This window comes from Pokkaliibacter plantistimulans (genome assembly GCF_003194385.1).
In the GTDB taxonomy this organism is placed as follows: Bacteria; Pseudomonadota; Gammaproteobacteria; order Pseudomonadales; family Balneatricaceae; genus Pokkaliibacter; species Pokkaliibacter plantistimulans.
Genome location: NZ_LAPT01000047.1, coordinates 1 through 115,343 on the forward strand (window position 1 = coordinate 1; position 115,343 = coordinate 115,343).

The window sequence follows — 115,343 nt, forward strand, 5'->3', positions numbered from 1 at the left end:
TCGTTGAAAAACGTTATCGAGGCAGCCGAGACAAGGAAATACCCAAGGGCACAAGAAGCAGGCGAAAAAGCGGAGTTAAGTGAACTAAGTGAGTATTTGACTCGCTCCGCTCGCCCCTTCTGGGCCATGCTAAAGCACGTTCAGCCTTTGGCTGTGAGCCTGTTTTTGACGCGGTATTCGGCAACGCAGATAGATTATCAACGGCCAGTCAGCGGGTTATTACGCTACACGTACAACGATAATAAGCCGGAAGGCTAATAGCGGAATGTAGTCTGTGGCTTGATGTGCCTTTGGCATGGCAGGACTACGCAGGAATAAGGCGACAACAACCCTGGGAGGGTTTATGCCAGAGTATCGGGCACAGCAGGAAAACGCCGAATTTCCTTTGTCTGCACCGCAGGCAAGCATCTGGAGTGAGTGGATCAACAATCCGGATGCCGCTGATTTTCATATTTGCGAATTTATCGAATTAAACGGCTCTCTGGAGCTGGTCCATTTCCGCGCTGCTATTGAGCAGGCCGACGCGGAAACCGATGCCATGAGCCTGTGCTTCTCTACCGATGCGGGCCGCCCTCTGCTAACTCTGCCAGACAAACGACCTCCGTTCGATTATCTGCTGATTGACCTGAGTGAGACCGCCGACGCTGAGGCATGCGCCTGGCGTGAGCTGGAAAGTGCACGGCGCCAGCCTCTTGATCTGGCCCATGGGCATTCCATGCGCCACCGCCTGATTCGTTTCTCCAGCCAGCGCCACTGGTGGGTGCGCATCTGCCACCACCTGACCTCCGATGCCATGAGCGGTGTGGTGATGTGCCGCCGGGTGGAAGAGCTGTACAACGCGCGCGTACAGGGACAGGAAGTAACGCCCGCTGCCTTTACGTCTTACCGCGAGTTTATCGAGGAAGACCAGCGCTACCCGGACAGCCGTGCCTATCACAGCGCTGTCAGCTACTGGCGTGAGCGCCTGCAGGATGATCAGCCGGTGTCCCGTTTTGCTTCTGATTCAAGGCAACCCTCAGCCAGCCAGCCGCGTATCTCAGGCCAGCAACACACCTTGCGCTGTCCGCTGCCGGCGGCGCGTTTACAGCAGTTAAAAGGCTTTGCAGCGCAGCTGGGCTGTTCGTTGTCGATTCTGCTGCAGGCGGTCTATCAACTACTGCTGGCCCGTGAAAATGGTCAGCAGCACTCGGTCTGCTATTCCCCGGTGATGAATCGCTACGGCCGCAGCGAGCGCGCCATGCCCGGGCTGTTTGCCGTATCGCTGCCGTTTCCACTGGATTGCCAGGATGAGCAGAGCTTTACCGAGCTGGTGACGCAGGTATCGCGCCACAAAAAAGCCGATATGCGCCACATGCGTCTGGCGCCGACCCGTATGCGCACGGCAGGTATTGGCCGCGCCAGCTTTTCCCGGCGCGGTGGCGCTGTCTTTATTGCCAATGATTTTGCCCTGTCACTGGACTTTCATGGTCTGACCACCCGTATCACCAACGCCTATGTGGGCGCAGTGGACGATGTGGCGCTGGTCTATCTCGGCAACGACATGCATGACCCGGACAGCGAAGCCATGCTGGTTTGGGTCGGTAACCCCTCGGTGCTGTCAGCACCGCAGATGCAGCGGCTGATCAGCCGTTTTGATGTCCTGCTGGATGCAGCCATGGCGGATCCGCACCGGCCGTTACGTTATCTCTCGGTGCTGGGTAAAGCTGAGTTGGCTCAGATTCAGCAGTGGGAGCAGGGCGCGGTGGTCGATGCGCGGCTGCTGCATACCTTGCTGCCTGCCCGTATCTGGCAACGCACCACCTCCACCCCTGATGCCATTGCTGTGCAATATGCCGGGCAGGGCTACCGCTACCGCTGGCTGGCTGAAAAAGCCGGTGAGCTGGCTGCCCGCTTGCAGCAGGCCGGAGTGAGCAAGGGCGCACGAGTGGGGCTCTGTACGTCGCCCTGCGCCGAACAGATTGCCGCGGTGCTGGCTATTCTGTCGGTCGGTGCTGCCGTCATGCCGCTTGATCCGCAGATGCCCGCAGCACGGCTGGTTGCCATGTTGTCTTTCGCTGAGGCCGATGCGGTTCTGGTCAATGCTGACGGTCAAACCCTGTTGCAGCAGGCAGGCTGGCAGCAGAAGCTGATTTCCCTTGAGCAGGCGCCTGAATCCCGGGGGGCGCTGACGCAGCCTGTAACGCTGTCCCCCGACGATATTGCCTTCGTCTATCACACCTCCGGCTCGACCGGGCAGCCCAAGCCGGTGCTGATCCCTCATGGCGCACTGTGCCTCAAGACGCTGAGCATGGCGGAGTTGTTCGGCTATGGCAGTGATGAGGTGGCCTGCGTGGCTACCTCGATGAATTTCGACCCCTGGATGCAGCAGGTCATGATGGCGCTCAGCCAGGGTGCCACCCTGTGGCTGGCTGATCGTCTGCTACAGGCAGACCCGGCCGCCTTCTGGCGCGAGGCCGTCACTGCCGGTATGACGCAGCTGAACATGGCACCGACCCAGCTGGACAGCCTGATGCAGGGCGAGGTGCCGACCGCTGAACTGCAGTTGCGGCGTATCCTGCTGGGCGGTGAAGTGCTGCGGCCTGAGCTGGCTAACCGTTTGCGTCTGTTACTGGGGGCGCCGGTATGGAATATGTACGGGCCGACCGAAACCACGGTCGATATCACCGGTATTCAGCTCCCGGAGCTGGTGCAGGGTGAGTTGCCCATTGGCCGGGTCTTACCCGGTGGTGTGGTGCGTGTGCTCAATGCCCAGCGGCAGCGGGTCGCCATTGGCGAAACCGGAGAAATCTGTATCGGTGGTGTCGGCATGACAGCGGGTTATCTGGCTATGGCCGAGGCTAACCAGCAGCGGTTTATCGATGATCCGTACACCGTAGGTGCCACGCTGTATCGCAGTGGTGATCGTGGCTGCTGGAACGAACAGGGTGAGCTGCTCTATCTCGGCCGTGATGATGATCAGGTCAAAGTCCGCGGTCAGCGGATCGAGCTGGCGGAAGTGGAAGCGCAGTTACACCGCTGTCAGGGAGTAGAGCAGGGCGTGGTCTGGTATCAGGCTGACGCGCAGGGCGGGAGTGTACAGGCGGCGGTTGCAGGGCAGGTGGCTGAGCGTGAGCTGGTAGCCGAACTGAGCCGTCGACTGCCTGCTGCTGCTGTCCCTACCCAGTATCTGCTGCTTGAGCGCCTGCCATTGATGGCATCCGGTAAAATCGACCGGCAGCGGCTGAAAGTGCTGCTGGCGGAAAGACAGCGCAGTGCGCTGTCTTCTGCACAACCTGCGCCCGTTGCCCCATCGGCTGCCAGCGGGCGTCGCCATACTCTGGAGCAGGCCATTGGCCAGATTTGGGCTGAGCTGCTCAATCAACCTCGTGTTGACCCCACGGCCAACCTGTTTGAAATCGGCGCTCACTCCTTGCTGGTGCCTCGTGCGCAGGCCCGTATCTCGGCGGTGGCCGGGCGTGAAGTGCGTGCGGTGGAGTTATTCCATCACAGCAGTGTGCGGGCGCTGGCGGCTTTTCTCAGCGGTGAAGTGCAGGAACCTGCTGCCCCTGCTTTATCCCATACCCACAGTGCAGCCAGCGCCTTATCGGCAAAGGGTGTATCGGCAAAGGGTGTATCGGCAAAGAGTGTATCGGCAAAGGGTGTATCGGCAAATACAGCTCCGGTAAACGCAGCCGAGCCGATTGCGGTAATCGGTATGGGGATGCGTTTCCCCGGTGTGGAGACGCGCGAACAGTTCTGGCAACTGCTGGTCAACGGGCAGGAAGCCATCAGCGATCTGACCGCCGAACATTTCCGGCAACTGGGCGCTGATCCTGCTTTGCTTGAGCGGGACAATTTCGTCGCCCGCCATGGTGTGCTGGCAGGTATCGACCAGTTTGATCCGGCGCCTTTCGGGCTGTCATTGGCCGAAGCGCGGGAGATGGACCCACAACAACGCCTGCTGCTGGAAGTAGCGAAGGCTGCGCTGGAGGATGCCTGCTGCGATCCGCAGCGTGATGGCCCGGTAGGCACCTATGTGGGGACCGGCTTTGCCACCTATATGCTCGATCTGCTGTCGCCGGGGATCCGCTTGACGGCCAATGCAGATCGTTATGCGGTCTCGCTGGGTAACGACAAGGACTACGCCGCAACACGGCTGGCCTACAAGCTGGGGCTGACCGGCCCTGCGGTTGCGGTTTCTACGGCCTGTTCTACCGGGCTGGTCAGCGTGGCACTGGCCACACAGGCACTGCGCAGTGGCCAGTGCCGGGTGGCGCTGGCTGGCGGTGCATCCTTCGGCTTCAGTCTGGCTGGCGGGTTTCAGTACGTCGCCGGGGGCATTGGCTCCCGTAGCGGGCACTGCCGTCCGTTTGACCAGCAGGCCGATGGCACCATTGGTGCCAGTGGCGCAGGGGTGGTGCTGTTGAAACGACTGAGTGATGCCATGGCCGATGGCGACACCATTCATGGCGTTATTCGCGGCATCGGCCTCAGTAATGATGGCGCGGCCAAGGCCGCCTTTACCGCCCCCAGTGTCAGCGGTCAGGTGCAAGCGATTCGTCATGCCCTGCAGGACGCTGACGTGGCACCCGACAGCATCGGCTATGTGGAGGGGCACGGCACTGGTACGGCACTGGGTGACCCTATCGAGGTGGAAGGGCTCAATCTGGCCTATGGACAAAGCGAGCAACCTGCGTGGCTTGGCTCGGTCAAAGGCAATCTGGGCCATCTGGATGCCGCATCGGGAATTGCCAGCCTGATCAAGGTTTTGCTCAGTCTGGAGCAGGGCACCGTACCACCCACCTGCCATTTCACTGTGGCCAATCCGCATATTCCGTTTGCTGAAGGGCGATTCCGTGTCAACGACCAGCCGCAACCCTGGCCGGTGCAGCAAGGGCAGCGACGGGCGGGGGTCAGCAATTTCGGTGTGGGCGGCACCAATGTGCATGTGATTGTTGAGCAGGCACCGCAGCCTGCTGCTGCCCATGATCAGCACAATGGGGACATCGACCATACCTGTCTGGTGCCCCTTTCGGCGGCCTCGGCAACGGCGTTGACCCAGCACTGTCTGGCACTGGCTGACCATCTTGAGGCGCTTGCGGAACAAGGCAAGGCAGTGCCCGCGCTGGCGGACATGGCGCTCAGCCTGTCGGTACGGCCATCGCTGTCTTACCGACACAGCATTGTGGCGAGTGATCTGCCACAGGCTGCTCAGCAGCTGCGCCAGCTGGCGACCACCTCGGTGAGCCGCGCGGATGGTCACAGCCAGCCTCTGGCATTGCTGTTTCCCGGTCAGGGGGCGCAGCAGCCGGGTATGGCCAGAGAGCTTTACCAGCAGCAGCCGGAATTTCGCCAGTGGCTGGATCAGGCCTGCCAGCATCTGTTGCAGCAGCCAGACAATCAGCACCTGCAGCCGTTGAAAACGCTGCTGCTGGCCGACCCGGATGAGAGTGAGGCGGCGCGGCAACTGGCGGATACCGCCCTGACCCAGCCCGCGCTGTTTATTGTCGAGTACGGTATTGCCCGGCTGCTGTGCCAGTGGGGCTTGCAGCCGGTCGCCTTGCTGGGTCACAGCATCGGTGAATACGCAGCAGCGGCGCTGGCAGGGGTGATGTCTGCCACGGATGCTCTGGATCTGGTGGCCGCCCGTGGTCGGCTGATGGCCTCGGCACCGGCCGGTGCCATGCTGGCCCTGTCGATGGCCGAAGCTGATGTACAGCAACTGCTGACGGAAGCCGGCTCATCGCTGTCCATTGCCGCGCTCAATGGCCCACGCCAGTGTGTGGTATCGGGTTCTGTCGCGGCGATGGAGCAGTTTGAGCAGGCGTTGCAGCAGCGTGCCATCAACGGCAAGCGGCTGGCGGTTTCTCACGGTTTTCACTCGGCGCAGATGGACACGGTGCTGGATGCCTTCCGTCAGCGGGTAGCCAGTGTGCAGCTCAGCCCGCCTGCTATTGCCATCGCTTCCAACCTTACCGGCAACTGGCTGACCGATGCAGACGCCACCGATCCTGACTACTGGGTACGGCATCTGCGTGGCACGGTGCGTTATGCCGATGATATTGCCTGCTTGCAAACCCTTGGCCCGCTGCAGCTGCTGGAGTGTGGTCCGGGCATGACGGCAGCGCGTCTGGCTCAGGCCAATGGGGTGCCAGCCGCACAGGTACTGGCCAGCCAGCCACTGGGTAGCCCCGCGGGTCAGCCTTCACGCCGGGCCGGGCGTGCTGCTCTGCTGAGTGCCGTCGGTCAGCTGTGGAACAACGGGCTGCTACCGGACTGGCAGGCAGTGCATGGCCGTCAGCACTGGCAACGTACGCCGCTGCCTACCTATCGCTATGCCCGGCAACGTTGCTGGGTGGAGACCCCGGCGCTGCCAGCGGACCGCATCGCCTCCGTAACAGTGGCAGCTTCGGGTAAAGTGGCAACGCCGGGTAAAGTGGCAAACCCGAGCACACTGGTAAATCAGCACAATATGACAAGCCCGAATGTGGCGACCCCAATGTCATTCTGGGGCGGCGTTGTCCCCACACCCGCGCAGTCGGCGGGCACTTCCACCGTGGTTACCCCACTGAATTCTGCCAACGCTGATCTGTCGCAACAGGTGCTGACGATCTGGCGTGAGATGTTTGGCCGAGATGATATTCAGGCTGAGGATGATTTCTTTGTGCTGGGTGGCGACTCGTTACTGGCCGTGCGGCTGGTATCACGTCTGCAGAGCGAACTGGGGTGTGATATTTCCACCGCGGTCATGCTTGACTGCCAGACACCTGCCGCGCTGGTGGCGTGGCTTGAGTCTCATGCTGTTACGCCCTCTGCGCCCCCGACACCGATTGCCCCTGTTTTTGCTGTGCCTGCCAAGGAGCCGGTAGTGAATCAACAAATTTCCCACCGTGAGGAGGGTGTACTGTGAGCGAGACAACCCGTCATCTGTCACGCTTTTTGTCTGCTGAGGTATTGCTGCAGCATCTGCGTAGTCTGGATATCCAGCTCAGTGTCAGCGCAGGCAAGGATCTGCGCTTCAGTGCCCCCGAAGGTGTTTTTACCGATGAGCTGAAAGAAGCGGTACGGCTGCATAAAGCCGATCTGATTCAACTCCTGAGTGATCAGTCTTCCACGCCCGCCGTGCCATTCGGCACAGACAGCCGTGCGGCAGCGGCAGCGAACCCTACTGAACGGCAGCACGTCTGCCTGCAGGCGCAGCAGTGTGACCTCAGTCAGGTGCAGCTGCATGTCAGCCAGCGTGACTTGCCCGCTGGCTGGGCAGGCATCGATATTGTCGGTGAACTGCCCAATGAGCTGCTCAGTCAGGCGCTGCAGCAGGCCGGACATGCAGGCATCAATACCTGCCTGAATATCGCTGCGATGGTGGGCGCTGCCCGGGAAGATATTCTGCAGCGTTTTATCCAGACCTCGCTGACGGACAGCAGCAAAGTGCTGCTGATTCGCCTGTCGGAAACCGTGCAGCTGTTGCTGCTGAGTAGCACCGGTGCCTCTGCTGAGCATCTGGTCAATACCTTGTCGCAGTGGCTGGGTGGCAACGTATCAACGAGTGCCCCAGGCTGGGAATGTGAGTTTGCTATTCATCCGGCTATCGAAGGGCAGTGGCTGGCACGGCGCGATGCCCCCGGCAGCCAGACCTATACCGTCAGTTTTGTTATCCCCCTTGCCGCACTGGGTGTGGCCGACTGGAGCCTGGCCAGCCCGGCACAGCGGCAACTGGTAGAGCAGGCGCTGGGGTTTGTTATTGAGCGCCATCAGGCGTTGCGCAGCAGTTTCGTTGAGCGTGATGGTCAGGTACTGCAGCGTGTGTGGCCTGTGGCCCAGTTACTGCAGCAGGATGCCAACCGCATTCGTGAGGTCGCCGAGATTGTCGAACTGGCCGAGCCGGTGTTTGACCTTGGCGTCCCTCCGCTGATCCGTTTTGGTATGAACTCAGGTCAGCCTGATCTGTTGCTGGTGGTTGCTGATCACCTGATGTTCGATGGCTGGTCGATAGGCATTCTCAAAGCGGAACTGACCGCGCTGCTGAATAACCAGCCGTTGCCGGAGGCTGGCTCGCTGCAGCAGCTGAGCGGCAATGCGCGACAGGCGCTAACTGGTGAAACGGGCATAGAGTTGCAGCAGTACTGGCTGTCAGCCATGCAGACCGTCAGCACACCCCTGTTCAGTGATCCCGATCTGCTGACCGGGCAAGCCGTCGCAGGGCGACGTCGCCTGCTGGTTTTACCTGAATCCACACTGAGCGCATTACGTCAGCTGACCCGGGTGGGCGAAGGTGGCACGTTGGCCATGGTGTGGAATGCCATGGTGGTTGCGGTGTTGTCCCGTTACAAGGACAGCGACAGTGGTGTCACGCTCGGCCAGCCCTTCTCGGGCAGGACTGCCCGTGAGCAGCAGGGGGTCATTGGCTGTTTCGTCAACGTATTGCCGCTGCGGCTGGCGCATCCGGGGGAGTGGCCCTTTGCGCAGCTGCTCAGCGAAGTACGTCGTTGCATGAGCGGTGCGCTCAATCATCAGCAGTATCCTCTGGCGCAGTTGATGATGGCCCTGGCGACCGAACAGGGCGGGCAGCAAGGGCAAAATGTGTTCGACTGCGTGGCGCAGGTGGAAGAAGCCGAAGCCATGCCGAAAGAGGCTGATGAGCAGTTTGGTGCCGGTAAGTTTCCGCTGATGCTGGGGCTGCTGCGCTACCGGGAACAAGGGCAGGAGCGGGCCACTATCGCTGCCGAGTTTGACCGTCACCGGTATGGTGAGGTCTGGGTGCAGCGCCTGCTGGAGCAACTGTGCTGCCTGATTGAGGCGGTAGCAGCGGCACCGGAGCAGAAACTTGCCAGCCTGAATGCCCTGCCACTTATACAGCTACAACAGTTACAGCAGTTTGCCTCGCTACCGTCACGGTTATATCCCCGTGAACAGGGGTTAGCGTCTTTACTGCATCAGGCCATGGAGCGCTGGCCGCACCGTGCAGCGCTGAGTGATGAAAGCCACAGCCTGAGTTTTGCTGAGCTGCAGCAGCAGGTGGAATGTGTCGCGGCATTGCTGCAACAGCGCGGAGTGCAAGCCGGTGACGTGGTGGCGCTGGCCATGGCCCGCACACCGCAGGCCATCGTAGCGACACTGGCTATCAACTGGATCGGTGCCGTTTATCTGCCGCTGGACAAGGCCATGTCGGCCACGGCAGCGCTGCCCTTGTTGCAGCAGGCCGAGTGTCGCCTGCTGCTGGTGGATGAGTCCCGTGTGGCTGCGATGACTGAGCTGGCGGATCAACTGCCGCTGTTACTGGTGAACGAACCGTCACTAACGCCGTCTGCCGAACCGGTCAAGCCGGTTTATCGTCATGGTGAAGATGCGGCCTATATTCTGTTTACATCCGGCTCCACCGGCGAACCCAAGGGCGTCGTGGTGCCACAGCGGGCGGTCGCCCGGCTGGTGATGAACACCGATTTGCCCGGCATCAGCGAGGCCGACTTTGCCGACGGCGAGGCCATGGCACAGGCAGGCTCGCTGGGCTTTGATGCCGCCACGCTGGAAATCTGGGGGGCATTGCTGAACGGTGGCCGTGTCCATGTGCTGGATGATGAGACGCTGTTTGATCCCACGGCATTTGGTGCGTGCCTGAGTCAGCACAACATCCGGGTGATGTGGCTAACCGCCAGCCTGTTCAATCGCATGGCCGATGAGCAGCCGGAGGTGTTCCGGCCGCTGCGGGTACTGATGACCGGTGGCGAAACTCTGAGCCCTGAGCATGTCCGCAAGGTGATGCAGGCGTGCCCGGCACTGCAGCTGCTCAACGGCTATGGCCCGACCGAGAATACCACCTTTACCACCGTGTGGCCGATCAGCCCGGCTGATCTGCAGGCCCAGGATATTCCCATCGGCCGCCCGGTGGCGCGCAGCAGTGTTTATGTTCTGGATGACGCGCAGCAGCCGGTGGCTGTGGGCGTCTGGGGGGAACTGTATAGCGGTGGCGATGGTCTGGCACTGGGTTATAACGGCCGCGATGACCTGACAGCCGCGGCCTTTGTTGACGTGGCAGGGTTGAATCCGTCCAGCCCCATGCAGACTGAACGCCTCTACCGTACCGGTGATCGGGTTCGCTGGGATAGCGAAGGTCGGCTGCATTTTGGTGGGCGCCGTGATGGTCAGGTCAAAATCCGTGGCCATCGTATTGAACTGAGCGCCATCGAGGCCCAGCTCGCCGCGCTGGATGACATCGGTGATGCCGTGGTCCTGCCTTCGAGCGACCTTGCCAGTGACAGCGGCGGGCGCAGCCTGCTGGCGGTCTGCACTTTGTCGCAGCCGGTGGGTGAAGTGCAACTGGCCGCCCGCTGTCAGCAGTGGCGCACGCGTCTGAGCCGCCAGCTGCCGGACTATATGGTGCCGGAGCGTTTCTATCTGGCCACCGCGTTACCGCTCAATCGCAACGGTAAAAAAGACCGTCGCCGTGTGCAGGCGGCGTTGCAGGCGGGCGAATACCAGGCCATTCAGCGCAGCGCTGAGGTCGATGCTTGCGCTCTGCCGCTGACGGAAGACCCGGCGCTGGCCATGGTCATAAGCTGTTTCGCCCGAGTTTTCCCGGAGGATGTCATCACCGCACAGAGTGACTTCTTCCAGCTGGGCGGCCACAGTCTGCTGGCCATGCGACTGGCGGCAGAGCTGGAGAGTGCCTCTTCCATTCGCCCCCGACTGGGTGATCTGCTGGATGATCGTACCGTGGCAGCGATGGCCGACCGTTTGCGACCCTTGCTGCACGATACCCGCGTTCAGCAGCAGCTGATTCCCCGCGCAACCGGCGAAGACTTCCCGCTGTCCAGTGGTCAGCTGCGGCTGTGGTTGCTGCAGCGTATGGCACCGGACAGCGCGGTCTATTCCATCCCGGCAACGCTGGAACTGCAGGGGCCACTGAATGCCGACGCGCTGGAACAGGCGCTGCTCATGGTGGAACGACGCCAGCACGCGCTGCGTCTGCGACCACGGCGCAGTGAACGGGATGCCGACGGCGTACGCCAGTATCTGGCGGAAGCCGGCGGTTTACGCCCGCAGCGTCTTGCCCTGACTGAGGATCAGGCACGTGCCCGTCTGGCCGACGAGAGCGTACGGCCATTCCAGCTGGAACAGGAAGCGCCGGTGCGCGCGTTGTTGATACAGCTGTCAGCAGAGCGTCACTGGCTGCATCTGAACTTCCATCACAGCGTGTGCGATGGCTGGTCAGTGGCTATTCTGCTACGTGAGTTGCTGGCCTGCTATCAGGCCGCACTGGCTGGCAACAGCCCCGAACTCCTTGAACTGCCGCGCCACTATGAAGATTTTGCCAGCTGGCAACGGCAGTGGTTGCGCAGTGACGAAGGGCAGGCCTGCCGTGAGCGCTGGCGTGAGCGTCTGACGCCGTTGCCTGAGCCTCTGAACCTGCCGCTGGACCGCCAGCGCCCGTTGCAGCGCCGTTTCCGTGGTGCATTTATGGACTGGCAATGCCCGCCAGCATTGTCGGCTGCACTGCAGGCCAGGGCAGAACAGGCGGGCAGCACACCGTTTTCCCTGCTGGCAGCGATCATGCAGGTTCTGCTGTATCGCCACACCCAGCAGACCGATCTGGCGCTGGGCATGCTGGTGGCCGGGCGAGACCGTGCCGAGCTGGCTGAGCAGGTGGGCTTCTTCGTCAATACGCTGGTGCTGCGTCAGCAATTGCAACCGCAGCAGAGTTTCGACAGCCACTGGCAGCAGACCCGTGACACCATCCTGCAGGCCATTGCTGATCAGCAGCTGCCGTTCGAGGAAATGGTACGGGTGGCAGGCGCAGGGCGGGATCAGCAACGCAATCCGCTGTTTGATGTGTTGCTGGCCTGGCAGGAGGGCACGCCCACTCTGCCTGCCTTGCCCGGCTTGCAGCTGGAGCTGGTGGAAACCCACTTCCCCTTTGCCAAGTTCGATCTGGCGTTCTATTTCTGGCAGTCGCAGCAACATGGTGGTCTGTGTGGGCAGGTGGAATTTGATACTGACCTGTTTGACCCCGCCACCATTGAACTGCTGCTGGCCCGCCTGACCTGTCTGGCCGAGGCGGTTGTCGCTGCACAGCACCCTGACAGCCTGAGCCAGCTGCCGGTGATCCCGGCGGCGGAACAGGCGCTGCTGAGCCGCTTCAACGCCACCGAGACGGCGCTGCCGACCGAGTTGACGCTGGCGCAGTTGCTGCAACAGCAGGTACTGAGCACGCCAGAACAGCTGGCAGTCGTTGGTGAGCAGGGCCAGCGCCTGAGCTTCAGCGAGTTTGCTGCCCGTGCTCTAGGTGTTGCTCAGCAATTGCAGCGCGCCGGTGTACAGCCGGGGCAAACCGTCGCGCTGTGCATCAGTCGTTCGGTCGATATGCTGGTCGCCATTCACGGCATCCTGCTGGCGGGAGCTTGTTATTCTCCCCTTGATCCCCAGCATCCGCTGCAGCGTCGGGCCGATATGCTGGAAGACCTCAGTGTGGCAGGCACGCAGACGCTGGTGCTGACCAGTCAGGCCCATCAGGCGCTGTTTGCGGACCATGCCGTGACCACGCTGCTGGTAGAACAGATGGGCCCGGCAGACTGGTCAGACGTGACCCTGCCGGAGGATGCCCGTCAGCTTGCGTATGTGCTCTTTACCTCTGGTTCGACCGGGCGGCCCAAGGCCGCTGCTATTGAGCAGCACTCGGTGGTCAACCGCATTCTGTGGATGCAGTCGCAGTTCCCGCTGGGCGCGGGCGATGTGATCCTGCAAAAAACGCCGATTACCTTTGATGTCTCGGTGTGGGAACTGTTCTGGTGGTCGTGGACCGGGGCGACGGTTGCCCTGCTGCCGGTGGATGGTGAGAAAGACCCGCAGCAGCTGGCACTGGCCATTGAACAGCAGCAGGTAACGGTGATGCACTTTGTGCCGTCGATGCTGGCCAGCTTCCTCACCGCGCTGGAAGACGGCAAGATTGCCGTCGAGCGTCTGCGCTCACTCAAATATGTCTTTGCCAGTGGCGAGGCGCTGGATCTGTCGCTGGTGGAGCGTTTCAATCGCCTGCTACATGAGTCAGTCGGTGCCGAGCTGCACAACCTTTACGGGCCTACTGAAGCCACGGTCGATGTCACCTGGCAGCCCTGTTCTCCGTGGCAGGGCGGTGATAGCGTGCCCATCGGCAAGCCTATCGCCAATACCCGCGTGCTGATTCTCGATAGCCAGCAGCAGCCGCTGCCTATTGGTGTGGCCGGTGAGATGATTCTGGCCGGGCCACAGGTAGCGCGGGGCTATCTCAATCGCCCTGAACTGACGGCGGAACGTTTCCCCGCTGATCCGCAGGTGGCGGATGGCCGCTGGTATCGCACCGGTGATCTGGGGCGCTGGCGCCGTGATGGCAGCATTGACTATCTGGGCCGTATTGATCATCAGGTCAAGGTGCGCGGTTTCCGTATCGAGTGCGGTGAGATCGAAGCGGTACTGGAGGCGCATCCTCGGGTAGAGCGCGCACTGGTGGTCCCCGCTCAAGTAGCCGGGCTGACCGAGTTGCACGCCTATATTCTGCCTGCCAGTGCCAATACAAGTGCAGAAGCAGAGAGCGTACTGACCAGTGCCGAACTGCGTCAGTGCCTGCGTCTGCAGGTGCCGGAATACATGCTCCCGGCGCGCTTCTTCCAGCTGGCGCATCTGCCGATGACCAGCAGTGGCAAGGTGGACCGCAAGGCGCTGACGGGTACGCCACTGGATCAGCGTGCACCTGCGGGTGTCTCTGCATCTCAGCCGAGCGACACCGTTGCCGGGCTGGAGCAGGAACTGCTGGCTCTCTGGCAGGCCATTCTGCCGGAGGCGCATTTCAGCAAGGATGACGGCTTCTTCGATGCCGGTGGTAATTCGCTGTTGCTGCTGCGTCTGTATGACCGGCTGCAACAGCGCTGGCCTGATCTGTTCACCGTAGCCGACCTGTTCAGCCACAGTACCGTGGCGGCACAGGCACGCTGGCTGGCGGGAGAAGGGGCGCAGGCGACGGTTGCTTCTTCCACCCCGGCGCAGCGGGCGCTGAACGAGCCCATAGCCATTATCGGTATGGCGGTGCAGGTAGCGGATGCGGAGACACCGCAGCAGCTATGGCAGTTGCTGGCCGAAGGTGCGGATAAGGTGCGGCCTTTGCCTGCTGCCCGTGAGCAGCTGGCCCGTGAACTGTCGCAAGCACTGGGGCGCACTGCACCACAGCAATTCCGTCAGGCGGCCTATCGTGAGGAGTTGTACGGCTTTGAGCCGCGACGCTTCCGCATGGCACCGGCTGATGCCGCGCTGATCGACCCGGAGCAACGGCTGTTTCTGGAAACAGCACAGATGGCGCTGGAGGATGCCGGTTATGGTGGACAGGCGCTGCGCGGGGATGCCGTAGGCGTGTTCGTCGGTGGTGGCAGCAATATGCTGCACCGACTGGCGCTGGAGCAGGCCGACCTTCACCGTGCCGAGCAGATTTTTGCCCTCAATGTGCCCTCCAATATCGCCACCCGTCTGTCGTTCCTCAACGACTGGCATGGCCCGGCGGCCTTGCTGGATACCGCCTGTTCATCATCGCTGGTAGCTGTCCATCAGGCCTGCACCGAGCTGCGAAATGGCCACTGTAAGGTGGCACTGGCGGGAGCGGCCAAGCTGATTCCGCTGCCGTCCGATGCGGCGGAGGGCTTCACTATCGATTCTTCCACTGCACGTACCCGTGCCTTTGCCGAAGGGGCCGATGGCACCGGCATGGGTGAGGGCAGTGTGGTGTTTCTGCTCAAGACCCTGAGTGCTGCCGAAGCCGATGGCGATGCGATCCATGCGGTTATTCGTGGCTCGGCTGTCAATCAGGATGGTGCCTCCAGCAGTGCTGCGGCACCCAATCCGCTGGCACAGGCCAGGGTGATTCAGGCTGCCGCCACGGCTGCTCAGCTGCCGCTGCACAGCCTGTCTTATATCGAGGCCCACGGCACCGGTACGGCGCTGGGCGATCCTATTGAAATCAGCGGTCTGACTCAGGCTTTTGCTGCCAGTGAAAACCGCACTGATGCAGAACAGCCAAAGGCGCTGATCGGTTCGGTAAAAGGCAACTTCGGCCATCTCGACCATGCTGCCGGGGGGCTGGGTCTGCTCAAGGCGGTACTCTGCCTGCAATACGATCAGGCACCGCCGCAACCGTTCTTTACCAAGCCTAACCCTGCCATTGATTTCGATCAGGCGCCGGTGCAGGTAGCGGCGCAGTTGCAACCCTTGCCGGTACGTGGCAATCCGCGCCGGGCGGGGGTCAGTTCGTTCGGATTGAGCGGTATCAACGCTCATATCGTGGTTGAAGCTGCACCTGTCGCGACGGCTCAAACGACTCAAATGGCTCTGCCGCAGGGCTGGTCCATTGTGGCCTTGTCGGCAGGCAGCAAAGCAGCCTTGCTGAGCTATGCTCAGGCACTGCTGGGCTGGCTGGCCGAGCGTGAAGCCGGGCAGGCCGGAGCGCATCTGCTGCCAAATATGGCCATGACCCTGTGTCGTGGACGTGCCGTCATGAGCTGGCGTTTTGCTGTGGCGGTCAGTGACCGGCAGCAACTGATGCTGGCCCTGATGCAGCTGCTGGCGGGGGATGACCGAGCGGTCGCGGAAGTCGCTGCCCGGCGTGGGGCAACGTCACCTGCGTTAACTCCGGCGGCGGCCTGGCATGCCGAACAGACGGATGCCGAGGCGGCCTGTCAGGGCTGGCTGAGCGGTGGCGAACTGGTCTGGCCTGAGCATCTGCCAGCTCGCCGTTGTCATCTGCCTTTTGTGCCTTTCAGCCGTCAGCAGTGCAAACCTGCGCTGGCCAAAGGTACGCCGTCGTTCCATCAGCCCTGGTTTAGCGGCCCCACCGCGACCGCCGATGCCCAGGTGTTTACGCTGCAGTTACAAGACCCGGCCTGCTGGCCTGCGGCCGAGCATCGCCTCAATGGCAAAGCCACACTGGTGGGCATGGCCTTGCCCGGTCTGGTAGCTGAGGCGCTGCGCAAGCTGGGCCAGTCCCCTGAAGGGCTGACGCTGACCGGGCTACGTTGGTTGCGTCCGTTGCAGGCCGGTCAGGGACAGGTCAGCCTGTTGCTGCATGACGATGGCCGTCTGCAGTTGGGGCAGCGCAACAGCCACGGCCGCTGGCTGGTGTCCGCCGAAGGGCACTGGTCTGTACAGCCTGTGGTGTCGGAGCGGTGGGATGTCACCGCACTGCGGGAGCGTTTCAGTCAGCACCAGCCGATTCCTTCTTTCAGTACCGATCACGGCATACTGCAGGTCAGTGAACGCTGGGATTGTCGTCGTGCCTTCTGGGCTGACCCGCACAGTGGCGAAGGTCTGGCTTTGCTGGGGCTGGCCAGCCGCTATGAGGCGGATCTGCAACAGCTGGCACTGCACCCGGCATTGCTGGATGTCGCTGCCAGTCTGGGGATGGCACAGGGGAACAGTGTGCTGTCGGGCTGTGAGTCATTGCAGCTGCTGTGCGCCTTGCCTGCCGAGGTGCTGGCCATTGGTCGTCGCCACAGCGCAGAGCCGGGCGCGCTGGTGGACATCAGCCTGATCGACCCCTCAAGCGGTGAGCTGTGCCTGCGGATGAGCGGGTTGCGTTTCGCCCAGCCGGGGCAAGCCGAAGACGCCTTGCCTGCCATTCTGCTGCCGCGCTGGCAAGCGGTGGAGCAGACGGTGGATCTGCGCTGGCCCGCCGGTACGCTGCTGATTACGGATGAGCACAGTATTGAGGTCTGGCCCTTTGTTCGTTATCTGCCTGCGCAGGTAAAACGCTGTGCGCTAAACAGTCTCAGTCGTGATGATGTACAGCAGGCACAGCATGTGCTGCTGGCACTGTCCGCCGACAGGCAGCTGGCCGAACGTGCCGGACAGGCGTTGCAAACCCTGCTGCGCGGCGTCCGGCAATCTTGCCGGGTGCTGGTGCTGGGCAGCGGTGCCTATCGTCTGGATGATCACGACCCCTTACAGGTACAGCCTGATGCTGCACTGGCTGCCGGTGTCTGTCTGGCTGCTGGTAAGGAAGAAGCCCTGCTGGAAGTGGGCTATCTGGATATTGCCGCCGAAGAGGCCATGATCGGCGCGGCGGCATTGCTCAATCAGTCTGACCGACTGGCGGATATCAGCCTGTGGCGCTGTGGTCAGGTCTATCGCCGAGACGTGCAGGCCGCAGAGGTCGCTGCCACAAGCATGTCAGCACGAAACTGGCCGGAGCAGGGTGTGTGTGTAGTGAGCGGTGGTCTGGGCGGCTTTGCTCTGGCTCTGGCACCGGCTTTCAGTGCGCAGGGCAAGGTGAAACTGGCCCTGCTCAGTCGCCGCAGTGAAGCAGAGCTGGAGCCGCAAGCTCAGGCACAACTGGCCGCCCTGCGTCAGCAAGGCGTGGCACTGCAACTGTACCGCTGCGACGTCAGTGACTATCAACAGCTGGCCGACACCCTGCAGCAGATACGCAGTCAGCTGGGGGCCATTACCGCGGTGGTGCATACCGCCGGAGCCGCCGATGGTGGCTTCCTGGCCAAGCGCAGTCTGGCCAGTTTTGCGCCGGTACTGGCGGCCAAAGTGGACGGCGCACGCCATCTGGATGACCTGACACGGGATGACCCGCTGACGGCCTTTGTACTCTTTGGCAGTCTAACGGCGGTACTGGGGGCGCCGGGGCAGAGTGCCTACGCCGCAGCCAACGCCTGGCTGGACAGCTTTGCTGCTTGGCGCCGTGCTGCTGGCAAGCCGGCACTGAGTATCGACTGGTGCGCACTGGCTGAACAGGGCATGGCAGCACGCTTCAACGTGCCTCTGCACAAAGGGGCGTTTATCACCCCGGCGCAGGCGCCCATCCTCTGGCAACGGGCACTGGCTAGCGGGCAACCACAAGTCGTGGTGCTTGACCCGGCGTTACTGACGCAGGCACAGCCGCAGAGCCACGCTCAGCCCGAGCCGTCATCGGTAGCCAAAACCGCTGCGGTACCCGAGGCTGACGTCGTGCAGACGGCCGTTACAGCAGTCGCACCCGGTACTGCGGATATAAGCCAGACCCTGTGCAACATCTTTGCTGAGGTGCTGGGTTATGAGCAGATTAGCGTTGACGATGATTTCTATGCGCTGGGGGGCGATTCCATCACCGGCATGCAGATTGTCGAACGGGTCAGCAGGCAAACTGGACTGCAACTGAGTCTGGCCGACTTGCTGGAGCTGGCCTCGGTGCAGGCCATCATCGCCAGTCTTCCTGCTGCTTCCAAAGCATCTGAACCACTTTCTCTGTCCATGCAGCCTGCAACGCTGGCAGCACAGCCTGAGCGCCTGGCACAGGCTGAATCCTCACCGACTGATCTGACCACCAGTCTCAGTGCCATCTTTGCCGAGGTGCTGGGCTATGAGCAGGTCAGTGTCGATGATGATTTCTATGCGCTCGGCGGTGATTCCATCACCGGTATGCAGATTGTCGAGAAGATCGGTCAGCGCACCGGGCAGCAGCTGAGTCTGGCGGATCTGCTGGAGCTGGCTACCGTCGGGGCACTGGTGCAGAAACTGGCTGGCGACACCGCAGGCACCGATAGCCAGCCACCTGTCGGTTCGGCTGATACTGATGACAGCGAACAGACGGCGGCAGCTGATCTGAGTGAAGGTGAACGTTTTGCCGGGCGCTATCCGCTGAGTTGGGATCAGCTTGCGGTGCTGCATGCCGAACAGGCCGGTGAAATGGGCACGGCTTTTAATCTGCCCCATGTGATCAGTCTCAGTGATGAGGTTGACCTTGATCGCCTGCAACGTGCCATTGTGCAGCTGACGGCACGACAACCTTTGCTCCGGACCTGTCTGGTGTCGGCGCAGGCTGAGGTGCAGTGGGATGACGGCCACGGTGGTGCGGGGCGCGGTCAGCCTCAGGCGGACGTGGTAGCGGCTGAATTGCCCCATGCCAGTCCGTCTGCCCTGCAGTCGGAATGGCTGCAGCAGGTGTTGCCACTGTCAGCTGCCATGCCACAACTGACCGTGGAGCGGGTCGCTGATGAACAGGCGTTGCAGCAGAGAATTAAGGCGTTGCTGCAGCCTTTCGACCTGCTGCAGGGCGTACCGGTGCGCTGGAAGGTGCTGGAAGACGGCCAGCAGCGTGTGCTGTTCTTTGATATTCACCACAGTCTGGCTGATGGCAGCAGTATCGAAATGCTGCTGGCGGAGCTGGGTGCGCTGTATCAGGGGCAGTCACTGCCTGCACCGCGTGGTTATCTCCATGATTACGCCCTGCAATGCCAGCGTGAGCTGGAGCAGGGGGAAGACCGGCTGCAGCAGTCACGCGATTACTGGCTGGGGCAGTATCAGGGTCCATTACCCCTGCTGGACCTGCCGGCTGACCGGCGTCGTCCCCCGCAGCACAGCTATCACGGTGGCATGAGTGGCTTTAACCTGCCACCGGCGCTGGTGCGTGAGGCCCGTACGTTCGCCGCACAGCAGCGGGTCACCATGTTCAGTCTGGTACTGTCAGCCTGGGCATTGCTGTTGCAGCGTCTGGCTGGTGTGCAGGAGCTGGTGATGGCGGTGCCGGTCGATTCCCGTGATGTCAATGGCTTTATCGGGGTGCCGGGCATGATGGTGTCACTGCTGCCGCTGCGTCTGCAGGTGGCGGCGCAATCTCGGGTCAGCGAGTTGCTGGCCCATGTTCACCAGCAGCACCGTCAGGCCATGCGTTACCGGGCATACAGTCTGGGGCAGTTGCTGGAAGAGCTGGCGCCACCTGCTGCACCGGAGCGGACGATGCTGTCTGAGGTGTCACTGTCTTACATGAATTTCGCCAGTGCCGGCCAGCTCAGTGTTCAGGCGCAAGACGGGCAGGCACCGGCATTTGAGATTCGCGGTCTGGAGCGTCGCCACTGCAAGAATGATCTGTCGATCTTTGTCCGCGATCAGGCCGAGGGGATCAGCATCGTGCTGGACTACTATGCCGATCTGTTTGACGAAGAACGGATGCAGCGACTGGGTGAGCAGTTCTGCGAAGTACTGCGGCAGATGGTCGGTAATGGCGATACGCCCCTGTCGGATGTGCCTTTGCTGCCTGCAGCAGAGCGACAGAGGCTGGCAGACTTCGAGCGGGGCGAGCAACCGCCGTTGCCACTGGGGCAGGGTCTGTTCAAGCTGTTTGCGCAGGCGGTGGCGCAACATGGAGCACAGGCTGCCGTTAGTGATGAACACCTCAGCCTGAACTACACCGAACTGCAACAGCAGGTGCTGTTGCTGGCCGCCACGTTGCAGGGCGAAGGTGTGCAGCCGGGAGACTGGGTGGCGTTGCATTGCCAGCGCGGTGTGCCTGCGATTGTGGCGGTGCTGGCGATTGTGGCGCTGGGGGCTGCCTACGTGCCGCTTGATCCGGCGTTCCCGGCGGCACGGAACCGGCTGATTTTGCAGGACAGTGGCTGCCGACTGGCGCTGGTTGACCAGCAGGGGGCTGACGCGCTGGCTGATCAGCCCGTTACCCTGTTATGCATGACTTCAGCGGGCAAAGAGGAGCTGGGTCTGGTAACTGGCCAGCTGCTGCGCATCGAGTCAGGAACGGCCCGAGCATTACTGCCTGCCACTGAGTTGCGGTTGCCGCAGCCGGATGACGTGGATAATCTGCCGGTGTATCTGATGTACACCTCCGGCTCTACTGGTGTGCCTAAGGGCGTGGTCATTACCCAGCAGGCGGTAGTGCGTCTGTTACATGGGGGTGAGGCGCTGCAGCCTCGTGCGGGCGAGCGGGTCGGGCAGGCCGGGCCGCTGGCTTTTGATGCTTCCACCTTTGAAATCTGGAATACCCTGCTGCGTGGTGCACACCTGTGCATCATCGATTACCCGTTGCTGCTGGACCCCGGTACTTTAGGGCAGGCGTTGCAACGCTGGCAGATTGAGCGAATGTTCATGACCGTCAGCCTGTTCAATCGTCAGGTAGACCACGATCCAGCCAGCTTCCGTACCCTGCGTACGTTGCTGGTCGGTGGTGAGGCGCTCAGTCTGCCTCATATCCGGCGCTTGCTGCTGGCCTGTCCGCAGGTGCAGTGCTGGAACGGCTATGGTCCTACCGAGTGCACCACCTTTGCCACCCTCTATCCCATCACCCGTCAGCAACTGGCTGGGCAGGAAGGCGGCGTGCCTATCGGCCGGCCCTTGGCTCACACGCAAGCCGTCATCCTCGATGGTCTGGGCCAGCGTGCAGCCATCGGCGTCTGGGGCGAACTGTATCTGGGCGGTCTCGGTCTGGCGCGCGAATACTGGCAGCAGCCTGAGCGCACCGCCGAACGCTTTGTCAGTGATCCTGAGCAGCCGTCACAACGACTGTACCGTACGGGTGACCGGGCGCGCTGGCGCAGTGATGGCCAGATCGAGTTTGGCGGGCGCAATGACAGCCAGATCAAGTTGCGCGGTCTGCGCATTGAGCTGGAAGAAATCGAACAGGTGCTGGCTGATGCGCCGGGTGTTGCCAGTGTGGCGGTGCTCTGTCATGAGCAAAGCCTGCTGGCTTTCATTACGCCCAGTGAACAGGCTCAGCCTCTGCAGGCTGCCAGTCTGCGCGCCTGGCTGGGGCAGCGACTACCTGCATTCATGCTGCCGTCACGTTGGTGGCAGTTGTCGGCCCTGCCGCTGACCGCTAACGGCAAAACTGACAGCCGTACTTTGCTGAGCTGGCTGGAGCAGCCTGAGCGACTGACCGAATTGCCGCTGGGCAGCCAGCGCGCTGGCGCTGATGATCAGAGTGAGATGCACTTGAGCGACGCGGAGCGTCTGGTTGCGGAGGTGTTCAGTGAAGTGTTTGCTCAGCCAGTGGATGACCCGGCGACCAGCTTTATTGATCTGGGCGGTCACAGTCTGCTGGCTATCCGGGTAGTCAATCGTCTGGCACAGCGTTGCGGTGTGCGCCTGCCCATGGCCGTGTTCTTTGCTGACCCCAGTGTGGCCGGTCTGGCCCATGCGCTGGAATCGCAGGCCAGCGTGGAGCAGGGCAATGAGCATGAGGGCGCCGAGGAAGCGATTCCCCGCGTTGCCCGTGCGGAACTGTACCCTGCCAGCCATGCACAGCGCCGTCTGTATCTGCTGCAACAGATGGACCCCAGCGGCAGTGCCTACAACATGGTATTTGCCTTTAACGTCAGTGCTGAATTGCAGCCCGAGCTATTGCAACAGGCGCTGCAGGCACTGGCCTGGCGTCATGAGCCGCTGCGTACTGCCTTTGTCGAGCAGGATGATGGGCAGATCATGCAGCGTATCACCGAGGCCGTGCCGCACGTGCAGCTGGATGATGTCAGTTGTCATTCTGACGCCAGGGCAGAAGCCCTGCGTCTGGCCCGGCAGGAAGCCGCTACAGGCTTTGATCTGGCCGAGCCGCCGCTGATTCGGGCACGGGTGATCCGGGTCTCCGCCAGCGAGGCGCTGATGCTGGTGGTGCTGCATCACATCGTCGGTGATGGCTGGTCATCACGTATTCTGGTCAGGGAGCTGGGCGAACTGTATCGGGCAGCACAAAGCCGCAGTGAGCCGCAGCTGCCGCCTCTACCCATTCACTACAAGGATTACGCCGCCTGGCAGGCCAGCAGACAATGGCAACAGGCGGCTGAGTACTGGAGTGAGGCGCTGCGGGGGGCACCGGAGCAGATAGCGCTGCCTGCTGACCGGCCTGCACCGGCCGTACAGTCCTTCCGTGGTGCCTGTGTGCAAACCCTGCTGCCGCAGGGCGTGGCCTCCGGATTGCGGTTGATGGCCGAGCGCTTACAGGTCTCCGTGTCAGCGGTGGGCATGGCGCTGTTCGCCTCCGTGCTCTATCGTCTGACGCGGCAGGACGATCTGGTGATCGGTATGGGCGTTGCGGGGCGTGACCGGCTGGAAACCGAAGGGCTGATTGGCTTCTTCGTCAATGTGCTGCCCATTCGCCTGCAACTGACGGCCGATACCGAGCTGGAGCCGCTGATTGTGGCGGCACGGCAGCGTATGGTCGAGGCGCTTGACCAGCGTGACTATCCCTTTGATGAACTGGTGCGTGGTTTGGGGCGGCAACGTCAGTCCAACCGTCAGCCACTGGTCAATGTGGTGTTTGAGTACCAGCAGTTTGGTGCACTGGCTGCGGACAATGTGGCAGGTTTACCGCTGCTGCCAGCCGGTCAGCCGGGCATGCTTGAGGAAGATATTCGTCAGATTCTGGCGCAGACCACCGCCAAGCATGATCTGCTGCTGTTCTATGCGGAGGAGCCGCAGGCCGATGGCTGTGATCAGGTGCGGCTGACGCTGGAATACGACACCGACCTGTTTGATGCGGCGACTGCCGAGCGCTGGTTGAGTTTCTATGTACGTTTTGCGGGGGCTGCTGCGGCCCATGAAATGACGCAGCGGCAGGATGGGCCTGCCACAAGGCATTGATACGACAGGTAAGTAAGTCACTCCGGGCGCGGTGGGAAGCAATCCACCGGTCCGGTACGAAGGCCAAAAGGATTACCGATGAAGATTGCTGATTTTCTGTTTGACGACCCCATAGCGCCTGCGCCGTTAACACCTGCGAGCTCGTCTCTGGAGTGGGCGGCGTCGTCGATCATCGACCGCTTCAGTACTATGGTGAAGCGCCATCCTGACCGTACTGCTGTCACCGATAGCAGTGCTCAGGTGAGTTATGCCGAGCTGGATCGTGAAGTCAGCCGTATTGCTGACTTTATCCTGCATCTGCCGCTGGCACCGGAAACCCCCGTTGGGGTAATGACCGGTCGCAGCTGGCGGTTCGTTGCCGCCGTACTGGGTATTCTGCGTGCCGGTTGTGCCTGGGTGCCGCTGGACCCGGGCGTACCCTTGCTGCGCCGTCAGCGTCAGATCGAGCAGGCAGAGATACCACTGGTTATTGCCGACAGTGCGCAGATAGCCGATCTGCATCAGCTGCAGTGGCGCTGTGTCAGCCTGCAGCACGTACTCTGTGTCGATAGCGAGGACATTGATGGCCTCAGCGAGGTACACGGGTCGCTGATGTCGACCGAACTTTGGGATCATCTGGCCGGTGACAGGGCTGACGATGTCGAGGCCGGAGGCTGGAAGAGTGCCTTTACCGGTCGCCCCATCAGTGAAGAGGCGATGGCGGCGTTTGGCCGTAATGCACATGACAAGGTGGCGACACTGCTGCAGCGGATGGGCATTGTCGCGGGTGAAGCGCGCATTCTGGAGATTGGCTGCGCCTCCGGTTTTACCATGCGCCATGTGGCTCCGCTGGCCGGTCAGTATGTGGCCAGTGACCTTTCACGACGCAATGTCGAACGGGTTGAAACAGTGGCCAAACAGCTGGGGCTGACCCAGGTGACGGGTAAGCAACTGGCTGCCCATGATATCGACATCTTTGCTGCGGGCTCCTTCGATATCGTCATCCTCAACAGCGTGGTAGAGAACTTCCCGGGCTTTGGCTATCTGCGCCAGGTGCTCAGCAAGGTGCAGGGGCTGCTGGCGCAGGGCGGGGCGATCTATCTCGGCAACCTGTGGAATCTGCAGCGGCGTGAGCAGTATCTGGCTGACCTGGCCCAGTTTGCCCGTGAGCATGTGGGTTCCGGTATGCAGACCCGACTTGATTTTATCGAGGATCTGTTTGTCCCCGCTGAGTTTGTTCAGGACTGGGCACAGGAACGCGGCCTGTGCTGCGAAGTCAGTGCCATTGATGCTCCCGGTTTTGACCCCGCACCCTATACCTTTGATGCGCTGCTGCTGCCTAATCATGGCCGGCAGGTCGTGAAGGAAAAAGCCAGCGTTCTGCATCGCTACCGCCATGACCGCCGCGCGCTGATCAGCACTACTGCCCCCGAACAGGGCTGGCCGGCGGTGAATGGTGAACATCTGGCCTATGTGCTGTTTACCAGCGGCACCACCGGTCAGCCCAAGGGCGTCATGATCAATCAGGGCTCCGTGGTCAGTCTGGCTCACGCGGTCAATACCACCCAGCTGAACTCTCCCTGGGACAGCGCCGATGCGCAGCCTGCCCGACAGGTGTCCTGCTGCGCACCGCTGGTGTTCGATGCCTCGGTGGTACAGATATTCTCCACGCTGCTTGGCGGCCACACCCTGCATCTGCCCGATGAAGAGAGTCGGCGTGAGCCTGAAGCCCTGCACCGCTTTATCGTCCAGCGCCAGCTGGACCTGATTGATGCCACACCGAGTATGTTTGGCCTGCTGCTGGATTACTGGGAGGCCACCGATAGCGGCCTGAGCCGTCGCCTGCACACCACAGGTCAGGGCATGGCACGGACCTTTATTCTCGGCGGCGAAGTGTTCGGCGCTGAGCTGGCCCGACGTTTCTATGGCTTTGAACATCATGCCGATGATCGTCTGATCAACGCCTATGGCCCGACCGAATGCTGTGTCTCGGCCTGTCAGCACATCATGACCGCACGCAACTGGCAGGAGACCCTGCCACCTCCCATCGGCGCCGCCATTCCGGGGGTCAGCATCCGCCTTTGTGATGACAGTGGGCGGGCGGTCCCGGTGGGCGTGGTGGGCGAAATCCAGATCGGAGGAGCCGGTGTCGGGCGTGGTTATCTGCATGATGATCAGCTCACGGCTGACCGCTTCCTGCGTGATGAGCTGGGTCAACACTGGTATCGCACCGGTGATCTGGGCCGCTGGCTGGGTAACGGCTTGCTGCATTACGTTGGTCGTGAGGACGGACAGGTCAAGGTACGCGGCAATCGCATTGAGCTGAGCGATATTGAAGCGGCGCTGCACAGCTATCCTTATGTGCGCCGGGCGGCGGTGGTAGCCAGAGCGCCGGAGTCACGCAACGGTCAGCAGGACAGCAGCGCCGACAGGACGCTGGTGGCCTATATCATTCCCCATGAAGGTTTTGATGCTGCAGCCTGCCGGACGTACCTCGACGGCTGCCTGCCCACCTACATGCTGCCTTCATGGCTGCTGACGGTGCAGGAGCTGCCGCTGACAGGGAACGACAAACTGGATCTGAGCAAACTGCCTTCTCCCTTTGACAGCGATATTCGTCAGGCGCAGGTGCAGCAGCCATTGACCACCGCGACCGAGAAGACGGTAGCAGTACTGATGGGCAAAGTACTGGAGCAGGTGATTGATGATGCGCAGGCCGACTTTTTCGCACTCGGTGGCCACAGTGTGCTGGCGGTGCGTTTTCTCGGCGCTCTCAAGCGTGAGTTTGATATTAAGTTGCCATTGGCTGACCTGTTTGTCTGTTCCAGTGTCGCGGCATTGGCACAGCGTATCGAACAGCGCCATCAGCAGGCCCATCGCCGTTCACCGCTGGTGGCAGTGAATGTGGAAGGCTCGCAGGTACCGCTGGTGTGTTTCCACCCGGTGGGCGGCAACGTGCTGTGCTATCAGGCATTAGCTGAAGAGCTCGGGCCTGATCAGCCGGTTTACATGGTGGAAGCGCAGGGGCTGGAAGAAGGGTTGCCGCCGTTGCCTAGCGTTGAAGATATGGTGGCCGCCTATCTGCCTGCTATTCGTGAGGCGCTGCCGCAAGGCCCCATCCGTCTGGCGGGCTGGAGCTTTGGTGGCTTGCTGGCAGTGGAAGCGGCCTATCGGCTGCGGCGTATGGGCGTGGATGTGCGCGAGCTGATGCTGTTCGACGCCATTGCCGTGCCGGACGGGGTCAGAACCCTGCTGCGCAAGGATGAGGCGGACTATCTGGCCGATCTGTTTGAGGAGCTGGGGCTGGTCGATGCGGAAACCCTGCGGCCACTGACACCGGAGCAGCGTCTTGACCTGCTGGTTGAGCGTGGCAAGGGCTCCAATATGCTGCCGGACAATGCCGATCGTGAATCCATGCGACGGCTGCTGGCGGTGTTCCAGAACAATGCGCTGGCGGCGGTACGTTATAAAGCACCGGCACTGGATGAGCTGGACATTCTGCTGGTCAAGCCGAAAGAGCTGACACGCATGTCGCCCCATCTGCCCGGTGATGACTACAACGGCTGGCGGCAGGTGACGCAGGGGCAGGTGCATCTGTGCTGGATGGAAGGCACCCACGGGCAGATGCTGGTGCGGCCCTTTATCAGCCAGCTGGCCGGACACGTGCGTGACTATTGCCAGATTCAGTATCGCAAGCGTGCCGCGGTGGCGTGAAGGTCAGCTTGCTGAGCCTGTTCACCGGGAATGTTCCAGCAGCGTGAGCCGCTGCTGGAGCGTGCTCACGCTCTGCTGCACCTCGGTGATACGGCGTTGCAAAAGCCTCCGGACGCTATGCTTTCTTACCGGTGGATTGTCTTCCCGCCTGTTTACCCATTCGTCATAGGCATTACCGCACAGTGACAATACGGAGTTTATTTTGACAACGGATTTGACTGTTTCAGCCCCCACACCCTTCGCTGACACTGCCCGGACTTTCACCCTGCTGCCGGGCACTGTCTGGCTGCTACTGGTGGATGTGGGCGAGGATGCTCAGCTGGACGCCGTGACTGACTGGCTGAAGGTATTGAGCGAGAGCGAATGTCAGCAGGTAGCACGCCTGAAACGCCCTGCGGACCGGCGCGCCAAGGCGGCTGCTCATGCGCTGAAGCGGCTGGCACTGGCTGCCATCCGGCAGTGCACACCTGAAGACCTGTATTTTTCAGCGTTACCCTCAGGTAAGCCCTGGCTGGTCGATGGACCGGCATTCAATCTCAGCCATACCCAGGGGCAGGTCGCACTGGCCATTGCCGCCGCAGGCATGGAGGTCGGTGTCGATATTGAGCACAGGCTGCGTCCCCGTGTGGATCGTGAGCTGGCCGTGACCGCCTTCGGCGAGCAGGTGGCGGCTACGCTGCCTGATGAGCTCAGTGAACACTTTGCCGAAGCATTCTTTCATCAGTGGACCTGCCGTGAGGCGGTGGCCAAGGCGGACGGGCAGGGGCTGGGCATCGGGCTTGAGCGCATCCAGCTGCATAGCGAAGGTCAGGCGCTTAGTGCTCAGGTCGATCAGCAGCAATGGCGGCTGTACTGTCAGGATGTGAGCCCCTGCCATCGTCTGGCGCTGGCCATCGCAGGCGTTGAAGAACGCGACGTGAACGTGGTGACCCTCAGTGCCCGGCAACTCAGTAACTGGTGTGATGATCTGCACTGGCTGTCCGGCGCCAATTTACATTCCTGCCAAAGCCGTTTAAAAACAATCCATTCTTCAGCCAACTCATTCTTTTGCCAAGGACGTCTGCCAGCCTTATGAAAGTGCTTGAATTACTGGCCACCCAGCAAGGGACGCCACGTATCCGTCTGCTCGGCAGTGCCTTTGTCGCCGGGGTCGGCAGTGTGGTGCTACTGGCACTGGTCAATATCGCTGCCGAGCATATCGCCCGCTCTGGCTATGATCAGGTTGACTGGCCGCTGGCGATTGCGTTTGCCTTGACTGCCGCTGCATTCTTTGGCGGTGAGTTTTATCTGGTGGCCCGATTGGGTGCGGATATGGAGACAGTGATCGACCAGTTCCGGGTGCGCTTGCTTAACCGCATTCGCCGGGCCGATTACGCCCAGATGGAGCGGGTAGGGCAAGAGAGGTTGTTTGAAAGTATTACCCAGACTACCCAGACCCTGTCGCAGAATACCCAGTATCTGGCGCAGGCCCTGCGCTCGGCCATTCTGACGGTATCTGTGTTGATCTACATTCTGTGGCTGTCACCGCTGGCATTTTGCATGGTGCTGGCCGTCACGCTGGTGGGGGGCTGGCTGTATGCCGGACTGGGCCAGCGTCTGATGGAGCGCTATCAGCACATGATGGTGGAAGAGGCCAAACTGTTTGAAGGCATCACCGGGTTGTTTGACGGCATCAAGGAAATTCGTCTGTCCAGCGCGCGCAGTGAGGATTTTGGCCGGGCGTTTACCGAAGTGACGGACCGCGCCACGGCTATCCGTACCGATGTACAGATTCATGGTTTTCAGCAGTTCATCTTCGGTCAGGTTGCCTTCTATACCCTGCTGGCCGTGGTGGTGTTTGTGGTGCCCACCTATGCCGATGACTTTCGCCATGAAGTCGTCAAGGTCACTACGGCTGTGCTGTTCATGATTGGCCCGGTGGGTGTGCTGATTCAGACCATGGCCATACTGGCGCAGTGCAATGCCGCGGCTGAACGTATGCTGGCGCTGGACCGTCAGCTGGGAGCGATGGCGGATGCGTCGGAGGTGGTGACGCCCCGGCCTCTGCCGCAGACATTCGATACCATTCATTTCAAGGGGCTGGAATACACCTACCCCGCACCGGAAGGTGAACAGCCTTTCGCTGTTGGCCCGATCCATCTGCAGCTGCGACGTGGTGAGATCGTGTTTGTCACCGGCGGTAATGGCTCCGGTAAGTCCACCTTCATGAAGCTGCTGACTGGCCTCTACACCCCGCACTTTGGCAAGATCAGTGTTGATGGTGAAGAGATCGGACCTTCGACGCTGAAGGCATGGCGCGGCATGTTTGCCACGGTATTTACCGACTTTCATCTGTTCCAGCGGCTGCACGGCGTGCCTGAGCTGGATTCCGCCGAAGCCCGGCAGCTGCTGCAATGGCTGGAAATCGACAAGGTAACCGCCATCGACGGCGATCATTTTGCTCATATCAATCTTTCCACCGGACAGCGCAAACGGCTGGCGTTACTGGTAGCCCTGCTGGAGAAGCGGCCCATTCTGGTGCTGGATGAATGGGCTGCCGATCAGGACCCGCATTTCCGTCGCTTTTTCTACTACGAGATTCTGCCTGAGCTGAAACGACGCGGACTGACGGTGATCGCCGTCACCCACGATGATCATTACTTTGATGCTGCCGACCGGCGCGTGCATCTGGAAGAGGGTCAACTGACCGAAATAAAGGCCACACGCCGTAGTGGGGAGGTGGTCTGATGCCGCTGTTACAGTTATTACGCCAGGAAGTGCGCGCCAATCCCCGTTATCTGCTGTTTCTGACCGTCGTTGCGGCGGTGTCCACCACGCTGCTGCTGGGCATTATCAACATGGCTTCATCGCTGGTGGCCTCCGGTGGCAGCAGCCTGCGACTGGCCTTTATGTTTCTGGTCACGGTAGCCTTGTTTGCGCTGTCGCAGCAGGCGGTGACGGCCATTGTTGCCCGTGAAGTGGAGGCGATGATTGATCGTATGCGGCTGGCGATGGTCAAAGACATTCGCCGCTCCGATATTCAGACGATTGACAGTATTGGGCGTGCGCCGCTGTATGCCGCTCTGACTCAGGATGCCCAGACCATTTCCCGCAGCCTGCCGTTGCTGGTGATCGGCTCGCAGCAGATGGCGATGCTGGTGTTTGTCTGTCTGTATCTGGCCTGGTTGTCGATGACCGCCTTTGTCATGGCGGCAGGCTTTACGCTGTTTGCCATCGGCCTGCATCTGCAGCGCATGACTGCACTGGGGCTGGCGACCCGCGAGGTGATGGCTCAGGAAGGTCAGCTGTTTGGCGGGCTCAGTGGTTTGTTGCGCGGGCTTAAAGAAGTGCGGCTGAATGAGCTGCGGGGCGAGCAGGTGGTCGGTGAGCTGGCGGCAGTATCGGCCCATGCCCGTGCTGCCAAGACTGCCATCAAGGCACGCTGGGCGGTGGAGTCGGCATTGATCCAGCTGGTGTTCTATCTGCTGGTGGGGCTGATGGTGTTTGTGGTGCCGATCTTCACCAGCGAATTTCACCAGAGTGTGGTGCAGGCGACCACGGCCGTACTGTTCCTGATTGGCCCTATCGGCATGATTGCTCAGGCCATTCCGGCAGTGGGCGATGCACAGCACTCATTACAGGAAATGCAGGGTTTACAGCAGCGCCTGCGGCAGGCACTGGCGGACGGTGTGGACGAATCTGCCGAGCCCCTGTCAGCACCGGTTCAGGACGTGGCACTGGAGGGGATTCGCTATCGTTACCCCAGTGAGCATGGCGACAGCGGTTTTGCTGTAGGCCCGCTCAATGCCCGTTTTCGCTGTGGGCAGATCACCTTTATTACAGGTGGCAATGGCTCGGGCAAATCCACCATGATGCGTCTGCTCACCGGCCTGATGCACCCGCAGCAGGGGGCGTTGCAGGTGAATGGCGAAGCATTGCGAGCGGAGCAGATGCAGGCCTGGCGCGATCAGATATCGGCAGTCTTCGCCGACTATTACCTGTTCCGCCGCTTGTATGGCGTGGCACCGGAAGCGCTGGCGCGGGCCGAGGCCTTGCTGCAGAAGCTGGAGATGGCCGACAAAGTGCATATCCGTGATGGTGCCTTCACCACCGTCGATCTGTCTGCCGGTCAGCGCAAGCGATTGGCACTGGTGGTCGCTGAGCTGGAAGATAAACCTGTGCTGATCCTTGATGAATGGGCCGCTGATCAGGATCCGCATTTCCGCAAGCTGTTCTATGAAGAGCTGCTGCCGTCCTTCAGGGCACGCGGCAAGATGGTGATCTGTGTCACTCACGATGATCGCTGGTTTGATCTGGCCGATCAGATTCTGGCCATGAATGAAGGCCAGTTCGAGCCCGGGTGTGCAGGGAGCCATCACGAATGATCAGCCATCACCGTGGCCCGTCGCCCTGGCTTACCTGCTTTCAGCCGGTTATCCGGCCACAGCGGCGTTTACTGTGTTTACCCTTTGCGGGCGGCGGTGCCGGCGTGTTTCGTAACTGGCAAAGCTATCTGCCAGCCGGGATGGAAATGCTGTGCGCCCAGCTGCCCGGGCGTGAGCGGCGCATCAGAGAGCAGCCCATTGCCGATGTGAACGTCATCGTCGATGCCTTGCTGGAGGCGATACTGGCACTGGAGCCAGTACCGCTGACGGTATTTGGTCACAGCATGGGAGCCTCCATTGGCCATGATCTGGTGTTGCGACTGCAGGCCGCCAGTTATCCCCTTGAGTGCTTTGCCGTCTCTGCCCGGCGTCCGCCATTTCTGCCCCCGCTCAAGTCACCCACTTACCTGTTGGCCGATGAGCCGTTTCGGCAGGAGCTGATTCGCATGGGCGGAACGGCTGCCGAGGTGCTGGCCCATGATGAAATGATGAAGTTGCTGCTGCCCATGCTGCGTGCTGACTTTGAGCTGGCGGAAACCTTCAGCCGTCCTTCAACATCACGATTTGACTGTCCGCTGTTGGCGCTGGCGGGCCGCTATGATCAGGAAGCCTTGCCGGAGGATGTAGCACGCTGGCAGGAACTGGCGGCAGGCGACTTCCGGATGCAGGTTATCGAGGCCGGGCATTTCTATGTGGCGGAGCGGGCTGAGGAGGTAGTAAAGCAAGTGGTATTGACACCCAATACCGTCACCTTGTAACGGTCAGGAACTTCCTCACGGCAAACCTCACCCAATCTTAGGACGAAGGGGAGGTGCCATGAAGCGACATAAAGACGCAATCAATCTATGGCTGGCGCGTTTTAGTGAAGGTACCAGGCTCGACGACAGACTGAACTGTTACCTGCAGAGCCGGTCGGGCCAGCAGGTAATGCTGACCTTGTCATCCGATCACCGTTATCTGTTGTTTTATTGCCCATTACTGTCACTGGAGGGTAAGCATTCATCGCTGCTGATGGAGGAGGCGCTGGCGTTAAATCTTTACCAGAGCATTGCCATCAAGGGGACGCTTGGCTTCGATGAGCAGAACCGGATGCTGGCCTACACCTTTGTATCTGACCTCGGTGACGACAGCGTACCGTCATCGGGCAGCGAGTTATGGGACAGACAGCTGACAGATGTAATGGACAATGCCGATATGCTGGCAGCCCGCTTTCAGCGGCTGCTGGAGATAGCGGATGCTGCTCCCGATAAGATGACTCAGCGAAACCCGTCCCAGCCGCCATTACTGAGTCTGAATTTCAGGGAGCCGTAACATGGTCACAACTCATCCCACCCAGTCTTCGGCTCATATTGCTACCACCTCGTCAGGCCAGATCACGGAGCCAGCCCGGCCGGTGCCGGATGTGGCTGCAACCCGTCCTTTTCCCGCCCAGTCAGCACCTTCAGCTACCGTAGCGCTCAAGCCTGTTGGTGATCCGTCGCGGCCACCCTTTGCGCCTACTCCTCAGCAGTTACGAGAGCAGCGAGAAGCGCTGCTGCCGATGCAGACAGTCAGGTCGCCTTTCTCCGGTAACATCGCCATCATCCGTGATGACAAGCACACCACCCATGCCAACGGAGCAGAGTTTGCCGATTTTGCTACCCAGACTCGCCAGCATCTGACGCAGCTTGCCGAAACCCGTGCAGGTCAGGCGTTGTTCAATGCTTTTGATGTCAAAGCTGACGGCAGCAAGATAGAGAATCCGGTGTTTATTCGCGATGCTGGCAGTCAGACGGGGTTACGGCAGGGTGAAAGCGCTTCCAGAATGCTGGCGACAGCCAGAGTTGAGGTGGAGGCGGGGCACAGAACCTATTTGCCCGCAGCGGGCGCCGTTTCGTTTGTTTCCCACCATACCGATTTATCGCTGCGCTGGGGCGATCCCCAGCAATTTCACCCTGAGCTTAATCTCAGCACGAAAAGGCTGGAGCGCAATCTGGGAATGAGTAATGCGCTGGCGCTGGGGCATGAACTGATTCACGCCGCCCATAGTCTGAATGGCCTGAAGGTCAGAGGGGAGAATGAAAAAGGTATTCCCTTTGAGGAAATCAACACCGTCGGACCGAGGTCAGGGCGGCGCGTATTTGAGCACATCCCCACAGAGAATGAACTTCGCAAGGGGATGCATCGAGAGGTTTACAACGATGCCACAGCCGTCGGCAATATAGATCCTCGCAAAACTTACGGAGGCCGTCGGCTTCCCGACAAGATTTAAACATAAGACCTGCAGCTCAGCTGGTGTTGCGGCGACAGGATGAGCCGCACCGGCACCGGCACCGGCACCGTGGCCGGTAGCGGTTAGCATTGATGTGTTACTGGCTATAGGATTCGTACTGGGCCACCTGCCTGAGCAGCTCGCCTTTGGGCGCGGCAGAGGACAGCCAGAGCTGCATGGGGACGTAGCTGTATTTGGGGCTGAAGTTGGTGATCAGATCGAGCTTACCATCGTGGTCGAGATCCCCGGCCCAGTAGATAGCAAAGGAAGGCTCGTCACAGCTGGGCTCCGGGTGCTGCTGCAGGTATTGTTTCACGTCGAATAACACCTGCTGGTGATTGCCTTCCTGCAGGACCACACGGCTGTCGCAGTCATCCTGCTGCTGTGCGGTCCGTTGCAGCTGGTAGTGGCGACCGGCGAGATCAAAGCCCAGAGTGTTATCGAGAAAGTTCATACCGGTCAGCAATTCGGTGACTGCGCCCGGATGTAACTGTGGAATATCAACCAGCATCAGTGAGGCGGGCGTGGTGCTGGTCAGAAAGTGCAGCTTTGCACCGTCCTGTTCACGTACTGTGTCGGTGAATGTGGCGGCTACCAGACTTACTTGCGCCTTGCTGTCATCAATCACCAGCCCTTCGGCGCTGGTACGCGGAGCCAGTGGTGACGCCAGCGAACCTTCATCCGGGGTGTCATTGAAGTAAATGATGGGCGCTGCGTTGACCGCGGTAGCGGTGCCACTCATGGCGCTGATCAGAACGGTGGTGAACAGTATGCGTTGCGGTGTTTTGACCATCATCAGATCCTTGTGACCGGCCAGATAAACGTCAGGCGGAAGAGCCGGAAAGTGTGCGCGCAGATGGATGTGCTGGCAATGGCATTAGTGTGCCGCCAGCAGCTAGGTACAAAGAGAGCCTCGTCAGATCACCTGACCGGGTTGCGGCCCCTCACTGCTGATCACTAAGACCCGGCTGTTTTCATTCAGTTCAAATGCCTGTTGGAGCAGTGGATTCTGCGCGGCCAGCCATAAGCCTGTCAGGCCTGCAACCCCTGTGTCACCGGAAAGGATGCGCGGGTCGCTGCCAATCCCTCTTGCCAGCGTGTGCTGTACCTGCAGTGAAAGCTCATCACTGACGGTCACCGCCCCCGAGGCGCAGCGGCGGAGAATCTGCCATGCTGGTTGCGATGGCAAACCACAGGACAATCCGATCATTCTTGTGCTCAGATCACCGGGCACCTGCATTATCTGGCCATGAGCCAGACTGGCAAACAGGCAGGCCGCGCGGGTGGGCTCGACGGTGATGACGTTGGGAGCATGGTCCAGTACATGCCAGAGCCCGGCAGCCACCGCGGCGGCCAGCCCACCAACGCCGCAATGGAGAAATACATGAGTGGGAGGCGTCAGGTGCAGGCTTTCTGCCATTTCCTGCGCGAGCACGCTGTAGCCTGCCATGATGGCCCGGGTCACCGGCAAGCCACCGTGGTAGTCGGTATCGGTGATCAGCAGGGTGTGGTGATCTTTTCTGGACCGCTGTTCGGCCAGTAATACGGCGTCATCGTAGGTGCCGGGAATGACTTCCACCACCGCGCCACAGTCGCGGATACGCTGGATACGCCCTTCATCGACTGCCTGTCCCAGCACGATATGGGCAGCGCAGCCAAACCGTTTCGCGGCCCATGCCAGTGCCAGCCCGTGATTACCATCGGTGGCGGCAATGGCAGTGTACGCCGCACAACGATCATGAGCCTGACCGTTAGCAATCAGCTCGGGTGGCAACAGCAGTGCTTCACCGAGCAGGGTCAGTAATCCATAGGGGGCACCCAGCGCTTTTACTCCGCCCTGGCCAAAGCGCTGTGATTCATCCTTCACCCATAGCTGGCCCAGCTGCAAGGTTGACGCCATGGCAGGCAGTGAATACAACGGGGTGGGGCGATAGTCCGGCCAGTGATGCATGGTAATGGCGGCGTGCTGCATGTCCTGCGTGGGTAATACCACATTGAGATCGTGGTCCCACACCGGGTTGACGGGGTCTTCCCTGGTGCGCAGCAAGGCATTGCCAGCAATTAACTGGAAAGGATGAGACATGGACGCATTTCCTCTGCACTGACGGATGATGGCTCTGCAGGGTAACTTAACAGGTTCTGGCGCAATTGGGTTGTCTTCTGACTGACACTGAGTTGGGCCATTGTCTATACTCGCGAGGGGCTGGGAGTCTGTACACGACATGCCACGCGTCAGCCACATAGTGTTGCCAGTCCCTGGCAGGTCCTGTTCCGAACCTGTTCTGAACAAGGTCGATGGTTTGCTATTACTGCTGCGGTGTATCAGCAGCAAGAGTCAGAGTGGGTTATTGGTGTTCTGGAGAGGAAAAGGAACCATGAGTCGACCAGCCTGGTGCGGTCTGAAGTTACAGTTACACTCGTTGTTGTCCCGCATGCTGCGGTGTGCCGGTCTTGTTATATTTTCCCAGATCAGTTGGGCGCAGGATGCGCCAGCGGCGCTACCCTACAGCCCTGATGCTATTCCGCTCAGCCAGTACCAGAGCGGTGATGCTGCGTCTTCAGCCGTGCCCGACCCCTTTGCCATCAGCACAGTACCGCAGGGGAAGGAATACTTTCTCGCCATCTACAGTGGCAGTACCTCCGGCGTTTATTACTACGTCGCCAGTGCCATCTGCGACACCCTCAGCATGACGTACCACCAGCATCATATCCGCTGTGTGGCATTGCGCTCTCAAGGCGTCGGCAGCAACCGTGACCTGATGACTCAGGGCCGGGCGCAGATGATCATCGTCCAGTCCGATACCAACTACTACGCCAGTAACGGTGAGAAGCCGATTCCCGGTGCCCGCTCAGTGATGTCCTTGCATAACGAAATGGGCGTGCTGGTGGTGAGCAAAAACTCGGATATTCATGGCGTCGCTGATCTGCGTGGCAAGCGCGTCAATCTGGGCCCGGAGGGCAGTGCCAGCCGTAATCAGGCACTGGAGCTGCTTACTGCTTATGGCCTCAAACCCGCTGATCTGGGCCGTGCTGACGCTGTCACTCAGGATGCCAACGCGCAGGGGTTATGCAGTGGCTACATCGATGCTTTCCCGGTGTGGATAGGTCATCCGGCTCAGGTGGTGGATGATGTGGCGCGATTCTGCGGGGCCAGACTGGTGGGAATGAACGGTGACGGCATGGAAAATCTGCTGCATCAGCACCAGTACTATTCTCACCAGACCTTACCGGCCAATCTTTACCCCGGTCAGGATCAACCCATTGAGTCTTATGGCTTCAAGGCATCGCTGGTCGCCTATGAGCCGGTCAAACCCTACATTGTCTACTGGCTGACGCGCTCGCTGATGGAACATCTCGATGTGCTGCGCGCTAAGACGCCTAATCTGTCGATGCTGAACGCCAGAGAAATGTTTGAGGTGGGTAACTTCCTGCCCTTCCACGAAGGCGCGGCCCGTTACTGGCGGGAAATTGGCTGGTTGCAGGATGGCGGTCCCAAAGGCCCACCCGATATTGATGAGTCTGCTGATCAGTAACCGCAGACGTCGGCGCTGTTAATCTCATCATCAGACGCTGGCGGCCTGATATTGCTGACGCAGTTCATCCAGATCCAGTGTCAGGTCAGGTTCTCCTGACTCGTAACTGATGATGATGCCCAGGCCAATCACCCGGGTAATCACCGAGGCGGCGAGTGTAGCAGTCGCAATACCGATAAGGTTGGCACCGGGGACCCACTTCAGCAGCGCCGAGGTGGTGAGATTGCCGACACCGGTCGGTGTGGCACCGCCGAGGACGGCGATCAGAACAGCGCGCATATCACGATAGCGAAACGGCAGCTCGTAGTGTTCGGCCAGCGCCTTGTGCATCTTCATCAGTAACACGCTGAGCGTGGCAATTTCCACCAGAGGCAAAGGGATGACGCAGCCTACGGCGGCATAGGAGGCGTAGCGCTCTACCAGCTCTTTGGCCTGTGCCAGACGAATGGCCTTGAAAGGGTTGTCATGCTCAAAGACAAGGTGTTGCTGATCCATTGCGCTCTCCTGAACGTCTGCATGATCCGGGTCCTGTCACGTGCCTGTCGGCATGGCTGCCAGAAAACAGGTGGCCATCATTTAAGCCCGCTTTGGCGGGGCAAACAATATATCAGTCTGATCATTATCAGCACGACGCAGCTGCCACCCCCAGCATCCCCGCTGTAATGCTACTGTCACGGCAACGGCATCCTGCACATCAGTCCATTGCCCGTCGTCATCAGCGGCGGTCACCGGCTGATTGAGATCCTTACGCAGCAGAAAGCGTTGCCCACCGAATTTCTGCCTGATCCCACGCACTTGCAGTTCACACTGCAGCAGATTGTTCAGACTGTAGAAGTTTCCCGGTGCTGCGGTGGACAGCAGCAGGGTGCGGCCAAAGTCCCGGGCCTTCACTTCACGATGACGAATCAGCAGGCGGTGCAGGCCAAGACCTCGCCAGTCTGGCGTTACTGCTGCACCATCGATATGCGCGACCTGACCGAGTTCGGACTCGCTTAAACCGTGATCTGTGCCAAAGTTGGGATCGTGCAGGCCGGGGAGGCCCAATACCCCATAAGCCACCAGACGGTCTGTCTGGTCGTCGGCGAAAATGCCATAAATCCGACCACAGCGGGCCAGATGGTCGGCGAAGTAGTCGTCGGTTTCCGCCGCAATCAGGCTCGGGTGCAGCAGGGCGCGCACTTCATGATGAAGGGTGATAATGGCCTGCAGGTGTGACAGGTTGAGTGTCTGGATGTGAGGTGGGGAGGATAAAGGCGCTCTGCTCATGGACTTCTCGGCAATTACTGCAGTACTTCGGCGTAGTCCAGCAGCAATACCGGCGGGTAGAGCTGCAGTCTGCGGGCGACAGGCATCTTGATCAGATAGCTGAAGCGGTTGAGGGTTTCGATCGGAATGTTTGCGGCTGACTGGCCTTCAAACAGTATTTTCTCGGCTTTGGATGCGGCCAGCCGACCGACCAGGTCATAGCGGCTGACCAGTCCGAACATGGCATCACCATCGCGAATTTCCAGCTCGGTGCCGGTAAAGCAGGGGATGCCGTGAGCCAGAGCTGCTGATGTCAGCTGCTGGCGGTAGGTGCCGACGAAGTTGTCGGGGCCAATGTAGATGACATTGGCCCCTTGCTCTGCCAGCTTGGCAACCAGCGAGGGTATGGAAGCCGGGTCTGGCGTACCGTCTGCCAGATTGGGTACCGGTGCCTGCAGCAACTGAATACCTGCGGCCTGGGTGGCCTTCTCCAGATCATTCACCGAGCTGACCGAGTTGGGCTCCGTCGGGGTAAACACCACCCCCAGCCGCTGTACCGGCATATAGACCGACATGGCCTTAAGCTGGGTTGCCAGCGGAGCGATGTGCGATGCACCGGTGATGTTGGCACGCTGCTGACCCTCGGGGGCGGCAATACCGGTCTTCCATGGTGCTGACACCATGGAGAACACTACCGGGATGTCATGCAGCTTGGCGGGGTCGTTCTCATCCCAGCGACCAACGGTACCCAGAGTGACACCTGTACCCCAGGTGTACACCAGATCCGGCGGATTCTGCCTGATCTGCTCAAGTACCGCAGGCAGTCGGCTGAGATCACGTTGCAGGTCAATTTCTTCAAACTGCGCCTGTCGCTGATGATCGTGAAAGTAGGTCTTGAAGCCCTGCTCAACGGGCGTTTCTCCACGCCAGAGCAGCATCACGATACGGGGGACTTTAGCTTCTGCGGCAGTCGCCGCGGTGACGACCGATGTGGCCGTAGTGAAGGCCGCCAGTAATAACAGTGTCAGCAGCTGTCGTCTCAGCATGGTGAGGTCTCCCGCCGGCCGGGTAACGCCATCAGCAGTGACAACAGGCAGCAACTCCAGGCAATGGCAGTGAAGATGGCGACGGCACCCTGTGCATCAAGATGGGCCGCCAGTGCGCCTGCCACAATGGGGCCGGTACCACCACCGAGGCGCTCCACCAGGCGCAGGGAACCGATCACCGGCCCCTGACCATGTTTTTCAATAGCACTGGCCGACAGGGTGATGGCTGAGCTGATCTGAGCTGGAATCGACAGGGCTTGACCTACACCAAGGCAGACAACACTTGCAATGGTTGTCAGGACGGAAGGGTGAAGTGTCAGTGACAGCATGCCGGCTGCTGTTAGCGCACTGCCGACGATCACCGCGTAAATGGGGCGCTCCAGACGGTCAGTGATACTGGCCAGAGCCGGTCCGGCCAGCAGGGCAACCAGACCATACAGCATCAGGATACGGCCGACATCGGCGACGGAAATGCCGGAGCTGATCAGAGTCAGAGGCACCAGATAGTAGAGAAAGCCACTAAGAAACAGCTTGGCGGGAATGGCCGAAAGAAACAGCAGTGCCAGAAAGTGGCGGTTGCGGAAGGTGTCACCAAACGCGGCAAAGGTAAGCTTGGGCGGTGCTTCCCGATGGTCGGCGACACCACTCATCAGGCGGGTAACCGCCAGAGCGGCCAGCAGTGACGCACAGGCACCGATCTGGAAGGTGGTGGCAGCACCGATATGGCTGACCAGAATGCCGCCAATGGCCGGGCCACAGATATCGGCCAGCATCAGACCGCTGAGCATCATCGCCGTGCCGCGGGCACGGTTCTGGCGGGTAGTGGACTCCAGCACGAAGCCCTGACAGGCAACGAAGGTGGTGCCATAGCCGATAGCCGATAGGGCACGCCAGAACACCAGATCCCAGTAGCTGTTGGCCAGTCCGGTGCCCAGCAGGCCGAGGGTCGCGAGGATGGCGCCTATCATATACAGCCGCAGTCTGCCGATGCGGTCATAGATCAGGCTGCCAACGGGTAGCACCACGGCTGCGATCATCATGTGCAGGGCCATGATGATACCGGCCCCGACGTTCACATCGAGGCCGGGAACAGTGGCCGCCAGATCAGCAAAATAAGAGGGCATGATGGGGCGTGCCAGCTCTTCGGCGAAGACGAACAGGAAGGTCAGCAGGCGTACGCCGACCAGATGATTTTCCCGGGTCAGTTGTGGTGTGACGGCTTTTGCACCGCGCCGGATGATGCCGTTGACGTTCTGCATCAGGCGACCCAGTGCATCGCGATTGAGATAGCCGTAGAGCAGGGTGAAGCGTTGCTCAGCGACGTCACCCAGCACCCGAATGGCTGTGCGGGTGGGCAGAGACAGATTCAGGGTCAGTACCAGCAGCATCAGCTCGAACGACAGCAGCAGGGCCACCAGTAATACGATGCCGATATCTTGCAGGTTATCCAGCAGTGGGCGTAACAAGGCCCGTTGCGGGTGACCCAGATAGAGCGTAGCTACCTGTTGCTCACCCAGCAGCAGGGGTTGGCTGGTCACCAGTACTGCCTGTCGTACCTGCTGATAGGCAGGCAGATCCAGATGCAGATGAGGGTGGCTGAGGGGGGCAGCCAAAACGTCAGTCGCGCTATTGGCACCGCTACCGGTCTTGTAAAGTACTTGTCCGGCAGGGTCTGTCCCGGTGGCTGGCGTACTGACCACCAGAAAATCCAGATCGGAATCGCTGGCCGCCAGCTGCTGGTATAGCTCATCGATACCGACCAGATGCTGAAGGGGAATACCAAGGCTGAGGGCTCGCTCAAGTTTGTCTTTGACGACGCGGGTCTCGGCATCGGCTTTCTGTGCCAGCAGCGGCAGCAGTGTCTGGCCGCTACTGAAAATGGCCACAGCGGAAATAAAGCTCAGGGCCAGCAATACGGTTACGCCGGTCAGCAGCAGTAAGCGGTTGACCGGATCAAGCAGCCAGCGCCGAATCATGCTGATTCTCCTTCTCTGAGCGGGCTGTTGTGTGGTTGTTGCAGGGCCCTGCGCAATGGCTCACGGGCCGCAACATAGGCCTTCAGCAAGGCCTCATCGCCACTGATGGCGTCGTCAGTAGTGAGGTTATCCAGAGCCTCCTGACGCTCCAGCTGACTGGCATCACTGTTCAGGGCATCAAGCAGCCGGTTGTGGCGCCGGAACAAACGTACGATGAAATACAGCGACGGCAGTGCCACCAGCATGGCGATCAGCCCTGCCCAGATCAGCGTCTGGCGCACAGAAGCGCGAGTGGCGGCAAAGACGTCATCATGCTGGGCTATGCTCAGGTATCCTGCACACGCGCCCAGGCTGTCGGTCAGTGCAGCAGTGACTGTGGCGCTGTTCTTATTGAAGTGTGTACCAACGGATGAAGGCGCTGCGGTCGCTGGCGTATCGCCGCTACTGGCAATCAGCTGTCGCTTGCAGTTGTAGACGGCCACATTGGCCAAATCGGGGTATTGGTTCACTGGACGCTGCAATATATCCTGCAGGTTTTCCAGTGCATTGAGCTGCAGGCCAAGATCAATACCGATCAGCAGATCACGTTTGATTTCGCTGGCGATGACATCAAGGCGCTGAGTGACCAGACGGTCATAGGCCTCTTCGTAACGCAGAATATTGAGCGTGGTGGTCAGAGTGATGGCCATGGCCAGAACCGCAATCAAGGCGGCCGCCACTTTGCCGGTAAGTCCGGTCATTGTCTGGCTCCGGGAGGACAGAATGCATACTGCACAAGTGCAACTGAACAGGGATATACCCGCTATTGGCTACGATTTATTAAATTGATGTCAATTTTTTATCGTAAAGTGCGTTTAAAGTAGCAGGGCTACCGGTATTCTTCCCGTGAAAACCCTGGTCGTGTAACGCGATGGGTAAAAATTGACGCTTTCCGGGTAGGATCACTCAGTAAAGGTTTTTTTTGATTTGTATTCAGAGGTTTGACGCCTGCACATGGGGCGCCTATCTTTAGCTTACTTTTGCTTACACTCTGATCAGGCGGGGTAGTTTTTGCGTGATTCATGGTGTCTGCTAATGGGGATTGCTCACAGGTGGTATCGACGGTTTTCTCTGCAAGGAGAGAGCGGGTCGAAGAGAGGCATGAGGTTAAGACACACGTTGTCGTCGTAACGTCATGATCAGTCTCCTCAATAGGAAGAAGTAAAAGCCGAAGGCGGGTGATGAAAGATGCTTGGTGACCGTGAATCGAGTAACCCAGCGCCAACGGCTATTTGACAATGACAGCCATCAGGTGGACGGCTTAGCTGATCCACTTTTGCTAATTCAAGGAGAACACCATGGTCAGCAAGACAGACACTCCCCAGGACAAACCCACACCCCAGGACAAACCCACACCCGAAGTGGAAGCAGCCGCTGCTGAAACGACAGTGGAGCCTGAGGTTCAGGAGGCTGTCATCAGCCTGGATCTTGATGCCCAGGCACGCAAGATCATTCGCCACAACTGCTATTGGTCCATGGGCGCCGGGCTAATTCCCTTTATTTTCGTAGACACTGCCGCGCTGATCGCTGTTCAGCTGAAAATGCTGAAAGAACTGGGCGATCTGTACGGCGTGCCGTTCAAGGCCAACGCAGGCAAATCTGCCGTGACTTCATTGCTGGCAGGCGCAGGTTCTGGCTATCTGGGTTACAAGACGGTCACTTCAGGTGTGGTGCGCCGTCTGGTGCGCAAGACGCCTGTGATCGGCACTGCGATCACGCTGGCCACCATGCCCGCTTTTGATTCTGCCTTTACTTATGCTGTGGGTAAGGTTTTCCATCGTCATTTCGCTTCAGGCGGTGATTTCCTGAGCTTCAATGCCAAGAAAGTACAGTCTGAAGTCAACGAGACGATTGAAGAAGTGAAAGCCAAGGGTGTCGATGCGGCTCAGGCTGCTGCCTGATCCCTTTAGATCGTGAACACGTTCTTGTGGTGACAGCAGGCTGGTACGCGGTAGCGTGCCAGCCTGTCATTGTCAGTACATCGATCCAACAGACAGAAAGGTGCATCCGCTGCTCAGTCTGAACGTGTTTGCCGGATAGATTCTCCATCTTCATTCACATATAACGTGTCTTCCACACACGTTGTTAATACAGAGTGCAGATTCAGTCACTGCCTTGAGGGACACCGATGCCGATTATCATGGCCATTCTTTATCTGACCGCCTGCGCCATTTGCGGTTTGATGGGGCGCAGGACTGCCTTTGGCTTTCTCGGTCATTTCCTTCTGTCTCTCGTTATCACCCCAGTAGGTGACTTCCTGGTGCAGATCGTCAGTCGTCCTTCACGTGAGCTTCGTCAGAAGCTTGATAAGTTGGATCTGGATTAAACGCCGGTCGTGGCGTAGTAGCAGCCCAGTCAGTATGGCTGCGAGCAGATCATCAGTAACAGGGAAGCGGGACAACACAGGCGGACCATGACGGAAACCAATCTTTCTCAGCAACAGCCTTCGCAAACGGGTGGTTCCCGTTGGCAACGTTTTTCTGCCTGGCGCGAGGAGCGGGCGCTTCGTATCGGTAAATGGCTGAAGCGACACTCGATGCCAATCTATATCAGCATGCTGATGTTTGTGCTGAGCCTGATCATTCTCGCCCCCAATATCTTTATCAACGTACCGGCTGGCCATGCTGGCGTGCTGTGGCTGCGCTTCTTTGGCGGTACCGTTACCGATCACTACTACGGCGAAGGTCTGCATATGATCTTCCCGTGGGATGAAATGTATATCTATGACACCCGCCTGCAGAACAGTGCGCGGGTGTACGACACCATCTCATCCAATGGTCTGAGCATGCAGGTGGAGATTGCCGTGCGCTATCGCGTCAACAAGGACGCGCTGGGCATGCTGCATAAGCTGGTGGGCCCGGATTATCCCGAAATTCTGGTGTATCCGGAGATTGGCTCCCATGCACGGGAACTGATTTCCCGCTATACCCCTGAACAGCTTTACACCGAAACCCGTGCTTTCATTCAGGCGCAGATTCTGCAACGCATGGTGACGCAGCTGGGCAACTCCCTGATCAATCAGAGTTCCCATGGCCGACTGGTCAATGTGGAAGACGTGCTGATTCGTTCAGTAAAGCTGCCTGACAAGGTCGCTCAGGCCATCGAGCGTAAGGCTGAGCAGTATCAGGCCATGCTTGAATACGATTTCCGTATTGCCCGCGAGAAAAAGGAAAAGGATCGCAAGATCATCGAGGCGGAAGGTATTCGCGCCTTCCAGGACATCGTGGCAAAAACCATTACACCTGAGTATCTGCGCCTGCGCGGTATTGATGCCACCATGGCACTGGCGACTTCGCAGAACAGCAAGATGATCATTATTGGCGGCAAAGATGGCCTGCCGGTGATTCTCAATACCGGGGATGTCGCACCGTCTTCTGCCGCTGTGCATGCAGACAATGCCGGGCTGAGCCCTTCGCTGGACATCAATTCACCCAATGCAAAAATGCAGGATGTGACACCGCCCAATGCAGCGATTCCCAGTGCCAATACCAATCCGGGTGCGGGTAAGACGCCAGCGGCGGCACCCCTGACCGGGGCCAGTACCAATGGCTTCCCCAGCTCAGCGGAGATGCGGGGGCGGTTATTTTCGACTGATGCCGTAACAGACCAGCAGTCTGTCCTGCCGGAAGGCAGTGGTACACCTGTGACTCACGAACAGGCTGCGGTGGTGGATGGCCTTGCCGCTCAGCAATCGGCGGGGGCTGCCATGATGTTACAGCAAGCCGCCCGACAGCAGCAGATGAGCAGTCAGCAGGCGATGCAACGGCAACTGTTGCGACAGGCTCAGCAGGGTAGCGGGCAGCCAGCAATGGCGAAATAAAACGCTGATGTACTCAGGGTATTGTGTTGTATGACAGGAGAGGCAGGCCTCAGCGTGCCTCTCCTGTCATCCTGAAGTGTGATGACTATCCAACCTGCATCTGCACAGGGCGTGGGCAAACATCAGGAGCACATGACTGATGTGCGGTTAGTCGAGTCGCGCCTGTGAAAGCCCACTCCAGTCTGGTCTGGGCGACCGGAAAACCCTTATTTCAAACGTTCCAGATCAACCTGAATACTGCTGTCGCTGCTGTTCATCCACACCTGCCCATCCTGAATCATGCATTGCCAGTCCATGGTGCGTGCGGTCTGCCCAGCCAGTAATTGCGTCGCTTCTTCTGGCAGGTTGTAGACTTCTATATTGTCAAAACGTTGCAGCTTGTCTTCGATCCCTTTCCACCACAACCCTGCATTGCGGCCACCATAGCAGTACACCACCACGCGGCGTGCGCGGCTGCTGGCTTTGCGCAGACGACGCTCGTCCGGCAGCCCCACTTCAATCCAGGTCTCGATGTCGCCAGTCAGTTGCTTTTGCCAGAGATCGGGCTCTTCGTCATTGCTCAGGCCCTTGCAAAACTCCAGCTGTTCATCGGCTCGTAGGGCAAACGCCAGCAACCGCACCATCATGCGTTCATCGGTCTCTGAAGGATGACGTGCCAGAGTCAGCGAATAGGACTGGTAGTGGTGACGGTCCATATCACTGACGTTGAGTTCGGATTTGAAGACGGTTGCCTTGAGGGCCATGAAGCTTACCTGTTCACTGCATAGACATGGGGCACAGAGTTTCCGTTGAGCGGCAGGGCGAATGCAAGCATGAGGTGAGCAAGACGGCTAAAGAAACCTATTGCGCTCAGCGATATGCAGGCACAAAAAGTTATATTTTTGCTGTATATTTTTCCAGTCCTGTCATGGCTATTCCGATGTAACTTGGTTATCGTGCCCAGGCAGTCTGTAGTGTTGTGAGAGCGTGTGACGATCAGGCCCATCAGGGCAGATCGAGGCTGTGTGGCTGATGCGCAGCGTATTGAGCGCACGTTTTCACAAAAATTTTAAGAGCGAGTACACGATCTTCTGCGTGCTGGCCTCACGGCGTTGGAGAGAGCTTCGGAATGCCGGTTTGCTATCAGCAAAGTGCACTTCCTCAGTGCTTTCCGCCATGTTTGGCTATGGTTCGCGAGAGTATGTACAGGTTCTAAGAAAAGGAAATTCCCTTGCCCACGTTACCGCTTAACTGGCTAAACCGCTGCTACATGCGTACCAGAGCGTTGACCCTTCATGAAACTGGCCTGGAGGCTGGACGTAAATTATTGCCCATCCCTGAAGTGGACCAGCGCGTCCGCCTTGAACGTGGCTGGGTTTTCCACCGCCTGCACTGGGGCGATTTTCGTCTGCGACTGTTTCGTCAGTCCGGTCTGGATGACTGGGGGCAATGGCTGCAGGAGGCTCATCAGGTCTATTGCCAGGCGCAACTGAAGGGTATCCATCAGCAGATGCTGGAAATGGCTGAGCAGTTCGAGCTGCAAATGGCCGGGCGTCAGCGTTACTGGCGTCACAGCCAGATAGAAGACTGGCTGCCGCATTTTGCCGAGATTGCTCCCTATTTTCAGTTGCTGGACCGTTTTGAAGATCTGCAACTGAAAGTCACCGATGCGATGCGCGCGCTGGCCAGGTTACTGGCAGACCCGGAAGGCTGTCGGCACACCTTCAACCAGATGCTGATGGAACAGCAGCAAGCCCGTTTCAAGACCTTCTTTGATCAGCTGGAAGCACATCCTCTGACTCAGGACCAGCGTCTGGCATGCCTGACAGATGAGGATAATGTTCTGGTTCTGGCGGGGGCGGGAACCGGCAAAACCAGTACCCTGTGTGCCAAGGCTGCGTGGCTGGTGGAGGCAGGGCTGGCGCAGCCAGAAGAGATTCTTATCCTGGCGTACGGCAAGGATGCCAGCCTGGAGTTGACGCAGCGTCTGGCAGCCTATACCGAACGCCAGCGGTCGTTACGCTCTGCTAATCCCTCACTGTCCACCAAGCCGTTGCTCGCCACTGAACCGGCTGCAGCCGACAATATGTACATGGATAAGGCCCCGGATGCGGCAAAAAGTGCTGCGCTGGACAAGATCAAGGTGTCTACCTTCCATGCCTTTGGCAAGGAGCTGATGGATGCCATCCCCGGTCAGAAGGCGACGGTAAGTCCACTGGCGACTGATGCACGTGCCATGCGTCGCTTTGTCGATGACTGGTTGCAAAGTCAGTTTGCCGAGCTGAAATCAGCCAAGCATCTGGTCATTTACGCCGCTTATTATCTGTATCCATTGCAGTCTGAAGCATGCTTCACCGGCTTCCCAGCCTATCAGCGCTACGTGCGTGAGCAGGAAGTACGCACGCTGGCCGGGGAGCGGGTAAAAAGTTATGGCGAGCTGGAGATTGCCAACACCCTGTTTCTGCTGGGTATCGAATACCAGTATGAGCCAGGGTATCCCCACACCCACGAGGTGCTGAACAAGCCTTACCGACCTGACTTCTATCTGCCCCAGCTGGATATCTATCTCGAACATGTTGGGGAGAGTGACGAGCAGTCAAAAGACGCAGAAAGTCGCCTGTACCGACAGGAGCTGGAGTGGAAGCGTGAAGTTCATGCCGCTTGTGGCACTACGCTGATCTGTACCTACAGTCATGAGGCACAGGAAGGGCTGGCGGCGTTGCTGGAAGCACGGCTCAAGGCAGCCTGTCGAACGCAAAAGCGCCCATGGAAGGAGCTTATCCAGCCGCGGGGACCGCAGACCGTATTGGAGCAGCTGCAACGTCAGGGGCAAATAGGGCGCTTGTCCCAGCTGCTGGCAGACTGTCTCAGTCGCTTCAAGGAAAGCCGGTTGAGTCTTAAGGACATGCAGCAAAGTGGTGATCTGAGTCTGGAGGGGCGACGCCTGGCAGCCTTTGCTGTGTTGCTCGAAGGGCTGGTGAAGCATTATCAGCAGTATCTCAGGCTCGCTGGGCAAATGGATTTCAGCGACATGATCCGGGTGGCCTGGAAGTCGCTGGCCAAAGATAACTTTCATAGCAAAACGCAGCACCGTTTCCGTTACCGCTATCTGCTGGTAGACGAGTTTCAGGATATCTCCCCGCAAAGAGCCGAACTGCTCAAGGCGCTGAAAGCGGCAGATCCATCGACCAGCCTGTTTGCCGTGGGTGACGACTGGCAGGCCATTTACCGGTTCAACGGCGGAGATGTGCGGCTGACCTTCAATTTTGCCGAACATTTTGGTCATACCGCGCAGGTCGTGCTAGGTACCACCTTCCGTTTCAACAACCGTATTGCGGCAGTGGCCAACCGTTTCGTCCAGAGTAACCCGGCGCAGTTGCCGAAAACCCTGCAAAGTCTGACCTCCAGCAACCGTGCCGAGATCGTCCTGCTGGCAGGGCAGAAAGAGGAAGTCATCGGGCAGGCACTGGCGGCAATACAGCAGGAGAATCAGCAAACAGAAAAATCCGTGTCAGTCATGCTATTGGCGAGGATGAATCGCAGTGAACCTGATGTGAGCGAATGGGCCGACAGCTATCCGGGTTTGCGTCTGGAGTTTATGACGGCACATAAAGCCAAAGGCTGCGAGGCAGACTACGTCATCTTGCTGGATGTGGTGCAGGGGGAAACAGGCTTTCCTTCCAATAAACCCCACGATCCCCTGATTGACTGCTTTCTGGCTGACAAGGAAGAGTTTGCGGATGCGGAGGAGCGACGGCTGTTCTATGTGGCACTGACGCGCGCACGACGCCGGGTGTTTATTCATACGCAGCGTGGTGAGGAATCGGTCTTTGTCAAAGAGCTGCAGCGCTACAAGAAAGAAGTGCTGAACTGGGTTTGATCAGCGGCCCTGCCGGGGTCGGCATCCAAGCAGGAGAAACTGAACAATATGACCATGTTTGCGTGCGCCCGGCATCGATGCCGACCTGTGGCTCTGCTGGCAGGTTGCCTGTGCCTGTCCGGGTTTTTTGCGGGATCCGCGCTGGCAGAAGGCAGACTGCGGATTCTTGACTGCCAGATCACCCGCCATTGCGATGGCGCAGGGCAGTGCGCTGCTGGAGGGGAAAAGGTGGTCTTTCAGATGGCACCGCAGCATCTGGATGAGGGTGGCGCCGGCAGTTATCAACTGAGTTACGGGGCGCCGGGGCAGGGCGAAGTGAAATTGCCCATGACGGCAACTTCCTATGCGGGCCCGTTTTTGTGGAGCATGGCGGAGGAGCGTGACACTTTACTGGCCAGTTCTGAAAGCCTGTTTCTCTGGCACCAGTTGCGTTTGACGCCAACACCGCAGGCAACGGTGTCCTTTCTCAGCTGTACCCTGCGTCAATAGTGTGCCCTTTGCCAGCCCGCTGCAGGACTGGCTTCTGAATGTTTCCATTCATTCCACGGTTGGCATAGATCAGCATGAACTGGAGAAGTTGAGTACCACCCTGTACAGCCGCGCGGATTCTGCGATACTGTCGCCCGCAGGAGGCCGCATACCCAAACGACCTCCTGTATCTCCCTTACCTGTCTATTTCTTACGCTAACGTTCTTTCCCTGAAGCTCTCTTCTTACTCTGGATTCAGCGAGCCTGTGATCCGGGGTGATGCTGCGCGCATGTCATGGTTCGGGCGTATCCGTCGTCGAGTAACACAGTGTAAGGGAATTCCCCGCGGGGGGAGCTGTTTATTCCTTTGGTTGATCGGCAATAATCGCCAAGGGGTGGTTGGGCGCATCGGAGCAGCGTGTGTGACAAAACGTATTGTCGAGTTTGATTATCTGCGTGGCATCGCCATCATCTATATCGTCCTGGGGCACTCCATTTCCAATTCCGGACAGGGATTCCCGCTATGGCTGGAAAACCTGCTGCGAGGTGGGACGGGCGTTTTCGTTTTTGTCTCTGGCTTCTTCTTTCATCGTATTTTCTACCCACGGTTTGCCTACAAGGACTTCATGCTGAAAAAGCTGCAAAACGTCTTTGTGCCCTTTCTAGTAGTGTCGATGGTGGGCTTGCTGCTGCAGAGCGGTGAGCTGACCTTTATCCATCACAAAACATGGGATGTGGTGCTTGCAGCAGACTGGAAAACCCTGCAGACAGGCTTCGTGCTTTTTCCACACTGGTACATTCCTTTCATCATGCTGACCTTCGCTGTATCCCCCGTGCATAAGTGGTACATCGAGGCCAGGCCCGCCATACAGTGGGTGCTGTTTGCTGCCAGTTTTATTGCGTCGGCGCTGATCCATCGCGGCGAAGAAAACATCAACGTGATCCACTCGGTGTTTTATTTCACGCCTTTCTATCTGCTGGGCATTCTCTATTCCCAGTATCAGGACAGCTTCTATCGTCACGACAAGGCTATCCAGTGGCTGTGCTGGATCGTGATGATTCTGGCGGTCTATATGCAGACTTACGTGGATGCCCATGTCGGTAACTACCACAAGCCCGCCTTTGAGTGGCGTGGTGTGGACTGGCAGATGGTGCAGAAGATGGCAGCCTGCATTCTGTTGCTGGAACTGAGCCGCTGGATGGTGGGTAAGCCCGGTGCGGATCACCTACATTTTCTTGCCCGTATCAGCTTCGCTATCTTCTTCCTGCATCCCATTTTCGCGGTCATTATCGGCACTACCATCTGGTACGCCGGTACTCATTATGGTGTGCATTTACCGCAGACACTGGGGTGGAGTCTGGGCTTCTCGCTGTTGATGTATCTCTATCTGATGTATTGCACCGTGGCTCTGGTGCTATTGCTGAAACGCTGCCTGGGAGAGCGCAGCCGTTGGGTAATGGGTTGGTAAGATGCCAGCCCTTTGCCATCCATTTTCGTGCTGCATGGAGTGACAGCCGTGAATCATCGTATTCTTGAATTCGACTATCTGCGTGGCATTGCCATCCTCTACATTTTATTAGGCCATTCCATCTACAACTCAAACGAAGGCTTTCCGGTACTGCTGGAGAACCTGCTGCGCGGTGGTACGGGAGTGTTTGTCTTCGTTTCTGGCTTCTTTTTCCATCGGGTGTTCTATCGCCAGTTTGAATATCGCTCCTTCATGGTGAAGAAGATTCAGAATGTCTTCGTGCCTTTTCTGGTGATTTCCGCTGTCGCCATTGTGCTGCAAATGAATGAATGGCTGTTCATCCACGGCAATACCTGGGACGAAGCGCTGGAAATTGAATGGAAGATTCTCCGCGATGGCTACGTGCTGTTCCCGCATTGGTATATCCCGTTCATAATGCTGACCTTTTTGTTGTCACCATGGCACAAGGCCTATATCGAGAAGCCTCTGGCGCTGCAGCTTGGGGTGCTGGCACTGAGCAGTGTGGTGGCGGTTTTTCTCCAGCGTGGTGCTGACAACGGGCCGATACAGTCGCTGTTCTATTTCACCCCGTTTTACCTTCTGGGCATCCTGTATTCCCAGTATCAGGGCTGGTTTGAGCGCAACAAGAAGCCGTTGCTGATGCTCTGTGCCGTGCTGGTGCTGGTAGCGCTGTACATGCAGACCTATGTGTTCTTCCATGTGGGCAACTACCATAATGCGCCGCTGCGTTTCCGTGGTGTGGACTGGCAGTTCATACAGAAAATGGCGATCTGCTTACTGTTGCTGGAGCTGAGCCGCTGGATGGTGGGCAAGCCGGGTGCGGATCATCTGCACTTTCTCGCCCGTATCAGTTTTGCGCTCTTCTTCCTGCATCCCTTCCTGTCGATGGTGGTAGCTGACGGGCTGTTATTTCTGCATAACGTCTTCGCTTTCGACATCCCGCATAACACCCCCTGGTCCATGGGAATGCTGGTATTCCTGTTCCTGTTCCTGACGTACGGCACGGTTGGGTTGATTCTGTTACTCAAACGCTGGTTAGGCCACAACAGCCGCTGGGTCATGGGCTGGTAGTGCGCTACCTGACAAGGTGCCATCTGCCTGGGGTGGTTAATTGCGCAGCATCGAGCGGATGACATGCGCAACCACCCCGAAAATCTCCAAATCCATACCCTCGTTGATGCTGATCGGCAGCTGACGGGAGTTCAGAGGTAACAGGCGAAGCTGAGGCTGGGTCGCCAGCTTGCGTACCATGAACTGCCCGTTCAGACGAACGACCACCAGATCGCCATGGCGTGCCTGCAAGGCGCGATCGACCACCAGAATGTCATTGGGAGCAATGCCCATACCCTGCATGGCCTCGCCACTGGCGCGCAGGAAAAAGGTGGCTGTGGGATGTTTCACACAGAGTTCATTCAGATCAAGGGGGTGATCAACGCTCTGCCCATCACGTTCTGGCAGGCTGGCGTAGCCCTCGGTCACCAAGCTCTTGCCCGTCTCACGCTGTGGCTGCGAACCGCTATGGTTGAACAGCAATGACAGGCCCAGGTTCTTGAAGAAACCGCTACGTCCCAGCAAGGTGATCTCATGCATCATGGCTGACCTCATTGAATGTTTAGGCAGAAACGACGAACTACTGTGTGAGCTGTGTATTTATACAGTGGTTTGTTGGGCGAGAAAAGATGGGAAGGATAAAAATGCTGTATGAAAAAACAGTAATTCAGTAAGTGTTTGATTTTGAATGGCAGTAACTATCACTGAAAGGTGCTGCAGGAAGGGGGTCTTGTAAGAAGGGATTGCAGGAAGGGACTGCACCATGAGGCATTCACAGCCCCATGGTGCGTTCAGTGATGCTTTATGCAGATCGCAGGAGCAGATCGTGAAGACGTCCTAATAGCCCATTTGCCGTCTGCCCAGTTCCGTCAGGTCGTCAGGTAAGGCTCTGCCAGTGAAGGCCACTTCGTAATTCTCCGGAGCAAAGTCTGGGGACGATTCGCCTGCTTCAAAGGCGGGCCGTTGCAACGCCAGGAAGTCGCGATTCTTCTGGCAGTCGGGAGCGGCACCTATATAGATCACATTGCTGTAGCCCTGACCTTTGTTGTGATCTTCGACACCATGAATCACATCCGGGTGCCACCACACGGTATCGCCGGGATAAACCGTCGGGATGGGCACAAAGGCCTGTAGCAACAGCTGATGATACTTTTCCGTCACGGACAGGGCGCGACCGGCTTTAGCGCCACAGAGCTCATCGTCTGGCACATCATCCTGCAGTGCCCGCAGCAGCATCCAGGCCATGGCATCCGCGATGGGGACGAGGTTCAGGGTGCCATCTCCCGGACCTTGCTGGCTCATGGCCGTCCAGCCCTGATAGGTACGGAACATGCGGCAGACCGCCGGTGAGGGGATCTCCACAGCTTCGGTGCGGTACAGGGAGTCAAATGGCTGGTAGGCTGCCAGATCGCCGCCGAATACGTGGCGGTATACCTGGCGATAGCTGGGTTCGATCCAGCGTTCGATGGTGCCGCCGTCGACATGAGGTGACAGACCCAGTGTCTTGTCCCCCGGCTCACGCTGGCGTACACGATCAGCGTAGCTGCATTCCTGATCAGGATTGAAGACCTGCTGACCGTCATATTCGAAGGTCCACAGCCGGTTGAGCCAGCGCCGAGTGAGAGCCAGCTGCTCCGACTGACGTGCCATCACCTGTGGTTTGGACCAGTACAGGCCAAAAATTTGCGGGCGACCGCTGGCTAACGCACTGAAGTAGTTGTCGAGCCCGCGTTTTTCTACCTCCTTGCTGAAGTAGTCATTCTCGTTGACGTACTCCATCAGCTGACGATTCCACTCATCCACCTGTTCACGCGGGAACACGTTGCGCACCACCACACAGCCGCGACGGCGAATACGTGCCTTGAGTTCCTCCATACCGTCATCCTGCAGGTCGGCAAAGTCCACCTCCGGGATGGGAGATTCCCCGTTGGCTACGCAGGCCTGAATTTCCTCTACTTGCTGCTGGATGCGAGCTGTCATGGCGGCAAAGCGTTCTGGCAGGTCACTGATCTGTGCTTTCAGCAGGCGTTTGGCTTCAGCAATGCGAGGGCGGAACTGTTCGGGATCAAGGCTCATGGTGCAGGTCTCCAGAGGCTGATATTGGATTTATTGTGGGCGTCCGTTATTGCGGTAGTTGCAAGTGAGTAAGCACGGGAAGGGGCTCCGGCTGTTCACTGCTTCTGATCAGTTGCAGGATCTGTTCAGCCATGATGCCGCCTGCCTGTTGCAGGTTTTCCTTGAAGCGGATCAATGGCAGGTTGAGATAGTCGCCGATGCTGGTGAGCTGTTTGATCGCAATATCCACATCGCTGCCAATAACGCGGCCACGACGTTGCAGCAGGGAGATCACCGGCAAGGCGGCGGTTTCTTCGGGAATGAAAAACGCATCGCAGTCCTGCCAGACGGTATCGGCATAGGCATGAAGCTGTTCCGGCAAGGTGTTCAGATCCACTCCCTCAGCTATCAGCCGGGGCAGACCCGCTTCATGCATGGCACGGCTGTAGCCATCGAGAATATGCCCGCGGTAGGTGTTACGCGCTGGTGGCAGGATCACCCTGATACGCGTGCGGCCGCGCGCTATCAGTGCCTGAGTGGCCTGATAGGCAAAGGTTTCATTGGCAAAATCACAGTAGCTGTGAGGCGTTACCATTTCGGTACGACCGTGGGTGACAAAGGGCATGCCCACTTCGCTGAGGTATTTCACCCGCGGATCCTGTGGTTGGGTATGGGTCAGGATCAGTCCATCAGCAGCACGACGCTCCACCAGATAGCGCACGGTATCCAGTGGGCTTTCGCCAGGCTGTTCAGGTACCACTATCAGGTGGTAGCCGGAGTTGATCAGGCCGTCGCTTATGCCCAGCAGCATCAGGCGGGCGAAGGCGTGCAGCCGGTCTTCACGGTTGAGGACAAAGGCGATGACCTGGGTCCGGCCGGTCTTCAGGCGCACCGCTGCTCGGTCCTGGTGATAGCCGAGACGTTTGGCGGTCGCCAGTATTTCCTCGCGGGTTGCCTCACGCATGGGGCTGCCGCCCGACAGGGCACGGGATACCGTCGCAATGGAAAACCCGGTGGCCGCTGCAATCGTCTTGATGGTGGCGGAAGCTCTGGTCATCGATCCGCTGGTGGCTTTCATCACTGGGCTGCGGTCGGGCTTATCGGCTGTACTGACCATCTCGGTGTCGTTACCTGTTCAGGGTCTTCTGCAGTGTGTTGTGAGCGCTGTTGCTGCTCACTTCCTGCGGCTGAGTCTCGGGTTAAAACAAAATGAAAACGTTTTCATTTTGTGCGGGAACTATAGAGCAAGCACTCAGACAAGTACAACCTGACCCAGATAAAAATCCACTTTGACGAAAAACGATCTCTTTGCTAAGCCTTTATAGCCTATGAAAACGTTTACAGAGCGGGGCGGTTAGTGCCTCTGCAGACGGTTCTTCAAATAGCCGTTGAACCGCATCCTGTCGAGTGAACGAAGTCTGAAAGAGCTATGCCATAACAGAAAAGCTATGCCGTAACAGAAGAGCCATGCAGTAAAAAGCGCCGCAAAGGCAGATTCCAAAAATAAGGAGAATAAGTAATGAATCTGAAGAAACTGGTCGCAGCGGTTGGTTGCGCCTCCATCGCATTGATTGCCGCACAGAATGTTCAGGCCGCCGGAAAGGTAGAGGTGCTGCACTGGTGGACCTCGGGAGGCGAGGCCAAGGCGCTCAATGTACTCAAGGATGACCTGCAGAAAAAAGGTATTACCTGGGAGGACATGCCCGTCGCTGGCGGTGGTGGTGAGGCTGCCATGACCGTTCTGCGTGCCCGGGTGGCCTCTGGTAATCCCCCGACAGCGGCGCAGATGCTCGGCTTTGATATTCAGGACTGGGGCGCGCAGGGGGTGGTAGCCAACCTCAATGATGTGGCCAAGGAAGAGAACTGGGATAACGTCATTCCTGCGGCCATCCAGCGTTTCTCCAAGTACGACGGCAAATGGATTGCGGCACCAGTCAACGTCCACTCCACCAACTGGGTGTGGGCCAACAAGAAAATTTTTGATGAGCTTGGCCTGACACCTCCTACCGATTTTGATGGCATGGTCAAGGCGCTGGACAAGATCAAGGCCGCTGGTTATGTCCCGCTGGCTCATGGTGGTCAGGCCTGGCAGGACGCCACTCTGTTCGACAGCGTGGTGATGACGACAGGTGGCCCTGAGTTCTACCAGAAAGCGTTGATCGATCTTGATCAGGACGCCCTCAAGTCTGACACCATGAAGCAAGTGTTCGAGCGGATGCGTATTCTGCGCAGCTATGTGGATGACAACTTCTCAGGCCGTGACTGGAACCTGGCGTCTGCCATGGTGATTGATGGCAAGGCCGGTATGCAGATCATGGGTGACTGGGCCAAGGGGGAGTTCCTCAATGCCGGCAAGAAACCCAATGAAGACTTCCTCTGCTTCCGCTTCCCCGGTACTCAGGGCACGGTCACGTTCAACTCCGATCAGTTTGTCATGTTCAAGGTTGGCGATGACCGTGCCGAAGCGCAAAAAGAACTGGCCAAGGCCATCCTCTCTCCGACTTTCCAGAGTGCCTTTAACGTGGTCAAAGGGTCTGTGCCTGCACGCACCGATGTGTCGGATGCCGCCTTCGATGCGTGCGGCAAGAAAGGCATGGCAGATCTGAAAGAGGCGGCAGACAAGGGCACCTTGCTGGGTTCAATGGCCCATGGACATGCCGCGCCTGCCGCGGTCAAAAATGCCATGTATGACGTGATCACTGCCCATTTCAACAGCGATATGTCCGCCGAAGAAGCTGTGAAGCAGCTGGCCGGCGCAGTGGCTGGGGCGCAGTAACTCACAAATCGCCTTTGTCTCCTGTCGCTCTGAGCTGACGCCCTGCCATTGATGGCATGGCCTCAGCTTACGGGCTCGGAATAACCATGTTGCCCCGGTGTGCTGCACCGGTGGCGACGAGGCGGCTGGCATCGTACCTGTCTGATTACAGGTGGAAGTCGACCCGGCCGCAACAGGGTCAAGAACCATGCAAAATTACCAACGCGATTGGCTCCAGCGCATGCTGCCCAGGTTGGCACTTTCTCCCAGTCTGGCGGTGATCCTGGTCTTTGTGTACGGCTTTATCGTCTACACCAGCTATCTGTCTTCCACCAATTCAAAGATGTTCGCCTCCACCGATCTTATCGGTCTGGAGAACTACGTCAGGCTGTTCAATTTACCGAACTGGCATCTGGCACTGAAAAATCTCGGCATTTTCGGTGGGCTCTACATTCTGATCTGCGTGTGTCTGGGCCTGTTTCTGGCCATCCTGCTGGATCAGAAAATTCGCGGCGAAGGGTTGATTCGCCCGGTGTATCTCTACCCGATGGCCGTCAGCTTTATCGTCACTGGCACCGCCTGGAAGTGGTTTCTCGATCCCGGTATCGGGCTTGAGCATGTCATGCACCTGTGGGGCTGGGACAGTTTCACCTTCCGCTGGATCAAGGAGACCAACACCGCCATTTATTGCGTGGTGATTGCGGCGGTGTGGCAGTCATCCGGTTTTGTGATGGCGATGTTTCTGGCCGGTTTGCGCGGTATCGACAATGAGGTGCTGAAGGCGGCTCAGGTGGATGGTGCATCGCCTTACCATATGTACCGGCGCATCGTGATTCCGATGCTGCGGCCGGTATTTCTGTCGGCGTTCGTGGTGCTGGCGCACATGGCCATCAAGTCCTATGACCTGATTATTGCCCTGACCAATGGCGGGCCGGGCAGGGCGACGGAGTTACCCGCCACGTTCATGTATTCGTACACCTTTACCCGCAATCAGATGGGAGTGGGGGCGGCATCAGCCGTCATCATGCTGATGACGGTAGCAGCGATCATTGTGCCTTATCTGTATTCCGAGCTGCGGGAGCGTCAACATGAGCGTAACTAGCAAAAGCGATGGTGCAGCCGTTCGCACCAGCCAGGTCATGCGGCGGGTCATTTATCTGGTCCTGCTGCTCTTTGTACTGTTCTACCTGTTGCCGCTGTTTGTGATGGTGGTTAACTCGCTCAAGCCCCTCGATGAAATTCGCAGTGGCAATATGCTGGCGCTACCTCATATGTGGACGCTGGAGCCCTGGCTGGAAGCCTGGTCGAAGGCACAGATAGGCGTGCAGCCCACCGGCCTCAAGCCATACTTCGTCAACTCCATCCTGATCGTGGTGCCAGCAGTCATGCTGTCCACCCTGTTCGGAGCCATCAATGGTTATGTACTGACCAAGTGGCGCTTCCCCGGCCATAAGCCAATATTTGGCCTGATGCTGTTCAGCTGCTTTATTCCTTTCCAGATTGTGCTGATTCCCGCTGCCAAGATTCTCGGCTGGCTGGGGTTGGGAGGCACCACCTGGGGGCTGGTGGCGGTGCATGTGGTCTACGGTCTGGGCTTTACCACCCTGTTCTTCCGCAATTACTACGAAGCCTTCCCGACCGAGCTGGTGCGCTCTGCACAGCTGGATGGTGCGGGGTTCTGGCAAATCTTCTACCGCATCTTACTGCCCAGCTCTGGCCCGATCATTGTGGTGACGGTGATCTGGCAGTTCACCAATATCTGGAACGATTTCCTCTTCGGTGCCTCGTTCAGTGACTATGACTCCCAGCCTATGACCGTCGCCCTCAACAATTTGGTGAACAGTTCCACCGGCGTGAAGGCTTATAACGTCCATTTTGCCGGTGCCTTGCTGGCCGCCCTGCCCACACTCATCGTCTACGTGGTGTCAGGGCGTTATTTTGTCAGAGGCCTGATGGCGGGGTCAGTAAAAGGCTGACGGGCATCACGTTTTTCCACCTGACGCTGGGCCAGTAACGCTGTTACTGGCCCATTGCTGTCAGAAGGTGTTCGCGAGCTCAGGCCAGACAGGGGCTGACGAAGGACTGTTACTCGTTAATAAGCTGGTGAGTCTGACAGGGGGCCGCGAAGGTCTTTCCAGTGCCGAGTGATTGGTGCGCGGCTGATCATCAGCAGGTTCCGGGCAAAATGTCATCGCCTGCTGGCATATACCGCTGAGCTGACCATAATCATTGATACCGCCCGACAGCCAACATCCTCTTTTTGCAGATCCGCAGTGTATGGGTGATCTGCATTTCCAGTGATCTGACAGGAGCTCCGCTTAATGCATTTCGGAATTCTAGGTAACGCCAAGATTGCTCGTACTCAGGTGGCGCCGGCCATTATTGAGGCTGGCCATCAGATTCATGCCATTGCTTCGCGCTCGCAGGAGCAGGCGCAGGCATTTGCCGATATGTTCGGTGTTGCCCGGTGCTATGACAGTTACGAGGTTCTGTTGGCTGATGAGCAGATTGAGGCTGTCTATATTCCCTTACCCAACCACCTGCATGTGCCCTGGGCGCTGAAAGCCATTCAGGCGGGGAAGCATGTGCTGTGCGAAAAACCTATTGCCCTCGATCTGGCGGATCTGCATCCGCTGCTGGATGCCGTCAAACACAGTGACCGCGTGGTGATGGAGGCGTTCATGGTGTGTCATCACCAGCAGTGGCAGGCCATTCATGACACCATTCTGCCCGCCATTGGCGACGTGCACGCCATCCATGCCATGTTCAGCTATGCCAATGATGACCCTGCCAACGTGCGTAATGTGGCCGAGTGGGGCGGCGGCGGTCTGCTGGATATCGGCTGCTATACCGTTCTGGCGGGTCTCTGGAGCTATGGTTGTGAACCGCTGTCCGTGCAGAGCGTGATGGATATTGATCCGCGTTTCGGTACCGACCGCCTTACCAGCGCACTGCTCGACTTTGGTCAGGGGCGAGTACTGAACATGACGGTGTCTACTCAGCTGGCCAAGTACCAGCGTATCGTTCTGATGGGGCGCAAAGGCTGGGCGGAGCTGGATGTGCCTTTCAATCCGGCGGTAGAAGGCACCCGTATTCGCATGGAAACCGGCGGTGAGCTGGGCACTGGTCTGGAAGTTTTGCTCCCTGCGCAGAACCAGTACGCGGCGATGGTCTCCGCCTTTGTCGGGCATACTGAATCCGGCAAGGGCTGGAACAATCTGCAGCAGTCCCATGCCTTGATTCAGGTGCTGGACAAGATTCGAATGAAGGCTCATGCACCGGTGCAGGGGGTTGTACTGTGACAGGAGGAAAAGCGATGAGCAGCTCGATGAAGTGGGCAGTCGTTGGCGCCAGTACGATTGCCGCAGAGTGGATGATCCCTGCCATTCGTAGTCAGGGTGATGAAGTGGTGGCGATCTTGTCGTCAAGCGAGAGCCGGGGGCTGGACTATGCCAGCCAGCATCTGATCGCCAATGCCTATACTGATCTCGCCACCTTGCTGGCTGAGCAGAAGCCGGACGCGGTCTATATCTCCACCACCAATGAGCTGCACCGTGATCAGTGTATTCAGGCGGCACAGGCAGGCGTGCATGTACTCTGTGAAAAGCCACTGGCGCTTAATCTCGACGATGCCGTTGCCATGGTGCGCGCCTGTGAAGATGCCGGTGTGGTCATGGCGACCAATCACCATTTACGCCATGCCATTACCCATCAGGCGCTGCGTGAGCAAATAGCCAGTGGTGCGGTTGGTACGCCTTCGGCAGCAAGAGTGTTTCATGCCGTGAGCCTGCCGGAACATTTGCGCGGCTGGCGGATAAACAAAGCCGATGCGGGCGGCGGCGTAGTACTGGATATTACCGTTCATAACGCCGATACCCTGGCATTTATTCTGGGCGAGTATCCGCTGTCGGTCATGGCCATGACCCAGAACACAGGGATGGGCGAAGGCATTGAGGACGGCGCCATGAGTGTCTGGAGGTTCCCTTCCGGGTTGCTGGCCTATACCCATGAGAGTTTTGCCACGCCTTTTGCCGATACCGGACTGGAAGTTCACGGCGATCAGGGCAGTCTGGTGGCCAAAGGCGTGATGACGCAGCAACCGACCGGCGATGTCTGGTTGCGCAATGGGGAAGGGCGCATGCGGTTACCACTGGACCATCACAATCTTTATGAAGAGGGCGTCAGTCAGTTCCGTCAGGCTATCTTCTCTGGCAGCCATCCGGCGGCGGATGGCTGGGCAGGCGTTCGTTCACTGGCGGTGGCACTGGCCGTGCTGGCCTCTGCTCGCAGTGGTAAAGAAGAGGTCGTCGATTACGGTGCAGCGGCCCCGGGCTGAGTTGCCGGACGATAAGCCTGACAGCTGGCGGGCAGCCAATACCAGGGCAACCTGACACCTGAGCAACGCCATTGAATGCTGCCCCCTTCGGTCAGGCTGGGGTTGAAGATCAGTCCGCCACCTGCAAAACGCTCGTCTTTCATGTTGACGCGCAGAATGCCATCCCGCTCCCTGATCTGGACACTGTCGATCATATCCGGCAGTGGTTTGATGTAGCCTGCCTGTTTCAGATCCGCCGGGATGCGTTTGTTGAGCAGGTAATAGGCACCGATGTCGTCACCGATGGCGCGTGCTACCTGCTCGGCGGTGGCCAGCTCGCTTCGGGCCTGTTGTGCCTGATAAGCAGCAACACTGCCCTGCACCGGTGTGACCAGCAGATAGCTGGCATAGAGAACGGAAAACAAATCAAGCATGGGGAAGCATCCTGCCTGCTCGTAAAGACGGTGTGTAGGTTGTCACGGTACTGATGGTCATGGATTAGCCGGTGCAGGTATTGCCTGAGGCAAAAGACTGAACGCTAATCCACAGTCCATAAAAGGGCTGTTATGGTACCTCCCACCCTTTCACGTGCATAGCCACTGGCTCCTTTCATCTGTATCAAAGCTTGTGCAAGGCAGGGAAAGCCCGCTATTTGTATAGGGGCCTGATCATAACCTCATGTGCGCCTGCCATGTCGAGCAGGAGTGCCGACGGTGACAGAGCGGGTTCCCGTTCTGAAAAAGCAGGTCCAAACAGCCAACTGACAGCGACCCATCAACAAGGAGTAGCGGATGCACATTGTTATCGCCCCCGATTCATTCAAGGAATGCCTGACTGCCATGGAGGTGGCTGAAGCACTGGCCGACGGACTACGAACGGCACTGCCGGATGCGCACTGTGAGCTGGTCCCCATGGCTGACGGTGGCGAGGGAACCACCGCGACCCTGTTACAGGCGCTGGGGGGCGAGCGTGTTGATGTGGAGGTGCATGGGCCATTGGGCGGGAAAACCTGGGCCTATTTTGGCCTGATTGATCAGGGTAAGACCGCCGTTATGGAAATGGCTGAAGCCAGCGGATTGCATCTGGTGCCACCCGACCAGCGCAATCCGTTGCTGACCAGCAGTTTTGGTACGGGGGAGTTGATTGAAGCGGCCCTGACGCGCGGGGCACAGCGTATTGTGCTGGGTATTGGCGGCAGCGCGACCAATGACGGTGGAGCAGGGATGCTGATGGCATTGGGAGCGACCCTGCTTGATCAGACCGGTGCACCGATTGCGCTGGGCGGTGCGGCGCTGGCTATGCTGGCCAGCCTTGATCTGTCGACGCTTGATGCGCGGTTGGCACAGGTGCAGATCGATATCGCCTGTGATGTGACTAATCCACTGTGTGGGGAGCGTGGGGCATCTGCTGTCTTTGGTCCACAGAAAGGAGCCAGCCCGGAGCAGGTGATACAGCTGGATCAGGCATTGCTGCACTTCGGCGCCATGCTGGCGGGTCAGAGTGGTCGTGATGCGCTCAATCATCCCGGTACGGGCGCGGCAGGGGGTCTGGGGGCTGGGCTGTTTGCCGGTCTGGGAGCGGAGTTGCGGCCGGGTATTGAGCTGGTAATTGATACGGTACAGCTGGAAGACAAGATCGCGGCAGCTGATCTGGTGCTGACAGGCGAAGGGCGCATTGATCACCAGACTATATATGGCAAGACCCCATTTGGGGTGGCTCAGGTGGCACAGCGTCTGGGCAAGCCGGTGATTGCGGTGGCGGGGAGTGTAGGCGAAGGCTACGAGATAGTGCATCAGCATGGCATCAACGCGGTATTCAGTATCAGCCCCGGGCCGCAGAGCCTGCTGCAGGCACTTGCCAGCGGCAAGGAGCAACTGACCAGAACCGCACGCAATATCGGTGAAATGCTTAAGCTCCCTGCCAGATAGAGCAGGGCTTCTGGTTGGACTACTTGTGGAGGATATAACTGGTTCTAACCTTGTCGCTGCCAACCACCGCGGTCAGTGTGCTGGCAAGCGTATCCATTTCAGTAAAGCCACGCAGGCGCTGGACCTGTCCGAAGCGATGATGGACCAGAATGGAGTCGATATTTCTGAACTTGCGTTGCAGGGTCAGACGGTCAATATCCGTCAGCAGGGTGGTTCGCAGGTTGTCACCCTGGCTGACCTGCAGCTCGGTATCGGTAAGGGTGAGGCGAATATGTCCGGCCTCGTCGCGCCAGTAGGCCAGATGCTGATACTTGTGCCATGCCAGCCAGAACATCATCGGTGCAAAGATATACATTTGATACTGGTTGTTCTTGTACCCCAGATACAGCGCACCGATTCCCAGGAGCACCAGCACGACGGCAAAGATCTGAATATTGCGCTGTTGGCTGCGAATAAAGGCGGGGCTGATGCTGAAAGTCATAGGGTGTGGCTCGGCAGTTAAGGCGAGGCCACACTATACCTTATCCCGCTGGGTATACCTCAACTCCCCTTGCGCGTGATGGCGGCGAGTTACAGCGGGATATCTCAGAGGCCCTGACCAAACAAGGCTTTCAGGTCGATGGTAGAGTCTTTCCCCAGCTGCTGGCGGTGGCTGTCCATCCATAATGCGGCCTGCACACGGCCCATATCGCGCAACATCTCAAAGAAGGGCAGATAGGCCACCAGTTTGGATTCGGTCGGCAGGGCAAACATGCGCTCATCAGGGTCTATCATGTGGAAGCGGATGCGGGCCAGATTGCGCTCCAGCCGGCCGTAGGGCAGCCAGGATAATCCGGCAAAGTCGCGGGCCTGCACGATCATGCGCATTTCCCGCAGAAAGGCACTGTTGAAGGCAATCTCCATGGCGCGATTCTTGATTTCCTGTGCGGAGCGCGGCAGCTCTCCAAGGCGCATGGGAGACAGCAGAATGAGCAGGATGTCATCGCTCTTGCACTCATAGAACAGCGGAAAAATGGCCGGGTTGGCAGAATAGCCGCCATCCCAGTAGGGTTCCCCTTCAATCTCGATCGAGTGATGCAGCGTCGGCAGACAGGCGGAGGCAAGCAGGGCGTCAGCCGTCAGCTCGTGGCGATGAAACAGCCGCAGGTGCCCGGTATTGGCATTGGTGGCAGCGATAAACAGCTTAAACGGACTGCACTGGCTCAATCGGGCGAAGTCGAACTGGCTCTCAACAATCTTGCGCAGCGGATTGTGGTCCATGGGGTTGAGCTGGTAGGGCGAGAAGTAGTGGGTCAGGCCCATGACGAAGTTGAGGGCGGGTGATACGGTCAGCTGATCATTGTCATTCTGGCTGGCCAGCTGGAAAGGCGCACTGCTGGCGACTGCGTGCCAGAAATTCTGCAGCGCCTGTCGGGCACCTTCGCGGCCCTGTTCCATCCAGCCATGGGCCATGGCAACGGCATTCATGGCACCTGCGCTGGTGCCGCTGATACCTTCAAACTCGCAGTAGCCATCTTCCAGCAGATAATCCAGCACACCCCAGGTAAACGCGCCATGGGCACCTCCCCCCTGCAAGGCCAGATTCAATTGCGGATTCCGTTGGAAGAGTCGTGCCATCACTGTCTCCTTTACTTTCTCGCTCGCCTGATCATCGCCGTCTGCAATGATTGTGCGGTGCGACATGGGAAAAGTTAATGGCCGATGCGTTACAAATTAGTTGAATTGCTGGTAGTGAGAGGCTTTTAGCATTGAGGTTGCTCGGCTGCTAACGGGCAGTAAAGTTTCTGACCAGAGGTATTCTTTCGCTGGAAGTAAAGTATCAGGCTGTTAACTAACACATTATTTATTTGTCTGGTGGGCCTATTGCTATAGGCGTAATTCCAGTTCCTGTTCGTTGACTGACGTTCCCCAGCGTCTGCTGTGATGCTCATCTATCAGCCGGAATCCTGCTTTGTCATAGAGCTGTCGGGCCCTTTGCAGGCCTTCAAATGTATGCAGAAAGATATTTTCATAGTGGCGCTGGCGGCAGAAGGCCAGAGCGCGCTGCAACAGGGTCTTGCCGACACCGGTTCCGCGCAATGGCTCATCCAGCATAAACCAGCGCAGCTGTGCGCCTCGTTCCCGCAGATGCAGGCTGTCTACGGCAATACAGCCTGCCAGTCTGTCCTCGAACAGGGCACAAAGCAGGCAATCCTGACGGTCATCAAAACGTTCGGCGAAGGCAGCGATTTCCATGGCCAGCTGTGACTCGAAGTAGAGGCCGAAGTTCCATTCCGTAGCGTAGTACTCGGCATGCATCGCCACCATGTTGCCAATCACGCCGGGAAAGAAGCCGGGTCGGATGTGTACTGCGTTGATGTCAGCCATGGCCACACCTGTATTTGCCAATGCATTCTGTTGACTAGCGTTGTTGGGCACGGGCTCGCTGCATCGTGAACAGGTTTTCCGCCTGCCGCACCTGCTTATGCCCATTCAAGTATAGAGCTTGTGCATGAAGTAGCGCTGGTGACCGGGAGGAAAGTTAGCTATCTGACCGACGATGGTGAAGCCCAGACGGGCATAGAACTCTCTTCCCTGAAACGACAGGGTGTCCACCTGTGCGGCGGTGCAGCCGCGTGCCCGTGCTTCCTCTTCTGCCCTCTCCATCAATTGACGACCCACACCGCTGCGACGGCTGTCTGCCGCCACCCACACCACTTCAACCAGAAAGTGACCATAGATGGTACGGCCGCCGACGCCGCCGACCAGCTCCTCCCTGTCATTCCATGCCAGCACATTTAAGGGACGGGCGTCGTTATAACCCATGACCTCGGTGTTGTACTGGCGGACCAGGGTATAGAGCTGTTTGACAGCATCTTCCTGCGGTGAATCAAAACACTGGATTTGCATGGGGTTACGTCCTTTTCAATAAATAATGGCAAGCGTTTTCGGTAAGTCAGTGGGTCGATGGAACTGTCGTATTCCGCAGTCAAAGAAAAGCAGGCCTGCGGCATAGTTGTAAACGGCGCTGATAGTGCAGTGGTTGACACCATCGGCGATATCGCGACCAGAGGCGAGGTCTATACTTTAGCAGTTGTTGATAGATCCGCCCGGCGCAGGCTGTGCTGATTATCGGGGCATGAGCTTCATTCCATATCAGGGCGCAGTCATGGCACGCAGTAGAGTGAAGTACAGAATTGCTGCTGTTTTGACCTGGCTTCTGCTTGTTTCAGGAGCACTGCAGGCCGCGCCGTTGCTGATTGCAACCGATGAGTTACCCCCCTATACCAGTCGCAATCAGGCGGACAGCTTTCTCACCGATTTGTTGACTGCGGTGGGTGAGCAAATGGGCGAACCGTTGACGATGACCTTTATGCCGTGGAAGCGGGCTGAGTCATCAGTGGAAGACCAGAGTGTATGGGCGGCAGTCCCTTACGTGCCCACGGAAGAACGTAAGAAGAAGTTCCTTTTCTCTGATCCCCTCTATAGCAAACAGACCAAATTCTTTTACTACAGTGCCAGCTGTAAACCCATTGATATCCAGTTCGAAGTGTTGAAGGACCTGCGCATCTTCCGCATCGGTGCAGTGCGGGGCTATTACTACGAGAAGATGTTCAACGATGCCAAACTGTACGTGGAATACGTGAATGGCGAGGTGCAGAACTTCCATAAATTGCGGGAAGGACGGATCGACCTGACACCAGCGGTAGAGGTAGTGGGCTGGTATCTGATAAGGAAAGAGTTTGGCAAAGAGCTGGCCAAATGCTTCTTTACCCTGCAAATGCCGCTGCAGACCGGTGCCAACTATCTGATGATGTCGCGTAACTGGCCCGATGCCGAGCAGATACTTGCCCGATTCAACGAAGCACTGCGTGCGCTCAAGGCCAATGGTACCTATCAGCGTATTGCCGAACAGCACGGCATCATCATGCCTTACATTGCCTTGGAGGACTGGCAGACCAGTCCCTGATGGACACGTTCCTGAGGAATACTGAGACCTGCTCGGCAGGGCGTGCAGGTCCCATGAACAGGCGTGAACGCATTAGCGCCCAGCAGTGGTCACAAAGCGGGTGTCGAGATAAGACTCGATGGCTTCGCTGCCCCCTTCGGTACCATAGCCTGAATCCTTCATGCCGCCGAAGGGCACTTCCGGCAAGGCGAAGCCAAGATGGTTAATGGTCAGCATGCCGCTTTCAATGTCATTGGTAAGTGCGGTAATGGTGGCGTGGGAGCGCGTGTAGGCATAGGCCGCCAGACCGTAGGGCAGACGGTTGGCCTCGGCCACCGCTTCATCGTAATGGGTGAACGGATTGATCAGGGCTACCGGGCCAAAGGGTTCGTCCGTCATGGCACGGGCGGTCATTGGTACGTCGCTCAGTACAGTGGGCTCGAAGAAGAATCCGGCTCCGGCAATACGCTTGCCTCCGGTTCTGACGGTGGCTCCTTTCTCTACGGCGTCGTTAACAAAGCGCTCGATGGATTCCAGACCACGCTTGTGTGCCATCGGACCCATGGTGACGCCTTCGTCCAGACCATTACCTACTTTCAGCTTCTGTACTTCCGCAACGAACTTCTCAATGAACTGTTCGTATACATCCGCATGTACCAGGAAGCGGGTAGGGGAGATACACACCTGTCCGGAATTACGGAATTTGGCACCGGCCAGATCGCGGGCCGCTGCATCCAGATCGGCGTCGGCAAAGACCAGCACGGGGGCGTGGCCACCCAGCTCCATGGTGGCCTTTTTCATGTGCTGACCCGCCAGTGCTGCCAGATGCTTGCCTACTGGGGTAGAGCCGGTGAAGGAGATCTTGCGAATCACCGGATGGGGGATCAGGTATTCGGAAATTTCTGCGGGTACGCCATACACCAGGTTGACTACACCCGCAGGGAGACCTGCATCAGCAAAGGCTCGAATCAGTTCGGCAGGTGACGCGGGGGTATCTTCCGGGCCTTTGACAATAAACGAACAACCTGCCGCCAGCGCTGCAGACAGCTTGCGTACCACCTGATTGATAGGGAAGTTCCAGGGGGTGAATGCGGCTACCGGGCCGACAGGCTTTTTGAAGGTCAGCTGCTGGACATCGGGCTGACGCGAAGGAATCACCTGACCGTAAGTGCGGCGTGCTTCTTCGGCAAACCAGTCGATGGTATCAGCAGCGCCCAGTACTTCGGCTTTGGACTGGGCCAGCGGCTTGCCCTGCTCCAGTGTCATCAGCTGGGCAATGTGATTAGCACGCTCGCGCAGCAGGTCCGCCGCTTTGCGCATGATCTTGCTGCGCTGCACCGGCGAGCTGTTTTTCCAGCCATCGAAACCGCTTTGTGCAGCGGCCAGCGCCTTGTCCAGATCGGCTTTCTCGGCGTGAGCAATATGGCCGATCACTTCTTCCGTGGCAGGGTTGATGACCGCAATGGTCTTGCCGCTCTGGGCATCTTGCCATTCACCGTTGATAAACAGCTGTACGTTGGGATACATGTGTGGCTCCGTTAAGTAGTCCGATGTGACAAGTAGGCAAGATCTGCGCCTTGCTGGGTTCTAACATACGGTTAAGCATGTCAAAGCCGGACAGTCGTTATGGGGGTAGCCACGTCTGATTCATAGAGGCAGCGGCGATGAATCAGACTGTTGCGATAGCTGCGGTAAGTTCATAGATGAGGCAGTGGACAGGTCCGGCCCTTGTACTGTGTTGAATGAGGCTCATAAACAGAAGGAGTGTGCGAGATTTTGCTGTCCTGGCTTGACTCAGATCGCCAGCTGGGTAGTATGGCTTTCAAATTGCGTAATTAAATTTCCGTATGCGTAATTTATTTGGTGGTCGACATGGCTGCCAATAATCAAACAGTGCTATCAGGTATCAAGACTATGCAGCACTACGGATTCCAGCTTCTGATCGGCGACTACCTTGCTCGCAGTGTGCGCGGCATTGTCTGTGCGCCTCCCTCTTTCTGCTCCTGACACCTTGTGTACAGCGGCCCTTTCCGGGGGCGCTGTTTATGAGCATTCAACCGGTGTCTTTATCCTCCAGGCAACCGATGCAGCCGTGATGCATCTTCGCACTGCCAGCTTCAGCGCATACTGATGCAAATCTGCGAGCAGTGCTTCCATACAAGAATAACGAGGAACAGAACATGTCTGATTTATTTGAAAACCCCATGGGGCTGATGGGTTTTGAGTTTATTGAACTGGCTTCTCCTACGCCCGGCGTGCTTGAGCCTGTGCTGGCCATGATGGGTTTTACTAAGGTAGCGGTGCATCGCTCCAAAGCGGTGGAGCTTTATCGCCAGGGTGATATCAATCTGGTCGTCAACAGTGAGCCTAAGAGCAACGCTGCTTACTTTGCCTCAGAACATGGCCCATCGGTCTGCGGTATGGCTTTCCGGGTGCGGGATTCCCATCACGCCTACGCCAAAGCGCTGGAACTGGGCGCGCAGCCAGTGGAGGTACCGACCGGCCCCATGGAGCTGCGTCTGCCTGCAATTAAGGGCATCGGTGGTGCTCCTCTGTACCTGATTGACCGGTTTGGTGATGGTTCATCCATTTACGATATCGACTTCAACTATATCGAGGGTGTGGACCGTCATCCGCAAGGTGCGGGTCTGAAACTGATCGATCACCTTACTCACAACGTCTACCGTGGTCGTATGGCCTACTGGGCCGGGTTCTACGAGAAGCTGTTCAACTTCCGGGAGATTCGCTATTTCGATATCAAAGGCGAATACACCGGCCTTACCTCGAAGGCGATGACGGCACCCGATGGTATGATTCGTATTCCGCTCAACGAGGAGTCATCCCGAGGTGCGGGGCAGATCGAAGAGTTCCTGATGCAGTTCAACGGTGAAGGTATCCAGCATGTGGCTTTCCTTACCGACAACCTGCTGCAAACCTGGGACAAGCTAAAAGACCTGGGTATGCGGTTTATGACACCTCCGCCCAATACCTACTATGAGATGCTGGCAGAGCGCCTGCCGGGTCACGGTGAGCCAACCGATGAGCTGAAGGCCCGAGGTATTTTGCTGGATGGCTCATCGGAACCGGGCGACCGCCGATTGCTGCTGCAGATATTCTCAGAAACCCTGCTGGGGCCGGTTTTCTTCGAGTTTATCGAGCGCAAGGGTGACAGTGGCTTCGGCGAAGGTAACTTCAAGGCGCTGTTTGAATCGATTGAGCGTGATCAGATTCGCCGTGGTGTGCTGGATACCGAGTCAGCCTGATCGTCGATTACGTGACGTGCCGCCGGGATGTCTGGCGGCACGTCAGATCGTGAACACGCTGTGCGAAGCTCAATCACCCTCAGATACGCAGACCACCCAGACGCTGACTGATCTCCCGGGCACTGGCAATGATGGCCTGTGCAGCAGCGCCTGCGGGATCAGCATTGAAGCCTGTAGCCGAGCCCACCATGGTAATCACCCCACACAACTCGCCACCTGCTTTGAACAGAGGCGCAGACAGGGCATTCACTCCCGGTAGTAACAGCCCATGAACAGCATGCAGACCTTGTGTGCGGATGGCAGCTGCTTGTTGCTCCAGATCGGTCGCGAGTAAATGAGGAAGGGCAGAAACTTCCTCGTCCCGCAGGGCGCGGGTTTCTCTTTCTGGCATGAAGGCCTGAAAGACCAGACCGGTAGACGATGTGAGTAGCGGTAACACAGATCCTACCTGGGTGACCAGCGTCACAGCGCGTACTGCTTGTTCCACATGCACCACTGTCGGGCCTTTGTTACCCCAGACGGCCAGAAAGCAGGTTTCATTAAGCTCATCGCGCAAAGCAGCCAGTTGTGGTGTGGCTATCTTGACCACGTCCAGCCTGCCCAGGGCAGCAAGTCCGACAAAGAGTGCTTCCCGACCCAGAGCGTAATGGTTGGTCGTGCTGTCCTGCTCGGCAAAACCGCTGGCAATCAGTGCCTGCAGATAGCGATGCACCTTGCTGGCGGGCATGGCCAGATGTTCTGCAAGGCGGGTAAGGGAAGTGGCTGGGGCCAGTTCGGCCAGACCTTTGAGAATGTCGGTGCCAACTTCAGCAGATTGCACTTTCTTGCGCCGTGGCGCGTTGTCTTCGCTGGAAAATTCCTGCAGAGACAGATCATCGTCTTGCCGGGTTGATGTATTGCTGCTGCGTGTTGCTCTGGCCATGTGTACTCATCGGTCGGTGGGGAATCTGCTGCAAGATTTGGCTAAAAACCTGTTACTGGGCACCGTACGTCAACCTCCCGGTGTGACAGATCCCGCTGACACAGGGGCTTGTGCTCCGTCTGGCAATCGCTGGCAGAGGGTTAACAGGTTCTTAACCATGAATCGTTTGCTGTTATAGCTTGACGCTGTTGAATATTCAAATTACCTTTTGCGTAATTAAATTACGCAAAAGTGAAATGTGTTATTGGCGCTGCGACCAGTAGCCTGTCAATTCAGGCGATACTGACCGCGCCACTGAACCAGACGATGACTGAACAACAATAAGGAGACGGGTTATGCACGGTGCAGAGCGTCACTATCAATCGGGTTGGGGTAACGAGTTCAGCAGTGAAGCACTGCCAGGTGCCTTGCCTCAGGGGCAGAACTCGCCACAGAAAGTACCCTATGGTCTGTATGCGGAACTGCTGTCAGGTACGGCTTTCACTGTGCCACGTGCGGAGGCCCGTCGTACCTGGCTTTATCGTATTCGTCCGTCGGCCGCACATCCGCGTTTCTGCAGGCTGGAACGTCAGCTGAATGGTGCTGAACTGGGCACTGTTACACCGAATCGTCTGCGCTGGAATCCTTTGCCCTTACCACAGGGCAGGACGGACTTCATCGATGGTATGCAGCGTATTGCGGCCACTGCCAGTGCCGATCAGGCCACGGGGATCAGCATCTATCGCTACGTAGCCAACGTATCGATGGAGCGGGTGTTCTTCAATGCCGATGGTGAGCTGCTGATTGTCCCTGAGTCTGGTCGCCTGAGTCTGGCAACCGAAATGGGTGTGCTGGATATAGAACCGCTGGAAATTGCAGTGATCCCACGTGGAGTGAAGTTTCGGGTCAGTCTGCTGGATGACAACGCTCGTGGGTATATCTGTGAAAATCATGGTGTTGCATTGCGCCTGCCGGACCTGGGGCCAATTGGCAGTAACGGCCTGGCCAATCCCCGCGACTTCCTGACGCCGGTAGCCGCTTTTGAGGATCGCTCCGAGCCCACCGAACTGGTGCAGAAATTCCTGGGTGAGTTGTGGGTAGCACAGCTTGATCATTCACCACTGGATGTCGTGGCCTGGCACGGGAACAACGTGCCCTACAAGTATGACCTACGGCGTTTCAATACCATCGGTACGGTCAGTTATGACCACCCCGATCCATCGATCTTTACTGTGCTGACGTCGCCCAGCGGGATACCCGGTCAGGCCAATGTCGACTTTGTTATTTTCCCGCCGCGCTGGATGGTCGCAGAGAACACCTTTCGTCCTCCATGGTTCCATCGCAACCTGATGAACGAGTTCATGGGGCTGATTCAGGGTGCGTATGACGCCAAGGCGGAAGGCTTCCTGCCCGGTGGCGCATCACTGCACAACTGCATGAGTGCACATGGACCTGACAATGCCACAACGGCACAGGCCATAGCCACCGAACTGAAACCCCACAAGATCGATAACACCATGGCCTTTATGTTCGAGAGTTGCGTGGTATTGCGCCCTACACCGCAGGCTCTGGAAGGGGAGGAGCTACAGGCAGACTACGATAGTTGCTGGGCAGGCATGAGTAAAACGTTTACGGGCTGAGCAGCCGTTAACTGGCCAGGTAGTGCGGTCTTTTAACAGGTCGTTGAAAATCTATCTGCGTTGCCGAATACCGCGTCAAAAACAGGCTCAAAATGCTCATTTAGTCCACTAAACTCCGCTTTTTCGCCTGTTTCTTGTGCCCTCGGGGTATTTCCTTGTCTCGGCTGCCTCGATAACGTTTTTCAACAGCCTGTTAAAGCATAAAGCGAGGGCGGGCAGGTAAGGCGCTTTCCCTCCGACAACAAGAGGAATTCTCATGACACAGAGTCTAACGTCACATCAGCCGGTACGAAGCTGGGTACGCAGTGCAAATGATCACCCCGACTTTTCCCTGTTGAACCTGCCGCTTGGCGTGTTTCGCGTCGCCGGAGAGTCTCCTCGTGGAGGTGTGGCTATCGGTGACAGCGTCCTCGACTTGCGCGTGGCGGTGGATGCCGGACTATTTGTTGAAGTGGAGCAAGGGCTGGCTGCTAAGGCTGCGGCACTGGCAGCAGGCAGTCAGCTGAACGCCTTCTTTGCACTTGGAAAGCATGCGCGCGTACAGTTCCGGCAGGCGCTGCTGGCATTGCTGGAGGAGGGCAGTGTCTATCAGGTACGGATGGAGGCATTGGGCGAAGCGTTGCTGCGCCCAATGAGTCTCTGCGAGATGCTGCTGCCTGCGCGCATTGGTGACTACACTGACTTTTATGTCGGTATTAACCACGCGATGAATGTCGGCAAACTCTTTCGTCCTGATAATCCTCTGCTGCCCAACTATAAGTATGTCCCTATTGGTTATCACGGACGCGCTTCGACCATTGCTGTATCGGGTGCTACGTTCCATCGTCCTAAGGGGCAAACCCTGCCGGCCGGGCAAACTGTACCGGTATTTGGCCCCAGCAAAAAACTGGATTTCGAGCTGGAGCTGGGCATCTGGATTGGCAGCGGTAATCAAGTCGGTCAGGCCATCCCTATCAGTGAGGCCGCTGATCATATCGGCGGCTTCTGTCTGCTGAATGACTGGTCCGCACGCGATGTGCAGGCCTGGGAATATCAACCTCTGGGGCCTTTCCTGTCGAAGAGTTTTGCTACCACGGTGTCGCCCTGGATTATCAGCCCTGAAGCCCTGGCACCCTTCCGTAAAGCTCAGCCCAGCCGCCCGGAGGGGGATCCTGAGCCGCTTGATTACCTGCTTGATCACAAGGATCAGGCTGAAGGCGCCTATGATATTGAACTGGAAGTGTTGCTGCTGACGGAAAGAATGGCTGCTGAGGGCATGGAGCCAGAAGTCATTTGCCGCAGTAACACCCTGAATATGTACTGGACGGTGGCGCAGATGGTGACACATCACAGTGTGAACGGTTGCCAGTTGCAGTCAGGTGACCTGTTTGGATCAGGCACGCTGTCTGGCAAAGAAGAGGGGGAGTTCGGATCATTACTGGAGCTGACCCACGGCGGCAAGGAGGCTCTCCAGCTGGCAAATGGCGAGCGTCGTACGTTCCTCGAGGATGGCGATGTCATTGTCCTGCGTGCCCGTTGCCATGCCGAAGGCGGGGGCTCCATTGGTTTTGGTGAGTGTCGGGGGAAGGTATTGCCTGCTTGCTGAAACCATGTCAGCTCACCGTTGATGTTTCTGTTGGTGGTACAAATTTACACAATATATGTGCAGTTATTCCTCTATTCTTCCCGCTTGTTGGAGGCTTGAGATTGATCTGTGGCGCCATGCCCTGATCAGCTTGAGTATTTGGTGATACCTCCTGAGCCCATCAGAGAGGGTATTTCACCTGGTAAGTTGTAAGAATAGAGGTGCACATGAAGTCGTCCATACTGGCTGTCAGCCTGATGTTACTGCCGTTATCTTCGTTGGCTGCCGAAGGCAGCAATTGGGGGTATAGCGGAGACATTGGTCCGGAAAACTGGGCAAAACTGAGTTCGGACTATGTTTTCTGCAAAGGTAAGAACCAATCGCCTATCAATCTCACCGGATTCACAGAGGCGCATCTGGCACCGCTTGAATTTCACTACAGTACAGGTAAGGCGGAAATTTCACATCTTGGTCATACCATCAAGATTGCGACAGCCGCAGGCAGTTATATCGAGGTAGACGGTGAGCCATTTGAGCTGAAGCAGTTTCACTTCCATACGCCCGCTGAGAACCTGATTGAAGGTAAGTCTTACCCATTGGAAGGGCATCTGGTGCATATAGACAAAAATAGCAATCTGGCTGTTGTTGCTGTGATGTTTGCTGAAGGAGCTGCCAACCCCATCCTGAGCCAGGTTGCCAGCACAATGGGTAACAGTAAGGCTGCACACATTGAATTGTCTCAGCCACTGTCGGCTGAGGCACTGTTGCCAGCTGACAAGGAATATTTTCGTTTCAGTGGTTCGTTGACTACACCACCTTGTACTGAAGGAGTACGCTGGTTGGTTATGAAACAACCGATGACCGCCTCGAAAGAGCAAATCAATGCGCTAACAAAGGCGGTGCCGCATGCCAACAATCGCCCTGTGCAACCTCTGAACGGAAGGCTGGTTTTACAGTGACTGCTATCCGCAACATCAGGCTGGTTACTTTAAAGTAACCAGCTTACGCCCCTGTCACCTCTTGTTTACCCCGTACCAGCTGAATAGCATTCCTCAACTCGATACTTGGTTCTTATTTAGAACTGTAGCCATCTGCGTTGCCGCAGCTGGGTGTTCACACTGTAGGAGTTAAAGCATGAGCAAGACTGTCGTTGTTTATTTTTCTGGTTACGGACATACCCGCCGCGTTGCTGAGTTTGTTGCTGAAGGTGCCAGCGCAGAGCTGATCGAAGTGAACAGTGACGGCGATATCACTGAGGCTGCTTGGGAAAAACTGAATGCCGCCAGTGCAATTATTTTTGGTGCACCTACTTACATGGGATCCGTGCCCTGGCAATTCAAAAAGTTTGCCGATGCAACATCCAAGGTGTGGTTTACCCGTGGCTGGCAAGACAAGGTATTCGGTGGCTTCACTAACAGTGCCAGTCTCAACGGTGATAAACAGGTCAGCCTGATTTATCTGCAGACACTGGCAGCTCAGCATGGTGGGTTGTGGGTGAGCCTGGGCTTGCCTCCGTCTAACACCAAAGCGGCAACACGTGCAGATGTAAACAATCTGGGTGGTTCTGCTGGTGTGCTGGTACAGTCCCCAGCTGATGTAGGTGCAGATGACATCCCATCTGGAGATCTGGAAACGGCACGTCTGTACGGTGCGCGTGTGGCGGACATTGCCAAGCGCCTGCACGGCTGAGAGGCAACTCTAGAGCCATGAAGTGAGGCCCGGCAGACCAGAAGAGGGGCCGGGTCTTTCATTTTTTGAAACAGCATTTCTCAGTCTTTGTTAGCGCAGATTCACTGGCGAACGCTGGCAGATATATGAAAAGAAGAATGACGACATATATCTGGCATCGGCTGTCACATAGACTGTGATTGGTTTTATTTCACAATAAAGTCTGTATAAAAAATATATTCCATACAGTTTTGACGCCATGAGTCGATAACTGGTAAATGGAGTTCCCGTGGTAGTCGAGGTGCCTCATGCGCCAGTTCATTCGTCATCCTTCAAGTGTCCCCATCAGCTGCCGTCATCAGGACGGTGAGCTGGAATGTTATCAGCGGTTGTGTAATTACAGCGAAGGGGGGCTAAGTGTGATGGTTGATGAAGCCATCGCGGTTGGTTCACTAGTAGAAATTTGTATCCCCATTCAGGATCCCCCGTTCTGTGCTCTGGGAGAGGTCGTGTGGAGTTCACCGATTAATAGTCATCACTACCAGCTTGGCGTGCGCTTCAGTGACGAGAACACGGCCTTCGCCGTACGTATGATTGAGCAGATCTGTCATATCGAGCAGTACCGCAAGGAAGTCGAAGAGCGGGAGGGGCGTTCTCTCAGTAGTGAGGAGGCGGCGACTGAGTGGATTGGAAAACACGCCGGACATTTCCCTGGATTGCATTGAATGTATCCGGCGTTAAGTGAACCTTTTAGCTGATCAAAGCCTTTTGCTTCAGCTCGGCAAGTTGATCACGCAGCATGGCAGCTTGCTCGAATTCCAGATTTTTGGCGGCTGCATACATCTTCTCCTCCAGCTGGCTGATGGCCCTGGCCAGTTCCTTGGGTGACATCAGCTCCACATTCACCTGATAGTCTGCTGCAGGCTCAGCCACCTTGCGCTGCCCACGGCCACGTCCGGGTTTACCGGGAGTGACGGCCCCTTCCAATATATCCTGCACCGATTTGAATACGGATCTGGGTGTAATGCCATGTGCTTCGTTGAAGGCGACTTGTTTGGCACGACGGCGCTCGGTTTCGTCGATAGCACGTTGCATCGAGCCGGTCATACGATCTGCGTAGAGAATGGCCTTGCCCCGTGCGTTTCGCGCGGCCCGGCCGATTGTCTGAATCAATGAGCGGTCAGAGCGGAGGAAGCCTTCTTTATCTGCATCCAGAATGGCAACCAGAGTGACTTCAGGCATGTCCAGTCCTTCACGCAGCAGGTTAATGCCGACCAGGACGTCAAACTCTCCCAAACGCAGATCCCGAATAATTTCTACCCGCTCGACGGTATCAATATCCGAGTGCAAATAGCGCACCTTGATACCGTGCTCGGTCAGATACTCGGTCAGGTCTTCTGCCATGCGCTTGGTCAGCGTGGTGACCAGCACTCTCTCATGCAGGTCAACGCGCAATCGAATTTCGGACAGCAGGTCATCGACCTGGGTGCTGGCGGGGCGGACCTCAATTTCTGGATCAACCAGTCCTGTCGGGCGAACCACCTGTTCAACGACCTGACCAGCATGTTCCTCTTCATACTTGCCTGGTGTTGCGGAGACAAAAATCATCTGTGGTGCTATGCGCTCCCATTCATCAAAACGCATGGGGCGGTTGTCTAAGGCTGACGGCAGGCGGAAACCGTACTCCACCAGGGTTTCCTTGCGTGAGCGGTCACCTTTATACATGGCACCCAGCTGTGGAATGGTGACATGGGATTCGTCAATGACCAGCAGGGCCTCAGCAGGGAGGTAGTCGAACAGGGTGGGAGGAGGTTCCCCCGGCCCTCTACCGGACAGAAAGCGAGAGTAGTTTTCGATGCCATTGCAGTAGCCCAGCTCTCTGATCATCTCGACGTCGTAACGTGTGCGTTGTTCAAGGCGCTGTAGCTCCAGCAATTTGTTATTAGCTTTGAAGTATTCCAGTCGTTCAACCAGTTCTTCTTCAATCATGTCGACCGCCCCGAGGAGCTTGTCGCGCGGAGTCACATAGTGAGTCTTCGGATAGATGGTGACGCGAGGAACAGTTCGAAGTAGTTCCCCGGTAAGGGGATCGAAGAAGCGCAACGAATCCACTTCATCATCAAACAGCTCTATACGCACCGCTTCGCTGTCAGACTCTGCCGGGAATACATCGATGATCTCACCGCGAACCCTATAGGTGCCGCGAGTGAAGTCCACATCATTGCGTGTGTATTGCAATTCGGCCAAACGACGCAATATGGTCCGTTGATCTATGACATCGCCGCGCACCAGATGCAACATCATCTGCAAGTAGGATTCCGGGTCGCCCAAACCATAGATGGCAGATACAGTTGCTACGACAATGGCGTCAGACCGTTCCATCATGGCCTTGGTAGCAGAGAGGCGCATTTGCTCGATGTGTTCATTTACCGAAGCATCTTTCTCAATAAACGTATCTGAAGATGGCACGTAGGCTTCGGGCTGGTAGTAGTCATAATAGGAAACGAAGTACTCGACGGCGTTCTTGGGGAAAAACTCTTTGAACTCACCGTAGAGTTGCGCTGCAAGTGTTTTATTGTGTGCCAGTACCAGCGTTGGCCGCTGTGCCTGGGCGATGACGTTGGCAATGGTGAACGTTTTGCCTGAACCTGTTACGCCCAACAGGGTCTGTGCAGCCAGCCCGTCATTGATACCTTCCGAGAGCAAGCGTATGGCGGAGGGTTGGTCGCCTGCGGGTTCATATTTGCTGGTAACCTGAAAACGTTCAGCAGTATGTTCACTCATTGGAATTATTCACCTCACCAGGAATCCGTGTTCATTGGCACCATATTCGCCGACACAGACCCTTTTGATAGAGCTGGTCTTTACAGATGACAAGACCGGATAATAGCAGGCTGCCTGTGTGGATAACCAGTAGATTGCTATGTGAGTCAAGACTGCACGTCTATGAATTACTGCTGTCTTTGCCTGATAGCAAAATGAGACGCTGTTGAAGAGTATTCTGCGCTAACTGATTGAGGAGGTTATCTTTTTTGTTTTAGTTCTTGACTCTCGGCTGCGAATCCGTACTATAAGCGCCCGTGCCGAGACATTCCCTGATAGCTCAGTCGGTAGAGCAGCGGACTGTTAATCCGTTGGTCGCAGGTTCGAGTCCTGCTCGGGGAGCCACTCTCGCACATATTTCCTTCCGACGTTCCCTGATAGCTCAGTCGGTAGAGCAGCGGACTGTTAATCCGTTGGTCGCAGGTTCGAGTCCTGCTCGGGGAGCCACATCTTATATATCCTCTCTTGCTTTTTTCATGTCCTATCCGCTAACTACTGTATTAATGGTTTTGGACAGGAATGGTCATGGATCGATATCTTCTGCTTCTTTTCTTAATTTTCTTTACCTCCTCAGCTTCTGCCTCCTCTTTTGAAGGAAAGGTGACCCATGTTTACGATGGTGACACCTTGGTAGTGTCTTATCGAGGTCACGGTTTCAAGGTACGCCTGCTATACATCGATGCGCCAGAGCATGATCAGCGCTATGGCAGTGCTTCCAAAGCGATGCTGCAAAAAATAGTGGGTAACCAGGACGTTCGTGTCGAATACGATCAGAAAGATAAGTATGGTCGCCTTTTGGGTCTGGTTTATCTGAATGGTTATAACGTCAACGCCACTATGGTTGATCGGGGGATGGCCTGGGTCTACCGTCAATACTCGAGTGATGCCCGTTTACTGGAGCTTGAGCAGCGTGCGCGAACCGCCAAAAAAGGGTTGTGGCGTGATGCTGCTCCGATAGCGCCCTGGAAATGGCGGCATCGCTGATGCGGGGGTTGGTTCGGCATGTTGTGACTACATAATTCCACAACATGCGTTATATCTTGCTTTGATTATTGCGCTGCTTTGGTTGTGTCTTGCAGCAAAATATCGTCCTTATTGCGAGCAATCAGCGCCTCGCCAATACCCTTCACTTCGCTTAGTTGTTCCGCACTGGTAAAGGGGCCGTGTTCAGCTCTCCACGCAACAATCGCCTCTGCCTTTTTTTGGCCGACACCGTTAAGGGCTTTGGCCAGTTCTTCAGCGGTAGCAGTATTGATGTTGACGGGAGTAGCGAAGCTGAACAAGGGGAAGGTCAAGGCAGCGACCGCTGCCAGGGTTTTTAGTACTTTCATCTTTAGTCCTTTTGTTGTTTCTAGTCTGGCGACTCCTTCAATGCCAGCTGCTGTAAGTTATCAACTCTGCAATATTTAGCAATCAAAAAATAACGCAACTTTACTTTTTGTGCTTATATTTGAAGGCTTACAGGTACTTGATAGGGTTCAGAATAGCTGCTCATCTTGCTGTTCGGAAGCGATGCCCGATTGTAGCCTGGCTTTCTGAGCCCGTGCTGCCTTTACTCGGCGCAGGTAGCGTTGACGACACTGTTGAATGATCTGTAGCTTTTCGCTGTTATTGTAGTTGTTCCAACTAAAGCGCTCATCTCTGGTGCGCATGCAGCCTTTACAAAAGCCTTTTGCATCAGATTCACAGACCCCGGCACAAGGATTAGGGACGGGGACATCAAACAGGTCAAGTTGATTCATTGGCGTAAATGCCCTGAGTGCAATGACGTTTTGTATCATGCCTTTATTTGTTCAGCATGGTAAATACTACAGCGTAGTAGATGAATAAAACCTGTACTGGAAGTTGGGTCTTGGTATTTGCATATAGCTATTGTCTCTCTCTTAATCCAGTGTTGCATATTTGTGAATAAACCCTTGCGAATGATGTCGTACATGTCTTTAATACGGTAGGTTGTTCAATATTCTTAACATAATAAAGACGGCTTTAATCGTAATCGACTTGGCAAGGATAAAGTGATGAGTATTGATGTGGGGACACGATTAAAGGATGTGCGTAAGCAGCAAGGATTGTCGCAGCGTGAGTTGGCTAAACGAGCGGGCGTAACAAACAGTACTATTTCTTTGATCGAGCAGAATCGTGTAAGCCCTTCGGTGAGTTCGTTAAAGAAGGTGCTTGATGGTATTCCCATGTCCTTGCAGGAATTCTTTACTCTGGATGTGCCAGAGCAACGTCAGTATTTCTACTGTGCTGATGAGCAGCCTGATCTCGGGCACAGTAATATTGCTTTAAAAGTGGTGGGGTATAACTATCCCAATCGATCTCTCTCTGTCTTACATGAAATCTATCCTCCAGGGGCCGATACAGGTGAGGATATGCTGGTGCATGAGGGGCAAGAGGGTGGTGTTATTATTCAGGGTGAGCTGGAGTTGACTGTAGCGGATGAGACTCGTGTCCTGGTAAAAGGGGATGGCTACTTTTTTGATAGCAACTTACCCCATAGATTCCGTAATCCAGGTGTAGTTGACTGTGTAGTTGTTAGTGCAAATAACCCACCATCACTGTGATGCTTTTGACTATTTTTGGTCGTGTTTTGCTTAAAATGTTTGACGTGTCACAAGAATGGCAGCCAGTGGCTTAATGCCAGTCAGTTAAGCTGACTGGCATTTTTATTTCTGGTCGGATACTTGGACGGCTTGGGCTTGACCACCCGCGGGTAACTGCGATCCGCGCGTCGATGAGGCAGGACGTAGTGCATGGCCGAAGCCTGTAGTTCGGCCAGGTAGCGAGGGATGTTGCCAGGATGCTTCAAAGAGACTCCGTTCAAGAAGCCCAGAATCGCCCAGGTGCAAGCGGTGAAACTCATTTCACAAGGGTAGATGCCAGGGCAGTGGCGACTCATTTCCAGCATTTGATAACGCAGCAGGTTGTACCCCAGTAGTACGCCCCACAGTTCTTGTTCAATAATCTCCGGCGTTTTACTTCGCAGGGTGTAGTGCCCCGCGAGCATGCCTTGCTTCAGTTCTCGATAGCCCAGTTCGATTTCCCAACGCTGACTGTACAGATCCACGATTTCGTCGGGTGGGAAGCGCAGAGGATCGATCATCGAGGTCAGTACCTGCCGCACTTTGCCCTTGATGGTCTTGCTTAATAGCCGAGCCTGTAGCGTGTCTGGCAGGTCGGGCCATTGTTTACGCGCCTGCGGCGAGGTCTTTAGCGAGACGATGGCATCGTGGCGCCCTAACTTATGCAGTACCTCGTATTGAGCATCCTTGCGCAGCGGCAGTAACCAATGGCGCTGAGTGCCTGTCTGTTGCCAGCGATGAAGTAACCCCAGTGAATAGAAACCACGGTCGAACAAGGTCAATGAGTGATCGGGTGTCCTGTCGATCAGTTGTTCGGCCAGCTTCATCTCGTTGCTGTGGTAACCGGCAAAAGCACTACTCACCAGCATGTGGCTGGTCAGCTCCATCTGGCAGACCATGCGAACCTGGGGATAGCCGGTATCGCCATGCTGATTACTGGCGCTGCCATAGTGCTTGCGGTTGTCGTCCGTATCCGGTGTGCGCCAGACCACGCCATCGACACTGAGCAGGCGCAAACCGGCCCACGTGGGGTGGTTGGCGCTGGCATGCCAGCCTTGTTGAGTCAGGGAAAAGACTTCTCGCACCGCAGCACTGCCCAAGCGCTGGCGACCTTGCACGATGGCACTGGGTGCGACCAATGGCCTCTGCCCAGGCAACATGATGTCCATACGGCTCGCGGCATCCCAGGCTGACATCCGGCGAAACAACGCCATGGCGATCACACACCAGATCATGGCTTCTAGAGGGAGACGTCGCTTACGCAGGGTCGCCACTCCCGCCGTTTCCAGTGCGGTGCTGACCAGCTCTGGATCAAGCAACGCCCCCAGCTCGTCAAGGGAGTGAGTAGCAGAAGCCGCTTCGTGAGTCAGTGCCAAGTCGCGGGAAAGTCGCATAAAAAGTCCGATGCTCAAAACAAGCATCGGATTTTCGTTTCAGGGCGCAAAAGGTCAAGCTGTTGGGCTTAACTGACTGGCATTAGGCCAGTGGCTGCCATTTTTATTTCGGAAGAGTGCGTTGCTGTGGGTTATAGCGGCTCAGGGCGTTGATAAACACGGATCAGATCCCGACCACTGTTTTTTGCTTCATACAGCATTTTGTCAGCTGCCGCGATCAGGGCGTTGGCGCCCGCAAACGGATGTTTACTGCTATGGCAGGCAACGCCTACTGAGGTGCTGACGTGTATGGCATCCCCATGCTCGGAGATGCAGGACAGTTGTTTGATGCCGTCTTTCAGCCTCAGGGCCAACCTCTCCGTATCATCCTGGCGAGTATTCGGTAAAAGGATGACAAACTCTTCGCCACCGTAACGGGCGACTACATCGGAGCGTCTTAATTGTCGCTCCATATAGCGCGAAACCTTCTTCAATACTTCGTCGCCCGTCGGGTGGCCATATCTATCGTTGATGTCTTTGAAATTGTCCAGATCCATGAATATCAGTGATAGCGGCCATTCGTTAGCTTCTGCCTCGCTGAACTCAATCGCCATGATATGTTCCAGGTAACGACGATTATATAGACCTGTCAGGGGGTCGCGTTTTACCTGATCTTCCAGGTAGCGGTTCTGTTCTTCAAGAATATCTACCTTTTCCCTTTCCTTGCGAATTTCTCGCAGCAGGGTAAGGTTGCGGATGGCTAATACCTCTGATGCGGTTTCCTGGATTTGCTCGGCCTGCTTGCTGCTGAATAACTGGATATTGAATAGCTGGCCGAAGCTTTCCATTTGGCTGGTGACGTAATCAATCACTCCCTGAAATTCGCTGTCGGTCAGTTTTACCAGTTTTTGGTTGGCGATCATTGCGGTAAAGGACGCTTGGCGAATGCTTGGGTGTAGCCAGATGTCGGCAATTCGCCCAGATAACGCAACAATCGAAAGAAACTGTGATGCTTCTTCGGTCTCATGAGTGATTGCCAGGTCGTCACTGAACTGAATGGCATTGCAGAGTAGGTCAGGAAAGTTCCACTGCTGCAATAGCCAGTGACCTACTTCTGTATGGTCAGTTTTATAGGTTTGGCGTTCCAGTCGCAAAATGTCCTGATGGGTTTTGGCCTCAAGGATTATCTGTTGATAGCCGTCATCCATCGCATCCAGTGCCAGTATGCCAATATCCTGAAGCAAGGCGGCGAGAAACAAATCCTCCTTGTTAGGGATGTTGTGGCGTTGGCCTATCAGGCGGGCAACGATAGAGGATATCAAGCTGCGTTTCCATACCTGCAGCAAATGTGGTTGACCTTCACTGCGTAGGCCGTGGGTAATGCTGAAGCTGAGTGAAAGGGTGATAACGCTATGGAGGCCCAGCTTGATGATAGCTTGATTCAGGTTTTGGGTTTTGCTGAGCTGCCCATAGAGTGGGGAGTTAGCAACACGAATGACCTTGGCTGCCAACGCGGGATCTTTCGCGAGTATCGAGATGACCTCGTCGGGGTCTAAGTCTGGCTTGCCTGCCGCTTCCACCAGTTGCAGAGCGACAGAAGGCAGGCTCGGCAACTTGGTGCATTGTTTCAGACGAAGCTCAATCTGGTCATCCATCTAGGATCTCTTTTCTTGCAAATCTACAGTCGATAGCTTAGTAAAAGCCCTTTGCGTTTTAAATACACCAATGTCAAGGCTTCGGCATTTCATCGAAAAATGACATCGTTATATGTGTGTTCTGCTGTCGGGGGTGTGGATATGATGTGTAGTCTGGACTGGGTGCGAGTGACATTGCTGTGAGTGGGGTTGTGTCTCTGGTGTTAAGAATAGGCACTGTGCTTGGCGTTTACATTGTAACGCTTGGAGGTCGAGGCTGTTAGTGCAATGGATGTTCATTTCTTAAAATTGTTGTTCGACGCAGGGTTCTTGTCTGAGTATTTTTACGGAAATGTAAGGTGGGTTTCACTGCAGGCAATGGAGGACTTTCATGGCAGACGAAAGTCCTCAGCTTAATCAGGCTTTGATTTGATGCCATAAACGGCTGATCATGGACTTGTCATCTTCGCTCAGGCGGTCAACGTTAAATGCCTGTTCTATAGCCTCATCCATGCGTAAATTGAAATCTGCCACGTCTGTACCTTCCTCATAGGTCACGAGGCTGATGTGACCCATCAAGTAAGAGTAAGCAAAGAGCTGCTCTTCGCCAGCATTGCACTCCATGTCGCGCAGTTGCTGATCAAGTTGCTCGCCGTACTCAATAAAAGAAGATGTGCTGCTCATAACCTGCTTCTTGTGCTTTGTTCAGTTCAGGGATTTCAATACAAGGCGATAAGTTTTGTCGTCTTTTTCAACTTGCTGTAGCTGTACTATCTGGTAATCCAGTTCCGGTGCAAGCCATATAAGGGTTTCGCGATCACTGCCTGACTCGCGTACTCTCTTCAGTTTGATGGTTTCAAAAGTGCCAGCAGGTGTCTTGATCTGCTCTGTGCCGACATTCTCAAACACGTAGCTGTCGAGCTTTCCGCCAGTGGCAACGTCATACTTGTACTGCTTGACGGCATTCTCCAGATCAAGCAGGAGTTGTGCTTGATAGCTTAATTTGTCTTGAGTGTGCTCGGGAATTTCCATGTGCCAAGGTTTATCTTGCACATTGTTGTGGACACGTTTTTGTTCCCAGTCAAAGTCGAGCACTGCTGACCGCTTCTTGCCCAGTACTTTGCGTAAAAATTCGTAGTGCAGTGGCTGCACTGCGCCATTCTGCAGGCGAAACTCGGTACTTTCATCCAGGCTGGCCAGAGCGTTCTCGATGCGAATACTCAGTATCCAGTGCCCGTCAGCTGTTTGTTGCAAAGATCGAACGGCGCTTGCGCCAACGGTAATGCCAGCATCGATTTCGGCACTGTAATGAGCTTCAAATGGCTTCAGGGTCGCTGCATGCGAGTGGAGGCCAAACGCCAGTAAAAATGGAGCCCAGAGTTTTTTAAGCATTGCATCCCTCATGAGTGCGACATAAATCCGACGCCTGTCTATACGGTCAGGAATCCTAACATACAAACAGGCGCTGGTAAGAGGCTCTATGTTTCAGGATGATCTGTGAATGTGGCCTGTAGAGGGCAAGGATGCATTATCCAGCAGCACCGTACCATCTGGGCTGAGAGTGAGTCGATCACAGCAGTACCAGTCTATGGCCATGGGGTAAATTTGATGTTCCAGAATGTGGACGCGCTGAGCCAGTGAGTCAGGGTTGTCTTCTGGATTAATATCAAGTTGTCCCTGAACAATCAGTGGGCCGCCATCGAGTTCTTCTGTAACGAAATGCACAGTGGCGCCGTGCAGTTTATCTCCAGCCTCAATGGCTCGCTGATGGGTATTGAGCCCTTTATATTTTGGCAGCAGAGAAGGGTGGATATTAAACAGCCTGCCAGAGTAATGGCGGGTGAACTCAGGCGTAAGAATACGCATGAACCCCGCTAATATGACCAGGTCAGGGTGCTGACTATCTATAAGCGTCATCAGCTCGGCATCAAACGCTTCCCGGCTGCTGAAGTCTTTGTGTGACAGGCTGAAAGTTGGAATGCCAGCGTTACGCGCGCGCTCCAAACCGTAGGCATCACTTTTATTGGAAATGACAGCAGTTACCTGGGCAGGGCAGGTGCCCTGCGCCAGATAGTCCAGAATAGCCTGTAAATTGCTACCGCTGCCTGAGATTAGTACGACCAGGCGCTTCACCTCAGGCCTCCTGAGAAATTACTTCCACACGCTCTTCGCCTTCTGAGGCGGCAGCGATCGAGCCAATGATCCAGGCATTCTCGCCGGCATCCTGCAGTAACTTCAGGGTATTGGCTGCTGTGTCAGCAGGAACGCTGATAACCATGCCTACGCCGCAGTTAAAGGTTCGATGCATTTCGCGGGTTTCAACGTTACCTGCCTGCTGCAGCCACTGGAAAACGGGTGGTAGTTCCCAGGAGTTACCGTTGAGTACTGCTTTGGTGCCTGCAGGCAGAACGCGAGGAATGTTTTCCAGCAGGCCGCCACCGGTGATGTGAGCCAGGGCGTTTACCTGAGTCTCTTTGATCAGCTTGAGCAGGTTTTTAACGTAAATACGGGTGGGAGCCATGAGGGCATCAGCGAGAGAGGTATCGCTTCCTGCCAGTTTGTCAGCAGGATTGGCGCCGCTTACTTCCAGAATTTTGCGGATCAGGGAGTAGCCGTTGGAGTGAGGTCCGCTAGAGCCCAGAGCCAGTAGTGTGTCGCCAACGCTCACCTTATTGCCATCGATGATTTCAGACTTTTCTACTACGCCAACACAGAACCCTGCCAGGTCGTAGTCTTCGCCTTCATACATGCCGGGCATTTCAGCTGTTTCTCCGCCGACCAGCGCACAACCTGCCAGTTCGCAGCCCGCGCCAATTCCGGTTACTACCTGAGCTGCAATATCAACATTCAGTTTGCCGGTTGCGTAGTAATCTAGGAAGAACAGAGGTTCTGCACCTGCAACCACCAGATCGTTGACACACATGGCTACCAGATCGATACCGATAGTATCGTGTTTGCCCAGATCCATAGCCAGGCGCAGTTTTGTGCCCACGCCGTCAGTGCCAGAAACCAGAACAGGTTGACGATATCCAGCGGGGATTTCGCACAATGCACCGAATCCACCCAAGCCGCCAAGTACCTCTGGGCGTTTGGTGCGGGAAGCGACACCTTTAATGCGTTCCACCAATGCATTACCTGCATCGATATCTACGCCCGCATCTTTATAACTCAGGGATTTCTTTTGATCAGTGGAGGTCATCGTCCTCAATCCAACGCCGTAAAAAGTGGAGTAAAAACAATCCAGTTGGTGTGAAAAACACTACTGAACTTCAAGCCGAAATGGGGGCCTAATCGAGGGCGATAGTTTAGCAGTAAAGGGTGGGAGTGGCGACAACTATCCCGGTACCGGAGACGTAGACATTTTCGCGCGGTTGTTAAAGGAAGAGTGCTTGTGCTTACAATGGTGGGACAAGTTCAGTCCGGGATCGGCGGTGTTCCTCTTGTTAACAGAGGAGTGGAAAGAGCATGAATGTCTCGCTGGTGTCATTCAATTGTCGGGCACTCAGTTACGCGATGTTTTGACCGAATGTGGAGCGGTATGAACAAGATCAAGATGTTTTTGCACATTGGCCTGTTACTGGCGGGGTGCTGTGCTAACGCCCATGGTCAGGTTATCGACAACTATGTGAGTGATGATCAGCGGTTGCAGGTAGATAGTCAGGACGCACAAAAGGCGGCATTGCGTCAGGGGTTGTCTGATGTCCTTCTGCGTCAGCTAGGTATGAAAGAGCTGCTCTCGAATCCGCATCTGGTTGATGCGCTGGATCATCCAGATAGCTATGTGATTGACTTCAAAGTTGATCGTGCAGTGCAGTCAGGAGAAGAGGGACTGTTCACCTTACATATCAATTTTGACCAGAATGCACTTAACCAGCTTTATAAAGAGGCATCACTTGTACCCTGGTCACGTAATCGTAGTTCAGTACTTATGTGGTTGGCGCAGGAGCAGCAAGGGCAAAGACAGTTAGTTGCCAACTCACCTCTGGCAGTGGCCATGCAGGCGCAAGCGCAGAAGCGCGGTATTCCTCTTTTTCGGCCTTTAATGGATTTGCAGGATGAGTTGGGCTTGAGCGTTGGTGATGCCTGGGGCTTCTTCGCTGAGCCGATTCAAAAAGCCTCCTCCCGATACGGGGCGCAGGCTGTCCTGACGGGGCGGGTCTATCAGGAGCAAGGGAAATGGACTTCGCAATGGCAGCTCCTGGATCGGGATCGACAGATGCTATTCAAAAGCCAGCAGGATAGTCTGGATGCGATTGCGGCGGACATAGTCGATCAGCTTGCTGTTTACTTCGCCAAGCAGGATAAACTGAGTGCACTGCAAGGTGCAGGCGCTTATTTCCTGAGCGTGTCGGGGATTCGCAGTCTGGATGACTGGCAGGCTTTGCAGAAAGATTTGCAACAGCTGAGCTCGATTGTGTCGTTTCAGCTGGATGCCATGCAAGGTAATGAGGTTCGGGTCCGCGTGATTAGTTCAGGGACAATCCGGCAGTTGCAGGATGAGTTGTCCCAAAATAATAGTCTGCGCGCACAAGCTGGCTCAGATGAGCAGACACTAAATTTCAATTGGCAAGGAGCTGAGTCGCCATGACGGAGCTACAAAAGCGTTGGCTGCTGGTGTTGACAGTTGTAATGGTTGCTTTTGTGTATTTGTTGTTGCCGATACTGGCCCCCTTTCTTGCGGGCATGCTCCTGGCTTATATGGCTGACCCGATCGCCGACCGACTAGAGGCAAAAGGCATTAGTCGTACTGGTTCGGTCATTATTGTTTTTGTAGGAATGACGCTGCTGTTGATACTGGCTGTATTGCTGGTGTTGCCCAGTCTGGGCAAGCAGATAGAAACGCTGACTAGTCTGCTTCCTGAAGGGTGGGCGATGTTGCAGCAAAAAGTGGTTCCGCTGATAGAGCACTGGACCGGCTTTGACATTGATAGCACTACAGCGGTTAAAGCCAAGCAGGCGATTACAGGCAATCTGCAGCAGACGACAGACGTCGTGGCGATGTTGATTTCTCAGGCTACCAAATCCAGCCTCAGTCTGGTGACCTGGATTGCCAATCTGGCATTGGTCCCCGTCGTTACATTTTATCTGTTGCGTGACTGGGACGTGATGGTAGCGCGCATTCGTGACTATTTGCCACGCAATCTGGAGCCCAAGGTGTCACTCTGGGCGAGTGAGTGCGACGATGTGCTGGGCGCCTTTGTACGCGGGCAGCTTACTGTTATGGCCGCTCTCGGTGCTATCTATGCAGTAGGTCTGGCTCTGGTTGGGCTCAAGTTGGCGTTGCTGATAGGTGTATTGGCCGGATTGGCCAGTATCGTTCCTTATCTCGGTGTCATTGTAGGGCTGGGAATGGCGCTGATTGCAGCCATCATGCAGTTTGATACCTGGCTGCCTCTCGTGTGGGTTTGTGTCGTGTTTGGTATTGGGCAGATGCTGGAAGGTATGGTTCTGACTCCCAACTTAGTGGGTGACAAGATTGGATTGCATCCGGTAGTAGTGATATTTGCGGTACTTGCAGGTGGGCAACTCTTTGGTTTTGTTGGTATTCTTCTGGCTTTGCCAGCTGCAGCGGTGATTCGGGTGCTTATGCTGCACCTGTTTCGCCACTATAAAGATGGGCCTCTGTATCAGAATGATGCCCTTCTTGATGCTGTCGTAGACAACCATCAATCAGGAGAGTTGGGTAGTGGGGCTGATGAGGATAATGGTGAACGTTAAGTGACTACCAAAAAGCCTTCTTTACCAATCCAGCTGCCGCTATGGTTGCGGCTGCGTGATGACGCAAAGCTGGATAATTTCTATGCCAAAGGAAATGAGCTGGCGATCAGCTCGATCAGGCAGCTATTTGAAGAGGGCGAGCGTTTTCTCTATTTGTGGGGTGCCAAAGGGACAGGATGCAGCCATCTATTACAATCGGCCTGTCACCATGCAGGTACGCTCGGCAAGACATCTGTCTATTTGCCCATGGACGAATTGATCGATTATCCCGTTGAACTGCTGGAAAATCTCGAGCAACTGGAGCTGGTTTGTATCGATGATGTGCAGGCCATTGCGGGTAACTCACAATGGGAAGAAGCGCTGTTTCACCTCTTTAACAGAATAAGGGATGCTGGTGGTCGTCTATTGACTGCCGCCACTATGCCCCCACGCCAGCTGTCCATTCAGCTGGCAGATCTGCAATCGCGCTTGAGTTGGGGGGTGGTGATTCAACTGCACGAACTCAGCGATGAAGAAAAGCTCACCGCATTGAAGATGCGTGCCCATGTGCGCAGTATGGAGCTACCCGATGAGGTGGCCCGATTTATTTTGTTGCGTAGTCCGCGTGACTTAGCTGCGATGTTTTCCCTACTGGATAAGCTTGATGATGCCTCTTTTACGGCGAAGCGCAAGTTAACAATTCCTTTCGTCAAGGAAACTTTCAACTGGTGAGCGACGGTGCTTGTATTCTGATGAGCGGCTCGTGAAGGTTTGTGGGTCGATGCAGTACGATCACTGTTCAGTGAACAACATGCTTTAGGCTATCGATTAAGTGGAGACAATAGACTATGACGAAACGAGTAGCGCGGGACTTTTACGCGCGAGATGCTGAAGAGCAGCAGGCATTCCTGACCCAGACCTGGTGTAACAATTGCCTCGAGGTGGACCTGGGAATGACTGACCCGGTGGAGTATGAGGAAAACGGCATAGTCTTCGTGGAGGGCCACTGTGCTCGTTGCGGCACAGTGGTAGTAACGGAGATTGACGATTCTGAAGATGAGTGAATGACGTGGCAGTGACAGCTGACTTGCCTGTGCGTTGTCAGAATCAGTACTTCAGGTTTGTCTGGCGCGGGCTTGCCATCGAATAAACAGCATTGCGCTGCTAAATAGTGTGATGCACAGTCCTACTTCAATAACGCCGCTCAGCATCCTGCCGGGCGTCATCATGCTAAGTACCGCGGTCACAAAGTACAGCAGTAGTACAAAACATAGCCATGCATGAGCGCGCGGCTGTCTTTTCAATATTGCTGGTGAAAATGCCATGAGCGGTACGACCTCTATACCCCATAACAACCAGCGCATATGGCTTGCGCTGGCGGGATGCAGATAGAAATTCCATAGAGAGTAGTACAGGATCAGTGCCAGTAGACTGGAAAGTACACTCACGCGTGCTCCTTTTAAGAGCGCTATCGATCTGCTAGTCATGCTGTGTGCTTAGCGTTCTGGCTAGGTCTGCAATGCGTCTGCCCAAAGCCCGGCTGAGAGTTATTTCGTCCTCTGTGAGCTGGAGGGGGGCGCCATGTGCTGCGAAATGGCTCACTCCGTAAGGAGTACCGCCACTACGTGTTGAGCTTAACGCGGGCTCTGTGTAGGGGATGCCGCAGAGAATCATGCCATGATGCAGTAGTGGCATCATCATGCTCAGTAAGGTGCTTTCCTGGCCACCATGCAAGCTGCCTGTGGAAGTAAAAGCGGCAGCGGGTTTGTTCACCAGGCTGCCGCTCAACCAGAGATCAGAAGTGGTATCGAGAAAGTGTTTGAGCGGGGCAGCCATATTGCCAAAACGGGTTGGGCTGCCAAGGATTAGTCCTGCACAGTCACGCAGATCCTCTTTGCTGCAATAAATAGCCCCGGAGTCAGGAACTGCTGGTAAAGATGCTTCATGATCCGGTGAGACGCTGGGTACGGTACGTACACGCGCATCTATTCCGGCAACTTGTTGAATGCCGCGCGCGATTTCTTTTGCCAGTAAGGCTGTGGCGCCGTTGCGGCTGAAGTAGAGCACCAGAATATATGGCTGAATCACGAAAGAATCTCCAGTACTTGCTCAGGCGGACGTCCAACGGCAGCTTTTTGGGGGCCAATAAGGATGGGGCGTTGCAGCAAGCGTGGGTGGTCAGCAATTGCCTTTAATATTGCTTCTTCTGTCAGAGCGTTGTTGGCAAGGCCGAGTGAGCTATATTCTTCTTCACCGGTCCGCAATAGATTGCGAGCGCTGGTATCCAGTTTGCTTAAAACAGTTTTAAGTTCTTCAATGCTCAACGGATGCTTCAGGTATTCACGCACCTCCATGTCGACGCCTTTGTTCGTCAGTAGCTGTAGGGTTTCCCGGGACTTTGAGCAGCGCGGGTTATGCAGCAGGGTATAGGCAGTCATAGATGCTCCTTGGTCGGCAAATGCCTGTTATTGTAGGGGGCCGTAAGCTGAATGCCAAAAGATGGCTTGGTTCTTATTGCGCTTGGTTGGGGGGCATCATTACTGCTGTAAGGCTATTCTCGAAATTGAGGCGCGAAGATGAGTTGTAGGGGATATCGATGAGGCAGATACCGACTGCACCCAAATGGCGTTTGTACTGGCACTTCATTCAATATGTGCTGCAGCGGTTTTCAGATGGGCAAGGCTTTCTCAACGTATCTGCTTTGACCTATACAACACTATTTGCCGTTGTTCCGGTCACTATGGTGATTTACTCCATGCTATCGGTGCTGCCTGCATTTCAGGGAGTTACTTTGCAGTTGCAGGACTTTGTTTTTTCTCATTTTCTTCCCAGTAGCAGTAGAGCAGTGCAGCAGTACCTGGCGGGGTTTACCGAGCAGGCCAGAAAGCTGACGGCTGTAGGGGTGGCTTTTCTGGTGGTGACGGCCTATCTGATGCTGCGTACGATCGAGCAGGCTTTTAACCGGATATGGGGAGTCAATAAATCCCGATCAGGGTTGTCGAGTTTTTTGTTGTACTGGGCGGTTCTCAGCCTTGGTCCGCTATTACTGGGGGCTGCGTTTGTCATTAGTTCTTATCTGGCGACTTTACCATTGCTAAGTGATGTCGGCTTGGTTGGCGGGAGCCGTATCCTGCTTGTCTTGCCCATGGTGCTGAGTATCCTGGCATTTACCATGTTGTACTGGGCCGTGCCCAATTGCCCTGTTCCCATCAGACATGCTTTCTATGGCGGCTTGCTGGCTGCGGTCCTGTTCAATGGCGCGAAGGCTGGGTTCACCCTTTACGTCACCCGTTTCCCCTCCTATCAGCTGATCTACGGTGCCTTTGCGGCGATCCCACTGTTCCTGTTCTGGATCTACATATCCTGGTTCGTCATCATCCTGGGAGCCTTTTGGGTCAGAGCTGTCGCCACTTTTGGGCATCGAGAGCCCCATGCGCCAGGCGATATGACTTACTACGCTTTCGCATTATTAAATGTGTTGTGGCAGCGGCAACGTGTGGGAAAGGTCAGTGCGGAAGCTGAGATTCAGTCTGCTCTGGCAATGTCTTCAGAGCAGTTGGAGCAGCTACTGAGTGCTTTGCGAAAAGCAATGATTGTCACCAGGCATGAATCAGGAGGTTGGCTGCTTTTGAGGGACATTCATGAGTTGACGATTTTTGAGGTAGTGCGATGCATGCCGCACATGCCGCAACCCTGTGAAGTGGGGCGAGACTTACCTCAGTGGGGTGTGCTGTTGCGAGAGAAGCTGCTGCATGTTGAGGGGTATAGCGAACAGGCGCTTTCCATGAGCGTTAGTGAGTTACTGAATATAGCTGATAAGCATATCTCGCAAGATATGAATGGGACGTCGGAAAGCGGAAAGAGAAATTCATCATGATGGCATTACATGCTTTTGTGGATGGTCGAGTTCAGGGTGTGTGGTTCAGGCAGTCGACACGTGAGCAGGCTGAAAATCAGCGGTTGCAAGGTTGGGTGAGAAATCTGGCGGATGGGCGGGTCGAAGTGTGGCTGCAGGGGGAGGCTGTTGCAGTGCATCATGTTGAAACCTGGCTGTATTCGGGTCCAGAGCTTGCAGTGGTGACGGAAGTGATTGTTGAAGAGGTCAGTCCTGACCTTTCGCTCAATGGATTTGAGGTATTGGATGGGGCCTAAGTCATCGGTGATGGTTCAGTCTTCTGCTGTTCAGATGGCGATTCGTGTCTTGTCAGTAGAAGGAGTAGCTGTTCCACCATTGATAGACCAGTCGTGGGTAGTCGCTTGAACCCAGGCTGCCATTGTAGCGGGCTAATGCCCGGTCAAGATTTCCTGATTCCTTATCCAGGTAATGTCGCAGTACGGCGCAGCCAAACATGAGGTTGGTGTTGTCATCCAGCAAGTTATCTTCCTGGCTGCCGATTTCTTTTCGCCAGAATGGCATCACCTGCATCAGTCCAATGGCTCCCGCTCGTGAAATGGCAAAGCGATCAAAGCGGCTTTCTACGTGCACTATGGCAAGTACCAGGTCTGGTGAAAGGTTGTAGAGTGAGGCGCTTCTTAACACCTTGTCGAGGAAGGCGTCAGTGTCCTGATTTACCAGGCGCTGGTGGTAGGGTCGTAGACGCTCATGCTGAAATACCAGCCATACCTGGCGGAAGTAAGGGTCGTGGAATTTGGCATCATATCCGAGCGGAGGTACGGATGAATAACTGATATTTGGCCACAGCAGGATACTGATCAGCAGAACGTTGATAAGTCGTTGAGGGCGTAAGCCGCTAATGAGGCATAGAGAGGGTCGAAGGCGGTGGCCAGGTTTAAGACAAAACATGGCCAGGGTCCGCCAACGGTATATATGGCTTACGCAGCAGTTTGCGTTTTCAGCCATTCAAGGATTTCGGCAACGGGGATGTCACGGCTGGTTTCATCACGACGAGCCTTGTATTCCAGTGTGCCATTCTGCAATCCGCGCTCACTGATGACGATGCGATGAGGAATACCGATCAATTCCATATCGGCAAACTTCACCCCGGGGCGTTCTTTGCGATCATCAAGCAATACGTCGTAACCGGCTTGCTTCAATTGGGCGTACAGTTCCTCACTCTTCTGTGCAACCTGCTCAGAACGATCCGCATTCAGAGGAACAACTGCTACCTGGAACGGTGCAAGGCTCTCCGGCCATAGAATGCCTTTGCTGTCATAGTTCTGTTCAATTGCAGCAGCTACCACCCGGGTGACGCCGATGCCATAGCAACCCATCTCAACAACCTGAGCCTTGCCATTTTCATCAAGTACAGTGGCATTCATTTCTTTACTGTATTTGTTGCCGAGCTGGAAGATATGCCCGACTTCAATGCCGCGTCGGATTACCAGCTTGCCCTTTCCATCGGGGCTGGCATCGCCTTCGACAATGTTGCGCAGGTCAGCGATTTCAGGAGTGGGCAGGTCTCGTTCCCAGTTAATGCCGAAGTAGTGTTTACCTTCGATATTTGCACCTGCGCCAAAGTCAGACATGACTGCGACCGTGCGGTCAATGATGACAGGGATGGGAAGGTTTACCGGGCCAAGTGAGCCGGGGCCAGCAGGCATGAAGCCACGAATCTCTTCTTCGGTAGCAAAGCGCAGTGGTGTCGCGACCTGGGGTAGCTTTTCTGCCTTGATCTCGTTCAGTTCGTGATCGCCACGTACCATCAGGGCGACGAAGTCGGCTTCGCACTCGTCACTGGCAGCGACAAACAGTGTCTTGACGGTCTTCTCGATGGCCAAGCCAAATTTTTCCACCAGGTCTGCGATGGTCTTGGTGTTGGGTGTATCGACCAGACGCATCTCTTCGCTAGCAGGGGCGCGTTCATCAGTGGGTGCCAATGCTTCGGCCATTTCGATGTTGGCGGCAAAATCACTGCTGTCGGAAAACGCAATCAAGTCTTCGCCTGAGTTTGCCAGTACATGGAATTCCATAGAGCGATTGCCGCCGATGGAACCCGAGTCAGCCTGCACGGGGCGATAGTTCAGCCCGAGCCGATCAAAAATGTTGCAGTATGCGCTGTACATCACCATGTATCCTTCTTCCAGACTCTGGGGGGTCAGGTGGAAGGAGTAAGCATCCTTCATGATGAACTCACGACCCCGCATTACGCCAAAACGAGGGCGGATTTCATCGCGGAACTTGGTCTGAATCTGGTACAGGTTGATTGGTAGTTGCTTATAGGAACTGATCTCGCGACGGAACAGATCAGTAACCACTTCTTCGTGAGTCGGGCCAAGGCAGAAAGAGCGGTCGTGGCGGTCTTTCAGGCGCAGAAGCTCTGGACCGTACTGTTCCCAGCGGCCAGACTCTTCCCATAATTCAGCGGGTTGTACGCCGGGCATCAGGATTTCCTGCGCGCCAGCTTTGTCCATTTCTTCTCTGATAATGCGTTCAACTTTACGCAAGGTGCGCAAGCCCAGTGGCAGCCATGTGTACATGCCAGACGCCAGCTTGCGGATAAAACCTGCACGTAGCATCAGCTGATGGCTGATAACTTCGGCATCGGAAGGTGTTTCTTTCAGGGTGGCGATCAGCAGTTGACTCGCTCGCATGTTGTACGCTCGTCTCGACTAACGAATGAAAGGGCCATTCTAGGGAGTGCTATGAATGGGAGCAAGAATCAGGCCTGAAATTGCCATTTCCAGTCAGTTTGAGTGATCAGACACTGGCACAGGGCGTTGATTCCTTTTACGTCCTCTTCGTCAAAACGATTGGGTGATGGGCTGTCCAGGTCCAGAACGCCAATCAGTCTATCTTCGAAATAAAGAGGAATGACCAGTTCCGAGCGTGACGCTGCGTCGCAGGCAATATGTCCAGGAAAGGCATGTACGTCGGCAATGCACTGTATTTCGCCTGTTCGTGCTGCCGCACCACACACGCCTTTGCTGAAAGGAATGGTGACGCAGGCAACCTTGCCCTGGAAGGGGCCCAGTATCAGCGTTTCCGGTGCTGCCGAGAGATAGAAGCCTGCCCAGTTCAGGTCAGGTAGTAGATTGAATAATAACGCTGAGAACTGTGACAGATTAACGATCATGTCGCGGCTGTCGCTAAGTAGGCCCTGGCACTGGGGAAGTAGATCAGCATACATTTCAGCCTTGGGTTGGCTGGCATCGGCGTTAAGTGTGTACATAGATAGCTCATGTGAAAGGCAAAGGGTCAAGGCGTGTAATTTTGCACTGATATTTCGCGAGCATTATAACTTATTCAATTTGCTGGGGTGTCGTTTGGCTAAGCCGAGCTCGAGATCACCTCGGTGAGTTGAGGACTGATCCAGTTGATTCAATAACGTGTTGGCCTCTGCAAGCTGATGTTCATTGAATACCTGGATACCTGCCTGTTGAAGCACCGCGGTGGTCAGGCCGATGCCATCAACCAGCATCCCGGTAAAGGTGCCGTCGTATATCAAATCATTCCCGCATGACGGGCTTTTGGATTTCAGCACGGCGATTTTAATGTTGTGGCGTTGTGCAACCTGAAGCGCATACTGGGCCCCTTTGTAAAATTCGCTAAATACGTCAGTGCCCTGGCTGTCGAGCAATCTGACTGGCTTGCCAATGAGCGCGTTGTGGCCATCTCCTTTTATCCACTCGGCGGGAAATCGAGGGATGGGCAGACCGCCTGCAACTTCAGGGCAGCAGCTGATTAGCCGGTTTTGCTGCTGCCATTCTTGCCAGATGGGATGCTGCTGTGTGCACGCCTGACCATCATAACGGACGGCTTCTCCATATAGGCAAGCACTTACCAAAATTCGCTCTGCCATCTGCAACTCCGGCAATGAATTGTCTGAATTCGAATCAGATAGTTGAAAATACAGCAAAAAACAGCAAGTCGATCCGGGCAACTTTGTAGAAAAATAGCTAATGCCTATTTATACTTAGCAAGTTTTTCGGTGGGTAAACCCCGTTACCTGATGCTTATGCTGCGTGCCTATTACTAATAAAACAGGGCGTGGCAGGGTGTTTGCTGTCGTTCAGTTCCAGGGTGCGGCAACAGTAGCGAGGAATACCTGGTCTAATCAAGCTTGTGATTGGGTGAGGCGATGATCAAGATCAGTCGTGGTCTGGATCTGCCTATTGCCGGCGAGCCCGTACAGAAGATAGAGGCAGCTCTTTCTGCTCGTACGGTGGCACTGGTGGGTTCCGACTATCACGGAATGAAACCTACCATGGCCGTCCGGGAAGGCGATCAGGTCAAACTTGGCCAGGTGTTGTTTTCTGATAAGAAAACACCAGGCGTTCATTACACCGCTCCTGCTTCGGGAGTCGTGAAAGAAATCAATCGTGGTGAAAAGCGTGTTTTCCAGTCTTTGGTGATCGAAGTTGCCAAGGATGAAAGCGATGCCATCACTTTTAATAGTTACACTGCTGAGCAATTAGCGGGACTGGATCGACAGCAGGTTATTTCCAACTTGGTTGACTCTGGCCTTTGGACTGCACTGCGTACACGTCCCTACAGCAAGGTACCTTCTCCAGAATCTGCTCCTATTGCAGTGTTTGTAACTGCAATTGACACCAACCCACTGGCGGCAGATCCACAAGTCGTTATTGCTGAGCATGCCGATGACTTCGTCAGAGGACAGGTGATTCTGTCCAAGCTGACTGAAGGTAAGCTTTATGTATGTAAAGCTCCCGGAGCCAATGTGCCTGCTGCTTCTCAGGCGACGGTAGAAGAGTTTGGCGGAATGCATCCTGCTGGTAACCCTGGCACCCACATCCATTTTCTTGATCCTGTTGGGCCGCAGCGTGCAGCCTGGTATATCGGTTATCAGGACGTGATTGCTGTTGGTAAGCTATTTACCACCGGTAAATTGTGGGTAGAGCGTGTGGTTGCTGTTGCCGGACCTCAGGCCAAGTCACCGCGCTTATTGCGTACTCGTTTGGGTGCCAGCGTTGCTGAGCTGTGCCAGAACGAACAGAAGTCTGGTGACAATCGTCTGATCTCTGGCTCAGTGTTCAGTGGCCGTACCTGTCGCGGTGTTAACAGTTATCTGGGGCGTTACCACACCCTGATCAGTATTCTGCTGGAAGGTAAAGCACGCGACTTCATGGGCTGGATTACTTTTGGTGGTGAGCGTTACTCACTGCTGAACGTACTGTCTTCGGCCTTTAGTCGTTCACGTAAGCTGAGTCTGACGACGACGACTAATGGTTCAGAGCGTGCCATGGTGCCGGTGGGTCAGTTTGAAGAAGTGATGCCTCTGGATATCCTGCCAACCCAGTTGTTGCGTGCGCTGGTCGTTGGCGATATCGATACTGCCATCAAGTTGGGCTGTCTGGAGCTGGATGAGGAAGACCTGGCACTTTGTACATTTGCCTGTACCGGCAAGTATGAGTATGGTCCCATCCTGCGTGACAACCTGACCCGCATTGAGCTAGAGGGGTAGTCATGAGCTTGCGCAATGTATTGGATAAAATGGAGCCCCACTTCCATAAAGGTGGCAAGTATGAAAAGTGGTATGCGCTTTACGAAGCGGTCGACACCATTTTCTACACGCCTGGTCAGGTAACCAAGAGCAACGCTCACGTTCGTGACGTTATCGACCTCAAACGCATGATGATCATGGTCTGGTTGTGCACCTTCCCGGCTATGTTCTACGGCATGTACAACGTTGGTAATCAGGCTCTGACCGCCATAGCGGGCGGCGCAACTCTGCCTGCAAACTGGCATGGGGCGCTGATCAGTGCCTTGTCTGGCCTGAGTGTCGACAGTACATGGGACTGCTTCATTTACGGTGCGGTCTACTTTATTCCCGTTTATGCCGTGACCTTTATTGTCGGCGGCTTCTGGGAGGTCCTGTTCGCCATGAAGCGTGGTCATGAAGTGAACGAAGGATTCTTCGTTACCTCCGTGCTGTTCGCTCTGACGCTGCCTCCCGCTGTGCCTCTCTGGCAGGTTGCACTGGGCATCAGCTTCGGTGTGGTTGTGGCCAAGGAAGTGTTCGGTGGTACCGGCAAGAACTTCCTTAACCCTGCACTCGCCGGGCGTGCCTTCCTGTTCTTCGCCTATCCTGCACAGATGTCGGGTGATGCAATCTGGACTGCAGTGGATGGTTTCTCTGGAGCCACACCTCTGAGTCTGGCCGCTGCTGGTGGTGTTCAGGCCATTACTGACGCCGGTATCACCTGGGGTAATGCATTCGTCGGGCACATTCAGGGCTCCATGGGTGAAGTCAGCACACTGGCTATCCTGATCGGTGGCTTGTTCATCATGTACGCCAAAATTGCCGCGTGGCGCATTGTTGCTGGTGTTTTCATCGGTATGACTGCTATGGCGACACTGTTCAACCTGATCGGTTCCGATACCAATCCGATGTTCGCGGTGCCTTTCTACTGGCATCTGGTCCTCGGTGGCTTTGCCTTCGGTATGATTTTCATGGCTACCGACCCTGTGTCTGCCTCCATGACCAATACCGGCAAGTGGTTCTTCGGCGCTCTGATCGGTGTGATGTGTGTGCTGATCCGAGTGGTTAACCCGGCGTTCCCTGAGGGCATGATGCTAGCCATCCTGTTCGGTAATCTGTTTGCGCCGCTGATCGACTACTTCGTCGTACAGGCGAATATCAAACGGAGGGTTCTACGCAATGGCTGCTAATAAAGATAGCGTCAAATACACCGTCTTCATCTCGTTGGTGTTGTGTATTGTCTGCTCCGTGGTGGTATCTGCTGCGGCCGTGTTTCTTAAACCGGTGCAGCAGGTAAACAAGTCGCTGGAAAAGAAAGCAAACATTCTCGCCGCTGCGGGCATCAAGGCTGAGCCAGGTCAGGATGTGAACAAGCTGTTTGATCAGGTTATCGTCACCAAGGTGGTCGATCTGGAAACTGGCAAGTACACCGATGCTGTTAATCCTGCTACCTATGATCAGCGTAAAGCTTCCAAGGACCCTCAGATGTCAGTTGCTTTGACCCAGCAACAAGATATCGCCAGTATCAAGCGTGTTGCAAAGTATGCGACTGTTTATCTGGTAGAGAAGGACAGCAAGCTGGAAACCATCGTTCTGCCTGTGAAGGGCTATGGACTCTGGTCAACGCTTTATGGCTTCGTTGCTCTTAAAGGTGACCTGAATACTGTTGTAGGTATGGGCTTCTATGAGCAGGGTGAAACCCCCGGACTGGGGGGCGAAGTGGATAATCCTGCCTGGAAGGGTCTATGGCCTGGTAAGCAGATTTTCGCCGACAGTGATCTGCAGCAGGCTAATATGCCGGAGCCTAAAATTCATCTGATCAAAGGCAAGGTTGATCGCAGTGCTCCTAATGCTGCCCACGAAGTGGATGGTCTGTCAGGTGCAACTCTTACCAGCAATGGCGTCACTCACCTGATGCAGTTCTGGTTCGGTCAGAGTGGCTTCGGTCCCTTCCTTAAAAACCTGCGTGCAGGGGAGGCCTGATCATGTCTGGAATGAATGCCGAAGTTAAAGAAGTTTTAGCGAAGCCGATCTTTCGCAATAACCCTATTGCGTTGCAGATCCTGGGCATCTGTTCAGCACTGGCGGTCACTTCGAATCTGAAAGTGACTATCGTGATGTGCCTGGCATTAACCAGTGTAACGGCGTTTTCCAACCTGTTCGTATCAATGATCCGTAACTACATCCCCAACAGCATTCGTATGATTGCGCAGATGGTGGTTATTGCTTCATTGGTCATTGTGGTGGATCAGATACTGCGTGCATATGCCTATGAAATCAGTAAACAGCTGTCTGTTTTCGTTGGTCTGATCATCACCAACTGTATCGTGATGGGGCGTGCTGAAGCCTACGCCATGAAGAACCCACCGATGATGTCTTTCCTTGATGGCATTGGTAACGGTTTGGGTTACAGCGCCATGTTGCTGTCTGTAGGCTTTATTCGTGAGCTGTTTGGGTCGGGTAGTCTGTTTGGCTTTGAGATCCTGCCTCTGGTCACCAATGGTGGCTGGTATCAGAGCAATGGTCTGCTGCTGCTTCCTCCATCAGCATTCTTTGTTATTGGTATGCTGATCTGGGCACTGCGTACCTGGAAGAAAGACCAGGTTGAGGCGGCCGAATTCAAGCTGGCACCCAACTCCAAGAAGGAGGCCATCTGATGGAGCACTACATTAGCTTGCTGGTTCGTGCCGTATTCGTCGAGAACATGGCACTGTCGTTCTTCCTCGGCATGTGTACCTTCCTGGCGATCTCGAAGAAGATTCAGACCGCTATTGGTCTGGGTGTTGCGGTAACGGTGGTTCTGGCAATCACCATTCCTGTAAACAACCTGCTTTATCGCTATGTACTCGCTGATGGTGCGTTGTCATGGGCAGGTATGCCCAATGTTGATCTGAGCTTCCTGGGTTTGATCAGCTATATCGGTGTTATCGCCGCTATCGTGCAGATTCTGGAAATGTTCCTCGATAAATATGTACCGTCGCTGTACAACGCCCTGGGCGTGTTCCTTCCTTTGATCGCAGTAAACTGTGCCATCATGGGTGCGGCGCTGTTCATGGTTGAGCGTGACTATAACTTTGGGGAAAGTGTGGTGTATGGCATTGGCGCCGGTCTTGGCTGGGCGCTGGCTATTACTGCACTGGCTGGTATCCGTGAGAAGCTGAAGTACAGCGATGTGCCGGGTGGTCTGCGTGGTTTGGGGATTACCTTTATCACTGCTGGTCTGATGGCGTTGGGCTTCATGTCCTTCTCTGGCGTACAACTGTAATCCCTGTAGGTTCATAGAAGGAAAGGTGAGCATGAATAACCCAATCGTACTGGGCGTGGTCATGTTCACCGTCATCGTGTTAACACTGGTGGCGGTGATTCTCTACGCCCGTAAAATGCTGGTTTCGACCGGTGATGTGACCATCGATATTAATGATGATCCATCCAAGCGTATTACGGTACCTGCAGGTGGCAAGTTGTTGCAGACTCTGGCTGGCAAAGGCATTTTCCTGTCGTCAGCCTGTGGTGGCGGTGGTACCTGCGCACAGTGTAAATGTCAGGTTCACGATGGCGGTGGCTCCATTCTTCCAACTGAGGAAGGCCACTTTACCAAAGGGCAGATTCGTGAAGGTTTCCGCCTTGCCTGCCAGGTAGCCGTCAAGCAAGACATGAAAATTGAAGTAGAGGAGTCGTTCTTTGGCGTTAAGAAGTGGGAGTGTACTGTTGCTTCTAACCCTAACGTTGCGACTTTCATCAAAGAGCTGACTTTGCAGTTGCCAGAAGGTGAGTCTGTGGACTTCCGTGCCGGTGGTTACGTGCAGCTTGAAGCTCCTCCTCATGTAGTTAAGTACAGTGATTTCGATATTCCCGAGCGTTTCCGGGAAGACTGGGTGAAATTTGGCCTCTTTAACCTGGAGTCTCGTGTGGATGAGCCCGTTATTCGTGCTTACTCCATGGCCAACTATCCTGAAGAGAAGGGGATTGTTAAGTTCAATATCCGTGTGGCTACGCCGCCACCCCGTAATATGGAACTCCCCCCAGGTAAGATGTCATCTTACGTATTCAGTCTTAAACCGGGTGACAAGATCACCGTGTACGGTCCCTTTGGTGAGTTCTTTGCCAGAGATACCGATGCTGAGATGGTTTTCATCGGCGGTGGTGCAGGCATGGCTCCCATGCGTTCACACATTTTCGATCAGCTGAAGCGTCTGAAGTCCAAGCGAAAAATTACTTTCTGGTATGGTGCTCGTTCACTGCGTGAAACTTTCTATATGGACGAGTACGACATGCTACAGGCGGAGAATGATAACTTCTCCTGGCATCTGGCGTTGTCTGACCCGCTGCCTGAAGATAACTGGACTGGCTATACTGGCTTTATCCATAACGTGTTGTACGAGAACTATTTGAAGGATCACGAAGCGCCTGAGGATTGCGAGTTCTACATGTGTGGACCACCCATGATGAACGCAGCAGTAATCAAGATGCTTGAGGATTTGGGCGTAGAGCGCTCGAACATCATGCTGGATGATTTCGGCGGCTGATTGGGTGTACGGCATCTGCTGATATACCGTTACAAGAAAGGCTGGCTGGGGCAACCCACCAGCCTTTTGTATTTATTGTTATCATGTCTGACTAACGCTATGGGTAGTCGTGGCAGGGTATGAAAGGAATTGCCGTGCAGGCGTCGCGAAGTGAACCTATCAGGTGATAGAATAGCGACCGAAATATTTAGCCGGTTCCTTCTGTGTGCGGGCTTTAACCTGATTCAAATCAGGAGGTAGTGATGAAAGTAATGCTGTTAACCTTCGTAATTCTGCTCATCATGGTGGCGGGTATGGCCATCGGTGTAATTATGGGGCGTAAGCCGCTCAAGGGGTCTTGCGGTGGCATGAGTGCTCTGGGGATGGACACTGCGTGTGATATTTGTGGTGGTAATCAGGAAATCTGCGACAGCGAACAGCAGAAAAAGAGTGCTGATAGTGCCAAAACCGCATCAAAAAGCGATTTGGCGTACAACGTGGCATCAGCCAAGTAAACCATGGCTATGCCCAGGCTCATGGACAGCCTGTAAAAAATAAGTTCAGGGTAATGGGTTCTAACGAGCCGTGATTGCGCAGCGAAATAAGAGTTAGGGGAAGCGAATGGCAGTTTATCAGTACGATGTAGTTGTAATCGGTACAGGACCAGCGGGTGAAAGTGCTGCGTTGAATGCTGCCAAGAAGGGTAAGCGGGTAGCCGTAGTGGAAAGCAGAGGCGTGGTCGGCGGAAACTGTACCCACATGGGTACCATTCCTTCCAAGGCTTTGCGTCATGCGGTTAAGCAGATCATTGAGTTCAACACCAACCCCATGTTCCGAGACATCGGTGAACCGCGCTGGTTTTCATTTCCCCGGGTGTTGAAGCGTGCTGAACAAGTTATTGCTAAACAGGTGCAGATGCGCACCAACTTCTATGCGCGTAATCGAATAGACGTATTCTTCGGCAGTGCACGTTTTCAGGATGCCAATACCGTTCAGGTGAAAGGGAATGCAGGCAAGGGTGACGAGGTGCTGCAGGCTGATAGTTTCGTGCTGGCGACTGGCTCGCGTCCGTTCTGCCCGGATGACATCGACTTCCGCCATCCACGCATCTATAACAGTGACTCCATTCTGAAGTTAAGTCATACCCCAAGGACTATCATCATTTACGGTGCTGGGGTTATCGGTTGTGAATATGCATCGATCTTCAGTGGCCTGGGGGTAAAAGTCGATCTTATCGATACTCGTGATCGTTTGCTGTCTTTCCTTGACTACCAAATCTCTGATGCTCTCAGCTATCACCTGCGCAACAATGGCGTAGTCATTCGCCACAGCGAGCAGTACGCCAGCGTCAAAGGCTCGGATACCGGCGTCGTTATGACCCTTAAATCCGGTAAGAAAATCCGCGCAGATGCCTTCCTCTGGTGTAATGGCCGTACTGGCAACACTGACGATATGGGTCTGGAAGACATCGGTCTGCAGCCGAATAGCCGCGGGCAGGTGGAGGTGGACGAGCACTATCGCACCACAGTTCCCGGAATTTATGCCGTAGGTGACGTGATCGGCTGGCCAAGTTTGGCGTCAGCTGCGTATGATCAAGGCCGCTCAGCGACGTCAGATATGCTCAACGCTCTGGACTTCCGCTATATCAATGAGGTTCCTACGGGTATCTACACCATTCCGGAAATCAGTTCTGTTGGTAAGACGGAAGAGGAGCTGACTGCGGCTAAGATTCCTTACGAGGTTGGGCAGGCATTCTTCAAGGACACCGCGCGCGCGCAGATTACCGGTGAGCAGGTGGGTATGGTGAAGATTCTGTTCCATCGAGAGACACTGGCCCTCTTGGGTATTCACTGCTTTGGTGACCAGGCGTCTGAGATCGTGCATATCGGTCAGGCAATTATGCGTCAGGAAGGTGAGGCAAATACGCTGGAGTATTTCGTTAATACCACTTTCAACTATCCGACCATGGCGGAAGCCTATCGGGTGGCAGCCATGAATGGTCTGAACCGTATCTTCAACATCAGCTGATGTGCCGCGGATTGCAAGACTGACTAAAGAGAAAGGAGAGCATGGCTCTCCTTTCTCTTTAGAGGTAACACTACCTGGATGCATCACTGAGTGCGGAGTGAATTATGGACGAGCAGGAACAGCAACTTTTACAGATCTATGACCAGCAGCTGGCCTTCAGGCAGCAATGCCGTTGTTTAATGATGGCGACGCAGGATCAACAGGGATGGCCGGAAGTCAGTTATACGCCCTACGTCGAAGATGAGGAGGGTTTTCTCTATATCTATATCAGCGAACTGGCAGCACATACACGCAACCTGCTGAATGCGAGCCCTCTGAGTGTCATGTTTATTGAGGATGAGTCTCAGGCGAAGGCAGTTCATGCGCGCGAGCGTCTCTCCTTTCGTGTTTCGGTAATCGAGGTACAGCGTGATGCGGTGCTATGGTCAGATATTCAGCAGCGACTGTCCGCTCGATTCGGTGAAGTTGCCCTCATGCTTAAAGATTTGCAGGATTTTCACATGTTTCAGCTGGCGCCGATTGAGGGCGTCTATGTTCGCGGCTTCGCTAAGGCCTATCGTATTTATCGCCAGGGCATTGAACATATTCGCGATATCGGGCACCGGCCAGCATCAGCAGTGCTGCGCTAATCAAGGCTCCAGACCTCGGGCCTCAATCATCAGAAAAGAATAAATCAATTAAGAACCCTGTCGCTGCTTGTAGAGATAACCTCGAATGCTTGGCAAGAAAGGATGATCCTCAATCTGGGCGTCATTTCTGGGTGATCGAGTACGTTTGTTGCTAGGGGGCGCGGGAGGACATTTGTACAAAGGAGGCAGCTCTCCCTTGGCTAAGGGAAAAAATAGCGGAAGAGCGACATTCATGGCCTTACGCAAGTCGTCTTGATCTGCCATTTTGAACACCAGATTGGCGCGTAGTAAAGGAGCCTGTGATTGTACTTGAGCAATAGCGGTATCGCTGTCCAGATGGCCAAGCAGATTGAGCTGCGTCTGGATATGTGGGCTGCTGGTATCAAATTGGCACAGCAGTTTATGGGCGTCTGCAGGGCTGAGTTTCTTGATGCTGCGGCCGTTGTTGTACCAACTGTAAGATACCTTGTCAGGCTTTTGGTGTAACACAGGGATGCTTCGGTAACATTGTTTCAGGTGTAAGCGCGCCAATCCGTGGTGATTTAAAAGATGAGCAATGGCTGGATGACGTTGCTCTACCGCCTGTCGGAATCCAGCCAGAGACTGGTCATTCTCTTCCATCAGTTGATTTATGGCCTGTTTGAAAGCCAGTTTCGCGTGGTTGACTTGCCTTGCTTGCTCTAATAGTGCTTCAGATGCGCCGACCAGTCCGATTAAATTGCGCGTCCGGCGCCCATCCTGGCCATCTTCATGCCAAAGATCAACTAACTGGGATTTTAAGAGTGTACGGGCAGCACTTTCATCTGCTTTCGGTGTATCAAGCCAAATCCAGATCATCTGTTGTGGGTCGTCAATTAGTTTACTGAGCGTATGCAACTCAAGCAGCAGTTGCCTAAAAACCTGGATGCACGCAAAGGCAGGCGGGCTTAATTCGGTGCTGGTTATATCATTGACGGTCATGTTGTTTCTGGCTCCCAGGCCCGATTGACTTGTCTCAGGGCTTTGCCCAGACTAGCGCCTGCACTGGTGCAGGAGCAACACATGGTCAAATCTTGGGCGTCTTGGATAGGGTTGCGGTATACCCGTGCCAAGCGAAGAAATCACTTCATATCCTTCATATCAGCGGTTTCTATGTTAGGCCTCACTCTCGGGGTGATGGTGCTTATTACCGTCCTTTCCGTAATGAACGGGTTTGATCGCGAGATGCGTGAGCGGGTGCTGGGAATGGTGCCGCATGGTGAAATCCTGGGTTATCCCGTCATGCAAAACTGGCGTGATGTAGAAAAGGCGGTCATTGGTAAGCCGGGTGTGCTGGGTGTCGCTCCTTTTGTGCAGGCTGAAGGCATGCTGAATTTCGAGGGGCGGACAAATGGGGTTTTTCTGCAGGGGATCATGCCTGAGCAGGAGCCAAAAGTATCGATAATCAAGGATCACATTATCCAGGGGAGTCTGGATGCTCTCCAGCCAGGTAGTTACGGCATTATCCTAGGCGATCTGCTGGCGCAGTTTATTGGGGCGCGAGTGGGTGACAAGGTCACGCTGATACTGCCCGAAGCAACGGCCACCATGGGCGGCGTCTTTCCGCGCATGAAGCGCTTTGAGGTTGTCGGGATTTTCTCTACCGGTGCGCAGCTGGATGCCAATCTGGCGCTGATCAATATCGAAGATGCAGCCAAAGTTAAAAAGCTGGGGGAAGGTGTTGATGGTGTTCGGGTCAAGTTTGATGATCTGTTCACGGCACCGCAGCGAATCAGGGAGATTGCCTCCACACTGCCTGGGATGTATCGCGTCAGCGATTGGACTCGTACCCAGGGCAATCTTTTCCAGGCCATCAAGATGGAAAAAACCATCATGGGTTTGCTGCTGTCACTGGTTGTTGCCGTGGCTGCTTTCAACATCGTATCGACGCTGGTCATGGTAGTGACCGACAAAACGGCCGATATTGCCATCTTACGTACGCTGGGGGCTACGCCTGGTGACATCATGAAGATCTTTATGGTTCAGGGTTCGGTCATCGGTGTGGTAGGTACAGCATCCGGGGCCATTTTAGGTGTCATTCTCGCTTTCACCGTAACGGATCTGGTCAACTGGATTCAGCGCGTGTTCGATGTACAGTTCCTTGATCCCAATGTGTACTTCATCAGCTATTTACCATCGGATCCGCAATTACAGGATGTGGTATCGGTGTGTGCGCTGTCTTTGGCTGTGAGTTTTGTTGCCACTATTTATCCAGCCTGGCGTGCGTCCAGAACTCAGCCTGCGGAGGCATTGCGCTATGAGTAATAATAAGGAAGTGGTGTTATCGGCTCAGGGGTTGAGCAAGAGCTATGAGGAAGGTGAGCGTAAGTTACAGATCCTGGACAATATCAATTTCAGTATTGTGCCAGGTGAGAGTGTGGCGATTGTCGGGAGCTCTGGTTCGGGCAAGTCAACATTACTTAACCTGCTGGGTGGATTGGATATTACCGATAGCGGTAAGGTGCTGCTGAAAGGGCAATCCTTCGCGGATCTGTCGGAAGCGAATAGAGGCCGTTGGCGCAATCGTCACCTCGGCTTTGTCTATCAGTTTCATCATCTGTTAGCAGAGTTTACTGCGCAGGAGAATGTGCAGATTCCGTTACTGATTGCCGGTGTTAAGAAATCAGAGGCGCTGCAACGGGCCTCCGCCATGTTAGCTCGGGTGGGATTGGCGAAGCGGGAGTCTCACAAGCCATCTGAGTTATCAGGAGGAGAACGTCAGCGAGTAGCGATTGCACGTGCGTTAGTGACGCAACCAGCCTGTGTATTGATGGATGAGCCGACAGGTAACCTTGATCGGCATACTGCAGAGAGTGTTCAGGAGCTGATTTTTGAGCTTAACAGAACCCTGGCCACGGCTTTTGTGATTGTTACTCACGACTTGTCATTAGCTGACAAGCTGCACCGCCAGTACAACCTGATTGATGGACATCTCACTGAGCGTATGGCTTAACTGCAACAGTAACCATATGCCTGTTCTGCCATGTTGGTGAGCAATGTGGCAGAGCAGGGTGCGAGCAATAAGGTGTCACGTTGAAGGGCGGGCGCCAGGTTGAGGTGTTCCCCAATGCCATCCTTTCACAGTCCTATCCATCTGATTGCACAGCCCTGTTGAACCCGTTGGATTCAGTATTATCAGGATCTGTGCTGTTGCTCCCGAGCTGTCTTGCGTTTGGCTATGCGTGCGGCCCAGTTTCGACGCACTGACCACTGCCAGAAGCCCTGCATCAGCAGATAAGATAAACAGCCGAAGACGATACCGCAGGTCAAGGAGCCAGCAAGCAAGGGTTCCCAGATATTCTTCAGGCTTGAGCCCAGTCCTGAAGTCAGTGCGCTAAAGGAAAAGTGCACTGGCTCCATATTGAGCATCCAGGCACCAATGCGATAACAGAAGTAGAAGACAGGAGGCATGGTAACGGGGTTGGTCAGCCACACCAGTGCCACACTCAGTGGCATGTTACTTCTGCAAAGAATAGAAAATACTGCGGCTACCACCATCTGGAATGGCATAGGCAGAAAGGCACAGAAAATACCCACGAAGCATGCTCTGGACACTGATCCTCGGGTCAAATGCCAGATATTGGGGCCATCAAGCAGTTCACCGAGCCAGCGCAGGGAACGATGCTTCTTTAGCTCTGCAGGTTGGGGTATAAAGCGTTTCAGTAATTTACGAGGCATGGACTGTTTCGCTGAAGGGCAGGCTCAAGCGGCGCTATTATGCGCCTTACAGGAAGAAATGCCAATTATACATGGATGAGTGACAGGCAGATGACTGGCTGGATGGCGTTGGGTTTTGTTGCTGGCGCGGTAGGGGTTTATGCCTTGCCGATGTTGCCTTCGTTAATATGGCTAATAGCGCTGTTGTCAGTCACGCTGATGCTGGCCTTCATTTCCAGGCTGTACCTCGCTCGTCAACTCAACGCTTTCAAGGTACTGCTGGTTTTCTCTGCTGTCAGTACGGGAGCATTATGGACGAGCTATTACTGGCAGGTGTGCCACCCATTTCCCGATCCTCGGTTGTACGAACAGCGTTTAGACTTGCAAGTGGTGGTGCTGGATTTACCAGAGTCATCGAGCTATGGCCAGCGAGTCTGGGCAAAGGTGGTCGTTGCATCACTTTCCCGTCCTGCAGTCCTCGCTTCTCAGGATCACTCTTCTCCTGATCTGTCTGCTGAACTATCTGCGCTAACCTCCAGTCGTGCGCTTCTATATTTACCTTCCGAGTTGTCATCACCCGTTGCAGCAGGGCAAACATGGTTACTGCATCAAGTAAAAATCAAGCCACTGCACGGCAATGCCAGCCCGGGCGTCTTTGATTTTGAGCGCTGGGCCTATGCCCATGGATTGAGCTTCACCGGCACTACTCGTGACAAGGGCAGGCTGTTAGGTCAGGAAGCGGGTTGGCAGGCATGGCGTAATGAATTTGCCGAGCATTGGCGAGCAATGCTACCGGATACAAGTGGCAGTGCCATCATTCGAGCCTTGCTGATGGCTGACCGGAGAGGCCTGAGTGACGATGACTGGTCCTTGCTGCAGCAAACGGGACTGGCGCATCTGGTAGCCGTCAGTGGATTGCATATCGGATTGGCTTTTCTACTGGGTGGATTGCTGGGGCAGGGAGTGGGCCGGTCGTTACAACGGTTGGGGTTGCTCTATAGTCGATGGCCGCTGGTCTACATGACGGGGCTTGCAGTGGCGGCAGCTTATGCCACGTTGGCTGGATGGGGGCTTCCGGCTCAGCGTGCATTCTTTATGCTGGTTGTCTGGGTGTGCGGCGGCTGGCGTGCCATACCTGTATCGGGCTGGTTGCGACTGTTGTATGCCCTGACGGGGATCATACTGTTGTGGCCGGGTGCGCCCATGGGAGCTGACTTTTGGTTGTCGTCCATCGCGGTAGCAACCTTGCTCTGGTTGCTGCAGCCGGTTCGGCCACAGCACAAGTTCTGGCAACAGTGGCTGGGAGTGCAGCTGGCGCTCAGTTTCCTCATGTTGCCCATGGTAATGGCGAACTTTGCCATTTTGAGTTTTGCCTCACCCTTGCTGAATCTGTTAATCGTCCCTGTCGTCAGCGCGTTGCTGGTTCCGCCGCTGTTATTGTTGGCTGTTGCTAGTCTGGCTTCTTTGCATTGGGTAGAGAAAGCAGCTGGTTATCTGAGTGATGTGCTAACGACGCTCTGGCTGTTACTTAAAAATCTCTTCGATGCATATCCGCTTTATCTGCCCTGGCATCTTGGTGACGTATCCATGCTTGGGCCAGGAGTTGCCATGGTTGCCAGCATCTGGTTGCTGGGAGCCAAAGCTTTGCCGGGGAAACGTTGGGTCTGGTTGGCATGGTTGCCCTTGGTCTTCCCTCAGTATGAGCAGTTGGGAGAGGGGGAGTGGCGTTTAGTGGCGCTGGATGTTGGACAGGGTACTGCTGTTGTCCTTCAAACAAAGCATCACACCTTACTGTATGATACTGGCCCTGCGTATGGCGACTTCGTGGTTGCACCGCGCGTTATAGAGCCCTATTTGCAAGGTGCCGGACTTGAGCCTGACAGGATATTAGTGAGTCATGATGATCGTGATCACAGTGGTGGTGCGGTCTATCTTCACGCTTTATATCCTGCCGCGCAGTGGACTGTCGGTCAGTTACAGTCCGTCGACTGGCAGGCTGAGCAATGTGTTGATAAGACCTGGCAGTGGGATGGCGTAACCTTTCGCCAGTTGCAGTTACCTGTCGTAGCGCAGCGTGATGACAACAGTGCCTCCTGTGTGCTGCATGTTCAGGGCGCTTATCATTCAGCACTATTATTGGGTGATTTGGACCAGCGTGCTGAGCAAAGGCTGATGGAGCTTACCAACAATGAGCTGCAGGCCTCGTTACTGGTGGCCTCACATCATGGCAGCCGAACCGGCTCGTCTGAGTCAATGCTGGATGTGACTCGGCCTGTGGCCGCCATTTTTACCGCAGGCTACCGGAATCATTTTGGCCACCCGCATGTCGAAACCCTTCGTCGGTTTCAATCGCGCGCCATCGCAACCTATAATACCGGCGTCGATGGCAGTGTGACTGCTGATAGCCGCGCAGATAAGCCGCTTCGCATTACAGGTTATCGAGAGACTGACGGTCGGCTTTGGTGGCAGTGGGCGCCAAGGTAACGTCAGGTATTGGGAATAATTGGTCAGAGCTGACCGCTTGATTTCAGCTGGGAGAACAACGTGCTGGATTTGCTGATTGCCGGAGGGTGGACCATGGTCCCTCTGTTGTTGTGTTCGGTTGTTGCGCTGGCAATTTGCATTGAACGACTGTGGACGCTGCGGCCTTCCCGCATAGCACCGGCACATCTTCTCAGTGAAGTCTGGGATGCCATCAGTCAACATCGGCTCGACAACGCCAGATTGCAGCAAATTCGTAAAAACAGTCCGCTGGGAGCGATTATGGCCGCTGGTTTGCTGAATGCGCGTCATGGACGAGACATCATGAAGGAAAGCATAGAAGAGTCGGCCAGTCAGGTAATCCACGAGCTGGAGCGATACCTGAGTACCCTCGGCAGTATTGCCGCTATATCACCATTGTTAGGCCTGCTTGGCACCGTGTTGGGGATGATCAAAGTCTTTACCGAAATTTCCCATGCGGGAACGGGAAATACGGCCCTGCTGGCAGGAGGTATCTCTGAGGCTTTGCTGACTACCGTAACCGGCTTGGTCATTGCCATACCAGCAGTGTTTTTACATCGCATGCTGCAACGCCGTGTCGATACCTTGGTCGTCGATATGGAAGCTCAGGCAATCAAGCTCGTAGAAATGCTGCACGGTGATCGTGAGCACGAGCAAGCTACGGAGCCTGCCAACGTATGAAGTTCCGCCGTCAAAGTCGGGAAGAGGTGAGCATTAATCTGACACCTCTGATCGATGTGGTGTTTTTGCTACTGATCTTTTTTATGGTCTCCACCACCTTTCAGAAGGACAGGCCGCTGCAACTCACTCTGCCGTCATCTTCGGCGACTGTAGAGGAAGCACCTGCACAGTCGATTGAGGTCAGTATCAGTGCAGACGGTCAGATCGCTGTCAATGATGCGGTACTGGCAGATGCTCAGCTTGTTACGGTCAAGCATGCTATTGAAGTGGCAGGTAAAGGAGATACCTCTCTACCCCTGCTGATCAGTGCCGATGCCAGTACACCCCATCAGTTTGTTGTGCGTGCCATGGATGCAGCGGGGCAGGCGGGTTATGTGCATATCCGTATCCTGACGAGTGAGGGTGAGTAAGCATGCTGAGAGTTTGCTCATGGCTTTGAGTGCTGAATCCTTCTGGTACGGCCATAACAAGCTGAGCTACCTGTTATGGCCACTTGAAGTGCTGTTTAAGCGGTTGGCAAGTCGACGCAGGCAACGGTTGCAAAGTAATGCTTGGTTGGCACCGGTGCCTGTGGTTGTAGTAGGCAATATATCTATTGGTGGTACTGGTAAGACGCCTTTGATTACGGCACTGGTTACCTGGGCAAAGCAGCAAGGTTATCGACCTGGAGTGGTCAGTCGTGGGTACGGCGGTCAGTCCGTTGTCTATCCTTTGACAGTTGAAGTGGATACTGATCCTGCTATAGCAGGTGATGAGCCTGCGTTGCTGCGAAAGCTCTGCGGTTGTCCGGTGGTCATTGCTCCAGATCGTGTAGCAGCGGTGCAATGGCTGCTGGAAAACAATGATTGTGATCTGATCTTCAGTGATGATGGCCTTCAGCACTACCGCTTGGGGCGTCATATAGAAATTGCTGTCGTTGACGGTCATCGCGGTCTGGGGAATGGCCATTGTCTGCCGGTCGGGCCGCTTAGGGAGCCACCGGAGCGTCTCGCCGAGGTGGATTTTTGTGTGGTCAATGGCTATGCGGCCAGCACGCCTGTAACGACTTCCTTTACGATGCATATTTGTGCCCGGCAAATGGTTCATGTGCATACAGGGCAGGCTTCTGATGTTCAGGCATGGTGTGGGCGAGAGGTCATTGCGATGGCCGGAATAGGTAATCCCGCACGTTTTTTTTCGACGTTGGAATCGCTAGGCATCAAAATAACGCGGTCTATCAGTAAGCCTGACCACTATCGCTTTCAGCAAGAAGATATACCCAGTGAAGGCATACCGGTTGTCGTAACAGGTAAAGATGCAGTGAAGTGTGGTGGTTTTGCAGCAGATAACCTGTGGTATCTGGATATTACTGCGGTGCTGTCAGATAGCTTTTTCAGCGCGTTGGCGGAAAAGCTACGTAGCCTTAACCCGAAAAGGCGCTGAAATCTGCTTTCCCAATGTTAACAATACACGTTGCTGTCGAGGCTTAGCTTTGCCCGGTGGGTTGTGTAAATCGATATCTATCATCGTGTTGTCCGTCAGGATCAGCATGCCCAGTTTTACGGAGGTCCAGAATGGACAAGCAGTTATTGGATTTGCTAGTTTGCCCCGTTACCAAGGCGCCCCTTGAGTGGCATGCC

91 protein-coding genes and 2 tRNA genes (1 of these 93 running past the window's edge) are annotated in these 115,343 nt (G+C 55.9%); 57 read left to right on the forward strand and 36 right to left on the reverse strand.

All coding sequences use genetic code 11. The features are described 5' to 3' along the window. The 10 genes from WH50_RS26610 to WH50_RS11030 all read left to right on the forward strand — a co-directional run. Nucleotides 1-258 (forward strand): hypothetical protein (locus tag WH50_RS26610; protein ID WP_207780263.1); only part of this gene is annotated, 258 nt, incomplete at its 5' end. A gap of 85 nt (nt 259-343) precedes the next feature. Then, nucleotides 344-6,889 (forward strand): hybrid non-ribosomal peptide synthetase/type I polyketide synthase, encoded by a 6,546-nt coding sequence (locus tag WH50_RS10990; RefSeq protein ID WP_165838388.1) that lies wholly within the window; start codon nt 344-346, stop codon nt 6,887-6,889. Continuing rightward, nucleotides 6,886-23,340, forward strand: coding sequence for a non-ribosomal peptide synthetase (locus tag WH50_RS10995; RefSeq protein WP_110187340.1), 16,455 nt, complete (start codon nt 6,886-6,888; stop codon nt 23,338-23,340). Before WH50_RS10990 ends, WH50_RS10995 begins: the two co-directional genes overlap by 4 nt. Nucleotides 23,341-23,418: 78 nt before the next feature. Further along, nucleotides 23,419-27,033 (forward strand): AMP-binding protein, encoded by a 3,615-nt coding sequence (locus tag WH50_RS11000; RefSeq protein ID WP_110187341.1) that lies wholly within the window; start codon nt 23,419-23,421, stop codon nt 27,031-27,033. Nucleotides 27,034-27,235: 202 nt separating this feature from the next. After that, nucleotides 27,236-28,108 (forward strand): 4'-phosphopantetheinyl transferase family protein, encoded by an 873-nt coding sequence (locus tag WH50_RS11005; RefSeq protein WP_133251304.1) that lies wholly within the window; start codon nt 27,236-27,238, stop codon nt 28,106-28,108. After that, nucleotides 28,105-29,760, forward strand: a complete 1,656-nt coding sequence (locus tag WH50_RS11010; RefSeq protein WP_110187343.1) for a cyclic peptide export ABC transporter — start codon at nt 28,105-28,107, stop codon at nt 29,758-29,760. Before WH50_RS11005 ends, WH50_RS11010 begins: the two co-directional genes overlap by 4 nt. Further along, a complete protein-coding gene (locus WH50_RS11015; RefSeq protein WP_110187344.1) occupies nt 29,760-31,397 on the forward strand; it encodes a cyclic peptide export ABC transporter in 1,638 nt (545 codons plus the stop codon). The genes WH50_RS11010 and WH50_RS11015 overlap by 1 nt, the downstream gene beginning before the upstream one ends. Then, the gene (locus WH50_RS11020; protein ID WP_110187345.1) at nt 31,394-32,155 is read left to right on the forward strand and encodes a thioesterase II family protein; all 762 of its coding nucleotides are present in this window, start codon (nt 31,394-31,396) and stop codon (nt 32,153-32,155) included. Before WH50_RS11015 ends, WH50_RS11020 begins: the two co-directional genes overlap by 4 nt. 58 nt (nt 32,156-32,213) lie before the next feature. Further along, complete coding sequence (locus tag WH50_RS11025; protein WP_110187346.1) at nt 32,214-32,708, forward strand: CesT family type III secretion system chaperone; 495 nt, start codon at nt 32,214-32,216, stop codon at nt 32,706-32,708. Nucleotide 32,709: 1 nt separating this feature from the next. Then, the gene (locus WH50_RS11030) at nt 32,710-33,648 is read left to right on the forward strand and encodes a M91 family zinc metallopeptidase (protein WP_110187347.1); all 939 of its coding nucleotides are present in this window, start codon (nt 32,710-32,712) and stop codon (nt 33,646-33,648) included. Between the two features lie 97 nt (nt 33,649-33,745). Here the strand turns inward: WH50_RS11030 and WH50_RS11035 are convergent, their stop codons facing one another. Together WH50_RS11035 and WH50_RS11040 are read right to left on the reverse strand one after the other, a co-directional pair. Next, complete coding sequence (locus tag WH50_RS11035; protein ID WP_133251305.1) at nt 33,746-34,444, reverse strand: hypothetical protein; 699 nt, start codon at nt 34,442-34,444, stop codon at nt 33,746-33,748. Nucleotides 34,445-34,564: 120 nt separating this feature from the next. Further along, nucleotides 34,565-35,731, reverse strand: coding sequence for a diaminopropionate ammonia-lyase (locus WH50_RS11040; RefSeq protein ID WP_165838389.1), 1,167 nt, complete (start codon nt 35,729-35,731; stop codon nt 34,565-34,567). A 292-nt stretch (nt 35,732-36,023) separates the two neighbouring features. Here WH50_RS11040 and WH50_RS11045 point away from each other — a divergent pair, with 292 nt between their 5' ends. Then, nucleotides 36,024-37,181 carry a TAXI family TRAP transporter solute-binding subunit gene (locus WH50_RS11045; RefSeq protein ID WP_165838390.1) on the forward strand — a complete coding sequence of 386 codons (1,158 nt, stop codon included), beginning with the start codon at nt 36,024-36,026 and terminating at the stop codon, nt 37,179-37,181. A 30-nt stretch (nt 37,182-37,211) separates the two neighbouring features. Here WH50_RS11045 and WH50_RS11050 read toward each other — a convergent pair whose 3' ends face one another. From WH50_RS11050 to WH50_RS11070, 5 genes are all read right to left on the reverse strand, one after another. Next, the gene (locus tag WH50_RS11050) at nt 37,212-37,676 is read right to left on the reverse strand and encodes a DUF697 domain-containing protein (RefSeq protein WP_110187350.1); all 465 of its coding nucleotides are present in this window, start codon (nt 37,674-37,676) and stop codon (nt 37,212-37,214) included. Between the two features lie 81 nt (nt 37,677-37,757). Beyond that, entirely contained in the window at nt 37,758-38,447 is a 690-nt protein-coding gene (locus WH50_RS11055) for a GNAT family N-acetyltransferase (protein ID WP_110187351.1), read from the reverse strand. A gap of 14 nt (nt 38,448-38,461) precedes the next feature. Continuing rightward, a complete protein-coding gene (locus tag WH50_RS11060) occupies nt 38,462-39,472 on the reverse strand; it encodes an ABC transporter substrate-binding protein (protein ID WP_110187352.1) in 1,011 nt (336 codons plus the stop codon). After that, on the reverse strand, nt 39,466-41,448 hold the full coding sequence (locus WH50_RS11065; protein WP_110187353.1) for an MFS transporter: 1,983 nt from the start codon (nt 41,446-41,448) through the stop codon (nt 39,466-39,468). Before WH50_RS11065 ends, WH50_RS11060 begins: the two co-directional genes overlap by 7 nt. Beyond that, nucleotides 41,445-42,188, reverse strand: a complete 744-nt coding sequence (locus WH50_RS11070; RefSeq protein ID WP_110187354.1) for a hypothetical protein — start codon at nt 42,186-42,188, stop codon at nt 41,445-41,447. The genes WH50_RS11065 and WH50_RS11070 overlap by 4 nt, the downstream gene beginning before the upstream one ends. A gap of 597 nt (nt 42,189-42,785) precedes the next feature. Here WH50_RS11070 and WH50_RS11075 point away from each other — a divergent pair. The 3 genes from WH50_RS11075 to WH50_RS11085 all read left to right on the forward strand — a co-directional run bounded on the left by WH50_RS11075 (nt 42,786) and on the right by WH50_RS11085 (nt 45,307). Then, entirely contained in the window at nt 42,786-43,388 is a 603-nt protein-coding gene (locus tag WH50_RS11075; protein WP_110187355.1) for a YcjF family protein, read from the forward strand. A gap of 227 nt (nt 43,389-43,615) precedes the next feature. Further along, nucleotides 43,616-43,813, forward strand: a complete 198-nt coding sequence (locus WH50_RS11080; protein ID WP_104154672.1) for a hypothetical protein — start codon at nt 43,616-43,618, stop codon at nt 43,811-43,813. Between the two features lie 87 nt (nt 43,814-43,900). Further along, entirely contained in the window at nt 43,901-45,307 is a 1,407-nt protein-coding gene (locus WH50_RS11085; RefSeq protein WP_110187356.1) for a prohibitin family protein, read from the forward strand. Between the two features lie 206 nt (nt 45,308-45,513). Here WH50_RS11085 and WH50_RS11090 read toward each other — a convergent pair whose 3' ends face one another. Next, entirely contained in the window at nt 45,514-46,050 is a 537-nt protein-coding gene (locus WH50_RS11090; RefSeq protein WP_110187357.1) for a YaeQ family protein, read from the reverse strand. 467 nt (nt 46,051-46,517) lie between these two features. On the opposite strand from WH50_RS11090, the gene WH50_RS11095 reads away from it, so the two are divergent. From WH50_RS11095 to WH50_RS11110, 4 genes are all read left to right on the forward strand, one after another. Next, on the forward strand, nt 46,518-49,166 hold the full coding sequence (locus tag WH50_RS11095) for a UvrD-helicase domain-containing protein (RefSeq protein ID WP_133251306.1): 2,649 nt from the start codon (nt 46,518-46,520) through the stop codon (nt 49,164-49,166). A 48-nt stretch (nt 49,167-49,214) separates the two neighbouring features. Further along, nucleotides 49,215-49,655 carry a hypothetical protein gene (locus WH50_RS11100; RefSeq protein ID WP_110187359.1) on the forward strand — a complete coding sequence of 147 codons (441 nt, stop codon included), beginning with the start codon at nt 49,215-49,217 and terminating at the stop codon, nt 49,653-49,655. Nucleotides 49,656-50,056: 401 nt separating this feature from the next. Beyond that, the gene (locus tag WH50_RS11105) at nt 50,057-51,103 is read left to right on the forward strand and encodes an acyltransferase family protein (RefSeq protein ID WP_165838391.1); all 1,047 of its coding nucleotides are present in this window, start codon (nt 50,057-50,059) and stop codon (nt 51,101-51,103) included. A gap of 48 nt (nt 51,104-51,151) precedes the next feature. Further along, nucleotides 51,152-52,195, forward strand: coding sequence for an acyltransferase family protein (locus tag WH50_RS11110; protein ID WP_165838392.1), 1,044 nt, complete (start codon nt 51,152-51,154; stop codon nt 52,193-52,195). Between the two features lie 36 nt (nt 52,196-52,231). On the opposite strand, the gene umuD is transcribed toward WH50_RS11110, so the two are convergent. The 3 genes from umuD to WH50_RS11125 form a co-directional block, all read right to left on the reverse strand. Beyond that, nucleotides 52,232-52,717: a translesion error-prone DNA polymerase V autoproteolytic subunit gene (umuD, locus tag WH50_RS11115; RefSeq protein WP_243410082.1), complete on the reverse strand. Its 486-nt coding sequence runs from the start codon at nt 52,715-52,717 to the stop codon at nt 52,232-52,234. A 294-nt stretch (nt 52,718-53,011) separates the two neighbouring features. Continuing rightward, nucleotides 53,012-54,250, reverse strand: a complete 1,239-nt coding sequence (locus WH50_RS11120; protein WP_110187363.1) for a YbiU family protein — start codon at nt 54,248-54,250, stop codon at nt 53,012-53,014. Between the two features lie 46 nt (nt 54,251-54,296). After that, entirely contained in the window at nt 54,297-55,346 is a 1,050-nt protein-coding gene (locus WH50_RS11125; RefSeq protein WP_110187364.1) for a LacI family DNA-binding transcriptional regulator, read from the reverse strand. 402 nt (nt 55,347-55,748) lie between these two features. Between WH50_RS11125 and WH50_RS11130 the strand changes: the two genes are divergently transcribed. The 5 genes from WH50_RS11130 to WH50_RS11150 all read left to right on the forward strand — a co-directional run bounded on the left by WH50_RS11130 (nt 55,749) and on the right by WH50_RS11150 (nt 61,320). Then, entirely contained in the window at nt 55,749-57,005 is a 1,257-nt protein-coding gene (locus WH50_RS11130; protein WP_110187365.1) for an ABC transporter substrate-binding protein, read from the forward strand. A 187-nt stretch (nt 57,006-57,192) separates the two neighbouring features. Next, on the forward strand, nt 57,193-58,086 hold the full coding sequence (locus WH50_RS11135) for a carbohydrate ABC transporter permease (protein WP_110187366.1): 894 nt from the start codon (nt 57,193-57,195) through the stop codon (nt 58,084-58,086). Beyond that, on the forward strand, nt 58,073-58,960 hold the full coding sequence (locus WH50_RS11140; RefSeq protein ID WP_104157129.1) for a carbohydrate ABC transporter permease: 888 nt from the start codon (nt 58,073-58,075) through the stop codon (nt 58,958-58,960). The genes WH50_RS11135 and WH50_RS11140 overlap by 14 nt, the downstream gene beginning before the upstream one ends. A 345-nt stretch (nt 58,961-59,305) precedes the next feature. Then, nucleotides 59,306-60,286 carry a Gfo/Idh/MocA family protein gene (locus WH50_RS11145; RefSeq protein WP_110187367.1) on the forward strand — a complete coding sequence of 327 codons (981 nt, stop codon included), beginning with the start codon at nt 59,306-59,308 and terminating at the stop codon, nt 60,284-60,286. A 14-nt stretch (nt 60,287-60,300) separates the two neighbouring features. Continuing rightward, on the forward strand, nt 60,301-61,320 hold the full coding sequence (locus WH50_RS11150; RefSeq protein WP_110187368.1) for a Gfo/Idh/MocA family protein: 1,020 nt from the start codon (nt 60,301-60,303) through the stop codon (nt 61,318-61,320). Here the strand turns inward: WH50_RS11150 and WH50_RS11155 are convergent. Beyond that, nucleotides 61,296-61,733 carry a hypothetical protein gene (locus WH50_RS11155; protein ID WP_110187369.1) on the reverse strand — a complete coding sequence of 146 codons (438 nt, stop codon included), beginning with the start codon at nt 61,731-61,733 and terminating at the stop codon, nt 61,296-61,298. The genes WH50_RS11150 and WH50_RS11155 overlap by 25 nt on opposite strands. Nucleotides 61,734-62,090: 357 nt before the next feature. Between WH50_RS11155 and WH50_RS11160 the strand changes: the two genes are divergently transcribed. Continuing rightward, a complete protein-coding gene (locus WH50_RS11160) occupies nt 62,091-63,227 on the forward strand; it encodes a glycerate kinase (protein ID WP_110187370.1) in 1,137 nt (378 codons plus the stop codon). Nucleotides 63,228-63,246: 19 nt separating this feature from the next. On the opposite strand, the gene WH50_RS11165 is transcribed toward WH50_RS11160, so the two are convergent. The 4 genes from WH50_RS11165 to WH50_RS11180 all read right to left on the reverse strand — a co-directional run bounded on the left by WH50_RS11165 (nt 63,247) and on the right by WH50_RS11180 (nt 66,116). After that, the gene (locus WH50_RS11165) at nt 63,247-63,708 is read right to left on the reverse strand and encodes a hypothetical protein (protein ID WP_110187371.1); all 462 of its coding nucleotides are present in this window, start codon (nt 63,706-63,708) and stop codon (nt 63,247-63,249) included. A gap of 104 nt (nt 63,709-63,812) precedes the next feature. After that, complete coding sequence (locus tag WH50_RS11170; protein WP_207780264.1) at nt 63,813-64,844, reverse strand: patatin-like phospholipase family protein; 1,032 nt, start codon at nt 64,842-64,844, stop codon at nt 63,813-63,815. A 249-nt stretch (nt 64,845-65,093) separates the two neighbouring features. Then, nucleotides 65,094-65,594 (reverse strand): GNAT family N-acetyltransferase, encoded by a 501-nt coding sequence (locus WH50_RS11175; protein ID WP_165838393.1) that lies wholly within the window; start codon nt 65,592-65,594, stop codon nt 65,094-65,096. A 105-nt stretch (nt 65,595-65,699) separates the two neighbouring features. Continuing rightward, nucleotides 65,700-66,116 (reverse strand): GNAT family N-acetyltransferase, encoded by a 417-nt coding sequence (locus WH50_RS11180; protein WP_110187374.1) that lies wholly within the window; start codon nt 66,114-66,116, stop codon nt 65,700-65,702. A gap of 298 nt (nt 66,117-66,414) precedes the next feature. Here WH50_RS11180 and WH50_RS11185 point away from each other — a divergent pair, with 298 nt between their 5' ends. Then, the gene (locus WH50_RS11185; protein ID WP_165838394.1) at nt 66,415-67,176 is read left to right on the forward strand and encodes a substrate-binding periplasmic protein; all 762 of its coding nucleotides are present in this window, start codon (nt 66,415-66,417) and stop codon (nt 67,174-67,176) included. 72 nt (nt 67,177-67,248) lie between these two features. On the opposite strand, the gene WH50_RS11190 is transcribed toward WH50_RS11185, so the two are convergent. Continuing rightward, nucleotides 67,249-68,682 (reverse strand): NAD-dependent succinate-semialdehyde dehydrogenase, encoded by a 1,434-nt coding sequence (locus WH50_RS11190; RefSeq protein ID WP_110187376.1) that lies wholly within the window; start codon nt 68,680-68,682, stop codon nt 67,249-67,251. A gap of 653 nt (nt 68,683-69,335) precedes the next feature. Here WH50_RS11190 and hppD point away from each other — a divergent pair. Next, complete coding sequence (gene hppD, locus WH50_RS11195; protein WP_110187377.1) at nt 69,336-70,418, forward strand: 4-hydroxyphenylpyruvate dioxygenase; 1,083 nt, start codon at nt 69,336-69,338, stop codon at nt 70,416-70,418. 79 nt (nt 70,419-70,497) lie between these two features. Here the strand turns inward: hppD and WH50_RS11200 are convergent, their stop codons facing one another. Continuing rightward, nucleotides 70,498-71,340 (reverse strand): IclR family transcriptional regulator, encoded by an 843-nt coding sequence (locus WH50_RS11200; protein WP_110187378.1) that lies wholly within the window; start codon nt 71,338-71,340, stop codon nt 70,498-70,500. Between the two features lie 335 nt (nt 71,341-71,675). On the opposite strand from WH50_RS11200, the gene hmgA reads away from it, so the two are divergent. The 5 genes from hmgA (at nt 71,676) to WH50_RS11225 (ending at nt 76,916) form a co-directional block, all read left to right on the forward strand. Next, on the forward strand, nt 71,676-72,959 hold the full coding sequence (hmgA, locus tag WH50_RS11205) for a homogentisate 1,2-dioxygenase (protein ID WP_110187379.1): 1,284 nt from the start codon (nt 71,676-71,678) through the stop codon (nt 72,957-72,959). A 256-nt stretch (nt 72,960-73,215) separates the two neighbouring features. Further along, nucleotides 73,216-74,544 (forward strand): fumarylacetoacetase, encoded by a 1,329-nt coding sequence (gene fahA / locus WH50_RS11210; RefSeq protein ID WP_110187380.1) that lies wholly within the window; start codon nt 73,216-73,218, stop codon nt 74,542-74,544. A 206-nt stretch (nt 74,545-74,750) separates the two neighbouring features. Beyond that, nucleotides 74,751-75,482: a carbonic anhydrase gene (locus WH50_RS11215; protein WP_110187381.1), complete on the forward strand. Its 732-nt coding sequence runs from the start codon at nt 74,751-74,753 to the stop codon at nt 75,480-75,482. Nucleotides 75,483-75,657: 175 nt separating this feature from the next. Next, on the forward strand, nt 75,658-76,212 hold the full coding sequence (locus WH50_RS11220) for a flavodoxin family protein (RefSeq protein ID WP_110187382.1): 555 nt from the start codon (nt 75,658-75,660) through the stop codon (nt 76,210-76,212). Nucleotides 76,213-76,499: 287 nt separating this feature from the next. Next, on the forward strand, nt 76,500-76,916 hold the full coding sequence (locus WH50_RS11225; protein ID WP_110187383.1) for a PilZ domain-containing protein: 417 nt from the start codon (nt 76,500-76,502) through the stop codon (nt 76,914-76,916). A 25-nt stretch (nt 76,917-76,941) separates the two neighbouring features. Here the strand turns inward: WH50_RS11225 and uvrB are convergent, their stop codons facing one another. Next, nucleotides 76,942-78,975, reverse strand: coding sequence for an excinuclease ABC subunit UvrB (uvrB, locus tag WH50_RS11230; protein WP_110187384.1), 2,034 nt, complete (start codon nt 78,973-78,975; stop codon nt 76,942-76,944). A gap of 308 nt (nt 78,976-79,283) precedes the next feature. Between uvrB and WH50_RS11235 the strand changes: the two genes are divergently transcribed. The 3 genes from WH50_RS11235 to WH50_RS11245 all read left to right on the forward strand — a co-directional run bounded on the left by WH50_RS11235 (nt 79,284) and on the right by WH50_RS11245 (nt 79,998). Beyond that, nucleotides 79,284-79,359: transfer RNA gene (locus WH50_RS11235), tRNA-Asn, on the forward strand. 26 nt (nt 79,360-79,385) lie between these two features. Next, nucleotides 79,386-79,461 (forward strand) — tRNA-Asn (locus tag WH50_RS11240). A gap of 78 nt (nt 79,462-79,539) precedes the next feature. Then, nucleotides 79,540-79,998 carry a thermonuclease family protein gene (locus tag WH50_RS11245; protein WP_165838395.1) on the forward strand — a complete coding sequence of 153 codons (459 nt, stop codon included), beginning with the start codon at nt 79,540-79,542 and terminating at the stop codon, nt 79,996-79,998. Nucleotides 79,999-80,063: 65 nt separating this feature from the next. Here the strand turns inward: WH50_RS11245 and WH50_RS11250 are convergent, their stop codons facing one another. Continuing rightward, nucleotides 80,064-80,345 carry a ComEA family DNA-binding protein gene (locus WH50_RS11250; RefSeq protein ID WP_110187386.1) on the reverse strand — a complete coding sequence of 94 codons (282 nt, stop codon included), beginning with the start codon at nt 80,343-80,345 and terminating at the stop codon, nt 80,064-80,066. Nucleotides 80,346-80,492: 147 nt separating this feature from the next. Beyond that, nucleotides 80,493-80,756: a DUF1289 domain-containing protein gene (locus tag WH50_RS11255; RefSeq protein WP_110187425.1), complete on the reverse strand. Its 264-nt coding sequence runs from the start codon at nt 80,754-80,756 to the stop codon at nt 80,493-80,495. Between the two features lie 276 nt (nt 80,757-81,032). On the opposite strand from WH50_RS11255, the gene WH50_RS11260 reads away from it, so the two are divergent. Beyond that, a complete protein-coding gene (locus WH50_RS11260; RefSeq protein WP_243410083.1) occupies nt 81,033-81,581 on the forward strand; it encodes a cupin domain-containing protein in 549 nt (182 codons plus the stop codon). 80 nt (nt 81,582-81,661) lie between these two features. On the opposite strand, the gene WH50_RS11265 is transcribed toward WH50_RS11260, so the two are convergent. The 6 genes from WH50_RS11265 to purM form a co-directional block, all read right to left on the reverse strand. Further along, nucleotides 81,662-82,993 carry an IS4 family transposase gene (locus tag WH50_RS11265; protein WP_110187387.1) on the reverse strand — a complete coding sequence of 444 codons (1,332 nt, stop codon included), beginning with the start codon at nt 82,991-82,993 and terminating at the stop codon, nt 81,662-81,664. A gap of 131 nt (nt 82,994-83,124) precedes the next feature. Next, nucleotides 83,125-84,627 carry a sensor domain-containing diguanylate cyclase gene (locus WH50_RS11270; protein ID WP_110187388.1) on the reverse strand — a complete coding sequence of 501 codons (1,503 nt, stop codon included), beginning with the start codon at nt 84,625-84,627 and terminating at the stop codon, nt 83,125-83,127. Nucleotides 84,628-85,023: 396 nt separating this feature from the next. Beyond that, entirely contained in the window at nt 85,024-85,290 is a 267-nt protein-coding gene (locus WH50_RS11275) for a YfcL family protein (protein ID WP_110187389.1), read from the reverse strand. Nucleotides 85,291-85,311: 21 nt separating this feature from the next. Further along, entirely contained in the window at nt 85,312-85,998 is a 687-nt protein-coding gene (locus WH50_RS11280; RefSeq protein WP_165838396.1) for a DUF3108 domain-containing protein, read from the reverse strand. Between the two features lie 93 nt (nt 85,999-86,091). Next, nucleotides 86,092-86,739 (reverse strand): phosphoribosylglycinamide formyltransferase, encoded by a 648-nt coding sequence (purN, locus tag WH50_RS11285; protein WP_110187391.1) that lies wholly within the window; start codon nt 86,737-86,739, stop codon nt 86,092-86,094. A 1-nt stretch (nt 86,740) separates the two neighbouring features. Then, nucleotides 86,741-87,805, reverse strand: coding sequence for a phosphoribosylformylglycinamidine cyclo-ligase (gene purM / locus WH50_RS11290; RefSeq protein WP_110187392.1), 1,065 nt, complete (start codon nt 87,803-87,805; stop codon nt 86,741-86,743). A gap of 339 nt (nt 87,806-88,144) precedes the next feature. Between purM and WH50_RS11295 the strand changes: the two genes are divergently transcribed. The 4 genes from WH50_RS11295 (at nt 88,145) to WH50_RS11310 (ending at nt 91,367) form a co-directional block, all read left to right on the forward strand. Next, a complete protein-coding gene (locus WH50_RS11295; RefSeq protein ID WP_207780265.1) occupies nt 88,145-89,194 on the forward strand; it encodes a DUF2066 domain-containing protein in 1,050 nt (349 codons plus the stop codon). Continuing rightward, nucleotides 89,191-90,324 (forward strand): AI-2E family transporter, encoded by a 1,134-nt coding sequence (locus tag WH50_RS11300; RefSeq protein WP_110187394.1) that lies wholly within the window; start codon nt 89,191-89,193, stop codon nt 90,322-90,324. The genes WH50_RS11295 and WH50_RS11300 overlap by 4 nt, the downstream gene beginning before the upstream one ends. Beyond that, complete coding sequence (gene hda / locus WH50_RS11305; RefSeq protein ID WP_110187395.1) at nt 90,325-91,035, forward strand: DnaA regulatory inactivator Hda; 711 nt, start codon at nt 90,325-90,327, stop codon at nt 91,033-91,035. It begins immediately after the preceding gene. 116 nt (nt 91,036-91,151) lie between these two features. Then, nucleotides 91,152-91,367: a hypothetical protein gene (locus WH50_RS11310; protein WP_104157098.1), complete on the forward strand. Its 216-nt coding sequence runs from the start codon at nt 91,152-91,154 to the stop codon at nt 91,365-91,367. Nucleotides 91,368-91,418: 51 nt separating this feature from the next. On the opposite strand, the gene WH50_RS11315 is transcribed toward WH50_RS11310, so the two are convergent. The 3 genes from WH50_RS11315 to arsC are packed head-to-tail and all read right to left on the reverse strand — an operon-like array spanning nt 91,419 to nt 92,741. Further along, entirely contained in the window at nt 91,419-91,751 is a 333-nt protein-coding gene (locus WH50_RS11315; protein ID WP_165838398.1) for a DUF2069 domain-containing protein, read from the reverse strand. A 31-nt stretch (nt 91,752-91,782) separates the two neighbouring features. After that, nucleotides 91,783-92,388: an NAD(P)H:quinone oxidoreductase gene (gene wrbA / locus WH50_RS11320; RefSeq protein WP_110187427.1), complete on the reverse strand. Its 606-nt coding sequence runs from the start codon at nt 92,386-92,388 to the stop codon at nt 91,783-91,785. Further along, complete coding sequence (gene arsC / locus WH50_RS11325; protein ID WP_110187397.1) at nt 92,388-92,741, reverse strand: arsenate reductase (glutaredoxin); 354 nt, start codon at nt 92,739-92,741, stop codon at nt 92,388-92,390. The genes wrbA and arsC overlap by 1 nt, the downstream gene beginning before the upstream one ends. A gap of 158 nt (nt 92,742-92,899) precedes the next feature. Between arsC and WH50_RS11330 the strand changes: the two genes are divergently transcribed. Both WH50_RS11330 and WH50_RS11335 read left to right on the forward strand, forming a co-directional pair. Further along, nucleotides 92,900-94,180, forward strand: coding sequence for a YihY family inner membrane protein (locus WH50_RS11330; RefSeq protein WP_110187398.1), 1,281 nt, complete (start codon nt 92,900-92,902; stop codon nt 94,178-94,180). Then, entirely contained in the window at nt 94,177-94,455 is a 279-nt protein-coding gene (locus WH50_RS11335) for an acylphosphatase (RefSeq protein WP_110187399.1), read from the forward strand. Before WH50_RS11330 ends, WH50_RS11335 begins: the two co-directional genes overlap by 4 nt. A gap of 52 nt (nt 94,456-94,507) precedes the next feature. Here WH50_RS11335 and WH50_RS11340 read toward each other — a convergent pair whose 3' ends face one another. The 4 genes from WH50_RS11340 to WH50_RS11355 all read right to left on the reverse strand — a co-directional run bounded on the left by WH50_RS11340 (nt 94,508) and on the right by WH50_RS11355 (nt 98,063). Then, nucleotides 94,508-95,107 carry a lytic transglycosylase domain-containing protein gene (locus WH50_RS11340; protein ID WP_110187400.1) on the reverse strand — a complete coding sequence of 200 codons (600 nt, stop codon included), beginning with the start codon at nt 95,105-95,107 and terminating at the stop codon, nt 94,508-94,510. A gap of 29 nt (nt 95,108-95,136) precedes the next feature. Then, nucleotides 95,137-96,855, reverse strand: coding sequence for a proline--tRNA ligase (locus WH50_RS11345; RefSeq protein WP_110187401.1), 1,719 nt, complete (start codon nt 96,853-96,855; stop codon nt 95,137-95,139). A gap of 68 nt (nt 96,856-96,923) precedes the next feature. Continuing rightward, nucleotides 96,924-97,433: a GAF domain-containing protein gene (locus WH50_RS11350; RefSeq protein ID WP_110187402.1), complete on the reverse strand. Its 510-nt coding sequence runs from the start codon at nt 97,431-97,433 to the stop codon at nt 96,924-96,926. Nucleotides 97,434-97,496: 63 nt separating this feature from the next. Then, on the reverse strand, nt 97,497-98,063 hold the full coding sequence (locus WH50_RS11355) for a 2-thiouracil desulfurase family protein (RefSeq protein WP_110187403.1): 567 nt from the start codon (nt 98,061-98,063) through the stop codon (nt 97,497-97,499). Nucleotides 98,064-98,342: 279 nt separating this feature from the next. Here WH50_RS11355 and WH50_RS11360 point away from each other — a divergent pair, with 279 nt between their 5' ends. The 9 genes from WH50_RS11360 to WH50_RS11400 all read left to right on the forward strand — a co-directional run bounded on the left by WH50_RS11360 (nt 98,343) and on the right by WH50_RS11400 (nt 106,866). Next, nucleotides 98,343-99,686: a Na(+)-translocating NADH-quinone reductase subunit A gene (locus WH50_RS11360; protein WP_110187404.1), complete on the forward strand. Its 1,344-nt coding sequence runs from the start codon at nt 98,343-98,345 to the stop codon at nt 99,684-99,686. Nucleotides 99,687-99,688: 2 nt separating this feature from the next. Continuing rightward, nucleotides 99,689-100,894, forward strand: a complete 1,206-nt coding sequence (locus WH50_RS11365) for an NADH:ubiquinone reductase (Na(+)-transporting) subunit B (RefSeq protein ID WP_110187405.1) — start codon at nt 99,689-99,691, stop codon at nt 100,892-100,894. Continuing rightward, nucleotides 100,884-101,687, forward strand: coding sequence for a Na(+)-translocating NADH-quinone reductase subunit C (locus tag WH50_RS11370; protein ID WP_110187406.1), 804 nt, complete (start codon nt 100,884-100,886; stop codon nt 101,685-101,687). The genes WH50_RS11365 and WH50_RS11370 overlap by 11 nt, the downstream gene beginning before the upstream one ends. Before the next feature lie 2 nt (nt 101,688-101,689). Next, nucleotides 101,690-102,361: an NADH:ubiquinone reductase (Na(+)-transporting) subunit D gene (locus WH50_RS11375; RefSeq protein ID WP_207780267.1), complete on the forward strand. Its 672-nt coding sequence runs from the start codon at nt 101,690-101,692 to the stop codon at nt 102,359-102,361. Next, entirely contained in the window at nt 102,361-102,969 is a 609-nt protein-coding gene (nqrE, locus tag WH50_RS11380) for an NADH:ubiquinone reductase (Na(+)-transporting) subunit E (protein ID WP_110187407.1), read from the forward strand. The genes WH50_RS11375 and nqrE overlap by 1 nt, the downstream gene beginning before the upstream one ends. A gap of 31 nt (nt 102,970-103,000) precedes the next feature. Further along, nucleotides 103,001-104,230, forward strand: coding sequence for an NADH:ubiquinone reductase (Na(+)-transporting) subunit F (gene nqrF / locus WH50_RS11385; RefSeq protein ID WP_110187408.1), 1,230 nt, complete (start codon nt 103,001-103,003; stop codon nt 104,228-104,230). 242 nt (nt 104,231-104,472) lie between these two features. Beyond that, the gene (nqrM, locus tag WH50_RS11390) at nt 104,473-104,724 is read left to right on the forward strand and encodes a (Na+)-NQR maturation NqrM (protein WP_110187409.1); all 252 of its coding nucleotides are present in this window, start codon (nt 104,473-104,475) and stop codon (nt 104,722-104,724) included. A gap of 106 nt (nt 104,725-104,830) precedes the next feature. After that, nucleotides 104,831-106,237 carry a Si-specific NAD(P)(+) transhydrogenase gene (gene sthA / locus WH50_RS11395; protein WP_110187410.1) on the forward strand — a complete coding sequence of 469 codons (1,407 nt, stop codon included), beginning with the start codon at nt 104,831-104,833 and terminating at the stop codon, nt 106,235-106,237. A gap of 104 nt (nt 106,238-106,341) precedes the next feature. Further along, complete coding sequence (locus WH50_RS11400; protein ID WP_110187411.1) at nt 106,342-106,866, forward strand: HugZ family pyridoxamine 5'-phosphate oxidase; 525 nt, start codon at nt 106,342-106,344, stop codon at nt 106,864-106,866. Nucleotides 106,867-106,914: 48 nt separating this feature from the next. On the opposite strand, the gene WH50_RS11405 is transcribed toward WH50_RS11400, so the two are convergent. Further along, nucleotides 106,915-107,826 (reverse strand): DNA replication terminus site-binding protein, encoded by a 912-nt coding sequence (locus WH50_RS11405; RefSeq protein ID WP_110187412.1) that lies wholly within the window; start codon nt 107,824-107,826, stop codon nt 106,915-106,917. Between the two features lie 81 nt (nt 107,827-107,907). Between WH50_RS11405 and WH50_RS11410 the strand changes: the two genes are divergently transcribed. Together WH50_RS11410 and lolD are read left to right on the forward strand one after the other, a co-directional pair. Further along, on the forward strand, nt 107,908-109,149 hold the full coding sequence (locus WH50_RS11410) for a lipoprotein-releasing ABC transporter permease subunit (protein WP_110187413.1): 1,242 nt from the start codon (nt 107,908-107,910) through the stop codon (nt 109,147-109,149). Then, nucleotides 109,142-109,837, forward strand: coding sequence for a lipoprotein-releasing ABC transporter ATP-binding protein LolD (gene lolD / locus WH50_RS11415; protein WP_110187414.1), 696 nt, complete (start codon nt 109,142-109,144; stop codon nt 109,835-109,837). Before WH50_RS11410 ends, lolD begins: the two co-directional genes overlap by 8 nt. 182 nt (nt 109,838-110,019) lie before the next feature. Here lolD and WH50_RS11420 read toward each other — a convergent pair whose 3' ends face one another. Beyond that, nucleotides 110,020-110,562, reverse strand: a complete 543-nt coding sequence (locus WH50_RS11420) for a DUF2062 domain-containing protein (RefSeq protein ID WP_110187415.1) — start codon at nt 110,560-110,562, stop codon at nt 110,020-110,022. Between the two features lie 90 nt (nt 110,563-110,652). On the opposite strand from WH50_RS11420, the gene WH50_RS11425 reads away from it, so the two are divergent. From WH50_RS11425 to WH50_RS11445, 5 genes are all read left to right on the forward strand, one after another. Beyond that, nucleotides 110,653-113,025 (forward strand): DNA internalization-related competence protein ComEC/Rec2, encoded by a 2,373-nt coding sequence (locus WH50_RS11425; RefSeq protein ID WP_165838399.1) that lies wholly within the window; start codon nt 110,653-110,655, stop codon nt 113,023-113,025. A gap of 60 nt (nt 113,026-113,085) precedes the next feature. Beyond that, the gene (locus tag WH50_RS11430; protein ID WP_110187417.1) at nt 113,086-113,724 is read left to right on the forward strand and encodes a MotA/TolQ/ExbB proton channel family protein; all 639 of its coding nucleotides are present in this window, start codon (nt 113,086-113,088) and stop codon (nt 113,722-113,724) included. Further along, nucleotides 113,721-114,134, forward strand: a complete 414-nt coding sequence (locus tag WH50_RS11435) for an ExbD/TolR family protein (protein WP_110187418.1) — start codon at nt 113,721-113,723, stop codon at nt 114,132-114,134. Before WH50_RS11430 ends, WH50_RS11435 begins: the two co-directional genes overlap by 4 nt. Next, complete coding sequence (lpxK, locus tag WH50_RS11440) at nt 114,127-115,146, forward strand: tetraacyldisaccharide 4'-kinase (RefSeq protein ID WP_133251308.1); 1,020 nt, start codon at nt 114,127-114,129, stop codon at nt 115,144-115,146. Before WH50_RS11435 ends, lpxK begins: the two co-directional genes overlap by 8 nt. A 131-nt stretch (nt 115,147-115,277) precedes the next feature. Further along, on the forward strand, nt 115,278-115,343 hold the 5' portion of the coding sequence (locus WH50_RS11445; RefSeq protein ID WP_110187420.1) for a Trm112 family protein. Its footprint extends 132 nt past the window's final position; only the first 66 of its 198 coding nucleotides appear in the window; its start codon is at nt 115,278-115,280; its stop codon lies beyond the right edge, outside the window.

What these genes read in the sequence shown, in the direction of transcription:
- WH50_RS11010 (WP_110187343.1), top strand. Translation starts at nt 28,105, where the DNA reads ATGAAAGTGCTTGAATTACTGGCCACCCAGCAAGGGACGCCACGTATC.
- WH50_RS11065 (WP_110187353.1), bottom strand. Translation starts at nt 41,448, where the DNA reads ATGATTCGGCGCTGGCTGCTTGATCCGGTCAACCGCTTACTGCTGCTG.
- WH50_RS11100 (WP_110187359.1), top strand. Translation starts at nt 49,215, where the DNA reads ATGACCATGTTTGCGTGCGCCCGGCATCGATGCCGACCTGTGGCTCTG.
- WH50_RS11335 (WP_110187399.1), top strand. Translation starts at nt 94,177, where the DNA reads ATGATGGCATTACATGCTTTTGTGGATGGTCGAGTTCAGGGTGTGTGG.
- WH50_RS11295 (WP_207780265.1), top strand. Translation starts at nt 88,145, where the DNA reads ATGAACAAGATCAAGATGTTTTTGCACATTGGCCTGTTACTGGCGGGG.
- WH50_RS11025 (WP_110187346.1), top strand. Translation starts at nt 32,214, where the DNA reads ATGAAGCGACATAAAGACGCAATCAATCTATGGCTGGCGCGTTTTAGT.
- WH50_RS11135 (WP_110187366.1), top strand. Translation starts at nt 57,193, where the DNA reads ATGCAAAATTACCAACGCGATTGGCTCCAGCGCATGCTGCCCAGGTTG.
- WH50_RS11035 (WP_133251305.1), bottom strand. Translation starts at nt 34,444, where the DNA reads ATGATGGTCAAAACACCGCAACGCATACTGTTCACCACCGTTCTGATC.
- WH50_RS11060 (WP_110187352.1), bottom strand. Translation starts at nt 39,472, where the DNA reads ATGCTGAGACGACAGCTGCTGACACTGTTATTACTGGCGGCCTTCACT.
- WH50_RS11345 (WP_110187401.1), bottom strand. Translation starts at nt 96,855, where the DNA reads ATGCGAGCGAGTCAACTGCTGATCGCCACCCTGAAAGAAACACCTTCC.
- WH50_RS11165 (WP_110187371.1), bottom strand. Translation starts at nt 63,708, where the DNA reads ATGACTTTCAGCATCAGCCCCGCCTTTATTCGCAGCCAACAGCGCAAT.
- WH50_RS11075 (WP_110187355.1), top strand. Translation starts at nt 42,786, where the DNA reads ATGGTCAGCAAGACAGACACTCCCCAGGACAAACCCACACCCCAGGAC.
- WH50_RS11340 (WP_110187400.1), bottom strand. Translation starts at nt 95,107, where the DNA reads ATGTTTTGTCTTAAACCTGGCCACCGCCTTCGACCCTCTCTATGCCTC.
- hmgA (WP_110187379.1), top strand. Translation starts at nt 71,676, where the DNA reads ATGCACGGTGCAGAGCGTCACTATCAATCGGGTTGGGGTAACGAGTTC.
- WH50_RS11425 (WP_165838399.1), top strand. Translation starts at nt 110,653, where the DNA reads ATGACTGGCTGGATGGCGTTGGGTTTTGTTGCTGGCGCGGTAGGGGTT.
- nqrE (WP_110187407.1), top strand. Translation starts at nt 102,361, where the DNA reads ATGGAGCACTACATTAGCTTGCTGGTTCGTGCCGTATTCGTCGAGAAC.
- WH50_RS11085 (WP_110187356.1), top strand. Translation starts at nt 43,901, where the DNA reads ATGACGGAAACCAATCTTTCTCAGCAACAGCCTTCGCAAACGGGTGGT.
- WH50_RS11255 (WP_110187425.1), bottom strand. Translation starts at nt 80,756, where the DNA reads ATGAATCAACTTGACCTGTTTGATGTCCCCGTCCCTAATCCTTGTGCC.
- WH50_RS11125 (WP_110187364.1), bottom strand. Translation starts at nt 55,346, where the DNA reads ATGGTCAGTACAGCCGATAAGCCCGACCGCAGCCCAGTGATGAAAGCC.
- WH50_RS11160 (WP_110187370.1), top strand. Translation starts at nt 62,091, where the DNA reads ATGCACATTGTTATCGCCCCCGATTCATTCAAGGAATGCCTGACTGCC.
- WH50_RS11050 (WP_110187350.1), bottom strand. Translation starts at nt 37,676, where the DNA reads ATGGATCAGCAACACCTTGTCTTTGAGCATGACAACCCTTTCAAGGCC.
- WH50_RS11330 (WP_110187398.1), top strand. Translation starts at nt 92,900, where the DNA reads ATGAGGCAGATACCGACTGCACCCAAATGGCGTTTGTACTGGCACTTC.
- WH50_RS11070 (WP_110187354.1), bottom strand. Translation starts at nt 42,188, where the DNA reads ATGACCGGACTTACCGGCAAAGTGGCGGCCGCCTTGATTGCGGTTCTG.
- uvrB (WP_110187384.1), bottom strand. Translation starts at nt 78,975, where the DNA reads ATGAGTGAACATACTGCTGAACGTTTTCAGGTTACCAGCAAATATGAA.
- WH50_RS11140 (WP_104157129.1), top strand. Translation starts at nt 58,073, where the DNA reads ATGAGCGTAACTAGCAAAAGCGATGGTGCAGCCGTTCGCACCAGCCAG.
- sthA (WP_110187410.1), top strand. Translation starts at nt 104,831, where the DNA reads ATGGCAGTTTATCAGTACGATGTAGTTGTAATCGGTACAGGACCAGCG.
- WH50_RS11370 (WP_110187406.1), top strand. Translation starts at nt 100,884, where the DNA reads ATGGCTGCTAATAAAGATAGCGTCAAATACACCGTCTTCATCTCGTTG.
- WH50_RS11360 (WP_110187404.1), top strand. Translation starts at nt 98,343, where the DNA reads ATGATCAAGATCAGTCGTGGTCTGGATCTGCCTATTGCCGGCGAGCCC.
- WH50_RS11030 (WP_110187347.1), top strand. Translation starts at nt 32,710, where the DNA reads ATGGTCACAACTCATCCCACCCAGTCTTCGGCTCATATTGCTACCACC.
- lolD (WP_110187414.1), top strand. Translation starts at nt 109,142, where the DNA reads ATGAGTAATAATAAGGAAGTGGTGTTATCGGCTCAGGGGTTGAGCAAG.
- WH50_RS11435 (WP_110187418.1), top strand. Translation starts at nt 113,721, where the DNA reads ATGAAGTTCCGCCGTCAAAGTCGGGAAGAGGTGAGCATTAATCTGACA.
- WH50_RS11150 (WP_110187368.1), top strand. Translation starts at nt 60,301, where the DNA reads ATGAGCAGCTCGATGAAGTGGGCAGTCGTTGGCGCCAGTACGATTGCC.
- fahA (WP_110187380.1), top strand. Translation starts at nt 73,216, where the DNA reads ATGACACAGAGTCTAACGTCACATCAGCCGGTACGAAGCTGGGTACGC.
- WH50_RS11215 (WP_110187381.1), top strand. Translation starts at nt 74,751, where the DNA reads ATGAAGTCGTCCATACTGGCTGTCAGCCTGATGTTACTGCCGTTATCT.
- WH50_RS11130 (WP_110187365.1), top strand. Translation starts at nt 55,749, where the DNA reads ATGAATCTGAAGAAACTGGTCGCAGCGGTTGGTTGCGCCTCCATCGCA.
- WH50_RS11275 (WP_110187389.1), bottom strand. Translation starts at nt 85,290, where the DNA reads ATGAGCAGCACATCTTCTTTTATTGAGTACGGCGAGCAACTTGATCAG.
- WH50_RS11220 (WP_110187382.1), top strand. Translation starts at nt 75,658, where the DNA reads ATGAGCAAGACTGTCGTTGTTTATTTTTCTGGTTACGGACATACCCGC.
- WH50_RS11020 (WP_110187345.1), top strand. Translation starts at nt 31,394, where the DNA reads ATGATCAGCCATCACCGTGGCCCGTCGCCCTGGCTTACCTGCTTTCAG.
- WH50_RS11190 (WP_110187376.1), bottom strand. Translation starts at nt 68,682, where the DNA reads ATGTATCCCAACGTACAGCTGTTTATCAACGGTGAATGGCAAGATGCC.
- WH50_RS11175 (WP_165838393.1), bottom strand. Translation starts at nt 65,594, where the DNA reads ATGGCTGACATCAACGCAGTACACATCCGACCCGGCTTCTTTCCCGGC.
- WH50_RS11260 (WP_243410083.1), top strand. Translation starts at nt 81,033, where the DNA reads ATGAGTATTGATGTGGGGACACGATTAAAGGATGTGCGTAAGCAGCAA.
- WH50_RS11040 (WP_165838389.1), bottom strand. Translation starts at nt 35,731, where the DNA reads ATGTCTCATCCTTTCCAGTTAATTGCTGGCAATGCCTTGCTGCGCACC.
- WH50_RS11410 (WP_110187413.1), top strand. Translation starts at nt 107,908, where the DNA reads ATGGTCAAATCTTGGGCGTCTTGGATAGGGTTGCGGTATACCCGTGCC.
- WH50_RS11350 (WP_110187402.1), bottom strand. Translation starts at nt 97,433, where the DNA reads ATGTACACACTTAACGCCGATGCCAGCCAACCCAAGGCTGAAATGTAT.
- WH50_RS11145 (WP_110187367.1), top strand. Translation starts at nt 59,306, where the DNA reads ATGCATTTCGGAATTCTAGGTAACGCCAAGATTGCTCGTACTCAGGTG.
- WH50_RS11355 (WP_110187403.1), bottom strand. Translation starts at nt 98,063, where the DNA reads ATGGCAGAGCGAATTTTGGTAAGTGCTTGCCTATATGGAGAAGCCGTC.
- WH50_RS11405 (WP_110187412.1), bottom strand. Translation starts at nt 107,826, where the DNA reads ATGACCGTCAATGATATAACCAGCACCGAATTAAGCCCGCCTGCCTTT.
- WH50_RS11310 (WP_104157098.1), top strand. Translation starts at nt 91,152, where the DNA reads ATGACGAAACGAGTAGCGCGGGACTTTTACGCGCGAGATGCTGAAGAG.
- WH50_RS11375 (WP_207780267.1), top strand. Translation starts at nt 101,690, where the DNA reads ATGTCTGGAATGAATGCCGAAGTTAAAGAAGTTTTAGCGAAGCCGATC.
- WH50_RS11400 (WP_110187411.1), top strand. Translation starts at nt 106,342, where the DNA reads ATGGACGAGCAGGAACAGCAACTTTTACAGATCTATGACCAGCAGCTG.
- WH50_RS11080 (WP_104154672.1), top strand. Translation starts at nt 43,616, where the DNA reads ATGCCGATTATCATGGCCATTCTTTATCTGACCGCCTGCGCCATTTGC.
- WH50_RS11280 (WP_165838396.1), bottom strand. Translation starts at nt 85,998, where the DNA reads ATGCTTAAAAAACTCTGGGCTCCATTTTTACTGGCGTTTGGCCTCCAC.
- WH50_RS11200 (WP_110187378.1), bottom strand. Translation starts at nt 71,340, where the DNA reads ATGGCCAGAGCAACACGCAGCAGCAATACATCAACCCGGCAAGACGAT.
- WH50_RS11180 (WP_110187374.1), bottom strand. Translation starts at nt 66,116, where the DNA reads ATGCAAATCCAGTGTTTTGATTCACCGCAGGAAGATGCTGTCAAACAG.
- WH50_RS11000 (WP_110187341.1), top strand. Translation starts at nt 23,419, where the DNA reads ATGAAGATTGCTGATTTTCTGTTTGACGACCCCATAGCGCCTGCGCCG.
- WH50_RS11170 (WP_207780264.1), bottom strand. Translation starts at nt 64,844, where the DNA reads ATGGCACGACTCTTCCAACGGAATCCGCAATTGAATCTGGCCTTGCAG.
- WH50_RS11225 (WP_110187383.1), top strand. Translation starts at nt 76,500, where the DNA reads ATGCGCCAGTTCATTCGTCATCCTTCAAGTGTCCCCATCAGCTGCCGT.
- WH50_RS11300 (WP_110187394.1), top strand. Translation starts at nt 89,191, where the DNA reads ATGACGGAGCTACAAAAGCGTTGGCTGCTGGTGTTGACAGTTGTAATG.
- arsC (WP_110187397.1), bottom strand. Translation starts at nt 92,741, where the DNA reads ATGACTGCCTATACCCTGCTGCATAACCCGCGCTGCTCAAAGTCCCGG.
- WH50_RS11120 (WP_110187363.1), bottom strand. Translation starts at nt 54,250, where the DNA reads ATGAGCCTTGATCCCGAACAGTTCCGCCCTCGCATTGCTGAAGCCAAA.
- WH50_RS11365 (WP_110187405.1), top strand. Translation starts at nt 99,689, where the DNA reads ATGAGCTTGCGCAATGTATTGGATAAAATGGAGCCCCACTTCCATAAA.
- WH50_RS11265 (WP_110187387.1), bottom strand. Translation starts at nt 82,993, where the DNA reads ATGCGACTTTCCCGCGACTTGGCACTGACTCACGAAGCGGCTTCTGCT.
- WH50_RS11090 (WP_110187357.1), bottom strand. Translation starts at nt 46,050, where the DNA reads ATGGCCCTCAAGGCAACCGTCTTCAAATCCGAACTCAACGTCAGTGAT.
- hppD (WP_110187377.1), top strand. Translation starts at nt 69,336, where the DNA reads ATGTCTGATTTATTTGAAAACCCCATGGGGCTGATGGGTTTTGAGTTT.
- umuD (WP_243410082.1), bottom strand. Translation starts at nt 52,717, where the DNA reads ATGATGCATGAGATCACCTTGCTGGGACGTAGCGGTTTCTTCAAGAAC.
- WH50_RS11245 (WP_165838395.1), top strand. Translation starts at nt 79,540, where the DNA reads ATGGATCGATATCTTCTGCTTCTTTTCTTAATTTTCTTTACCTCCTCA.
- WH50_RS11155 (WP_110187369.1), bottom strand. Translation starts at nt 61,733, where the DNA reads ATGCTTGATTTGTTTTCCGTTCTCTATGCCAGCTATCTGCTGGTCACA.
- purM (WP_110187392.1), bottom strand. Translation starts at nt 87,805, where the DNA reads ATGACCTCCACTGATCAAAAGAAATCCCTGAGTTATAAAGATGCGGGC.
- WH50_RS11055 (WP_110187351.1), bottom strand. Translation starts at nt 38,447, where the DNA reads ATGAGCAGAGCGCCTTTATCCTCCCCACCTCACATCCAGACACTCAAC.
- WH50_RS11045 (WP_165838390.1), top strand. Translation starts at nt 36,024, where the DNA reads ATGAGTCGACCAGCCTGGTGCGGTCTGAAGTTACAGTTACACTCGTTG.
- WH50_RS11420 (WP_110187415.1), bottom strand. Translation starts at nt 110,562, where the DNA reads ATGCCTCGTAAATTACTGAAACGCTTTATACCCCAACCTGCAGAGCTA.
- nqrM (WP_110187409.1), top strand. Translation starts at nt 104,473, where the DNA reads ATGAAAGTAATGCTGTTAACCTTCGTAATTCTGCTCATCATGGTGGCG.
- WH50_RS10990 (WP_165838388.1), top strand. Translation starts at nt 344, where the DNA reads ATGCCAGAGTATCGGGCACAGCAGGAAAACGCCGAATTTCCTTTGTCT.
- WH50_RS11015 (WP_110187344.1), top strand. Translation starts at nt 29,760, where the DNA reads ATGCCGCTGTTACAGTTATTACGCCAGGAAGTGCGCGCCAATCCCCGT.
- nqrF (WP_110187408.1), top strand. Translation starts at nt 103,001, where the DNA reads ATGAATAACCCAATCGTACTGGGCGTGGTCATGTTCACCGTCATCGTG.
- WH50_RS11270 (WP_110187388.1), bottom strand. Translation starts at nt 84,627, where the DNA reads ATGGATGACCAGATTGAGCTTCGTCTGAAACAATGCACCAAGTTGCCG.
- WH50_RS11250 (WP_110187386.1), bottom strand. Translation starts at nt 80,345, where the DNA reads ATGAAAGTACTAAAAACCCTGGCAGCGGTCGCTGCCTTGACCTTCCCC.